General features: G+C 57.9%; 125 protein-coding genes, 1 pseudogene and 1 CRISPR repeat array (2 of these 127 only partly in view). Of the genes and pseudogenes, 72 read left to right on the top strand and 54 right to left on the bottom strand.

Annotated elements, in window-relative coordinates; all coding sequences use genetic code 11:
* The 3 genes and pseudogenes from BUC04_RS08810 to BUC04_RS08795 form a co-directional block, all read left to right on the top strand.
* A pseudogene (locus tag BUC04_RS08810) lies at positions 1-206 on the top strand (YgjV family protein); it begins 300 nt to the left of the window's first position.
* Positions 207-267: 61 nt separating this feature from the next.
* Positions 268-531 carry a VOC family protein gene (locus BUC04_RS08800; protein ID WP_067655673.1) on the top strand — a complete coding sequence of 88 codons (264 nt, stop codon included), beginning with the start codon at positions 268-270 and terminating at the stop codon, positions 529-531.
* Positions 531-1,376, top strand: coding sequence for a hypothetical protein (locus BUC04_RS08795; RefSeq protein ID WP_067655675.1), 846 nt, complete (start codon positions 531-533; stop codon positions 1,374-1,376). Before BUC04_RS08800 ends, BUC04_RS08795 begins: the two co-directional genes overlap by 1 nt.
* Positions 1,377-1,544: 168 nt before the next feature.
* Here BUC04_RS08795 and BUC04_RS08790 read toward each other — a convergent pair whose 3' ends face one another.
* The 4 genes from BUC04_RS08790 to BUC04_RS08775 form a co-directional block, all read right to left on the bottom strand.
* Complete coding sequence (locus BUC04_RS08790) at positions 1,545-2,435, bottom strand: hypothetical protein (protein ID WP_067655678.1); 891 nt, start codon at positions 2,433-2,435, stop codon at positions 1,545-1,547.
* Between the two features lie 125 nt (positions 2,436-2,560).
* Complete coding sequence (locus tag BUC04_RS08785; RefSeq protein WP_067655681.1) at positions 2,561-3,484, bottom strand: hypothetical protein; 924 nt, start codon at positions 3,482-3,484, stop codon at positions 2,561-2,563.
* A gap of 12 nt (positions 3,485-3,496) precedes the next feature.
* On the bottom strand, positions 3,497-3,781 hold the full coding sequence (locus tag BUC04_RS24080; RefSeq protein WP_169799575.1) for a hypothetical protein: 285 nt from the start codon (positions 3,779-3,781) through the stop codon (positions 3,497-3,499).
* Positions 3,782-4,164: 383 nt separating this feature from the next.
* Positions 4,165-5,031 carry a hypothetical protein gene (locus tag BUC04_RS08775; protein ID WP_143165620.1) on the bottom strand — a complete coding sequence of 289 codons (867 nt, stop codon included), beginning with the start codon at positions 5,029-5,031 and terminating at the stop codon, positions 4,165-4,167.
* A gap of 365 nt (positions 5,032-5,396) precedes the next feature.
* On the opposite strand from BUC04_RS08775, the gene BUC04_RS08770 reads away from it, so the two are divergent.
* From BUC04_RS08770 to BUC04_RS08760, 3 genes are all read left to right on the top strand, one after another.
* Positions 5,397-5,918, top strand: a complete 522-nt coding sequence (locus tag BUC04_RS08770) for a hypothetical protein (RefSeq protein WP_067655690.1) — start codon at positions 5,397-5,399, stop codon at positions 5,916-5,918.
* 183 nt (positions 5,919-6,101) lie between these two features.
* A complete protein-coding gene (locus BUC04_RS08765; RefSeq protein WP_067655693.1) occupies positions 6,102-6,530 on the top strand; it encodes a hypothetical protein in 429 nt (142 codons plus the stop codon).
* 36 nt (positions 6,531-6,566) lie between these two features.
* The gene (locus BUC04_RS08760; protein ID WP_067655696.1) at positions 6,567-6,923 is read left to right on the top strand and encodes a hypothetical protein; all 357 of its coding nucleotides are present in this window, start codon (positions 6,567-6,569) and stop codon (positions 6,921-6,923) included.
* A 95-nt stretch (positions 6,924-7,018) separates the two neighbouring features.
* On the opposite strand, the gene BUC04_RS08755 is transcribed toward BUC04_RS08760, so the two are convergent.
* The 6 genes from BUC04_RS08755 to BUC04_RS08725 form a co-directional block, all read right to left on the bottom strand.
* Positions 7,019-8,623: a class I SAM-dependent methyltransferase gene (locus tag BUC04_RS08755; protein ID WP_067655699.1), complete on the bottom strand. Its 1,605-nt coding sequence runs from the start codon at positions 8,621-8,623 to the stop codon at positions 7,019-7,021.
* 173 nt (positions 8,624-8,796) lie between these two features.
* Positions 8,797-9,735 (bottom strand): M48 family metallopeptidase, encoded by a 939-nt coding sequence (locus BUC04_RS08750; protein ID WP_067655702.1) that lies wholly within the window; start codon positions 9,733-9,735, stop codon positions 8,797-8,799.
* On the bottom strand, positions 9,735-10,322 hold the full coding sequence (locus BUC04_RS08745; RefSeq protein WP_073325823.1) for a LemA family protein: 588 nt from the start codon (positions 10,320-10,322) through the stop codon (positions 9,735-9,737). The genes BUC04_RS08750 and BUC04_RS08745 overlap by 1 nt, the downstream gene beginning before the upstream one ends.
* A 688-nt stretch (positions 10,323-11,010) precedes the next feature.
* Positions 11,011-11,286 (bottom strand): hypothetical protein, encoded by a 276-nt coding sequence (locus tag BUC04_RS08735; protein WP_067655709.1) that lies wholly within the window; start codon positions 11,284-11,286, stop codon positions 11,011-11,013.
* A 117-nt stretch (positions 11,287-11,403) separates the two neighbouring features.
* Positions 11,404-12,606 (bottom strand): hypothetical protein, encoded by a 1,203-nt coding sequence (locus tag BUC04_RS08730; RefSeq protein WP_067655712.1) that lies wholly within the window; start codon positions 12,604-12,606, stop codon positions 11,404-11,406.
* A 95-nt stretch (positions 12,607-12,701) separates the two neighbouring features.
* A complete protein-coding gene (locus BUC04_RS08725; protein WP_143165619.1) occupies positions 12,702-13,601 on the bottom strand; it encodes a hypothetical protein in 900 nt (299 codons plus the stop codon).
* A 140-nt stretch (positions 13,602-13,741) separates the two neighbouring features.
* Here BUC04_RS08725 and BUC04_RS08720 point away from each other — a divergent pair, with 140 nt between their 5' ends.
* The 3 genes from BUC04_RS08720 (at position 13,742) to BUC04_RS08710 (ending at position 16,556) form a co-directional block, all read left to right on the top strand.
* On the top strand, positions 13,742-14,608 hold the full coding sequence (locus BUC04_RS08720; protein WP_067655718.1) for a hypothetical protein: 867 nt from the start codon (positions 13,742-13,744) through the stop codon (positions 14,606-14,608).
* A gap of 239 nt (positions 14,609-14,847) precedes the next feature.
* Entirely contained in the window at positions 14,848-16,074 is a 1,227-nt protein-coding gene (locus BUC04_RS08715) for a zincin-like metallopeptidase domain-containing protein (RefSeq protein WP_067655721.1), read from the top strand.
* A gap of 161 nt (positions 16,075-16,235) precedes the next feature.
* Positions 16,236-16,556, top strand: a complete 321-nt coding sequence (locus tag BUC04_RS08710) for a hypothetical protein (RefSeq protein WP_067655724.1) — start codon at positions 16,236-16,238, stop codon at positions 16,554-16,556.
* Between the two features lie 58 nt (positions 16,557-16,614).
* Here the strand turns inward: BUC04_RS08710 and BUC04_RS08705 are convergent, their stop codons facing one another.
* From BUC04_RS08705 to BUC04_RS08690, 4 genes are all read right to left on the bottom strand, one after another.
* The gene (locus BUC04_RS08705; protein ID WP_067655727.1) at positions 16,615-17,169 is read right to left on the bottom strand and encodes a hypothetical protein; all 555 of its coding nucleotides are present in this window, start codon (positions 17,167-17,169) and stop codon (positions 16,615-16,617) included.
* The gene (locus tag BUC04_RS08700) at positions 17,156-17,389 is read right to left on the bottom strand and encodes a hypothetical protein (protein ID WP_067655730.1); all 234 of its coding nucleotides are present in this window, start codon (positions 17,387-17,389) and stop codon (positions 17,156-17,158) included. The genes BUC04_RS08705 and BUC04_RS08700 overlap by 14 nt, the downstream gene beginning before the upstream one ends.
* A gap of 81 nt (positions 17,390-17,470) precedes the next feature.
* Complete coding sequence (locus tag BUC04_RS08695; protein ID WP_067655733.1) at positions 17,471-17,818, bottom strand: hypothetical protein; 348 nt, start codon at positions 17,816-17,818, stop codon at positions 17,471-17,473.
* 9 nt (positions 17,819-17,827) lie between these two features.
* Positions 17,828-19,099, bottom strand: a complete 1,272-nt coding sequence (locus BUC04_RS08690; RefSeq protein ID WP_067655736.1) for a DGQHR domain-containing protein — start codon at positions 19,097-19,099, stop codon at positions 17,828-17,830.
* A 191-nt stretch (positions 19,100-19,290) separates the two neighbouring features.
* Between BUC04_RS08690 and BUC04_RS08685 the strand changes: the two genes are divergently transcribed.
* The 6 genes from BUC04_RS08685 (at position 19,291) to BUC04_RS08650 (ending at position 27,038) form a co-directional block, all read left to right on the top strand.
* Positions 19,291-22,710 (top strand): tRNA lysidine(34) synthetase, encoded by a 3,420-nt coding sequence (locus tag BUC04_RS08685; protein ID WP_067655739.1) that lies wholly within the window; start codon positions 19,291-19,293, stop codon positions 22,708-22,710.
* Positions 22,710-23,177 (top strand): hypothetical protein, encoded by a 468-nt coding sequence (locus BUC04_RS08680; protein ID WP_067655742.1) that lies wholly within the window; start codon positions 22,710-22,712, stop codon positions 23,175-23,177. Before BUC04_RS08685 ends, BUC04_RS08680 begins: the two co-directional genes overlap by 1 nt.
* Before the next feature lie 87 nt (positions 23,178-23,264).
* Positions 23,265-23,645: a hypothetical protein gene (locus tag BUC04_RS08675; protein ID WP_067655745.1), complete on the top strand. Its 381-nt coding sequence runs from the start codon at positions 23,265-23,267 to the stop codon at positions 23,643-23,645.
* 78 nt (positions 23,646-23,723) lie between these two features.
* On the top strand, positions 23,724-24,197 hold the full coding sequence (locus tag BUC04_RS08670; protein WP_067655748.1) for a hypothetical protein: 474 nt from the start codon (positions 23,724-23,726) through the stop codon (positions 24,195-24,197).
* Positions 24,198-24,864: 667 nt separating this feature from the next.
* Positions 24,865-25,083: a hypothetical protein gene (locus tag BUC04_RS08660; RefSeq protein WP_143165618.1), complete on the top strand. Its 219-nt coding sequence runs from the start codon at positions 24,865-24,867 to the stop codon at positions 25,081-25,083.
* A gap of 632 nt (positions 25,084-25,715) precedes the next feature.
* A complete protein-coding gene (locus BUC04_RS08650) occupies positions 25,716-27,038 on the top strand; it encodes a GIY-YIG nuclease family protein (protein WP_067655760.1) in 1,323 nt (440 codons plus the stop codon).
* Between the two features lie 143 nt (positions 27,039-27,181).
* Here BUC04_RS08650 and BUC04_RS08645 read toward each other — a convergent pair whose 3' ends face one another.
* Positions 27,182-28,015: a GIY-YIG nuclease family protein gene (locus tag BUC04_RS08645; RefSeq protein WP_067655763.1), complete on the bottom strand. Its 834-nt coding sequence runs from the start codon at positions 28,013-28,015 to the stop codon at positions 27,182-27,184.
* Positions 28,012-29,001 carry a hypothetical protein gene (locus tag BUC04_RS08640; protein ID WP_067655766.1) on the bottom strand — a complete coding sequence of 330 codons (990 nt, stop codon included), beginning with the start codon at positions 28,999-29,001 and terminating at the stop codon, positions 28,012-28,014. Before BUC04_RS08640 ends, BUC04_RS08645 begins: the two co-directional genes overlap by 4 nt.
* 400 nt (positions 29,002-29,401) lie before the next feature.
* On the opposite strand from BUC04_RS08640, the gene BUC04_RS08635 reads away from it, so the two are divergent.
* Entirely contained in the window at positions 29,402-29,617 is a 216-nt protein-coding gene (locus BUC04_RS08635) for a hypothetical protein (RefSeq protein WP_067655769.1), read from the top strand.
* A gap of 670 nt (positions 29,618-30,287) precedes the next feature.
* Here BUC04_RS08635 and BUC04_RS08630 read toward each other — a convergent pair.
* Positions 30,288-31,475 (bottom strand): hypothetical protein, encoded by a 1,188-nt coding sequence (locus tag BUC04_RS08630; protein ID WP_067655772.1) that lies wholly within the window; start codon positions 31,473-31,475, stop codon positions 30,288-30,290.
* A 399-nt stretch (positions 31,476-31,874) separates the two neighbouring features.
* Positions 31,875-32,351 carry a hypothetical protein gene (locus BUC04_RS08625; RefSeq protein WP_143165617.1) on the bottom strand — a complete coding sequence of 159 codons (477 nt, stop codon included), beginning with the start codon at positions 32,349-32,351 and terminating at the stop codon, positions 31,875-31,877.
* Between the two features lie 215 nt (positions 32,352-32,566).
* On the opposite strand from BUC04_RS08625, the gene BUC04_RS08620 reads away from it, so the two are divergent.
* The 7 genes from BUC04_RS08620 to BUC04_RS08590 all read left to right on the top strand — a co-directional run bounded on the left by BUC04_RS08620 (position 32,567) and on the right by BUC04_RS08590 (position 35,737).
* The gene (locus tag BUC04_RS08620) at positions 32,567-32,932 is read left to right on the top strand and encodes a hypothetical protein (RefSeq protein ID WP_067655776.1); all 366 of its coding nucleotides are present in this window, start codon (positions 32,567-32,569) and stop codon (positions 32,930-32,932) included.
* A gap of 58 nt (positions 32,933-32,990) precedes the next feature.
* On the top strand, positions 32,991-33,353 hold the full coding sequence (locus BUC04_RS08615; RefSeq protein ID WP_067655779.1) for a hypothetical protein: 363 nt from the start codon (positions 32,991-32,993) through the stop codon (positions 33,351-33,353).
* Positions 33,350-33,829: a hypothetical protein gene (locus BUC04_RS08610; RefSeq protein ID WP_067655782.1), complete on the top strand. Its 480-nt coding sequence runs from the start codon at positions 33,350-33,352 to the stop codon at positions 33,827-33,829. Before BUC04_RS08615 ends, BUC04_RS08610 begins: the two co-directional genes overlap by 4 nt.
* Positions 33,830-33,992: 163 nt before the next feature.
* Positions 33,993-34,304, top strand: a complete 312-nt coding sequence (locus tag BUC04_RS08605) for a hypothetical protein (RefSeq protein WP_143165616.1) — start codon at positions 33,993-33,995, stop codon at positions 34,302-34,304.
* Between the two features lie 88 nt (positions 34,305-34,392).
* Positions 34,393-34,875: a hypothetical protein gene (locus tag BUC04_RS08600; protein ID WP_067655788.1), complete on the top strand. Its 483-nt coding sequence runs from the start codon at positions 34,393-34,395 to the stop codon at positions 34,873-34,875.
* Between the two features lie 11 nt (positions 34,876-34,886).
* Positions 34,887-35,342 carry a hypothetical protein gene (locus tag BUC04_RS08595; protein ID WP_067655791.1) on the top strand — a complete coding sequence of 152 codons (456 nt, stop codon included), beginning with the start codon at positions 34,887-34,889 and terminating at the stop codon, positions 35,340-35,342.
* Complete coding sequence (locus BUC04_RS08590) at positions 35,339-35,737, top strand: hypothetical protein (RefSeq protein WP_067655794.1); 399 nt, start codon at positions 35,339-35,341, stop codon at positions 35,735-35,737. Before BUC04_RS08595 ends, BUC04_RS08590 begins: the two co-directional genes overlap by 4 nt.
* Before the next feature lies 1 nt (position 35,738).
* Here the strand turns inward: BUC04_RS08590 and BUC04_RS08585 are convergent, their stop codons facing one another.
* Entirely contained in the window at positions 35,739-36,509 is a 771-nt protein-coding gene (locus BUC04_RS08585; protein WP_067655797.1) for a hypothetical protein, read from the bottom strand.
* A 111-nt stretch (positions 36,510-36,620) separates the two neighbouring features.
* On the opposite strand from BUC04_RS08585, the gene BUC04_RS08580 reads away from it, so the two are divergent.
* The 8 genes from BUC04_RS08580 (at position 36,621) to BUC04_RS08545 (ending at position 42,833) form a co-directional block, all read left to right on the top strand.
* Complete coding sequence (locus BUC04_RS08580) at positions 36,621-36,863, top strand: hypothetical protein (RefSeq protein ID WP_067655800.1); 243 nt, start codon at positions 36,621-36,623, stop codon at positions 36,861-36,863.
* A gap of 150 nt (positions 36,864-37,013) precedes the next feature.
* Positions 37,014-37,193 carry a hypothetical protein gene (locus BUC04_RS08575; protein WP_067655803.1) on the top strand — a complete coding sequence of 60 codons (180 nt, stop codon included), beginning with the start codon at positions 37,014-37,016 and terminating at the stop codon, positions 37,191-37,193.
* Positions 37,190-37,444 (top strand): SH3 domain-containing protein, encoded by a 255-nt coding sequence (locus tag BUC04_RS08570; protein WP_067655806.1) that lies wholly within the window; start codon positions 37,190-37,192, stop codon positions 37,442-37,444. The genes BUC04_RS08575 and BUC04_RS08570 overlap by 4 nt, the downstream gene beginning before the upstream one ends.
* 137 nt (positions 37,445-37,581) lie before the next feature.
* Positions 37,582-38,049, top strand: coding sequence for a hypothetical protein (locus BUC04_RS08565; RefSeq protein WP_067655809.1), 468 nt, complete (start codon positions 37,582-37,584; stop codon positions 38,047-38,049).
* A gap of 181 nt (positions 38,050-38,230) precedes the next feature.
* Entirely contained in the window at positions 38,231-38,536 is a 306-nt protein-coding gene (locus BUC04_RS08560; protein ID WP_067655812.1) for a hypothetical protein, read from the top strand.
* Between the two features lie 107 nt (positions 38,537-38,643).
* Positions 38,644-38,967, top strand: coding sequence for a hypothetical protein (locus BUC04_RS08555; protein WP_067655815.1), 324 nt, complete (start codon positions 38,644-38,646; stop codon positions 38,965-38,967).
* 97 nt (positions 38,968-39,064) lie between these two features.
* Positions 39,065-41,896 (top strand): Helicase associated domain protein, encoded by a 2,832-nt coding sequence (locus BUC04_RS08550; protein WP_067655818.1) that lies wholly within the window; start codon positions 39,065-39,067, stop codon positions 41,894-41,896.
* Between the two features lie 145 nt (positions 41,897-42,041).
* Positions 42,042-42,833, top strand: a complete 792-nt coding sequence (locus BUC04_RS08545; RefSeq protein ID WP_067655822.1) for an HNH endonuclease — start codon at positions 42,042-42,044, stop codon at positions 42,831-42,833.
* Positions 42,834-43,349: 516 nt separating this feature from the next.
* Positions 43,350-43,860: direct repeats of the CRISPR family, unit length 28 nt; unit sequence GAAACACCCCCGCCTGGGCGGGCCTGAC.
* 56 nt (positions 43,861-43,916) lie between these two features.
* On the opposite strand, the gene BUC04_RS08540 is transcribed toward BUC04_RS08545, so the two are convergent.
* The 6 genes from BUC04_RS08540 to BUC04_RS08515 form a co-directional block, all read right to left on the bottom strand.
* A complete protein-coding gene (locus BUC04_RS08540) occupies positions 43,917-45,008 on the bottom strand; it encodes a hypothetical protein (protein WP_067655825.1) in 1,092 nt (363 codons plus the stop codon).
* Positions 45,009-45,028: 20 nt separating this feature from the next.
* Positions 45,029-45,601 carry a hypothetical protein gene (locus BUC04_RS08535; protein WP_143165615.1) on the bottom strand — a complete coding sequence of 191 codons (573 nt, stop codon included), beginning with the start codon at positions 45,599-45,601 and terminating at the stop codon, positions 45,029-45,031.
* A gap of 143 nt (positions 45,602-45,744) precedes the next feature.
* The gene (locus BUC04_RS08530; RefSeq protein WP_082766554.1) at positions 45,745-47,850 is read right to left on the bottom strand and encodes a helicase C-terminal domain-containing protein; all 2,106 of its coding nucleotides are present in this window, start codon (positions 47,848-47,850) and stop codon (positions 45,745-45,747) included.
* The gene (locus BUC04_RS08525) at positions 47,835-48,401 is read right to left on the bottom strand and encodes a type I-E CRISPR-associated protein Cas6/Cse3/CasE (RefSeq protein ID WP_067655834.1); all 567 of its coding nucleotides are present in this window, start codon (positions 48,399-48,401) and stop codon (positions 47,835-47,837) included. Before BUC04_RS08525 ends, BUC04_RS08530 begins: the two co-directional genes overlap by 16 nt.
* On the bottom strand, positions 48,402-49,268 hold the full coding sequence (locus BUC04_RS08520) for a hypothetical protein (RefSeq protein WP_143165614.1): 867 nt from the start codon (positions 49,266-49,268) through the stop codon (positions 48,402-48,404).
* Between the two features lie 212 nt (positions 49,269-49,480).
* Complete coding sequence (locus BUC04_RS08515; protein WP_067655840.1) at positions 49,481-49,975, bottom strand: hypothetical protein; 495 nt, start codon at positions 49,973-49,975, stop codon at positions 49,481-49,483.
* Between the two features lie 254 nt (positions 49,976-50,229).
* Between BUC04_RS08515 and BUC04_RS08510 the strand changes: the two genes are divergently transcribed.
* From BUC04_RS08510 to BUC04_RS08500, 3 genes are all read left to right on the top strand, one after another.
* A complete protein-coding gene (locus BUC04_RS08510) occupies positions 50,230-50,526 on the top strand; it encodes a hypothetical protein (protein ID WP_067655843.1) in 297 nt (98 codons plus the stop codon).
* 6 nt (positions 50,527-50,532) lie between these two features.
* Positions 50,533-51,126: a hypothetical protein gene (locus tag BUC04_RS08505; protein WP_073325771.1), complete on the top strand. Its 594-nt coding sequence runs from the start codon at positions 50,533-50,535 to the stop codon at positions 51,124-51,126.
* 83 nt (positions 51,127-51,209) lie between these two features.
* Complete coding sequence (locus BUC04_RS08500) at positions 51,210-51,689, top strand: hypothetical protein (protein WP_073325769.1); 480 nt, start codon at positions 51,210-51,212, stop codon at positions 51,687-51,689.
* A 594-nt stretch (positions 51,690-52,283) separates the two neighbouring features.
* Here BUC04_RS08500 and BUC04_RS08490 read toward each other — a convergent pair.
* A complete protein-coding gene (locus BUC04_RS08490) occupies positions 52,284-52,736 on the bottom strand; it encodes a hypothetical protein (protein ID WP_067655855.1) in 453 nt (150 codons plus the stop codon).
* 200 nt (positions 52,737-52,936) lie between these two features.
* On the opposite strand from BUC04_RS08490, the gene BUC04_RS08485 reads away from it, so the two are divergent.
* From BUC04_RS08485 to BUC04_RS08470, 3 genes are all read left to right on the top strand, one after another.
* Positions 52,937-54,973, top strand: coding sequence for a hypothetical protein (locus BUC04_RS08485; protein ID WP_067655857.1), 2,037 nt, complete (start codon positions 52,937-52,939; stop codon positions 54,971-54,973).
* 165 nt (positions 54,974-55,138) lie between these two features.
* On the top strand, positions 55,139-56,119 hold the full coding sequence (locus tag BUC04_RS23620; RefSeq protein WP_143165613.1) for a hypothetical protein: 981 nt from the start codon (positions 55,139-55,141) through the stop codon (positions 56,117-56,119).
* Between the two features lie 440 nt (positions 56,120-56,559).
* Complete coding sequence (locus BUC04_RS08470) at positions 56,560-58,635, top strand: hypothetical protein (RefSeq protein WP_143165612.1); 2,076 nt, start codon at positions 56,560-56,562, stop codon at positions 58,633-58,635.
* Here BUC04_RS08470 and BUC04_RS08465 read toward each other — a convergent pair.
* Positions 58,632-58,964: a hypothetical protein gene (locus BUC04_RS08465; RefSeq protein ID WP_067655869.1), complete on the bottom strand. Its 333-nt coding sequence runs from the start codon at positions 58,962-58,964 to the stop codon at positions 58,632-58,634. The genes BUC04_RS08470 and BUC04_RS08465 overlap by 4 nt on opposite strands.
* A gap of 183 nt (positions 58,965-59,147) precedes the next feature.
* On the opposite strand from BUC04_RS08465, the gene BUC04_RS08460 reads away from it, so the two are divergent.
* Complete coding sequence (locus BUC04_RS08460; RefSeq protein WP_067655872.1) at positions 59,148-60,083, top strand: hypothetical protein; 936 nt, start codon at positions 59,148-59,150, stop codon at positions 60,081-60,083.
* Between the two features lie 51 nt (positions 60,084-60,134).
* Here the strand turns inward: BUC04_RS08460 and BUC04_RS08455 are convergent, their stop codons facing one another.
* The 3 genes from BUC04_RS08455 to BUC04_RS08445 are packed head-to-tail and all read right to left on the bottom strand — an operon-like array spanning position 60,135 to position 61,995.
* Positions 60,135-60,431, bottom strand: coding sequence for a hypothetical protein (locus BUC04_RS08455; RefSeq protein WP_067655875.1), 297 nt, complete (start codon positions 60,429-60,431; stop codon positions 60,135-60,137).
* 32 nt (positions 60,432-60,463) lie between these two features.
* Positions 60,464-60,799 (bottom strand): hypothetical protein, encoded by a 336-nt coding sequence (locus BUC04_RS08450; protein WP_067655878.1) that lies wholly within the window; start codon positions 60,797-60,799, stop codon positions 60,464-60,466.
* Complete coding sequence (locus BUC04_RS08445) at positions 60,799-61,995, bottom strand: DGQHR domain-containing protein (protein WP_067655882.1); 1,197 nt, start codon at positions 61,993-61,995, stop codon at positions 60,799-60,801. The genes BUC04_RS08450 and BUC04_RS08445 overlap by 1 nt, the downstream gene beginning before the upstream one ends.
* 253 nt (positions 61,996-62,248) lie before the next feature.
* On the opposite strand from BUC04_RS08445, the gene BUC04_RS08440 reads away from it, so the two are divergent.
* The 5 genes from BUC04_RS08440 to BUC04_RS08420 all read left to right on the top strand — a co-directional run bounded on the left by BUC04_RS08440 (position 62,249) and on the right by BUC04_RS08420 (position 68,040).
* Entirely contained in the window at positions 62,249-65,644 is a 3,396-nt protein-coding gene (locus BUC04_RS08440) for an adenine nucleotide alpha hydrolase family protein (RefSeq protein ID WP_073325767.1), read from the top strand.
* 13 nt (positions 65,645-65,657) lie between these two features.
* Positions 65,658-66,140, top strand: a complete 483-nt coding sequence (locus tag BUC04_RS08435; RefSeq protein ID WP_067655888.1) for a hypothetical protein — start codon at positions 65,658-65,660, stop codon at positions 66,138-66,140.
* Positions 66,141-66,439: 299 nt separating this feature from the next.
* Positions 66,440-67,228: a hypothetical protein gene (locus tag BUC04_RS08430; RefSeq protein WP_067655891.1), complete on the top strand. Its 789-nt coding sequence runs from the start codon at positions 66,440-66,442 to the stop codon at positions 67,226-67,228.
* A gap of 112 nt (positions 67,229-67,340) precedes the next feature.
* The gene (locus BUC04_RS08425; RefSeq protein WP_067655894.1) at positions 67,341-67,682 is read left to right on the top strand and encodes an antitoxin Xre/MbcA/ParS toxin-binding domain-containing protein; all 342 of its coding nucleotides are present in this window, start codon (positions 67,341-67,343) and stop codon (positions 67,680-67,682) included.
* A 109-nt stretch (positions 67,683-67,791) separates the two neighbouring features.
* Positions 67,792-68,040: a hypothetical protein gene (locus BUC04_RS08420; RefSeq protein ID WP_067655897.1), complete on the top strand. Its 249-nt coding sequence runs from the start codon at positions 67,792-67,794 to the stop codon at positions 68,038-68,040.
* A gap of 284 nt (positions 68,041-68,324) precedes the next feature.
* Here BUC04_RS08420 and BUC04_RS08415 read toward each other — a convergent pair whose 3' ends face one another.
* Both BUC04_RS08415 and BUC04_RS08410 read right to left on the bottom strand, forming a co-directional pair.
* Entirely contained in the window at positions 68,325-69,347 is a 1,023-nt protein-coding gene (locus tag BUC04_RS08415) for a hypothetical protein (RefSeq protein WP_067655899.1), read from the bottom strand.
* 372 nt (positions 69,348-69,719) lie between these two features.
* Positions 69,720-70,238 carry a hypothetical protein gene (locus BUC04_RS08410; RefSeq protein WP_067655902.1) on the bottom strand — a complete coding sequence of 173 codons (519 nt, stop codon included), beginning with the start codon at positions 70,236-70,238 and terminating at the stop codon, positions 69,720-69,722.
* Positions 70,239-70,817: 579 nt separating this feature from the next.
* Here BUC04_RS08410 and BUC04_RS08405 point away from each other — a divergent pair.
* From BUC04_RS08405 to BUC04_RS08385, 5 genes are all read left to right on the top strand, one after another.
* Positions 70,818-72,245 (top strand): DNA cytosine methyltransferase, encoded by a 1,428-nt coding sequence (locus BUC04_RS08405; RefSeq protein WP_067655905.1) that lies wholly within the window; start codon positions 70,818-70,820, stop codon positions 72,243-72,245.
* 60 nt (positions 72,246-72,305) lie between these two features.
* Positions 72,306-72,728: a hypothetical protein gene (locus BUC04_RS08400; protein WP_067655908.1), complete on the top strand. Its 423-nt coding sequence runs from the start codon at positions 72,306-72,308 to the stop codon at positions 72,726-72,728.
* Between the two features lie 83 nt (positions 72,729-72,811).
* Positions 72,812-73,420, top strand: a complete 609-nt coding sequence (locus BUC04_RS08395; RefSeq protein ID WP_067655911.1) for a hypothetical protein — start codon at positions 72,812-72,814, stop codon at positions 73,418-73,420.
* A gap of 342 nt (positions 73,421-73,762) precedes the next feature.
* Positions 73,763-74,221: a hypothetical protein gene (locus tag BUC04_RS08390; protein WP_067655915.1), complete on the top strand. Its 459-nt coding sequence runs from the start codon at positions 73,763-73,765 to the stop codon at positions 74,219-74,221.
* 209 nt (positions 74,222-74,430) lie between these two features.
* Positions 74,431-74,907, top strand: a complete 477-nt coding sequence (locus tag BUC04_RS08385; RefSeq protein ID WP_067655919.1) for a hypothetical protein — start codon at positions 74,431-74,433, stop codon at positions 74,905-74,907.
* 98 nt (positions 74,908-75,005) lie between these two features.
* Here BUC04_RS08385 and BUC04_RS08380 read toward each other — a convergent pair whose 3' ends face one another.
* Entirely contained in the window at positions 75,006-75,524 is a 519-nt protein-coding gene (locus BUC04_RS08380; RefSeq protein ID WP_159437677.1) for a hypothetical protein, read from the bottom strand.
* 88 nt (positions 75,525-75,612) lie between these two features.
* Between BUC04_RS08380 and BUC04_RS08375 the strand changes: the two genes are divergently transcribed.
* Together BUC04_RS08375 and BUC04_RS08370 are read left to right on the top strand one after the other, a co-directional pair.
* Positions 75,613-76,545 (top strand): GIY-YIG nuclease family protein, encoded by a 933-nt coding sequence (locus tag BUC04_RS08375; RefSeq protein WP_067655925.1) that lies wholly within the window; start codon positions 75,613-75,615, stop codon positions 76,543-76,545.
* Positions 76,546-76,599: 54 nt separating this feature from the next.
* Entirely contained in the window at positions 76,600-76,947 is a 348-nt protein-coding gene (locus BUC04_RS08370) for a hypothetical protein (RefSeq protein ID WP_067655928.1), read from the top strand.
* A gap of 55 nt (positions 76,948-77,002) precedes the next feature.
* On the opposite strand, the gene BUC04_RS08365 is transcribed toward BUC04_RS08370, so the two are convergent.
* Both BUC04_RS08365 and BUC04_RS08360 read right to left on the bottom strand, forming a co-directional pair.
* Positions 77,003-77,353, bottom strand: coding sequence for a hypothetical protein (locus BUC04_RS08365; protein WP_067655931.1), 351 nt, complete (start codon positions 77,351-77,353; stop codon positions 77,003-77,005).
* Positions 77,353-77,709, bottom strand: coding sequence for a hypothetical protein (locus BUC04_RS08360; protein ID WP_067655934.1), 357 nt, complete (start codon positions 77,707-77,709; stop codon positions 77,353-77,355). The genes BUC04_RS08365 and BUC04_RS08360 overlap by 1 nt, the downstream gene beginning before the upstream one ends.
* Positions 77,710-77,923: 214 nt before the next feature.
* Between BUC04_RS08360 and BUC04_RS08355 the strand changes: the two genes are divergently transcribed.
* The 7 genes from BUC04_RS08355 to BUC04_RS08325 all read left to right on the top strand — a co-directional run bounded on the left by BUC04_RS08355 (position 77,924) and on the right by BUC04_RS08325 (position 83,871).
* Positions 77,924-78,565: a hypothetical protein gene (locus BUC04_RS08355; RefSeq protein ID WP_067655937.1), complete on the top strand. Its 642-nt coding sequence runs from the start codon at positions 77,924-77,926 to the stop codon at positions 78,563-78,565.
* A gap of 90 nt (positions 78,566-78,655) precedes the next feature.
* A complete protein-coding gene (locus tag BUC04_RS08350; RefSeq protein ID WP_067655940.1) occupies positions 78,656-79,123 on the top strand; it encodes a hypothetical protein in 468 nt (155 codons plus the stop codon).
* A gap of 93 nt (positions 79,124-79,216) precedes the next feature.
* On the top strand, positions 79,217-79,507 hold the full coding sequence (locus BUC04_RS08345) for a hypothetical protein (protein WP_067655942.1): 291 nt from the start codon (positions 79,217-79,219) through the stop codon (positions 79,505-79,507).
* A gap of 1 nt (position 79,508) precedes the next feature.
* A complete protein-coding gene (locus BUC04_RS08340; RefSeq protein ID WP_067655945.1) occupies positions 79,509-81,158 on the top strand; it encodes a DNA cytosine methyltransferase in 1,650 nt (549 codons plus the stop codon).
* Positions 81,159-81,303: 145 nt separating this feature from the next.
* A complete protein-coding gene (locus tag BUC04_RS08335; RefSeq protein ID WP_073325764.1) occupies positions 81,304-81,690 on the top strand; it encodes a hypothetical protein in 387 nt (128 codons plus the stop codon).
* 69 nt (positions 81,691-81,759) lie between these two features.
* Positions 81,760-82,767 carry a hypothetical protein gene (locus BUC04_RS08330; RefSeq protein WP_067655951.1) on the top strand — a complete coding sequence of 336 codons (1,008 nt, stop codon included), beginning with the start codon at positions 81,760-81,762 and terminating at the stop codon, positions 82,765-82,767.
* Positions 82,768-82,854: 87 nt separating this feature from the next.
* A complete protein-coding gene (locus BUC04_RS08325; RefSeq protein WP_067655954.1) occupies positions 82,855-83,871 on the top strand; it encodes a hypothetical protein in 1,017 nt (338 codons plus the stop codon).
* A gap of 150 nt (positions 83,872-84,021) precedes the next feature.
* On the opposite strand, the gene BUC04_RS08320 is transcribed toward BUC04_RS08325, so the two are convergent.
* On the bottom strand, positions 84,022-84,402 hold the full coding sequence (locus BUC04_RS08320; RefSeq protein ID WP_067655957.1) for a hypothetical protein: 381 nt from the start codon (positions 84,400-84,402) through the stop codon (positions 84,022-84,024).
* Positions 84,403-85,262: 860 nt separating this feature from the next.
* Here BUC04_RS08320 and BUC04_RS08310 point away from each other — a divergent pair.
* Entirely contained in the window at positions 85,263-85,781 is a 519-nt protein-coding gene (locus BUC04_RS08310; RefSeq protein ID WP_067655962.1) for a hypothetical protein, read from the top strand.
* Between the two features lie 118 nt (positions 85,782-85,899).
* On the opposite strand, the gene BUC04_RS08305 is transcribed toward BUC04_RS08310, so the two are convergent.
* From BUC04_RS08305 to BUC04_RS08280, 6 genes are all read right to left on the bottom strand, one after another.
* Positions 85,900-86,598 carry a hypothetical protein gene (locus BUC04_RS08305; RefSeq protein WP_067655966.1) on the bottom strand — a complete coding sequence of 233 codons (699 nt, stop codon included), beginning with the start codon at positions 86,596-86,598 and terminating at the stop codon, positions 85,900-85,902.
* Between the two features lie 9 nt (positions 86,599-86,607).
* Positions 86,608-87,099: a hypothetical protein gene (locus BUC04_RS08300; RefSeq protein ID WP_143165611.1), complete on the bottom strand. Its 492-nt coding sequence runs from the start codon at positions 87,097-87,099 to the stop codon at positions 86,608-86,610.
* Positions 87,100-87,370: 271 nt separating this feature from the next.
* On the bottom strand, positions 87,371-87,763 hold the full coding sequence (locus BUC04_RS08295) for an HVO_A0114 family putative DNA-binding protein (protein ID WP_067655971.1): 393 nt from the start codon (positions 87,761-87,763) through the stop codon (positions 87,371-87,373).
* A complete protein-coding gene (locus tag BUC04_RS08290) occupies positions 87,760-88,110 on the bottom strand; it encodes a toxin-antitoxin system TumE family protein (RefSeq protein WP_200804676.1) in 351 nt (116 codons plus the stop codon). Before BUC04_RS08290 ends, BUC04_RS08295 begins: the two co-directional genes overlap by 4 nt.
* A gap of 271 nt (positions 88,111-88,381) precedes the next feature.
* Complete coding sequence (locus BUC04_RS08285) at positions 88,382-89,266, bottom strand: hypothetical protein (RefSeq protein WP_067655974.1); 885 nt, start codon at positions 89,264-89,266, stop codon at positions 88,382-88,384.
* Positions 89,266-89,739 carry a hypothetical protein gene (locus BUC04_RS08280; RefSeq protein WP_143165610.1) on the bottom strand — a complete coding sequence of 158 codons (474 nt, stop codon included), beginning with the start codon at positions 89,737-89,739 and terminating at the stop codon, positions 89,266-89,268. Before BUC04_RS08280 ends, BUC04_RS08285 begins: the two co-directional genes overlap by 1 nt.
* 256 nt (positions 89,740-89,995) lie before the next feature.
* On the opposite strand from BUC04_RS08280, the gene BUC04_RS08275 reads away from it, so the two are divergent.
* Together BUC04_RS08275 and BUC04_RS08270 are read left to right on the top strand one after the other, a co-directional pair.
* A complete protein-coding gene (locus tag BUC04_RS08275) occupies positions 89,996-90,484 on the top strand; it encodes a hypothetical protein (protein ID WP_143165609.1) in 489 nt (162 codons plus the stop codon).
* 77 nt (positions 90,485-90,561) lie between these two features.
* Positions 90,562-91,047: a thermonuclease family protein gene (locus BUC04_RS08270; protein ID WP_067655983.1), complete on the top strand. Its 486-nt coding sequence runs from the start codon at positions 90,562-90,564 to the stop codon at positions 91,045-91,047.
* Between the two features lie 46 nt (positions 91,048-91,093).
* On the opposite strand, the gene BUC04_RS08265 is transcribed toward BUC04_RS08270, so the two are convergent.
* The 3 genes from BUC04_RS08265 to BUC04_RS08255 form a co-directional block, all read right to left on the bottom strand.
* Entirely contained in the window at positions 91,094-92,152 is a 1,059-nt protein-coding gene (locus BUC04_RS08265) for a hypothetical protein (RefSeq protein ID WP_143165608.1), read from the bottom strand.
* Between the two features lie 159 nt (positions 92,153-92,311).
* Positions 92,312-93,361: a hypothetical protein gene (locus BUC04_RS08260; RefSeq protein ID WP_143165607.1), complete on the bottom strand. Its 1,050-nt coding sequence runs from the start codon at positions 93,359-93,361 to the stop codon at positions 92,312-92,314.
* Between the two features lie 74 nt (positions 93,362-93,435).
* Positions 93,436-94,476, bottom strand: coding sequence for a hypothetical protein (locus BUC04_RS08255; RefSeq protein ID WP_067655992.1), 1,041 nt, complete (start codon positions 94,474-94,476; stop codon positions 93,436-93,438).
* Positions 94,477-94,729: 253 nt separating this feature from the next.
* Between BUC04_RS08255 and BUC04_RS08250 the strand changes: the two genes are divergently transcribed.
* From BUC04_RS08250 to BUC04_RS23440, 3 genes are all read left to right on the top strand, one after another.
* Positions 94,730-95,305, top strand: coding sequence for a hypothetical protein (locus tag BUC04_RS08250; RefSeq protein WP_073325759.1), 576 nt, complete (start codon positions 94,730-94,732; stop codon positions 95,303-95,305).
* Between the two features lie 200 nt (positions 95,306-95,505).
* Positions 95,506-96,561, top strand: coding sequence for a hypothetical protein (locus tag BUC04_RS08245; protein WP_067655998.1), 1,056 nt, complete (start codon positions 95,506-95,508; stop codon positions 96,559-96,561).
* 336 nt (positions 96,562-96,897) lie between these two features.
* Positions 96,898-97,845, top strand: a complete 948-nt coding sequence (locus BUC04_RS23440; protein ID WP_067656001.1) for a hypothetical protein — start codon at positions 96,898-96,900, stop codon at positions 97,843-97,845.
* 56 nt (positions 97,846-97,901) lie between these two features.
* On the opposite strand, the gene BUC04_RS08235 is transcribed toward BUC04_RS23440, so the two are convergent.
* Positions 97,902-98,810 (bottom strand): hypothetical protein, encoded by a 909-nt coding sequence (locus BUC04_RS08235; protein WP_067656004.1) that lies wholly within the window; start codon positions 98,808-98,810, stop codon positions 97,902-97,904.
* 297 nt (positions 98,811-99,107) lie between these two features.
* On the opposite strand from BUC04_RS08235, the gene BUC04_RS08230 reads away from it, so the two are divergent.
* The gene (locus BUC04_RS08230; protein ID WP_067656007.1) at positions 99,108-99,740 is read left to right on the top strand and encodes a helix-turn-helix domain-containing protein; all 633 of its coding nucleotides are present in this window, start codon (positions 99,108-99,110) and stop codon (positions 99,738-99,740) included.
* A 34-nt stretch (positions 99,741-99,774) separates the two neighbouring features.
* Here the strand turns inward: BUC04_RS08230 and BUC04_RS08225 are convergent, their stop codons facing one another.
* Complete coding sequence (locus BUC04_RS08225) at positions 99,775-100,389, bottom strand: hypothetical protein (RefSeq protein WP_067656010.1); 615 nt, start codon at positions 100,387-100,389, stop codon at positions 99,775-99,777.
* Positions 100,390-100,595: 206 nt separating this feature from the next.
* Here BUC04_RS08225 and BUC04_RS08220 point away from each other — a divergent pair, with 206 nt between their 5' ends.
* Together BUC04_RS08220 and BUC04_RS08215 are read left to right on the top strand one after the other, a co-directional pair.
* Positions 100,596-102,032: a HipA domain-containing protein gene (locus BUC04_RS08220; RefSeq protein WP_159437676.1), complete on the top strand. Its 1,437-nt coding sequence runs from the start codon at positions 100,596-100,598 to the stop codon at positions 102,030-102,032.
* A gap of 66 nt (positions 102,033-102,098) precedes the next feature.
* Entirely contained in the window at positions 102,099-102,425 is a 327-nt protein-coding gene (locus BUC04_RS08215; RefSeq protein ID WP_067656016.1) for a hypothetical protein, read from the top strand.
* Positions 102,426-102,536: 111 nt separating this feature from the next.
* Here the strand turns inward: BUC04_RS08215 and BUC04_RS08210 are convergent, their stop codons facing one another.
* The 4 genes from BUC04_RS08210 to BUC04_RS08195 all read right to left on the bottom strand — a co-directional run bounded on the left by BUC04_RS08210 (position 102,537) and on the right by BUC04_RS08195 (position 106,293).
* A complete protein-coding gene (locus BUC04_RS08210; protein ID WP_067656018.1) occupies positions 102,537-103,094 on the bottom strand; it encodes a hypothetical protein in 558 nt (185 codons plus the stop codon).
* A gap of 97 nt (positions 103,095-103,191) precedes the next feature.
* Positions 103,192-104,004, bottom strand: coding sequence for a GIY-YIG nuclease family protein (locus BUC04_RS08205; protein WP_067656021.1), 813 nt, complete (start codon positions 104,002-104,004; stop codon positions 103,192-103,194).
* Positions 104,001-105,242 carry a hypothetical protein gene (locus BUC04_RS08200; protein WP_067656023.1) on the bottom strand — a complete coding sequence of 414 codons (1,242 nt, stop codon included), beginning with the start codon at positions 105,240-105,242 and terminating at the stop codon, positions 104,001-104,003. Before BUC04_RS08200 ends, BUC04_RS08205 begins: the two co-directional genes overlap by 4 nt.
* A gap of 316 nt (positions 105,243-105,558) precedes the next feature.
* Positions 105,559-106,293 (bottom strand): hypothetical protein, encoded by a 735-nt coding sequence (locus BUC04_RS08195; protein WP_067656025.1) that lies wholly within the window; start codon positions 106,291-106,293, stop codon positions 105,559-105,561.
* Between the two features lie 193 nt (positions 106,294-106,486).
* Here BUC04_RS08195 and BUC04_RS08190 point away from each other — a divergent pair, with 193 nt between their 5' ends.
* Entirely contained in the window at positions 106,487-106,684 is a 198-nt protein-coding gene (locus BUC04_RS08190) for a hypothetical protein (protein WP_067656028.1), read from the top strand.
* Positions 106,685-106,700: 16 nt separating this feature from the next.
* On the top strand, positions 106,701-107,237 hold the full coding sequence (locus BUC04_RS08185; RefSeq protein WP_067656031.1) for a helix-turn-helix transcriptional regulator: 537 nt from the start codon (positions 106,701-106,703) through the stop codon (positions 107,235-107,237).
* Positions 107,238-107,254: 17 nt separating this feature from the next.
* On the opposite strand, the gene BUC04_RS08180 is transcribed toward BUC04_RS08185, so the two are convergent.
* A complete protein-coding gene (locus BUC04_RS08180; protein ID WP_067656034.1) occupies positions 107,255-107,458 on the bottom strand; it encodes a hypothetical protein in 204 nt (67 codons plus the stop codon).
* 276 nt (positions 107,459-107,734) lie between these two features.
* Between BUC04_RS08180 and BUC04_RS08175 the strand changes: the two genes are divergently transcribed.
* Positions 107,735-108,145 carry a hypothetical protein gene (locus BUC04_RS08175; protein WP_067656037.1) on the top strand — a complete coding sequence of 137 codons (411 nt, stop codon included), beginning with the start codon at positions 107,735-107,737 and terminating at the stop codon, positions 108,143-108,145.
* On the opposite strand, the gene BUC04_RS08170 is transcribed toward BUC04_RS08175, so the two are convergent.
* Positions 108,142-109,644 (bottom strand): hypothetical protein, encoded by a 1,503-nt coding sequence (locus tag BUC04_RS08170; protein WP_159437675.1) that lies wholly within the window; start codon positions 109,642-109,644, stop codon positions 108,142-108,144. The genes BUC04_RS08175 and BUC04_RS08170 overlap by 4 nt on opposite strands.
* 469 nt (positions 109,645-110,113) lie before the next feature.
* Here BUC04_RS08170 and BUC04_RS08165 point away from each other — a divergent pair, with 469 nt between their 5' ends.
* Genes BUC04_RS08165 through BUC04_RS08155 form a run of 3 tightly spaced genes read left to right on the top strand, consistent with a single transcriptional unit; the run spans position 110,114 to position 111,793 of the window.
* Positions 110,114-110,464, top strand: coding sequence for a hypothetical protein (locus BUC04_RS08165; RefSeq protein WP_067656043.1), 351 nt, complete (start codon positions 110,114-110,116; stop codon positions 110,462-110,464).
* Positions 110,449-110,778, top strand: coding sequence for a HipA N-terminal domain-containing protein (locus tag BUC04_RS08160; RefSeq protein WP_067656046.1), 330 nt, complete (start codon positions 110,449-110,451; stop codon positions 110,776-110,778). The genes BUC04_RS08165 and BUC04_RS08160 overlap by 16 nt, the downstream gene beginning before the upstream one ends.
* A complete protein-coding gene (locus tag BUC04_RS08155) occupies positions 110,726-111,793 on the top strand; it encodes a type II toxin-antitoxin system HipA family toxin (protein ID WP_200804675.1) in 1,068 nt (355 codons plus the stop codon). The genes BUC04_RS08160 and BUC04_RS08155 overlap by 53 nt, the downstream gene beginning before the upstream one ends.
* 17 nt (positions 111,794-111,810) lie before the next feature.
* Here the strand turns inward: BUC04_RS08155 and BUC04_RS08150 are convergent, their stop codons facing one another.
* On the bottom strand, positions 111,811-112,091 hold the 3' portion of the coding sequence (locus BUC04_RS08150; protein ID WP_067656051.1) for a hypothetical protein. The gene runs 76 nt beyond the window's last position; 281 of the gene's 357 nt are visible here — the last part of the coding sequence; its start codon lies beyond the right edge, outside the window; its stop codon occupies positions 111,811-111,813.

Genomic DNA, 112,091 nt, shown 5'->3' with positions numbered 1-112,091 from the left:
GCCGCTACCTGCACCAGCCTTGCCGTGATGCTGTTCACCGGCTTAAACTCCGACTCATGCTTCTGCTTGCCTGCCTTGCTTGGTTGTTTGCCAACCTGGCGGTGGGCTCTATGAGTGGGGTTATCCTGCAACTCTATTTTCTGACTGCGCATGGGCTTCATGCAGTGCGTTTGGGCTCTCCTAAAACCCAAGGCGCAACCAACTAAGCCGGTTGCATTTAGCGCTGCACCTTGATATATTTTCGTATATTGAAGAAGGGATTCAAAGATGAAGAAACTAGCACCCTATGTCTCCGTTAACGTGCGTCGTCCGGAGCAGACCCACAACCATCGCAACCTGGATGCGGCCTTGAAAAAAGCCCACGATTTTGGCCTGGTGCTGGTGGTCGAAACCGGCCAGATCCTGCAGTCATTTGAGATGTCCAACAACACCCGCAAAGGCATCCCCCTCGATGACCCCAGAGCGGAACCTTCTGGCGGCAACATCGACATCGCCAAAGCCACCCTGGAAGCGCTGAAGGCCACGGCATAATGAACGATACCCGTTCGATTCAAGCCATTGGCCGTGACTGCGGCCTGTCGGTGTTTGAAACCCCACTGGCGCGGTGGCGTACCGACGCAATGCGTCACCTGGTTGAGGATCACTACCCCTGGCAAACCACTGCCAACGAACACCCCATCTCTGATGACGAGATCCGTTCGGCATTGGCTCTGCCAACCGATCAACTGATCCCACCGGGCCATTACGACGACAACCCGACAAACCCCTACGTCTCATGCAATCACGGCTGCAGCCGTGATCAGCACATCCGCCGCATTGCCTGGTTTGCAATAAACTACAAAGACAGCCCCGAGCACGCGCTCATTCTGTCCAACATCACCGATTTGGACGGGCATCCGGACGGCAACGACCTGTTGAACGGCCACCACCGGCTCATTGCCGCGCTGTATCGGGGTGACAAGTCCATTTATGCCCGGTTCATCGATGGCTGCGCCAGCCTGCAGAACCTGCCAGGGTATAGCGAATGGACCGAGCAACCCGCCGTTAACGGCCTGTTTGGCACCAACACCATCAGTGACGGTGAAGCTTCATTGGAATGGCTGGAACAGGGCCCTGACCGACTGGTAGTAAACGATGGCCAGACCGGTGGATGCGTGCTCAACCTCAGAACAAACCACTTACTGCAGATCATCGATCCCTACGGTCAACCGTTGCACTCAGAGTTGGGCGAGAAAGCCCAGCTATGCAGGGCAGTCCAGTTGCTGGCGGAGCGCTACCCCACACTGCTACCGGCCCCGATCGCCCATGCTCTTGCAGAGGACAGCCGAACATATCGACCCTGCGGGATAGCACCACTCGCTGGCGGCAATGCCTAGGTCACGCACTCAGCTCTAGCACAAGGCCCGACGAAACCAGCCCCAGGCAAAACAATGGCTCGCAAAAGCGAGCCATTCTCTATCCACTCACCCAGATCCACCGGGTAGGCCTATCCCTGTTAACACAGCCTGCACCGCAGGACCGCAAGCACATAGGTGCAAGAAGCGTTAACCGCCTCTTCGCTCTTGCTTGATCCAAGGGTAGCGCGGCGTGATTTGCAGGTTTTCGTTTGGCACGGCCTGCTCTGAGACACTGGCCGGCCCAAACGCGGCTGGTGCTTGATCAACAAACTGGATATCCGTGACAACAAAGTCATAGAAGTCCCCTTCGAAGCCATCAACCCAGCCAACTCCCTCACACCACACCTCGTAACGGGCATAGGTCCGACTGTCCACGCCGGTGGAGTCGAATCGCATCAAAAAGCATCGATCAAAGGTGTGATCACCCACCTGGTAGCTCTGGCCGTGTTTTGCCAACACGGTTTCGGTCTTCACGCTATGCACCGGATCCGGGTCTTCAAAATTACATGGACCCTGTTCTGCGTACTTACCCCAGCACTGATACTGGCTTGAGTGCGTTCTGACGTGGTAGCTCACGGATTCACCAACGGCCAGCACACCATCACCTATCTCACTCAGGATCTCTTCGCTGCGGACCATGCTGTACCCGCCGGTGACACCTGCCGAGTCGCTGTACTCAATTCGGAAAGTGGCTACGCCATTACCCTGAGCTACCACGGTGTGCACCTGCTCTACTACCAGGCCACTGTCCAAAGTGTCTACCGCGGTCATCACTCGGGTGCCCGGTACCGAACAATCCTCGACATACAGCACAGTCGCCCCAGGGTAATTAAACTGAGTGGTTATGATCTTGCCGTCGCAGGCAAACAGGTTTGTGTTCGCCTCCACTACCGGCAGCGCCTTAGGGATAGCAACAAACTCGCCCTTGTCGTTGATCACGGTCTGACCCTGCACCTTGATGTCACCGTGGACATCCACAGAGCCTGCAACTGCACTGCCAGACAACAACGCCATGGCCACGATACTCAGTTTCTTCATGATTCCTTCCATACTTCTTCTGCTCCAATCCCTGCCCTGGACGCCTGACACGCAGTTCGATTCGCATTTTGGGGCACCAGAGACAACAAAGCCCGCTGCAAAGCGGGCTTTCTAACGTTACGGCCTTAGCCGCCGAGGTCGTGCTTGATCCAGGGGTAGTTCAGGATCCAGGGGTAACGCGGCTCGGCGTCTGCCTGCTCCTTGCGATCACCATCGGCGATCATCCGGTTCAGCTGATTGTTGCTGCTGCTTGCGGACATCAAAGCGGGAGTCGGCGCCCCAGTTTGAATGTCTACAATGGTGCCCATGCCGGTCTCAAACGCATCAACCACGCCCACGCCTTCACACTGAACGGACATGCCGGAGCTTGGCATATCTTCGCTGACGTTCATGCTCTCAAAGCGGGTCAGGTAGCACTTATCGAAGGTCTGGCCGGCAATTTCGAAGCTGCCGTTGTGCTTGGCCAGCAGGGTGTCGATGTTGATGTAGTGCACGACGGTCGGACGATTTTCACAGTAACCCCAATCGGCGTAATTGCCAGTGCACTGGAAGTTACTGCGCTCGACCTTGTAGTGGTAGCTGGACGGTACGCCCTGGGTCAGCAGGCCATCGCCACGATCACTGAAGCCGATGTGCTTCGAGGTGTAGGAGTACATACCGGCGCCACCGTCTGAGTCGGTGTAGCTGTTGGTCACCTGGCTAATACCGCCGTCCTCTTCGATGATTTCGAAGATGCTGGTAATCACATAGCCAGATTGCTGGGTATCGGTAACTGTGCGCTTGTAGGTACCGGCCACAGAACAATCTTCCACCTCATGAACAGTGGTGCTGCCACTGAGGTACTCACGGGTGATCACCTTGCCGTCGCAATCAAAGGCGCTAGGGTCAACCTGCAGGCCGGGCTCTACCGGGGTGTAACCCACCAGGCTGCCGTCGGCGTTGATGACGGTCTGGCCGTTGACACGGATTTCACCGTGTACATCCAGAGATGCGGCGGCGGCACCACTGCTCAGCAGCGCCATTGCAATGAAGGTACAGCTCTTTTTCATTGGATCCTTCCTTTACTTGATAATCAACTCGCCCTGAACGGTCAGGGTGTGTCCTTCGATATCCAAAACGAGATCTTCGGTGACGATCACCTTGGTCCCCTCAACGATGGTGTCGATGGCTTTCACCACCTCTGCCGGCAATTCCTGCTCCGGCTTGCTCGGATCGTATCCCGGCACTTCTGGCACTTCCGGCACCTCGGGTACCTCCGGCACCTCCGGATCATCAGAAGAACCACCACAAGCACTGAGCGCCGCGCCGAGCAACAGGACCAACGCGGGTCTTGTCCATTGTTTCATTCCAACTCCTTACATCCTTGGCTGAGCTTCTGTGCACACGCTAGAGATCCCCTCCCTAGCGGTCAATAGAGCACATTAACAACAGTGGCTTTCTCCACTGTTCACGCCCGAGCAAAGATAAACAACGCTCGGGAGGTTAAGAACTGGGTTTCTGGTTGTAACAAATTACCCAAAAACCCCTGTAGTTTTTCAGCATTACCCAGCAAGGTCAACACTAAACCTGCCAAGTTTTATCATTCAGTTACAACAGCTTACATTTGGTGTGGGCGATCTCTGCATCCATACGCCAGCGCCTTTAATTACACAGGTTAAGCCGACGACTTATTGAGAGATCACCCACGGTTCGCACCGTCAACCCGGCGCTAAAACATGGCGGCTAAGCCCTATCTGATCCAGGGGTAGTGCTCCGGGGCCGGGACTTCACCGAGCTCTATCATGTCCGCATCTGACAACGTGCCCGGCTGGTGGTCATCCAAATCCTCAACAAACTCGATACTGACGATCTCATCGACGCTGCGGTTGTTGTCTGCCAACACGCCGATACGAGGGCACATGGTGCTGTAGTAGGTCCAGTCCGAACCGGAGTACACCAGCCCACGGCTGGCTTCGCGCACCTGGTAACAGCCCTCGATATGCTGGCCGCCCACCTCATACACCCGGGTGTCCTCGGACAGAAGAGTAAGGATGCTGGCATTGGGGTTCACAAAGGACTCGGTCGATTCATCACAATACCCACGGTCTTGATAGTAACCAGAGCATTGCTTGTCACTGGCGATGGCAACCCGGTGGTAGGTGCTTTCCACGCCCTGCACCAGCTGGGAATGAGGCTCGCTGTATCTAACCCACTCAACCTGGCGACTGTAGCTGCCCTCTACCCCATCGCTGTCCGAGCGAAAGGTCTCTGAAAAAGTACGCTCATCATCAATGACTGTGGTGCGGTAGGTGTTCTCGACCACACGACCGTCGTTATAAACAGTCCTGTTCTGAATGAGACTGATGTCAGGATTTGTACAATCCTCCACCACGGTAAATACACCGTAATCCCGCTGCATTTCCCGGGTCACAATGACGCCCCGACAACGCAGATCACTGTGATTGACCACCAGGGGCTGGTCCAGCGTCACCAATGAGCCCTCAGCGTCGATCACGGTTTTGCCATGGATCCGAATTTCACCGTGCACATCGATAGAGGAGGCAGCGGAACTGGCACTGAACAGCACCGCCAGTGTCAAAGAGATTGGTTTTAACATAGTCATCTTCCATAACGCAGGCAGAGCAGCCTGCAAAGTTCCCTCGCCGCCCGGTCGGCGACGTGACAAGACATCAACACCGGCACCATAGGCATCACCCTCAACCAGGTCAACGCTTTTCAGGGTGGTTTAGCGGGTTTCTCTGATCAATGTTCGCCGGCCAGTGACCCGCACTGCCAAGCAGTACCGAACCCGATTACCGACACCAACACACTCACCTGCGCTCACGTTACCAACAGGCAACAAACACCGACAAACGCAGCCACACCGAGGCACAAACATACTAAAAATTTTCCCCTATGCAACAGGCGGATTCGTCGATATGATGAAGCCGTTACGGAAGACTGATGTAGGAACAAAAGGCCATGGATCACCTCGATTCACGGGCACAGCAGGTCTATCAGCGATTCGACCAAATCCAATGCCTGGACGCACTGGAGGTCGCAGCTGAAACGGAAGAAGCCGCCGCCGATCTGATGCCCACACTGGAAGCGATACGTCACCGCCAGGCTGTCGCCGATGCCTGGTACTGCCGGGAACAGCTGATCAAGGGATCAGCGACCTCGCACGCCGGGCCAAGCCCCAGCACTCGGCGCGCCACACTGGATTACACCACTACCCCCGTTCGCAACACCCGCCCCTCAACCGTCCCGAAAGATAAGGTCGTGCGCACCGTCAAAGGCCCCTTCAATGCCTTCCGGATGTACCATGCTTGCAAGGGTGGGCACTATGCCATCCGCTACGGGATACAGGGCGGACGCATGGCACGGGCGGAAACCATCCCCCTGCCCCATTGCCGCATTCAGGCATCAAAGCAGTTCGTGACCCTGCTGCAGGAAGCAGAGCGCCGTGGCGCCACCTTCCGCCAGGACAGCTGGCCCAGATAAAACACCAGCACAGCGAAAGTAAACCAAGAGGGTGGCGGCGCCTCCACCGCCCCCCTCCTAGTAATGGGTTCCGCGCGATCTCACTGGTTAATAGGCAATTTTATTGACCGAGACCAATGCGCAAGTGGCTGCAACCTCTTACACTGGTAACCATCAACCAGTGCTGCGTCATTAGGAGGCTTCATGCGTATCCCAGTTACCGCTCTTGTTCTGCTCGCTTGTTTTCAGGCCGAGGCACGCTGGCCGGCCCTGCCCCTTGGCGCAACCCCAGAACGGCTGATCACCTCTATCGGGGTCGTGCACACCCATTGTGTGGGCCGCCTTCTCCCGGCGCCGTTCGGTGAAGGCGCGGACGTCGTCTTTTTGCAAGACACCGATAAAGCCCAGTGCATGACCGGTGGCCAGCCAGAACAGCTGGCGCAGCACCAGTTTGATTACTCCGTGCTGTCGGTGATCAGCGCCGACCAATACCGTATCCGCGCCTGTGCCATCACCCCGGACGACAAACAGCGCTGTGACAGCTTCCTGATTACCCTGTCACAGCACGCCTACCCCTCCCCGTCTGGCTCCAAATCCGCCCTGGCACTCGCCAAGGTGTCTTCCCAGCTGTAACCTGAAAAGACCACCCACACCGTGACCGGAGCCCCAATGGCCCTGCACTCATACCTGGATGACTGGGCTCTGGTCCAACTACCCAATCAACAAGGCTATCTTGCGGTGGGGCGGATCCATGCTGACTGCCAGGAACGCTTTGCCGATGGCACGCTGATCCATACCTCTCCCTTGGTACGTTGGGACAAACCCAGCCAGGTGCTGGCCACGGGAAACTCGGTCTATCACCTGCGGGGTGCCGGCCGCCTGGTCAAACTGGACGACGCCCCGCTCATACTCCTAAACCTGATCCCCGCCGATCACTACCTGCCGCTGCCTGCAAGCTTCGATCACAGCGCCCGGGACGCGCAGCAGCTGGCACTTGGATGCAGTATCAGCGCGCCCGTGCACTAACCATGTCCACCCCCCTATCACAACCAAGCCCCAGGCTTTCGCCTAGGGCTTGGTGAGAGGCCGGCATTGTTCGGCAGCCAACGACCGCAGCTCCGTTATTGCTCCCGGGTGATATGGGCTACAACCACTGACGCCATGGTGTCTTCAAACGCGCCTTTGATGACCTCGCTCCAACGGGTCTTACATCCAGAGAAGTGGAGTTTCTCGCGACGTGAGGAGGGAAGGATGACGACCATGCTTCCACCCACCTTGAGCAAGCTCACGGCTAGCTCGGTATGGTGGCGGTCCTGGCCTCCGGTGAACGGCGGGTTGCTCAAAATCTTGTCAAAGCGCTGGGAAGTACGACGGCCCCACTCCAGGAAATCGGCACACACCACTTGGCCAAAGCCCTTCTGCTTGAGCACGGTACAACGCAGATCACTGAGCTCCACACAGGTGGTCGACTCATCGGGCAGGAAACGGGCCAGATCACCCCGCCCTGCTTGCGGCTCCAGGCACCCATCCCCCGGCTTGGCATTGAGCCACTCCGCCGCCATCTTGCCCAGCTCATCCCCTGTGGGGTAGAACTGGTAAGACTGCTGCTCCGGCACACAACGCTGCAACAACACCTGGCGGATCACCGGCCGGGCATCGTACTCAAACCGGTACAGGCTCGGCCCAATCAGCTCAGCACCCAAACTACCGAGGATGTTGGCGATCCACTTACCAACGAAGCGATCACTGTTGTGCGGCCAACCAATACGCAACTCAGTTCCTTCAGCCTTCCACTCCGCCTCTTTGAGGGCAGACAACACCGCGGCCGGCAGCCAGTCTTTTACCATGGTCTTGGTCTTAAAGCTGCGCAGTGCCAGGGCGTTCTTATACGGCTGGCGGATTTTGTTAGGGATAGCTTCAGGGTTCTTCAGGTTCAGCAACTCATTGAGCTTCCAAGCCATCTCCGGATGCACCTCGACGTGCATGGTCCCCTTCTTGTACATGGTGATCACCAGGCTGCCACCATCAATCTCCACCTTCTTACCGGAGTTGGCCTTGGCATCGCGCAGGATCTGGTTGCTCTCCAGATCCTTGCCGCACTCCTGACCCAGCATAGTGGCAATGACGTAGCGCAGCTCCTGGATGCAGTTTTGCTGTACAGAGGACGCATCCGATTTGCCACTGCGGTCATAGCTGGTGCCGAAGATCAGCTTTTTCGAGAATCCTTGGGGCAGGTTGGTCTTGTGTTCACCAGAGAGCTTGCGGAACACCCAGTCGACCCGCTCGGCAAACAGGGTACCGCGTGACAGTAGCAACTCCTTTAGTGTCGTGATCACTGCCTCCGGTTCAAAGGGCGGGCATTCCTTAAGGTAAATTGCATTACTCCACTTTTCGCGCCTCTCCGCGGTCATGAAATCGTACAAGCCGGTGGCGTTCATCGCCTTAGACCAGTAGTCTGCATCGAGGGCACTAATGCTGGCCGCCCGATCCATGTCGGAAGGGTCCATAGTGATACCGATATTTTGGTTGCCGCTGAGGATCATCTGCAGTGAGTAAGCAAAATCAGCGTCTTCAAACTGGTCATGGAAGGCCATGATTTTCGCCTTGTGCACCTGGTACTGGCGCAGCATCAGGTCGATGCGAGGAGCCTCTTCGAACTCAAAATGACCTTTTGGAAACAACTTGTGGCATTCAGGTACAACGGCAAGAGCAGTGGCAGTGTTCATGGGGATCCCTCTACTGTTGGCGCCGATGCGCCATCCATTCAACCCTTTTAGAATACCCCCACCCGGCCCCTCTGTAAATATATTTTTGTATACCGCAGAAATTCGCCTCTGCCCTACGACAGAGACAACAAAGCCCCGCCGGCACATTGCACCGGCGGGGCCTGTAAGCCGCTCTAATCGCCCCGGATCCGCTCGATTCGCGCCTGCAAAGGTGGATGGGTGCTGAACCAACCCTCGATGCCCTTTAGCACACCTGGCAAACTCACCGCGCTACTGAAAAACAGGTGTGAGGCCGCTACGGCTTTTCGGGACTCAATGGCCGAGCCGTGCTGCTGGATCAGCTCCAGCGCCCCAGCCATGCCATCGGGATTTCGGGTGAACTGCACCGCGGTGGCATCCGCCAGATACTCACGCTGGCGGCTGATGGAGCGCTGCAGCAAGGTGGCAAAGAACACACCGACCGCCCCGATCACCACCAGCGCGATGCCAAACCTGGCACTGTTTCGGCTTGACGAGCCCCCGAGCAGGTACAAGCCGGCAGTGGCCACGAAGGACAGGCCCGCCACCAGCGCCAGCAGGCGCACGCCCAGGCGCGCATCGCCATTGACCACGTGCCCGTATTCGTGGGCGATCACCGCCTGGAGCTGGTCACGACTGAAATGCTCCAGCGCCCCCCGGGTTATACCTATCACCGCATCCTCAGGCTGATAGCCGGCGGCAAAGGCATTCACCGTCTCAGACTCAATCAGATACGCTGGCGGCACCGGGGTACCGGCGGCCAGGGCGATCTCCTCCAGCACATTGCGCAGCTGCTGGACCTTGGGATCATCGCTGCTAGCCGGCAGCAGCTTAGCCCCAAGGGACTCCGCTACGCTGGCACCCCCCTTGCGCATGGCAAACACGTTTTTCAGCGTAGCAATGCCGATAGCCAGGGTGACAATGCCGGCAATCACCAACAGGTGTGGTCCCACTACCGGTACCTCTGGCCCCAGGAAGATGAGATACACCGCCAGATACACCGCCGCCACCACCCCCATCACCGCCAGGGTAAACAGCAGCAAAAGCTGCTTGGATTGGCGCCGGGCCAGATCCTGGTTGGCAAAGAAGTTCATCAGAACTGCACCTTGGGCGCCGCCTGGATCTGGGCGCTGTCCTCAAACTCCAGCATCGCCTTCTCCTGGAAGCCGAACATGCCGGCCATCAGGTTGGCCGGAAAGCTCTGAATGGCGGTGTTGTACGTCATCACCGCATCATTGAAGCCCTGGCGACTGAACGCCACCTTGTTCTCGGTGCTGGTCATTTCCTCATTCAGCTGGGTCATGGTGGTGTTGGCCTTCAGATCGGGGTACGCCTCGACAGCAACCCGCATCCCGGCCAGGGCACCCGCCAATTGTTGCTCGGCACCGGCCAGGGCCACCACTCCTTTCGCATCACCGCCAGATGCACTCTCCAGGCACTTAGCGGCCTCATTGCGGGCATTCACCACCGCCTCAAAGGTCTCCCGCTCATGCTTCATCATGCCTTTACAGGTTTCCACAAGGTTCGGGATCAAGTCGTAACGGCGCTTCAACTGCACCTCAATCTGGGCAAAGCCATTCCCCACGCGGTTACGAAGGGCCACCAGCCGGTTGTAGGTTGAAATCACAAACATCACCACAACGGCGGCTACAATCGCCACGATCACCAAAGTACTGTCCACGGTATCCTTCTCCTCACGACAGGCCAACCACCACCGGGCGGCAGGCAATAACCAACACAGCGCCAGAACCGCTCTAGCGCTGTTATTAATTATCTCACCTTGAACCCAAACACACGATACCTCCGCTAGAGTTACCTTCCACCGCTCTGAGGCCGCAAACAGAACGGGGCCGCCGGCTACTGCCTGACGACCCCGTATTATCATCCTTGCCCCAGGTCAGTACCCGACCTACCCGCAGATGAGCCGATCGCTAGCGAGCGCCCTCACTTAAGCCCGGGTCTTGCTTCTCATGCCATGGGCCATGAAGGGGCTGAAGCTCGGGCTCCCGCTCCCGCAATCTCCAGGCGAGATAGACACAAAGGAGCATCATCAAGTTAGCCGCTAGACACACCAGTGAGGCTACCGCAGGCAACAGATGGAGTTCCATGGTGAAATAGATAACCGACCCCAGGCATACCATGGCCCCCAACGTCAGCAACACCCCGCATCCGTACACCAAAAAACGCATGTCCCTACCCCACCGTGCTAATCCGTTCACAACGGCGCCATCATACGAACCCAACGGAGCATTCACAACCCACCAACATGAACAACTGTCGAGTGAGTACACCCCCAGCCACTGCACCGCTCCGTCACTCCACAACAGACGTAAAAAAGCCCCAGGATTGCTCCCGGGGCCTGTTACTCATCACAACTCGCTCAGCTGCTCTCGGTAGCTACGGTCGGCACGACGTTCCGAGGGCTTAGCATCCCAGCCAAAGCGGCGGGGGTTGCCGCACATCCAGCAGCTGCAGTCCTTGGCGGTAGTGGCGCGCCTTGCAGCGGCTTGGGTTACGCAGGCTGCTCGGGCCCCTTCGGGCTCTTTCTCTCGCCACCAGGACAATACCAGGCTGTGCTTGGCAAAAAAGGCTTTACGACGTTGATAGTGGTGGCGCCGCAGCGCCCGTTTGCTGTTTCGATACATGGGTTGATTCCTCCGAATAACCGGAGGCGGCCAGTGCTTCCACCAACCGCCGAGCCGGGCTCGGCTTATCAACCCAATGCAGAAAACGATTAAACATGTGTTCGTACCCTCTTACGGTCAGCGAGTCAGCTCTGCGCTTGGCTCACTGACGTGAATTTCTCGGCCATCCAGTCCGGTGAGCTTGGCGACACGGGACTGGCCCAACAGGCGATCATCGATGATCAGCAGCTCGCGGCCTTTGAGCTCTTCCTGCACCGGCGCTTCAGCGTAGGCAGGCTGGGATGCACTGGCATAGTAGCCTACCACACCCATTTTGCGCGCCATAAAGTTGGATGCCGCCCGGGCCGGGTTCGGCTCATCGGTCTGCGACAGGGCATGAACCACAGCATCGTGAACGTTGCCACGGGTGTAATCCGGCTCAAACACCAACCGAACCGGCAAACTTGCCTTGGCCGCCTGCAGACTCCCGAGCCCCTCAGCCAGGCGACACAGGCTATGGAACTCATCACTGCGGTTGTCCATCTCCGGCAACTCGTAATGCGAGGCGTTGGCCAGGGCAAAGCTGAACATACACTCCCAATCCAGCTCACACTCTTCGACCACTGTCTCGGCCAAGGTCAGCAGCTCAATGGGCTCACCGCTGTCATGGCGCAAGATCCGGTCGACATCCAACCAATCCAGCGCCGGAGTGACCGCCTCAAACTGTTCCCGGTAATCCTCCAACCAGCCCTCAACGAACTCCTGGTCATGCGACTCAGCGGCCAGCTCCGACAACACGCCGGCCATCTCCCAAAACTCTTCCTCACAAACCCTGAGACGACTTACCTTCTCCTCAGTAGCCAGATACTCGACCAACTCGGTGATTGCCCTCTCCACCACCTCGACTCCGGCGACAGCCTCCCACTCCTGCAGATCGGCCAGCTCAACGCCGGGCAGCTCCAGGTGGTGACGGGCCCCATAGTGGATCTCAGCACCGGCCAGCAACGCTGCCCCCTGCTTTTCGTACAAGGTCTGGATAGCCTCATCAGCATTTGCCAGGGCAGATCCGAAGGCCTCCCCCTCTCCAAAGCGGACATGCAGCGCGACCAACTCATGACCCGGGCTGCCCTTGGGCAGCTGGCGACCTTTGTAGATCACGTTCAGTGCCGGGTGGTAGCCGTCGTACTCCTCCAGGTAGTGCCCAGACAGCGCCTCACAACCATCCGGCGCCAGGTACAGGGCCGCGATCTCCCCCTGTTTAGCGATGCCGGTACCGGTACCGACGTGCTCTAGGCTGGGGCGGGTGTAAATAGTGGGCGATGCGTTGGTACCACGAAGCATTGGCTAGTCCTGATTCTTAATCTGTTTTTATTATGCCAGCCAGACTGACAAAGGGAATGCACCGGTATCACGCCAATGATATCGGCCTCAGGTCCCTACATCGGGCCCAGGCTCTCACCTTCACCGGCTAGTTGCTGCTGGCGGCCCTTCTCTACAAACTCCACCAACCCGGGGAACTCACGGCGAACAAAGGCCAGCACGTAATCGATGTTGTCACGCAGGATGTTCAGCCGCTGCAGACCCTCCTCGCCTAGCTGGCAATCCCCCTGCCATTTCTCCAGAGACAGTTTCAGGTGCTCAGGCTTGAGCTTGCCCGCATCTGGGCTATTACGCTCAGCCAACCACTGTTGACGAGTCAGTCGAGGCTTGTTGTAGCTCACCCGGATCCCATCCGGATACTTGAAGAACACCCCAGACACACAGCCCGTCTCTGAGAGATCCTCACTGGCATCCACGTGGTCAAGCCAACCTGGCTCCCTCACTGCTGACCGATAGACACCAATGGCTGCCTTGGCCCAGTCCGGATGATACTTAATCGCGTACCTCAGCACTTCATCGCAACCTTCGCGGATCTCCAGCATCGCGCTGACGCCATTGTGTCCGGATTCCAGGCACTGGTCGGTTTCCGGGTCCCGTCCCTGCCAACGGATAACGGAGAAAATCGCCGTGTCCGGGTCTCGCTCCGAAGGGTGCTTAGACCCGCGCTGCTTCACGTACTCAATCTTGGCGCCATTGCCCTTTGCGCCGACAAACCGACGGACAGGCAAGGGATCTTCCAGTAGCTCAAACTCGATCTTGTGGTTTTGGCTGTCACCGTTGCCGGAAGCTTGGACCGCGTACAGGCGGCGCTCTTCATCGCGCACCTCAGCGTAGGTGCCATCCCGATCAACTATCTCCCAACCCTCCGGCATGTGGCTATACAGCCAGTCAGATAGGGTCGCAGAGTTGTCAAAGTGCGGCTCCTCGGTTTGATAGGTGTAAGGCTCTCGCTCCACGATAAAACTCCCGGCTTTTTCTTTCATTTTACAGCGTTACGATCTAGGCCCGGGAAACCCCCTAACCACTCATCATGGATGCAATTGGCCACCTGCCACCTAACCTGAATCCAGACTCATCGCTAGCTGTCGGAGCCCCCATGTATCTGCACCGTTCATTATTGACCTTCCTGCTGCTCACCCCCCTTGCCATGGCCGAGCGAATTGACATTGATGAAGACACAACGTTTCCAGATGGCACCGTCGTCCCTGCCGGCGACACCTGGCGCATTAAGGACGGTGCAGTAGTCACCATACTGGGCAGTTTCCGTGTTGAAGGCAGCCTCAGGGTCATACAAAGCAGCGCGATCAACGGCAACGTCACTTGCGCCCCAGGGGGATATATCAATATTCAGAACTCAGACATGATTGGCCAGTTCTTAGCTGAGCCCGGGTGCGACGAAATTCGACTGTTTGCCGATGCCGTTCTACAAGGTGACATCACAGGTGGGCCCGTCAGATGGGTGAGTATCCGCATGAGGACTACTGTTCAAGGCAGGCTCCATCTTAAAATCGGGGCCAAGCTGGATATCGACCACTCCACCGTCGATGGTAATGTCCGGGCGCACTTTGTCCCCCACGAACACACGAACGGTTTCGATCTGGATACGGCTACCGTTACACGAGGCGTCAAAATCACATCTGAGCCTGACGTTATGCCCAACTACTCCATACGCGACTCGACTGTTGGCACTCGGGGCATATTCAACGGCGCTGACAATGCCCGCATTAGAAGAACCCAGTTTGGCAACCGCCTCAGAGTAGCCGCGTCTGATTACGCACAAGTGAAGGAATGCACCCAGCTCAACCCTCTTGGTGCGATTGCTGTGGTCAACAACACACACAGTAGAGTCAGTGACAATGTCATCCAAGGAGATCTGCGCTTTCGCAAAGGCCGCCAGGAAAACGCCTCCTGCGAGGCTGAAAACAACACCGTCTTTGGCTCCATAATCGGCAGCTGCCAATAGGCGGTGCAACCCATACCCGCTCTTTACCACGCACCCAAACTGCGGGTGCTAACCCAGGTCTCTTCAGCCCGCACAGCTCATTCTTCACTCATGCGATTAAGGAGGTCTAGGTTAATCGTGATCGCTGTGGCACTTTTACCAACCTAGCATCTTAATGATTCCCATTCGTAGCTAGTATCCAGACCGAATTCACCTGGATACAACCAAAGACCATCAATTCCGCCACCCTGATTGAACTGTTGGTTAACCTGCACCTTACCGAAGGCACTGAAGAGCAGCGCCTGAGAAAGGCAAAAGAGGACCTGCAGCGGCGCCTGAAGCAAGCAAGCCGCAAGAACCAGGAACCGCGATTTATCGAAGCGTTATCGACCCTGCTGGCCTGCGATGAGCACAACCTCAACAGCTTTGCCGACATAGCGGTCAACGTACTTTATCCAGTGCATGCTGGCTTAGCCCTGGCCTATGCCGACGTGTTTTCTCTCTGGTCGACCATCATCAACGGGTGCCCCGAACAACGACGGCAGTGGCAACAGCCCTGGCTCATCCAGCCCGTTTTGGCTGAGAAGTTCAAAGGCGGCAGGCCGGTGTTTTACCAGGGAGAGCGAAACCAGCTGCTGGCAGGCGCGGCCATCAACTTCATCGAAGCTCAGCGCACCCGGGCCGGCGAAGACGCTTGCGCCTGTGCCGCTATCGCCCGCCAAGCCCAGGTCGACGAGTGGACTCGACTCCGCCCAAAGCTGGCGGACATCCAGCCGATCACTTCGCTGGCCTCACCGGCCCAGGCCGATGCGAGCAGCAGCGATACCCAGTTCTTCCGCTTCCCAGTCTGGCTTGCTGAGGATTTCGTTGCCGCGATGTCCCCCAGCCAGAAAGCCACCCTTGAACAGATCAAACATCGCAACCACCCCAAACCCCGGTGGTGCCTCGGTACTTCCCTGGCCCAGGTGGTGACCGACAAGATTGAGTGCGAACGTCAGGCCCACAACATCACCATCGCAGATCACCGTTCCCGGGCGCTTTACACCCAGGGCAGCAGGGTTGTCCATCTACCCCGGCCAGAGCAGTTCGAGTGCGCAATCAGCTACTACGCGGTCTGGTCCCATGAACTGGCCCACTCGACCCAAGACGTGACCCAGAGGTCGGGCAAGCACGAGAAGAAAGGCAAGAAACTGCGCTACGCGATTGAAGAATTAGTTGCAGAGAGTTGCGCCTTTCTCGCCGTGAAACGCCTGGAGCGCGACATGAGACAGCGTGGTCCACTGAGCGTGGAAGATGAAAGCGCCTTTCAAGATGCCTATGAGAGGTCGGCTAACTACCACACGGAGTGGGGACTGCGTACCAGCAAAGCACTTCGCGAAATCCTGTTAGCAAAGCGGCGAAACGGCGTATTCTACTCAATCATCAACGATACTCTAGCGGCCAATCGGCTGATGGCCAGTGGTGAACCGGTCACACGGCTCAAGTAGAGCATAACAACGTATTGGGGAGCTTGATGCTCCCCCCTCTCAACTGGGGCAGGCCCATCCCTTAGACGTGCTCACATCTAGCTGATATGTTGTCACTAGTGACAAGGATGAGTCATCGGTATACAGCCATTGGCTGGACCAATTTAAGTGAGGGGATCACAATGTACAGGCTTTACGCTCTTCTGCTCGCCACTGCGCTGCTCTCTGGCTGCACCTCAACCGCCGAATCACTGGAGAAGATCTACGGCTCCCCCTCGGATTACGCGTCTGCGGAGGAGTGGATGGCCGCTTCGTATCTGACCGCAACCTACGTGGACAACTACGCCGTCACCTATCGGATTGCAGGCCAACCCAACCAGGTTTTCACCTCCAGAAAAACCGCCTACGAACGGATGAGACAGCTTGAAGACTTTCGCCTGTTCTTCCAGCCCTGCTTCGATGCTGCCCAGCGTGGCGAGACCTGCGACGCCCTGACACGCTAGTTCTTCAGTCCCTTGATTGAGCAAGGCCGCCCTGCTGGCGCCCAGATGTATCCCTACATCAACCCGCTGGCAGCACCTTTGAGGCCGGGATCTCCGAGTAGGACACGTCCCTGCTGAAGGAGAGCTTCAGCGGATATCGCACCCGCAGTGGCTCTTCCACTCTACTCAGTCGACGCGCCCGCCCATGCTCGATAGCCGTAGCAGTTTCCCCAGCCACTTCGAATTCTGACGCTTTCGGGTACACGTTAGCTTGCACGACAAAACCCAAGGAAGCGCACGCCATCGAATAATCATCACTGCAGTAGCGGGTTCCATCCTTCGCAATCAGTACCGGCACCCCACTCGCCATCAAAATGCCTGCTTTACGCATCATTTCCTCATCAAGCTTATCGGCAATCTCAGGGGCAAGATTTTGCTTGGCCAGCACCACATGCAGATTAGTCCCAGCGAAGCGCCCATAGCCTTTGTAGGCATGCTCAACTAATGGCTCCCCACCATCCGGACGGATTAAGTAAACCGTCTCCGCTGGAGCATAGCATTCAATCGGCATGGCCCGACGGCGACTCGAACCGTCAGGCAGTACCTCATGGACATCGAAACTAAACATCCCCATTGCCGGCACCCTCCTGCTGTTTCCACTGATTACGCAACTCAACCAGCACCCCTTCCAGAGTCAGCCCCTCGCCGGCGACAGTACCGATCAACTGATTGAGCAGACCGATGTCGTTGCTGGCCACCACAGAGGCCAGTGTCTTGGCGGCCTGATCCCCAATCGCACCGTCCAACTGGGTTTTGCTGTTGATCAGCGTCGCCAACTTCTCAACATTGTCCATAGTGCTCTCCTTTACTCACCCACGGCCCACCAGCCAATCACTCGACCAACCTGGACCTTATTCCTTTCAACTCAAGCTGGCTCAGGCCGCAACGGCAGCTTCGCCCCCAGCCTCGATGGCGCCGATCTCAATCTCAAACTCCAGCACCTGGTCGTAATCGTTACACTCATCAGCATCGTAGTGTTCGGCCCAGCGGGCGCGATCGTCTACGGTAGCCTCTCGGGCCCGCTGGGTGGCCTCCACCACTACTCCAAGCTCAGCCTGACCCAGGAACGCCGCCGTCTTCTTCGCCAGATCCATCTGGATGGTGCGCACCGACAGCACCGGCACCCCCGCCTTCTGCTGCTGTAATACGGCGGTTCGGACCTGAGCCAGAGCCCCCGGGCAGGGCTCCAGTTCCAGATCTAACAGATAAGCCTGATCAGCCATCACGCCCCCTTAACCCATACCCAACGCTTCGCAGGGCATCACCCCAACCTTCCGGCAGAACTGGAACGCCAGGCGCTTTTCAGAGCCCTTCACGATCGTGATCTTGCCGTCGTCGTTCTGGTAAATCTTGGCGGTGGTCCAGGTCTTATCGCCACGCTCCGTCAGCGGCATTTCCTTGAGCTTGGCCAGGCGACCCAACAGATCATCCAAATGTGCCTTCATCTGCTCCGGCTCCTCGGCATCGCTGTACATGAACTCCTCTGACATGGAGCAGCCCAGGTAGGCCAGTGCCTTGAAGCCAATCACGCAGGTCAGCACGTTGTTGTTGGCGGCTGCGCGCATCTCCTTGGGTTTGCCCGGGTGATCCTGCAGGTCCTTCAGCGGCAGATGCTTGTACAACGAAGCAAAGAAATTGATCATGAACTGCTTGAGGTGCTGTCCAATGACCGGGTTATCCAACATCTCGTTGGCTTTGGTCTCGTTCACGCCACCGAGCAGGATACGGACCATGTCATGCACGGTTGCCAGGTTGAACAGCTGCCCCTTGGCCAGGCGGCCAGTGCGAGACAGACCCTGAACCATGGCACCATCGAGCGCGTCGACGGCCTGGGGCAGTTCGTTATTCACGAAGCGGGAGACGGCGGTTTCGGAGTCAAAGAACAGGCTCTGGCTCTTGTTGGGCTTGCGCAGCCCCAGGTGGAAGTCAGCAAAGATCTGGCGTACAAAGGCCTCAGACTCCCGGATGGTCTTGGTGGGCACCAGCACGATCTTCACATCCAAGGCATGAGAAGCCAACTCAGGACGGATCTGCAATACCTCTTTGATGCTCACCAGGCGGCCTTGACCGTCAATGAACAAACGGTCGGCCCACGCCGGCAGAGTACCCCGCCAGACATGGTCCACCACCTCGCCATCGACAACGACGTCGACGCGCTTTAGCTCAAAGTCCTGGGCCGACAGCACCAGACAGGCAGAGGGGAACACGGTGTTATCTCGGTCACGCAGATAGGCCAAGATCTTCTTAACCCGAGGACGGTCAGCGTCGCGCTGCAGACGCTCAAATTCCGGCAGGGCTTCGTCTTCGATCTCGAAGTTGTCCGCTAGGACCTGATAGGTCGGCTTACAGCTGTAGGTGGTGCCGATCCCTTCGGTACCGGCCACCAGGGTGAAGGTCAGAGTCTCCTGACCGACAATAGTGCGCTGGGGGATGTGCAGCTCATCGGTGACCGAGCCCTGGTCAACAGCACCTTGCTCAATTACGGCTTCGTTCAACATGTCCATTTCGGACTCCTTGTCGTCACTTGTTATACATAAGTATATTAAATCTCGGCCAGATTGCAACCTTTATTTGACCCAGAGGCCTCACAGTTGCCCGCCCACTACATATATAGTTTTGTATATTGACAACGTTTAGCTGACCCGATAACCTGGTTGTCAGTTAAGGAAAACGCCGGAACGGCACAGGAGCAGGCATGCTTGCCATCGATATCAGCGGTAACGTCAACCAACAGGCCGAAGCGGCCTTTACCAGCCACGAGGCGCTGGTCGCCGAGTACCTGGCGCTGCTGGCGGAAGGTTACTGCCTGCAGATCGGCCTGTCCTACGGCAAGGACAGCAAGACCGTCACCAACGCCGCCCTGGATGCCATGCGTCGGGCCATTGATACCGACCTCATCGAAGCGGACCACCCGCTGGTGGTGGTTACCGTGGACACCCTGCTGGAGCCGGAGAACCTGCAGTGCTACGTGCCCTTTGCCGCCCGGCACCTGCAAGACTACTGCGAAAACCACGACATCAATCTCCAGATGCGCATCGTCACCCCGCCGCTGCACCAGCAGCTGATGATCCTGTTCGCCGGGGCCCAGAAACTGCCGGCCACCGCCATGTCCGGACGCCACGCTGACTGCTCACTGATTTGGAAGGTGAACCAATCCATTGCCGCACTGAAGCAGATCAAGCAGTCCCTGCCGAAGAAGTACCAGGACCGCACCTGGGTCTCTATTTCCGGCAGCCGCAGCGAGGAGTCCAGCCGCCGCAGCCACAACATGAACAAGCAGGGCGTTCGTGGCGTTAAGGCCGCCGCCCTGATTGACCGAGTCCGCAAGGCCAGCAACAAGCCGGGTCAGGTGTTCAAGTTCGCCCCCATCGGCGACTGGACCGTGCAAGAGGTGCTCAACTACCTGGCCCACTGTGGCGACAAGTCCATGTCCCGCACCCTGCCCAACCAGCGCATCGAGGCGTTCATGCCCCACTACGGCGTGCTGCTGCAGATCTACGGCGAAGGCTCCAACGACGTCTGCGAGATGGTCAGCAACGAAGATGGCAAGCAGGAGCAGTCCAAGGGCTGTGGTGGCGTGGCCCGTTACGGTTGCGTTACTTGCGGCATGGTCAGCAACGACCACTCCGCCAAAGAGCTGCTTGCCTACCCCCGCTGGGCCGTATTTGGCGACAGCACCCTGCGCTTCCGTGACTACATGGTCCGTGTCGGCACCGACATCAACCAGCGCGCCTACCATGCCCGGGCGTATGACCCCGTGGCTAACTGCAACGTGCTGTTGCAGCCCAACGTGCTCAAGGCCCGCGTGCTCGAGCATATGGTCCAGTATGCCGCCCAGATCACCGTGGACTCCCAACAACTGCATCGCGACTTCGTCGAGTTGTACGAGCAAGGCCGCGTTGATGAGCACCCTGGCGTGCAAGACATCATGGCCGATACCACCATGATCCCGAAGGTCCGTCGCGAGTACCGCAAGATGTATATCGAGCGCTTGCGTGCAGCCCCGATGTTCAACCTGTTCACCGAACAACATGCCGTGCTGCTGAGCCTGATGTGGGCACTGCATGGGGTCGCCGCCCTCCCCTACCGCCCGGTCAAGATCCTCGATGACGTGCGCAAGGGTAAGCGCCTGCCCTTCCCGCTGACCAACAGCGAGCTTAACGCCAAGCTGGCGGCACAGGGCCGTGGCAAGTGGGACAGTGACACTGAGCTCAACCGAGAGGTACCGGAAGCCATTGCCGTCCAGCTGTTCAAGCCGGTTAAGAAGAGCTTCGCTCAACTTAAGGCAGAACATGGCGACGCCCTGTCCGCTGAGCACCTGCAGGACTACCTGCCCATCCCGCTGGAGAACCTCCCCACCGGTCGTGATCTGGTAATGGACCCGTTTGGCCGGCCTGTACAGCGCCCCAACACCTTGCCGACCCACACCCGCCGCTTCCAGTTGACCTACGCTTTCGACCCCAAGACGGGTGAAGAGGCGATCTCCGCGAAGGACGGCCACAGCGACCGGCAGATCAACCTGAGCCGGGACCCGGCACTGCGCTCTCAGTTGCTGAGCCTGGGCCGTCGCGACCTGGCCACTGCCTTTGAGAGCCAGCACGGCTTCAAAGCTTCGGTAGAAGAGATCCACGCCGACATCATCGCCAACCAAGCCGGCCCGGTTGAGGTCAGCGCCACCCACGAGTTTGCCCAGCAGCGCCTGTTCGAGTCCGAAGTTGTCGACTACTCTGGCGATCGCAAGGCGGAACCTGCCAAGGGCTTCTCCCGTCGCAAGCGCCAGGTCAACAAACAGACTGGCGCCATGGACCCGGGCCGAGCTTCTCTCAAAACTTACAAGGCCAGCACTGACTGCGTCAGCCACCGTCGCCAGGTTGCTACCGTCGGCTACTGGATGCCCGACTTCACCCTGTCTGTACGTACCCAGATCGACCTGCACGATCAGGGCACTGTGGACCTGGACAACATGCAGGCCGGCTTCAACATCGACTCTGAGCGCTTCCACGCCTGGCTCAAAGAGGGCGCATGGGGGCTGATGCTGGCCCAGCACGATGCCGCCATGCAGCAGCGCATTGCCAAGCGCCTGCCGCTGCGGGCCTACCATGGTACTGCTCCGGCCTACTTCATCACCAGCAACTCCGGCGTGAGCACCAGCGTCCAGTTCGCTGACTACATGACCAAGGCCCTGTCGCGCACTGAGTGCTTCCACAAGGCCGGCCTGTTTAACCTGGGCCAGATGCCGTCTAAGCTGATTGCGCACCACCCCAGCGTCGTCACCATGGCCCAGCATCGCAGCCAGAAAGCCAACCACCTGCTGGCCATCCGCCACCTGCGCAACCTTCAGCGTCGACGGGTGCACGCCCTTGGCCTGACCAACACCCAGGACGCAGCCGCCCGGGTCATCCAACGCCTGGATGAGTTCGCCGGCCAGTACCAGCGCGTTGCCAAGCAACACCTGGCAGCCAGCTTGCTGCAGCACCGCGGCGAGCAGTCCCGCACCAAGCTCGACATCACCCGCTACTGGCTGCTTGAGCATGGACCGGCCCTGACCTCCGAGAAGGCGGCCCTGGCTCTACTGGCCACCCAAGCTGAGCAGAAGGCCATCGTGACCGATCGCAAGGCCTTGGCTGCAGTGCGCCGGGCCTACTGCCAAGCCTCCCTGGAGATCGCCAAGCATCTTGATCAGACCGGTACACAGCTCAGCGCCCTGGTGAGCGATCACCAGTCACAGGATGGCTTTGAGTTCGGGGAGTACTGTTACGAGATTACAGGCGACACCGGTGCAACCGATGCCCTGGCGGACTGGATTTGCGAGCAACTGCCGGGCACCAACCACTACTCGACCACCAGCTACCTGATCACCATGTTGGCCTTTGCCCACGGCATGCCGCAGCAGTGCGCCGTGTTCGGCAAACAGGACAGCGAGAACACCCCGCAGAAGCTGGCGGACCGGGCCCACCTGGCCAAGGAGCAGATGAAGCAGGTGCACCTGAGCGCCAAGCCCCGACAACTGGAGGTGTTCAGCGCGCTGTACCGCGCCCGCAGCCAAAGCGCCGAGCTTAAGGCCTCACGCCTGGCCATGGCCATGGGCGCCATCACCAAGCAGGAGGCCGCGTAATGCACTGTCACGCACCCCAGGAACTGCGCCTGAGCGCACAACAGTTCAAAGCCCTGCTGGCCAACAGTAACCACCAACGCAAGGAGGCCATCCGCCGTCGCCTGTGCTCGGTGCTGGTGAACGGCACCCCCTTCCCTGCACCAGGGGATGACGCCACCTTTAAGCGTGACGTTCAGCAGGGCATTGACCGGCTGACCCGGATGCACCAGGCCCATCAGCGCGCCCTGGTGGCCCCTAAGGGCACCTCTGCGTACACCGATGCCGTATTGGCGTTCTTCAAGGTGACACCCAAGCTCGGTCTTCGGCCCATGTACGAGATGATTGAAGCCGGCCACACCCCCGCGCAGATCGGCAGAGCCCTAGGTCTGGACCCGTCCAATGTCAGCCGGGACCGCAAAAAGTACCGCCTGGCACGCGCTGCCATGCAGGCCTATGGGTCACTAGCAGGGAACCTGTGCCGGCACTGAACCGCCATCGGACAAATACCTTGCATCCAGCAATATACTTAAGTATATTGTTACCTGTTGAGTGATTGATGGCAGGAGGCCACTGAGATGTATAAGCGAATGATTAAGAAAATCCTGCCCTCAGCTTGGATCGACCCCTACTTTGACGTCGAACTGAAACAGCGTGAGACACCGCTGACCGACATCGAGGCCGCCGAGTTGTGGTTTGCTCAGGCTGACGTTAACGTTAAACGCGCTACCCCACTGTTAGGGCCGGAGCCGACAACATGGATGCTGAAGCGACCGTATATTCCGATCTCCGAAACACTGTTTAAGTCGCTCCTCGAAGCGAAGCCTGACTACTACCAATTGCCCAGCGGCGTGATTGTCACCTTCGGTGAGGCCAATGTGGCTGGCGACTGGCGTAAGGCCACCTGCCTGATGCCGTTGACGGCGGATGCGACCGAGGTCGTCTTAGCTTGGCAGTAGCGCCGCCCCGGGGCGGACGACCCTAAACCCGTCGCGGTGCTGTCATCAGTACCCGACCCAACCCAAAGGATTGGGACCATGAAATCGATTGTTGAGAAGCTCCGCCCGACCTACCACTACTGGCGGCCTGTAGCGGCCCAGGCCGCTGCACTGGAGGTACCCGGACCTGAGGTACCGGCCAATGGAGCACGCTCCGAGGACCTGCTTGATAACTTCGCTCAGGCTCGCCCTGATGTGCCGACGGTTGTGATCTACCTGCAGGGCTCCGAGGCCGAAGCTGTATTCCAGCTGCACGAGGGTCACGTCGTGGCCATTGCCGCTGTCTGCGACTGCGCCTCCGAGGCCGAACGGGACCGGTTTGACATCGGGTACCAGGTACTGCCGCAATCGGTTGCAGCCCATGCGATGTCCTGGCCTGAGATGGTCCAGATCGACCCCAAGATGGTCATCGATGAGTTTAACGTCACCGACTGGGTGCGCTGCGCCGAGCAGTTCGCTCAAGCGTTGCTGGATAGTAAAGACGGCTGGGCCGAGCCGGACCTGCTGCAATGATCATTGGCGGGTACCGGTTGCTGCTCTACTGCGACTGCGTGGCCTGCGCTGAGCGGGCTCAGCCGGAAGATGGGGAGTTTGTGGGGGAGACCTATCCAGAGTGTGCCAGACAGGCACGAGCCGCTGGCTGGAAGATCGACAAGGCCAATTCCCAGTGCTTTGCACCTGGCCATGCTCACACGCCGCAGGCAGAGACTTAGCACCGGTGGTTGCAGCCTTTGCCTGGCTGCGCCATCATCACCTATACCAGACAGGGGAGAACCGGCTTATGCAATTATCACCCGAATGCCGTGAGTTTCTCATCGACAATGCCGGCTACCTGGCCAGCGCCATTGCGGTCGTGTCCGGCGTGGTCATTGGCCTGCTAATCTAAGCAATGCATGATCGAGTGTATCGAATCGATACACTCGTTTTTCTTTTTGCCGCAATTCTTTAAGTGTGCCAGCGCCCGGCCCCTCCCCCAAGCTCAGCCAAAGCACTATAGAACCTGGAGGCGGGCGCTGACGATGCAGAAGCTAGCACAGCGTGTCATACCCGGCAACGCATGAGCCCGCCTCACCTGGGTGGCACCCACACGCCGTGATCCCCGTCTCAATACACCAGCGCCATAGCCCTTTTCGAGTAATGCCGTTCGCACCACCACCCCACCAAATGATAGGATAATGCGTTGTTTCTAAACGCGATGAACCCAATGCACACCTTCAACTTCAAGATCTTCATGGGCATCTTCGGCCCTGTCGCCGTCACTCTGAGTCTGCTGGTTCACCTGCAGTCCGGCTTGAGCCTGTGGGTGGCCGGGATCATGGTCATTATGGCGATCAGCTGCGGCTGGGACGGATGGGAAGAGCTGCAGCGCCAGCGCGCCGAGCCCAGGCCTCAAGGCTGAGCCGATACCGGCGCCCGCTACCTCACGTACGGGCGCCTACGCCATTCCACACGCCCTGAGCCTACTCAACCCATCGCCGGGTCCCGTCATCCAGAACCTCGAGTTCTCGACCGTCGCTTGCAGTCCAGATCGTGGGTTGCCCCGCCCTGCTGGCGGACCGACACCCGCACTCATAGAGAAAGCTGCAGCGCCCTGGCCCATGCGACACCAAATCCTTGCCCTGGGCCGACTGACACACCTGACAAAACCCCTCGACCACAAACCGACGGTCGCCTGGGATCATCACCAACCGCTCCATCAAACCTGACAGAGCCTTCCTATCTTTCCCATTACCACATGACATAAATCGCACCTCACTGACCGATACCGCACCCACCGCAGCCAGGCCCAAAAATTATTTTTGTTTGAATTGCCAATTCCCCAGGATCGCAATCGGCCTTATTACGAAGGCCTGCCTAGCTTTCATTATTAATGGGTCGCCACTTACTCCAGTAACCCCAGTTTAACCGGCTAAATCCGGATTGCGCATGTGCATTTTGCACCTACAGTTACCTCGTAAGCCGGCTTGCACTTCACCTACGCAGTTCAGTCACATCGACTGGGCAGTAACGCTGTTGCGATAGGAGCAAGCCATGCAAAACTCTCAGCACAAACTCAAGACACAGCGCCATTCAGAGACCTCGAAACCAAAGCGCCGCTACAAACCCAATGGCTACTGGAACGACAAGGCCCGATGCCAGCAGGAGGCGTATAAATACTTAAACCGGCATGCCTTTTTTAAATCCTCACCAGGGGCATACGTCTCTGCAAAACGAAACGGTTGGCTTGATGAGATCACCGCGCACTACCAAGGCTATAAGCCTAAAGGTTACTGGAACGACAAAGCTCGCTGCCAGCGCGAGGCTGACAGATTTCAAACCCGTACCGAATTCCAAAAAGGCAGTCCCAGCGCCCACCAAGCTGCCAAGCGCAACGGTTGGCTTGAAGAGATGACCCAGAACTACCCTAACACTATTCACCCTGCCAACTACTGGACCAAGGAGCGCTGCTGGGCTGAGGCCCTGCAGTTCCAGGCGCGCAAACCCTTTCAGGTAGGGTCTTCCAGTGCCTACAAGGCGGCACGACTGCATGGCTGGCTGGACGACATCTGCTCGCATATGCGCCGCCGCGGCAGCCTCACCAAGCGCATGGTCTACATCGCCGCCTTCCCCAACAAGGTCGCCTACATCGGCCTCACCTACAACCTGCAGGAACGCAGTGAGGCCCACTTAGGCACCGGAGATCGGAGTAACAAGGACTCCGCGGTACTGTCCCACATTAAGAGCTCGGGCGAACAGCCGACCATAACCCCACTTAGCTTGTACCTGGACCACGAGTTGGCAGCGACAATTGAACAAGCCACCATCAACCATTTCAGACGGGCCGGATGGCGCTTATTGAACCGCCAGGCTGGCGGGGGTCTGGGGGCTTCCATTCGTCGCTGGGACGAGGAGACCATCCGCAGAACTGCCAAGGCCTACGACTCCATCCAGGCTTTTAAAGAGGGTGCCCTGAACGCATACAACGCAGCTTCTCGTATGGGGATACTCAAAGAGCTCACCCAGCACATGTATTCCAAGATCAAGCGAGCTGGCTACTGGACCAAGGAAAGATGCCACCAGGAGGCCCTCAAGTACGCCACCCGCAGTTTGTTCATGAAGGGATGCCCCAGCGCCTACAGCAAGGCGAAGCAGCAGGGCTGGAACCACGAAATCTGCTCTCATATGACTTCCAGGCATAAACCTCTCGGCTACTGGAACGACAAAGCCCTCTGCCAAGCAGAGGCGTTGAAATTCACTCGCCACGGAGATTTCCAAGAAGGCGCCCGCGGGGCTTCAGCGGCGGCCATCCGGCTCGGTTTCTATGACGAGATCACCACCCACATGGGGCCGCGGCGTCCACGACGTGCTCGGTAGAACCCAAAATAAGTGCCCTGCTGGGGACCCAGCAGGGCAACAATCTGGGCTTACGGCTTGCTAACTACACACGAGACCCAGCGCTCAAAGCTCGCTCGACCGGGCAGCGGGTACTTGCCGAGTCTAAAGCTAATCTCAATCTCTTAGGCCGCCTCAACAACAGGGCCACCGCATCTAGAGGCCTTCGATTCTGCCTCCTCGATAAACTCGGCCTTCATGGCGGTCTGATTCAAACCCTCTACAAACCCCTTTAGTTCACCCGTTGCCCGAAACCATTCCTTGCCACGTTCAGGACAAGTACGCAGATGATTGAACAACTTATGCAGACGAGCTTCCAATTTTTGACCTGCATAAGGGACCCAGCCGACCACCTTCATATTTTCAATACCAAGCTGATTTTCTATCTGGATGCGTCGGCGTTGAACATCGGAAGAAATGCCTATCTTTATTGCATTTACTGAAGAATCGTAAAGAAAGTACACATGCTGCTCTGAAACATTCAATTTTAAATCAACAATCATAGCATCGGAAAAAGAAGTCCCTCCTTTGACCGATTCGACCAGTAGGTGAGGGTAAATTTGCTTCCAAGAGGAATCCATTTCCTTTCGCGCCTTTTTAAGAACATGCTTCTTGTAGCTCGACTTCATCTCCTTCCGTACCCCTAGGGGCTGATAACATCCACTCTCGGCAAGCGCGAACGCCCCAGTTGGAACAAAAACCGTCTCCCTCCCCGTTGGGAGATCATTTAAACGCACGCCAACCTTGCGTTTGCCATTAATCGTCCTGCACTCCATGCTCAACCTTAAGCGAAACAGGAGATAGTTATATGCATGATGCCGGGCCGGGCAATTTTTCCCGTATTTATCTTTCCAAATTCTATAGTCTTCAGAACAGGCAGCCCTAAACCCCAAAGTTACTTTCTCCGCCTCAGGCATCGCCAAATAGTCCTCGAGTGCCTTTCGCAGTGACCTGTTCATACTCGGCCCTCCTCAGGGAACCAGTTAAACGAACTCACATCGTCAATGTGCAATGCCAGATCACTTTCTACTCCTGACGAATTGACATGCGGCTTGATGACAGCACCTCGCCACATTAGGAAGTGTAAAATCTGCTGTATAGCAGTTTCAGCTGGATTGAGGTCTTTTACGTAAGCACCTGCGACTTTATGGACATCTACCATGCAAATCCGAGACACCACCAACCTGGGCCGGTACCCAGCTAATACCAGTTGCTGCACGTAGTAATTCAAAAAACCAATAATCAACGGCTGAAACCACTTACGACGAGTGACAGACGGCGTTGGCTGCCCAGGCCCTACCGCTTCACCGTCCCCCCCAACGGCACTGACTATATCTAACTCCCGCACGAAGACCTCAACGTGCGATCCTTTGAATCGGTGGTAGGCATAAAAACTGATATTGAATTGTGGGAAATAGAGAGTGGGGTTTACAAAGTAACGATCTCCATCACGATCCTGCTTAGCTAAACTACCCCTCCGACGCATTGCTTGCTCCATCACATCCGACAAATGCAATGGCATCAACTGTATCTCTTCGACTAGCTCCGCATAACTCTGCTTAGCCATGGGCTTCGATCTTTCACCTTCAAGCAGGGCAGCCAACCATACATCCGGAATCCCACGTAAATCACCCGTGAGAACCTTATGTAACGGCGAACCGATTAGAACGTCCCGTCCGCCTAAGTGTGACTTAAGCTCGGGGAATTGGGTCTTTAATATCTGATCTACTTCAGCACGAGGACTTTGAAGCGAATACATCCCGGTGGAGTCATTTGCATAAGCCCCGGCACATGGCTTCCCGAACTGGTCCTTTAATGCACTCCAATCTTCAAGATAATAGGCAACCGCGATGGCATCTTGTGCGTGCGTATGTTTTATTCCTAACTGCTGAGAAAGTTGCTTAGCAAGAATGCGGGCTTCGTTAGAGGTGGGGTATCGGCTCATGATTCAGCATCTCCAGTTCTCGATCACGCGGCCCACAAACACGAGATCACCTGTGATACTCATTCACTTATAGCGAGTGCATTGCTATAAAACGCCGCCTTTGGCTTTGTCTGTGGGCTGACTGGAACGCGTAAGTCCAAAAATTACCTTACCAGCGCTTTTCCTGCGGCTCAAGACCCTTTTGTTACTTATTTACCGTGCATCCTGGTATACGTTGACATACGAGCTAACCGTGATAATTTTAAAACTGCCGGTCCCCAAGGGTGGGCCTGTCCCATCGACGCAGGCACCATCGGCATTTAGCCGAAATAACTGAGTCTCACTTTTCCTCACGCTAGTGGGGGTGTGCCCCGGGACTTCGGGGCGATTATCGGAGACTAGCGTTATGGATACAAAGCACATGCAACAGCTGATTGATCAAGTCGCAGCCACTGGTGATGACCATGAGCTTGCCGAGGGGGTCGTGCTGGTTCGCGGAGATCGCCTCATCGAAGCCCAGAGTGGTTGGGATCAGGGCGACGACTCTAAGGAGTTGGCACTGAACCCAGCCGAGGTTTATTGGTGGGGGGATCATGTCGTCGTTGCCGACGCCGAACAGTTGGCGGAGTGCTACTGAGTGAGACGGCGAGCTTCGGCCCGCCTCTTTTTAGAACCCAATAGCCGACACAACCTGGAGCTCGACGCCATCAGCAAACGCTGGCTGCCTGTGACCTTACAGCCCTTCGCGGGTTGTTCGTCGACATGCGCTCTCTAGTGATGCAACCACAGCTTTGGCTATTGCCAGCGAGTAGATTAGCCCCGATAACGACCCTCTCCTCACCACAATCACACCGGCAGACATACTCCGGCTTCCCCGCTGGGTAGTCCTCGCAAATACCCACGACTTGGTATCTCCCAAACCGGGTACCTGGCAAGATCTCGACCAACCTGTGTGTTCTTGAGGTGTTGGCCGCCGTCTCCCTATGGAGACAACCACATGAACGGGTGGCCCCCTTCGCCACACTGGAATTACGGCCTTCGTATAAGGCACCGCAATCGTAACGAAAGAGGGTACGCGATGGGCCGTCCATTACAAGCACGGCCCGGATCACCACCAGGCGGCCGTAACGTGCTCCCTCAGGTAACTGCGTTCTTTGTCTTGGCATGACGCCCAACTACTCCCGGTGAACTCACCACCACTTCAACACCTGAAAACCCACCAGCAAAGCAGACCAAACGCTGGCACTATAGCGCAGACCCATTGACCTTGCTACATCACCCACCACAGGAATGGGCCCCTGCAGATATCACCAAGTAGCCGAAGCGCTGACCCCCTCGGGATCCACATCTGAGATCCTCACACTGCCCTCCTGAAGGTGTAGCAAACGGATCTCCAGACCCTTCACCATCCCTGGCCCGAACTCCAGATTCAGTAACCGGCGATAGGCCAAGGTATGCAAACTGGTCGCCACCCGGGCTACCACGCGCTCCCCTTCTTCGAACTCAAGCACCTGCCCGCTTATCACGGCGTTCAGCTCCTTGCGGTCCATGCCCTCCGGGAGGCCCGGCCAAGACAACTCGATCACCCTCACCGGCTCAGAGGTGGTGCGATACGCACTACGGATCGAGCAGGTAGCGCAAATCATCTTCACCGGGCCAGTGCCACCTTTCGCCCCGACCATGAAGTCATGACACACACCACAGCGCCGGATCCCCGCCATCGCATCGGGATCGCCTGAAACGCTGGGCGTCATCTTTGCCAGGCGCCGCACCCGGATCTTTGCCAAGAACTCGACCTCATCGACCTCAGCACCCTTGGCCAGGAACTCCCCGCAGTGCTCCTTTAGCCACCCCTCCGTTACCCAGGTATGGAATTCGAGGTCCTTTAGGCCCTCAGCGACCCGCCTCTGTGCGGATATGCCTTTGCTCAGCAGGTACTCAGCAGCCATCCCCGGGATCCCCTCCAGCTCTGACAGTTGGCCAAGTGAAGACGAGACTGCCAGGGTCGGCGATATCGCGGCAATGGCCATGCCGGTCAACAACTCCTCTGTCACGGGTGACGGCGCCAAGATCGCGATGCCCTGCTGCCACTGCCAGGCGATAGCGTCCTCTAGCCACTGCTCAAAGCTGCGTTCCCTAGGCAGGTACTGCGTTCCCTTGCGTATGGTATGGAACCACGTCGAGAGCCGGACCAGTGGAACATCGAGCGCTTCTGACAAGACATGCTGCAGCAACCACTGCTGGCGGTCCGGATCTTCAGGCAGAGGGCGGAGCAAATTACGGTGTTCAAGCTGCGCATGGATCCGGGATGCCATCACCACCAAGGGCGGTAACTGCAGCCCCTCCTGAAACACGCAGCCCTGCCACGTCGATTGGCCAAAGGCCCGGGCCAGGTATTGCTCTGCGCTGCTTCGGCGAAGGCGTACACCAACGGCCGCCAGGGCATAGCGAAAGCGGGTCAGAACCGGGTTGAGTTGGGATTTGCTGAGTTTCACTGAGCACCCCCACATTCCATGGCGGGCACCTGGAGAGACGCGGAGGTCTTGATCAGTTGTATAGCGGTTGTGCCCGGGGTAAACCCTAGGCAGATAGGGCAGTCGGTAGTTGGCATCATCAGCTTCCTGGCCTTTCGGCGTCGCTGCGTGCAGTCCTTGCTCACTGCTGCAGCATCGTAAAGCGGATGGCACAAACAGTATGTTTTTCTGAGACCTTAGCGCAAGACAGGTGGTCGTCCCCGGGCCCTTGGGCACCTGCAAGCATTACCCCACAGCAAGCCCTCCAGGTCAAGCACCCACCCCCCAAGCCGATGATTGACACGCGTCACAAGCAACAAAAAGGGGCCTTCATGCTGTCTCGCCAGGCCTCAGTTGCCTCAAGTGAAACCTGCTGACCGACTACTGCTCCTGCAAGCTACGGTACCGGATAATTTCCTGATCCAGGGCCGGGGAACCCATCCAGGGCTGATGCTTGAGCACGCTGGCGACCTGGTGCAGTGACTTGATCTGCTGGCACAGCGCGATTGCTTCCTCGACACCCTCTTCGCTGCCAGGTCTTGAACCCAGTTGCTGCAGGCGCTGCCGCAGCAGGTCCTGCTGGCTGATGAGGTCACTTTGCATGGGCCAAAACAGCTGCCGCTCAACGAACAGCAGTCCGATGACGGAAGAAATGGCCAGGCCAAACCCCAAGGCCGCGATCCAGCTGCCAGCTACTGCGCTCAGCGGCATCAGCAAAATGGGGGTGACGTAGGACACCGGTGATAATAGCCAACGCCTGAGCGAACCCACCCATTGCGCCTTTGCCATCAAGGCGGTGAGGTCGTGCTGTTCCATCTGCAGGCTGGTGTCGTTGTCGGTTTCCACGGCGTATCTCATTGGGTCCTGTCTGGCTTGATGATCCCACTCCAGGCGCACCAGTGCAAGTCGCCGGATCACACTGAACCGCACTTACTTTGCGCCTCAGCAAGGCCGTGGCTTCCCAGTCTCGGAGCCACAACAAAAGCAACGGCTTACGCCCACGCCCCCTTGCCTTAAAGTGTTAACTGGCATATACTTTTATATATCGAAATTGTTGATTTTGGAGTGTACCCATGGAGTGGGATTTCAAGGCGAGCATCAAGGTGGACGACCCGGATACCGTGGCTTTGGCGCAGTTCTTACTGGCCAGCCTGACCGAAAAAAACCTGGCCGTATTGCAAAAGCCCATCAGCATCATGCTCCCCATCGACGGGTGGCGCAGCAAGACCATCGCGACCTTGTTCAGCCCGGTTATCGTTGACCGGCTCACTATGCTTCAGAAAGCCATTGAAAGCGGTCAGTGCCAAAGCCAGACCATCCCTGCCCTTAACCGCCAGGCCCAGCGACACGTGGTGGGTGCCGCCATGTGTGAGTTGCTGAACAAAGGCTACCGCTGCCGGCTCCTGAGCCTAATCCAGCCCGACACAGTGGATGCATAGGACTGATTCTGCTGGTAGAATTCGCCAGGTTAAACGTTGTAGCAAGGATGAAGAGGCCATGGCCCCCAAGGTGAGCTGGAATGCCCCAGAAGAGACCCCGCCGGTACCGCTTGGTACCGAACAGTTGTTCTGGGTGGCTATCCACAACCTCCGTACCGACAAAGTCCGGGTGGAGCTGGCGTACTACCAAAACCGCCCTTTGCAGCACCACCCCGATGGGCAAGCCAAAGACTGGGTGTTGCTCGATCATATGGAAGAGCCGGTGCACTCTGTCGGATGGGTCGAGAACAAACGCTGCGACAGCTTCGACGACTTCTATGAGCACCTCGACCTCAACGGAGACTACCAGTTGGCCGGCTGGGCAGAGTACCAGCCGCCGGCATTCAAAAGACCCAGTACACAACCAGGAAAGCCGCAATGAATTCTGCCTCAGAACAGCTTGCCCGGGCCATGACGATCCGACGGCATCACATCCAGGTGAACACCCAGCTGCTGCTGGTGTTCTCTCTGTGCACCCTGCTCAATCTCTGCCTTGCCTTTGGCTGGTCTACCCCGGCAGTCGACAGCGGCACCGCCGCCCTTTACATGACACTGGCGGCACTGACCACCACCGCGGCCAACGACCTGGCGTTTTACCGCAACAAGGTTGCATCGCGCCGTGAGCGCGCAGCAGCTGCAGCCTGGAGCGCAACTGCAACCGTACTCATCCTGACTGGCTGGGTGTACTTCTCTGAGTACGCAGTCGCCTACCTACTGTTCATTGCCGCGCCACTGCCAGCACTGTATGAGGGGCGGAAAAACGCACGCGTTCACCAGAAAATGGAGCGTCAAATTGCCCACTTCGAAGCTGAGGTGCGTAAGGAAAACGCGCAGACGTGCGCAACACCCAGCGCTTAACCGATTGACCAGACCCAGTGAGACACCGATGACCGAGCGTTCCGCCAACGTGGCCTCCCACCAGCAAAACCGATTGTCAAAAGCCCGGCCAAACCACCTTGCCGTGGGACTCTGTACTGGCTCTGCTGCCCTGGCCCTAATGCACTGCTGGAACCAGGCCCCAGTGAATAACGACCCCTGGTCCACCCTGGCCCTTTTGCTGGGCCTGAGCCTTGCGGCGGCCCTGCTTAATGACGCTCTATTCTTCCGGGGCCTGCTTGACAACCTGGCTGAGCGAGTTGAGATGGGGCTGTACGCGCTGATGCTCAGCCTTCCCGCGACGGGCTTTGCGTTGTTGCACTGGCCGAGGCTTACCCTGCTGGGGCTTTTAACCGCACTTCTTTACGCTTTGGCCCAGTCTCAAATCTTGCAACAGCATGTCAAAGCCCAATCCAATCACCGGTTAGCAAATGGCGACACGACTCCCAAGGCTTAACCAGCTACCCACAACAAACACCGACGGCGGATCATCGGATGAACTGTCCGGCCGTCCTGACAAATACAACAACCCGAGGCTTTACCTAATGCAAGACGCGCAACACACCCGCGCCATCGATGATGAGAAGCTGGTAGGCAGCTACATTACCCCCTACGCCATCCCCCTGCTGTGCTTCTGCACCGTGCTTCCACTCGTGCAGACCTGGCTACAGCCCACAATCTTGGACAGCAGCGTTGCCAGCGTCACCCTACTCATCGGCATCGCCCTGGCCAGCTCCCTGTTCAGTGACTTTATTAACTTCCGCGGGGTGGTCAACTCTATCAAAGCCCGTGTCATTCAAGGCGCCTGGACCTTTTCCCTTACGTTAATCGTGATCAGCCCCCTGCTCGATGTGTCATTGCTCATGGGCTTCAGTGGCCCGGTGTTTGCCTACCTCACCGGGCAACTCATGGTGGGTCACCTGCACAACAAGCGGCGATTCCAGCAGGTCCTTCAACAGCTGCACTCGCAAAGCGAAGACAACGCCAACGCCACAGCCAAGGCCCACAGCGGCGACACTGCTAAGTGAATCGAGACCTGGTGCAAAGCACTGTAGACGACGTCCAGCACCTTAAAGCCGTTACCGGCCCGGTGGGCGTCGCCCTGCTCTTCCTCATCTCGACGTTATTGCTGGCGGAGCACTGGCTCTGCCCAGTGATTGTCGACAGCGGATGGCAGTCAGCAGCGCTCCTCGTGTTACTTTGCGGCCTCTCCACCCTGGCAAGCGACGCGCTGTGCCTTCGAACACACGGGATCAGTAAGGCGGCCCGCCGCTACGCCGGTCTTAGCACCTTCCTGCTCACCTTAACTTCACTCGCTGTCGCGCTGCATTTCTCCCACCTGCTAGCCATCATCGCGCCGATCATGGCTATGGCCATGGCAAACACACAGGCTTCTTTGATACTTGAGGGACGCATGCATCAACAGGCATTGCAGCAACTCGAGAGTATCAGCACAATGAACAACGAACCGGACAAGGACCAAGACCCGTCATGATCCACCCAAGAGCACAACTGCTACAGGACTCCTACGACGACGCCGTACTGGTGTTTGATGCGCTGTCCGCGATTTGCGGCCTGGGCGCTCTGGTCAATATCGTGATCGCCTTCAGCCTGACACCGGCGGTTGCTATCTCGCTGCTTGCCATCTCCGCCTGCACCAGCTGGATTGCCTGGCGCCTGTGGATGAAAGACACCGGGATGACGGACGCCATGTCTATCAGAGCCCGGCTGTTCTGCTTTACCGCCAGCTTCATCCTGACCTGGAGCCTACATCTGTTTGCCCCCATCACTGCCCTGCTGGGTCCTGTCGTCGCACTGGTGTTTGCGCTTCCCTTTGTCCACATAGACCGAAAGCATCGCCTGGCCATGCACCAGTTTGGTGGCTGCTAGGCTACTGCGCCACCAGCCCGCCTGCCCCGAGACTATTGACCCGCTCCTTCATCCTGGCGAGATCTCTCGCTAGATAACCCAGCGCACTTGCGAAGCGCTCTGACTGCTCTTCCCAGCCACGCTCAACAACACCCTGGTCAACGACAACCTGCACCTGGCGATCAACATCACCAAGCACCCGCAGTTCGTACAGCAAGGCACTTTCGCCGCTGCCTCCGTGCACCGCGCCATCGTAGCCAGCCTCGCGCAAACCTTTCACCACCTCGGGATGGTCCAATACGGCATAGGCGCTCACATACAGCTCCCCTAGAGCTTCCTCATCGCTGCGCGTGGCGAACAGGGTTTCGATGTCCGGGCACCCAGCCAGGTCGTTGTCGGTATTGTAGATGTGGTCCTCCCACTCGAAGGCCAGGCACTTGGTCTGCCCCACCCCCAGCACCTTCGCCAGATCTTTCAACTCATAGAAACCGTCGCTGATGCACTGCAGCCACTGTTGTTCGCTTTGGTCCGGGCGTCGCTCCGGGTAGACCTTGGCCATATTGACCATCGCTGTCATGACCCGGGGCCGCTCAACCACATCGTCACGATTGTTGGGGCTGGTGGCGTACCTGACTGCACATTCAACACTCTGGCGCACATCCCGGTCCCAATTATCACTGCGATAGCCCGCCAGCAGATCGGGCGCAACGAACGTCGGTGCCCCCAGTTTGGTGTTAACCCCCCCGTTCTTCCCATGCTCGCCCCGCAGCGCAATCGCAGTAATCCCCGGCATCCCGCAAACCTCTTTTTCTTTAATTTTACCACCTAGAGACCCCTAGGGATTGCCATTTAAAATATACTGAGGTATATTTAATGGCATCACTAGGACAGGAGTCCAGTACGCATGAACCAACGCGACATCCACCTGGAAGGGATTTCAGAAACCCTTGCCTCCATGAAGCACCAGCTAGCAGAGGCGATCAAACAGATCACCAAGGCCGAACAGGCAGTCCAAGCCAACCCGGACAATCTCGATGAGCTGGAACGGCAACTGGCGGACGTGGTGAAACTGCCTGGCCAACTGGCCAACGCCATGCGCACGGAACGGCTGATGACCGGCCTTTTGAAATTGCACAAGGGCGAGTAACAAGTCCAGTGCCGGTGTTTACGCCGCGACCGACCGCCAGACACCCATCGGGTGCCTGGCTGTTGCCGTATCGGCACCGGCAACGAACGCCATCCTGTGCCCAGTCACAGGCCCCGCCGGGGACCCGGCAACAACAGAGGAGAAGTAATCATGCTTCAATCCGTGTTTTTCTCAGTGCTGTTCCTGGGCACTGCCGCGGCCGGCGCCGTCGCGGTCCAGTCTGACACCCTGGCCACCCACGCTGTGCCGGACCAACTGCTGGCGATCACCCTCTCCGGCCTGGTCGTGCTCGGCATCAACCTGTACAAGCGCCAGACTTCGGACCAATGACGCAGCCCCAGCAAACCGATGAGCTGACCGAAACGGAGATCGTCAACAAGCTCTCTGAAGGCTGGGCGCTGCGCTGCGGCATCAACGGCTGGCACCTGGAGAGCCCGCGCAAGCCCTATCAACGTACCAAGTCGCACTCAGTACCTGAGTCCCTGGTGGAGGCCCTGCATGCCAAGGGGACAATCACTTATGCCGAAGGTCACTGGTCGACGAGTGCGATTTTGACCGACCATAACAAGGACGACGCCTAACCAGAGTGAAATTAACGCGTACGCCCAACACAACCCGAAATGGTGCCCATGCCAGGCTTCAGGTTACACTGGCCGCTATTACGACGTCAGCGGACAGCAATCGCGCCTGTGCACAGTTTGCCAGGAGATCTGTCGCTATGAAAACCAACACCAATAGCAACACCGTCGCCATGAAACGCAACTCCATCTTGGCCCAGGCCGGGCTCGACACCAATCAGGCTGTTCTGACTTTCTGCCAAACCAACAAGATTGCCTCGCTGAAGGAGCTGGCGGATCACCACGGCATCGCCATCCAATCCGCCTCCGAAGCCTTAAAGGACCTTGGCGTAGAGTGGAAGGCGGTGCGCGCTCAGTTGCTCAAGCAGGGTATCAACTTCTACGAACGCGGCATCACCTACCCGCCAGAACTGCGAGCGGCCATCGACCAGGGGACCGACGGCCTTGCCAGGTACTTCATCAAATACGGTTTTAGGACCTATGACCAGGCAGCACAAGCTTGCGGGATCTGCACCACCACCCTGGCCGGACAACTGCGCCGGCGCCAGATCACCGCGGCCGCATTACGCACCCGCATCGCCGAGTTGCAAACCGCTCAGGTCGCTTGATCACAACCTGCTACGACCAAGCAGCCCCCTTGACCAGCCACAACTACATGGCCATAGCCACTGCGGATGCCAAACACAGGGCGGTTTCGCCGACCTCAACACACACCCAGCCTAGCCGGTTGCCTCATCGCTATCTATCGTGGTATCAAGCCCACTCATAGCATGCAACTGAGCCACACCTATGAAGCCTGGCAACAACAGTCCACGATCCCTGCTTGATGACATACCCGCACTGGGACGCAGCCCGGATACCAAACCCAGTGGCCTGCCCAACGGCATCACCCGCACCCGGAAAGTCATCGAGTCTCCAGACGGCGCCAGGTACCTCACCGGCTTTCTGGCCGTGTTTGAAACCCGGTACATTAAGCGCGAGCGCGAATTTTGGAACAAGGACTACGGGACTGAAGCGGACTTGCTGGCGGACGCTCGTTCCTGGCTAGAAGAAGTGCGACGCCAAACTCATGACGAGCGCTACGCAGGCACCTGATCCGGCACGGCTCTGTTACACTGTGCCCAACAGCGCCAACGAGGCTACCCCCATGCAGCACTATCAGGAGCTCGATGTTTTCTAACGACCGTTAGAGGAGACATCGAGTGATACAACACCAACCCAACTACCAGGCCAAACGCCTGAAGGCACAGTTTGCCCGCCAGGCCATATCTGACACCTGGTTCGGCCCACGGCTTATCCACCCGGACCTGCGGACCAACTGCCACAAGCGGTTCTCGACGCTTCAGGAACGGCGCTGGAACCTGGCACACCAGCCAGAACTGCAAGCTTATCGCACTGCAATCCGCGGCCGGCGCTACCACAAGAGCCTGCCCAACAGTAACTGGGACTTCTACCCCAGCGTGCTCGACACGATGACGTCGTGGAAGCACAACAGCAAGCGCCGCAAGCAGTGGTACCGAGAGTAAACTGCGTTCTGCACCAAAGGGGCCAACGGCCCCTTTTCTCTACCCTTTTTCGCATCGTGTCTATGGTTAGAACTACTCACGCCCGACCAACGACACCATGGATGCACCCAACCTTCAGCTGATTGATGATCAGATCCGCCAGCACCTCCACGCCTGCACCCTTGACAGTAAGTGCATCGATCTTGCTTTCCACTGGCTCGAGGCTCAGCCCGCTCCGCACTTGAAGGGGCTGGTGGCTGAAAGGTTCATTGCCGAACTGTACCGCGGACTTGGCTACCTGGTACGTCTAACCAGCCCAGGTCCGGATGGCGGCGCCGATCTGCTGCTTTACGACAGGGAACACCCCGACCGCGTGGCTGTCATCGTCCAGTGCAAGGCGCACGCCAAACCACTCGGCCTGAGGCAGATAGCGTCCGAGTACGAAATCTTAGAACGAGAAGCCGCGCCCACCCACCACTGCAAGCACTTCCGCCTTGTCTCCCTCAGGGGCTTTGTCAAAGGCGCTGCAGAACGCTTTGAATCGTTCAAGCTTGCCCTGGTAGGCCCCAAGCAGCTTAGAGATATGATGTCCGGCTACAACCCCGCCAGCACACAGGTACCGGCTGCCCTTAACCTTCTGCCCCACAATCTCACCGCCCTTGGACGGACTAAATTAGGCCTTGTGCACCACCAGCGGGTTGGCCTGGAGGCCGCTACTGGCACCGGCAAGAACCACATTATCCAACCTCTTTGTGAACGGTTCACAGGGCCGGTGCTGTTTTTGTGCCCCTCTACGGAAGGCCGGGTGCAGCAGGAGGCCCGCTGCAGACACCCCAATACCACCCACTGGACCTATTGCCGCCTGCGTGAAGAGGCCAAGCTTAACCGGCTTCTCGCTGACACCTACGAACTCGTTATCCTTGATGAGCTGCCCCACACCGGCGCTCCCGTGACCGAGAGTGGCCTCAGCCAACTGCTGAACCTGAACCCCAGCGCCAAGGTGGTTTCCCTCTGTGCCGATCCAGTCCGGCACCTGGACGGCATGCGAAACATGATGGCCGAACTTAGGATCCACCCCGTACACCTACTGCCCCTGGACCAGGCCATCGCCCGAAAGATCCTGCCTGCACCCACCATCATTGCCGGGCTCTATGACTTTGACGACACCGCCAAGCAACTTGAGCAGTTGGAACAACAGCTGCCCAATCCCGACGAAGTCCCCGACCTACCCAGCGAGACGGCACGCGAACTGCGCACGCTAAAGGGCCGGCTGCACTCTGCCAAACTCGACTGGCAGCGCAGCGCCGGTGTTGAGCAGGTTTTTGCCGATCATATCCCCAATCTCACCGGCAAATTCATCGTGTTCTGCGAAACCATCGACCACCTGGTGCAGTTGCGGGGGCAATTGCACATGTGGTACCACAAAGCGTCGCAACTCAAGCCCAGCACGCGCACCCTTTGCCAAATCCAGGAAATCCACTCTGGACTCGATACAGCCACCCGCAGACAGCAGCGACGGGCTTTCCTCGACGCCAAGCCCGATACCGGCCTGCACCTGCTTCTCTCTGTCGACATGCTCTCTGAGAGCGTCCACCTGCCCGACCTTTCCGGGGTGATCATGCTCCGCTGCACATCCAGCCCCAGCAAGGCACTACAGCAGCTCGGGCGATGCCTCAGCTGCAGCTCTACCGACTCCACCCCCCTGGTACTTGATCTGGTTAACAACCTGGACAACCTCAGCGAGTCGGTACCGCTTGGCAAAATCCAGCAAGCCGTAGATGAGCACGAAAGCCTGCGTGCAGAACTGGGCATGCAGGCCGACCCAGAGCCAGTACAGATACGCTCCGTAAACCTTATCCAGCCAGTGAAAGACCTCATCGCCGCCACCAAAAAACAGGCGCAGAAAGCGGATTTCTGGCGAATGCTGGGCTTACTTCGCGACTTCCAGAAAGAGAGTGGATCTAAACGCCCGGATAACGACGAGGAGTATCGCGGTTACCCACTCGGCATGTGGTGCACTCAATTGCGTCTCCTGTACAGACAGAACCGTCTCGCCACCGAACTTGACCCAAAGCAGTTGAAAGCCCTACACAACATCGACTTCTGCTGGTCGGTAGAGGACGACATCTGGCAAAGGAACTATCAGGTCGCCCGTGACTTCCATCAAATCCATGGCCACCTGGTACTGCTTGGCGCCTTGCACAAGTACAACAAGGACTTATCGCATTGGCTCGACAAGCAACGCTCCCGGCGTAGTGAGGGAACTCTGTCATCTGAGCGTTGCCGGCTTCTTGATCTCATTGACATGCAGTGGAACAGGGAAGGGATTGATATCGAAAGGTATGGCGTTGAAATCAAGGACTACATCGCTAAATACGGCCCCCCGGACAACCCCACCGTCATCCACAAAGGCGCGCCTGTCGGTATGGCTTGCTGGCTGATCAATCAACTCCACCACAGGAATGAGCTATCCCACAACGGCCGCCAGGCAGCCTCTGATTACGGCTTCAACTTCGAGGCCTTTACTCAACGTGAACTCCAAAACGTAGAGCGAACTCACCGCTATCTACAACAGGCAAGCACCCCCTTCATCCGCTACGAAGCGGTAGATGACGAGGGATGGCCAGTGGGCGTATACCTCGCGTTCTGGCGTTATAGCGACCGGAAAAACCTCCTCTCCCCAGAGGTCAGGCGCGCCCTCGCCCATTACGGCATTTTAAAAAGCAGGCCCAGAACTATCAGTGAGCTAATTCAGCTTTACACCGAATACCGCGAGGTATTCCCTGACAGAACCGTGCCACCGGGGAACTTCTACACAGCTTGTGGATACCAGCTTTGTGCACGAATCAGACATTGGCGCATGTCTTATGAAAATGGCCGTCTTGGGAGGTCAATTGAACAAAGGATCGCACCCACCGGCATGCTGGATGGAGTTCGCCCACGGCGCTAAACAGCCCACAGAAAAACCGGCTAGACAGCACACCGCCTCGCTACCGGGTCAACCCAACTTTCCCGTGAATTGAGACACCAGCACTGGCAGCAACGCCCGCTGTATGGAACCATGACGCATGACGCTTTGACACGGACGTACTGCCATGGACCCGCTGCAGCAACTGAAACCCACAAAGTACCAGACCGCTTACAGCCTGGTTGCCGAAGCCGGCCACGATGTCAGCGACTGGAATGATTACGAGCGCCCAACCGTTCCTGCCGCCAACCCAAGGTACTGCTACCGATGGGCCTGGGAACAGGATGGCCTGATTATCATGACAGTCTGGCACAAGAACATTCGCCACAAGGACGGCACCATCTTTTACAGCAACAACTACCGCGCGGACTGGATCCACTCGACAGCCAACTGGCCCACCCGGGCAGCCCAGCGAGACACCCTCCTCAAGCGCGCCTTTGAAGAAAACCTTAGCTGCCGAGCGATCATCATCGATGGGCCCTCCGGCAACCACAAACGCCTTCTTGACCCGGAGTCCTGGTTCGTTAGCCACTACGATGACTCCACCGGCGATGTCACCATCAAGCGCGGCACGCAACGCTTTGTCGATCAGTTCGACGCCACAGAGGTATCCGATGCCCGGATCACCCGCGGGACACGTAACGATGGTTACCACCGGGACCCCAAGGTTAGGACAGCTGCGCTAGAGAGGGCCCAGGGCTTTTGTGAATGCTGTGGCACCAAAGGATTTCGGATGGAGAACAATTGCATCTACCTGGAATCCCACCACATCATCCCGCTCAGCGAAGGCGGACCCGACCACCTATCCAACGTCGTAGCCCTATGCCCTACCTGTCACATGAAAGCGCACTTCGCCGCTGACAAGGCCGTCATTGCTCACTCCCTACAAGCCCGAAGGCTGTGTAGCCCAATCACCTAGCACGTAAAGCCTGGCCCGGTTACCGGGCCGACTTACACCCCCGCTCATGCAGGCTTTGCCTAAGACCTAACTGCCCATTGTCCTAATCTGGACCAACCCCGCCCATGCAGGTACGACACTGAGTCTCAAAAACGAGACAAAAGAGCGCTAGGGACACCCCCGCCGAAGCGGGCCTGACCAATCAAGAAGCTGAATGGATTCGGTGCTGGTAGAAACACCCCCGCCGAGGTGGGCCTGACCCCTTGGCTTACTTCAGTTCGATTTAGGGCAAGGAAACACCCCCGCCTAAGCGAGCCTGACAAATTGCATGTCATGAGCGATCTCCATCTGGAGGAAACACCCCCGCCTGGGCGGGCCCGACTATCTTCATCACGACTCCTTGATGATTGAGTAGGGAACACCCCCGCCGAGGCGAGACAGACCAGCTCAAATGGGCGGACGTCGCGAAATACCTTGAACCACCCCCGCCTAGGCGGGCCTGATGACCTGGTGGAGCTCTTGTACGTCGACAGACCGGAAACACCCCCGCCTGGGCGGGCCTGACCAACCGACCGGCTTTTCTTCCGAGATCCGAATGGAAACACTCCCGCCTGGGCGGGCCTGACGAGCAATTCGAGCAACTGGTTTACCAAGAGCTGGAAACACCCCCGCCTGGGCGGGCCAGACATGGTGAAACAGAAGATACTCAGTACTAGATTGGAAACACACCCGCCTAGGCGGGCCTGAGGGCCGCTTCCGCACTCGCCTTGGCGCTGGAAACACCCCCGCCTGGGCGGGCCTGACTCTCCCTCATGCAGAGTCAAGGATGTTCTGTTAGAAACACCCCCGCCGGAGCGGGCCTGACGTCAAGCGCTTTCTGCTTTGTGCTTGGCAACCAGAAACACCCCCGCCTGGGCGGGCCTGACAGGCTTGAATCAGTGCTTTGCACAGCTATATGGGAAACACCCCCGCCTGGGCGGGCCTGACGCCGGACCAAAAACATCTTGTCGCTATCTGTCAGAAACACCCCCGCCTGGGCGGGCCTGACACCAATATCTTGTTAAAGAACAGTCTGGAAACCCAATATCTGGCCTCTTCCCAGCATTAGGGTTTAGCCAGGTATCGGGTCAGGTCAATGTCAGAGTCCTTGGCGCAATTAGCAAAGCTCTTATCGAAGAGGCTGAGGGCATCGTGCAGTGGCTTGGCACGCTCGCCGTCAATACCAAACTCCCACAACCCGACATGCACGTCACCCAGCGATTGAGTGACACCCTGGCTGCGAGACTCAACGGCCAACTGCATTTTCACCTCACCACAACCGCCACCGAACCGCGGCCCCAACTGGGCGGTTTCTGAGAACTCACGCAACGCCGCCAGGAAGATCCCCAGCTCCAAGTCCGTAACCTGGAACAGCCTTATCCGCGACTCCAGCAGCGCACCTGGCTTGAAGGCTTCATAGCCAGGCAAAGGCCGGGCAATCGACTCTGTCGGAAAGCGCTGCTTCTTTTTCATGTCCTTTAGTTTCTGCTCCAGTTCATTAATGCGGGAGAACATCGCCGGCTTCTCAGCCGCCGATGCGGTCTTCAGTTCAGACTGCACTTTCTTAATCTCAGCTTTGACCTCCTTGCTGTCCAGCGCCTGGAGACCGTCTTGCATCATCAACTCTTTTAGATCCGCAACACCCGTCTGAGTCAGTGTCTTGTGCTTTTGAGGTTCAAGCTTGAACCGGTCAGTGCGAAAACCACCCTGCTCAACAAAGTGCGCACCGTTCTCCAAAGGATGCAGGTTACCAAAGCTTATGAGCTTGCCCATCCGCCAGCGACCAAACAAACCCAGTACCGGATTGGCAGCGCGTAACTCCTCCAGAGCGTCAAATTCACCATCGAGATTCTCTTTGGCTACCTTGCCGGTAATGTCCACCCCCTCTCGCAGCATTTGCGCCTCTGCAGCCTCGATCTGTGCGAACTTGTCGAACTCCTCTTCTGCCATTTGGCGCTGCACGGCGTCCACTGCCTTATTACGAAGAAGCCCTCCCAATGTGGGCCCAGGGTAGTAACGGTCCCCCCCGCCAAAACTGGGAAGACGCTGGATCTCCCGCTCGGCCTCCGTTTTGCCCCAACCCTCGATTTTGCGGGTGAGTGCTAAGGGACCAACACACTCCAGCTTCACATGACAAAGATACGATTTTGTCTCCATCGTTACGCACTCCTAACGTATTAAAAGAAAATCTTGCGGTAGCGGTCCGGCGAGACAACCTCACACCGGCCTGTTTGTTCGTGGTACGGCGCAGCAAAGCGACCCTGGTGCACACTGACTCCAGCCATGATCTGGCCTACACCACCAAATTGCCGCTCATACACCGGTCGCGGCAGCGTTCTTGCCAACCTGCCCTGCTCATCAACCCAACCCGGTCGATCAATACCCTCGGGCAAGGCCAAAACTCGTACTTCGCCGACCTCGCCCAGGCCCAACTCACGGTCTGGCCCCAGGAACAAACAGAAGGCCTCGATCAGGTCGACAACCCGAGTCGCATCACCCAGGGCGTCAAACACCACAAAGGGCGCCTCCACCAGCCGAACCGGCTCGAAAATCCGCTTTGCCGCCCCACCAGCGACCTGCACCTTTGCGTATTTGCCCCGGCGGCCAGTCGGCTTGATCTTCTTACTGGTTAATTCACCCTGGCGCAGCGCCCGAACGCGATAGGTCTCAGCAGGGCCGAGGCCCTGCTCGCCCGTCACACCAAAGGCCAGCGCCGAACATTGATAGATCCCATCGCGATGACTCAACATTTGGCCCACAGATTGCCGAGCTGCGTCCCTGCAACCGGTGTCGCCATAGGCTAGGTATTCCAGCAGCCCATCCAGGTGCAATGGGTGCTTAAGCGCTGCCATACCGGTGCGCAGACCCACTCTCAGTCGAAAAGGCGTGTGTTCTATAGGGTTTGCCACAGCGGCGTTCCTCCTGGCTGCTCAGGTTCCTGACTACTTGCCGAACCAATTTGTGCGGTCTCCCACTGACCAAGAAACCGCGCGGGGATCACCCGGTACCACGCCTTGAATGGGCCAACAGAACGGCCGCTTTTGGCTTGCGGGAAGCGCGGATCGCAGATCACCAACCGGATGCAGTCCAGCGGGTGACGAATACCCCGGCCAAACCCCTGCCGCATCTTCTTGGCGCCCCGTTCCGCGTTTATGGCGTACTCTGTGGATGTCGATACCGCCCGCCCCTGCAACCGGGCTATACGGTTTTGCGCCAAAGCGGCGATGTCTGAGCTGGGCGAAAAAGGAAAGCGGGTGATCAGAATTGTGGCAATCAACTGAGTGCCGTCCTCGCGACGAAGGTTGTACCCTTCCCACAGCGCCGGGGAGATAAGCACACCACCGTCCCGACGAAACTTCGCCACCTGCAATGACAACGGCTCATCCCGACGCCCCAGGAGCGCGTCTGGCTCAAACTGGGCCATGATGGCTTCCTGCTCGGCGTAACTGGTGGTCAACGCCAACATCGGCCCATGCTCTTGGTGCTGCCGAATTGTTTCGGCACAATGCACTGGCCATTCGGGATTTAGTGCACCGCCCATCTCTTTCAAAAAGGGCCTGGGGGCATTCATGTCGGGCAGAAAAATTCCGTTTACCGATCCGAACTTCAGCGGTGAAAACCGGGCGGCCTGGCCCACTTCATCGGTGCGAAGCCAGAGCCTGGCGAGCAATGACTGAAAGTCCTTGGCAGTGGCCGACCCTTTTACAGGGCGCAGCACGTCGGACAAGGTCGCTGAGGTCAACACCACCCGGGGTGGGGTCGCCTGCCGCTTCGTGTAGGACCGAATCACGCGGCTTAATGATGCCGCACGGGACGGTTCATGGGTAAACAGGGAGGGTCGATGGCGCACTGGTGACCAGCAGATCCCAGTTGCCCGCATGGTGCTCTGCTCACCGAAATCTCGCAGCATCGACGCATATTGGTTCAGCGCCATCACCTCTTCACTGACCCTGTCTGCTTTACGGCTCTTGCCAATGCGCTTCAGCAGCGTAGAGACCTGCAGGGTATGCTCTGCCAATGGCTTGAATAACTGCTCATCAGGGCTCATCTCCAGCAACACCGCACGGGAACCCTCGCCCTGATATCGGCCGTTGAGAATGGTCTCAATCGTCTCGATTTGGCTTTGGATCAGATCCGACTGGACGCCCAGGTGTGGCATCTGTCTCGTAATGCGGCGCAGTTTAGCCCGCATGGTCGCGGGACGGATATGACTCTCTACCGTGCTCTCACACACGGTTGCCAACTGATCGGCCTCATCGAACAGCATCAGATCCGGACGGAGTCGGGCCAGTGGACTGGCTGGTTCCTCCTGGCTCCACGAGAAGGATGAGCTATGAAGCATTGCATGGGAGATCAGCAAGATGTCGTGGGATTCAGAGTCAGCCCGGTCCCGCCCATACATGTCGTTATCGGGCTCGCGGTGCTGAGGCACGCAGATGCTGTCGTTACTGATCCCGTCCGGCAGATTGCCGTACTTATCCACGTATTCGCTGATCAAGCCAGTGCCGGCACCCGCCGCGGAGGACGCCGCCCAGTCCAGCAGTTCATGGTATGGCGCGTCGGCAGCAGCAATACTGCCAAACAGGTCCTCCAGGGCATCCGCCACCCGAGCCGGTGAGACGTAGTTCAATCGGGAGATCAGTCGGCCAATGCTGACAGCGCGACCCGTTTGATTGAGGTAACGCTCAACCTTCGGCCATTCCTGATACAGGATCTGCTCCTGCAACGACAAGGTGTAGGTGGAGATCACCCCACGCTTACCAGAGGACGCCACCAGTGCCATAGCGAACAGGTAGGCCAGCGTTTTACCGGTTCCGGTTTCTGCCTCCAGCATGTTCAGGGGTTTTTCAGCATCGCCAGAATCCAGTGCCGACAGTACCGCCTTGGCATAGGCCATCTGGTGAGCGTTCGAGCTAAAGCCGTACTCGGTCTCCAACCAGCCACCGGGCCCGAAGATCTGGCCCAACTCCTCACGGAAGGTCATTACACTGGCTGACATAGCATTAGCCCCATGCCGAAGGCCTTACCCCGGCCTAACCCCGAGCAATAGGCGTGTGCCGCCTTCTCAGCGTCAACCACCCGAACTCGCGCTGACAGCTCGTAGTAATTAAACGCCTCTTTTCTCGATTCTCGATCTAAGACACCACAGAGATCTTTACTGGTCGCGCATAGCAGAACCGCAAAGCCGTTACGCTCCAGTAATTCTGTGCCATGGATTTCCATCTCTGATTCCGGCACCACAAGCACTTTGCGGCGCTCTCCGCTTCGCCGAATGGCGCGTACGGGCACCTTCACAAACAACTCCTGGCCCTCAGACATCTCTACCGAAACCTCATCGACGATCCCCATCTCAGGCATCGCGACTGCGCTGCGGACAAACACGTAGTCCTGGCCGGGCCATCGGTAGTACAGATACTGGCGCTGATCCCCTACATGGCCCTTACCCAGTTTTTTGCACATAAACCGGTGCAACTTCCCGAGGTAATGCTCTTTCTCGCCGCCGGCGGATAGATCGCCATCGAGCGTCATAATGCCTTCGTAACAGTTCATCTACTCACTCACCAATAGGATTGTGTCCAGGCGCAACCAGGGATCGGACGGCAACCCCTGCATCCACGCAGTTAATGATTCACAGCTCAGCTCTCTTAGCCACCGGCCAAACTCCAAATCGCCAGGCGCAATCCGGCCACGGTAAAAACGCTTTAACTGGGCTTCGATCTCGGTCCAAGGCAGGTCAGGCTGGTCCAACTTAAGCTCGAAGAAGCGCTTAACAGAGGGCAAATGGAAACGCTTCATATCCACCGCATCAGTCCAGTACAACTCATCCCCTTCCGACACTTTGAGGTTCAGCGCAATGTCCTTGCGTACCGAAAAGGTCATCACCAGGTACGGCTCATCGCCGCAGTTCTCAGAAATCCAACGGATGCGCTCTTTGAAGGTGGCCGCTTTGTAGTTCACCAGCACAGGTCGTTGCACCAGATCCAGCTTGCCCACGACATTGGCGCTGGCGAACAACTGATGCCCAGATGCGGACACCACCAGAGTGGCCTTGTCCATATTGGTGAGGTCCCAACTACGGGTGCCGGCCTTGTTAAACCAGCCGTTACGATCGCCACGACCGGTGATCAACGACGAGCAGGACATGCAATACACGGAGGATTTCGAATAGCCGTCCCCCAGATAGGCATACGGCCCGAACGGCCAGGCTGAGGCCGGACGGCAGCAACTGTCACAGCAGGCATCTGACGGCACTTCTCGCAGAGACTGCTGGGTGATCAGCGACTGTCCCAACCACAGGAAGAAGTAATCAATGGGCAGCATAGCCGCCCGGGCATCCGCCACATCGTAGCGTCCCGGCAGGTCATTAATGGGCCCGAATTCAGAAACCGGTGAACAAGCTTTCATATTGCGCTTCAAATATACTGTTTAATACATTTTACACACAGGCGTGTGCCGCTAGTCAACGGATTTTACAGTCATTAATTTAACTGGTTGAGAAAGTGAGCTATCTCATTTCGCTCAATGAAGGAATTTGAAAGAAATACGTGTGCCAGTAAGGTGCCAGCCCCTCCCATCGAGTGGCAAAGAAGCAGACAGAAAAACCAGCCAACTGACCAAAGGATAGACTTTCAGTAAGCCGGCAAGATCCCATACCGCAAACCAGGGACGGCGCGGCAGATGTCATAGACCAGGGCGATCTTGTAATAGCACTCCACCGGCCCTTCGGTACGTACTATGGTGGCGGAGCTCACATTGACAGTGCGGGCGTACTCATTCACACCCATATTGAGCGCTGCACGGTGCATCCCGATGAACCGCTCGATAGAATGCTCCGCCTCTTTGGTTAGCCTAACCAGCAAGGGATCCGCATCCGCTTTGGTGAATACGCCAAACCGGGCCCAGGGCAGAACCGCCTCAAAACCGGCCAGGGTCCGAGTGGTGACACTTAACTCATTGCGCAACAGCTTATCCAGAGTGGGACGAGTGATCCCGAGCTTCTCCGCCGCCGCCAGCTTGGAACCGCAAGCAGCTACCGCCTCTTTCGCTACAAAGGCGATCACTGGGCCTTCGTTGATGCCGCGGCCGTTAGGCAGGTAAAGACTGGTGGTTTGAGTGGTGCGCATTGGACTCAGTCAGGAAAATGGTGTCACCGGCATGATCCGATCTTTGCCGGCGGGCATCAAGGATCTTTTGCCACCCAAACGATCGCCCCTACTCACAACCACATCAGCAACGTAGGCTCAAATTTCACGCCTATCCCGCTGGCACCACCCCCAAGCCAATGATAACGTTGGCCACGTTGACGTATGAACATTGCTGGCGCCGGTGACAGCCCCTTGGCTAAGCCAATGCCCGGCCCACCCGGAGAGCTACGAATATGGGGATCCTGTCCCGCACCGGCACGGCTGATGCCGCACCGCACTATTCCGACAACCACATCGGTGAACCCGCCTGGTCAGGCGCCTCAAGTGACGCCTTCGACAAAACCATGGCCGATCAGCTTGAACGCTTTATCCACTCGGAAGCCCATCGCCAGGGCCACAACGACCAACGCAATGACCGCCAGCCAGCGCCCAACTTGTTCCACCCCGATTTTCTCGGCGGATGGCCTCACCGGCTTTGGCACGACCGTTATTCCCTCGGCTTCAGTACCAGCCGCAGCAATGGCAGATAATCCGCTTTGACCACTCGACGTAACCGCTCCACTGCCTTGCTGCCTTACAGCGACGCCGCCAAGCTTGTCCAAGCCAAAGGGGTGACCTCGGCACGGCAGTACAAGGCCTTGCTGCATTGGCAGGACCCAATCGCAACACAACTGCCGACCCACCCGGCGGACTACTACAGCCGTCGAGGGGACTGGACCGGCTGGGACGACTTCACCCACGCGCCTGAGCCCGCTACCCCCCGCCGCAGCATCGAACAAGGCCAAGCCCTGGCCAGGGAGAACACCGCAACGAACCGGGACCAGTGGTACCAGCTGGCACTGCAACATGGCTTTCCGGTCGATCCTGAGTTGCTCGATGGATTCACCAGCTGGGATGCACTGTTGGGCACTGCACAGGCCCTGCTCCCACTGGAGGAAGCCGCACGCCTGGCTCGGCCCCTAGGGATCACCACTGCCAGGGAGTACCGTACCCGGTTCAAGACCCGGACGCTCCCCGCGGGGTTGCCTAGCGATCCCCAGAAGCAGTACAAGACCCAATGGCTTGCACTCAGGGAATCGCATCACCTGAAGTGCCCGTTCTGGCGCTATTTTCTCGATGGGGCAAGCTGACAACCTCGCTCCTCATCTGGAATCCGCTTTGCTCCTAGGCCATGATGACCCTCTGCCCAACCATTGCTCAGGATGGACCCACAATGCGCCAGCACCTAAACCTGCCCAGAACCCGAGACCGGTTTGCCGAGCAATCGCAACCCATAGCCGGCTACGCACTGGAAGAGATCCTGAACCGCGCTAAGCTCGTTCACCTGCGCGATCGATTCGACCTCAAACAGACGCCCGCCACTACGGTTGCACTGCGCCAAAGTGACCAGCACCTTCGTGCTCAGTCACCCGGTAAAAAGGTGAAAGGGGGGATGGAGCCGATGGAATTCTTTATGGATCTGCGCCTGGCCGCCCCAGTTGTCTTCAGCCACGGCGGCTTTCGTTACTTCAGCTGTATCGAACTTCACGTACTCGGCAGGCACCCAGGCAGACGCCTCTTTAGCATGCTCCTGGCGAACCAATACCGGACCCTAGCTCACCAGCTTAAGCTAGGCTCGATCCATGTCTCGCTTTCCAAGCCCGCCTCTCGAACGACGCAGCGGATTGTTGCCAACTTCAGCGGCAACACGTGACGAAGTTCCTCCGCACACCCCGAAGACTAGCAATGGGTTCTCAAATTCCACTATTGCCCGCAGCAAGCCGCCAATTTGATCCCCCTGCTCTGGCTGTATTTCTTGGATAAGGGTAGCCTTAGACGCATGCCGGCGTTAAAGCCAGAGCTTTCTGGGGATTGGACCCAGCACTCGGATCTCACATTGCGCCGGCACCTGTGAACTTCGACCTTCCAGGTATTCCGCCGTTAGACCCTCGTAGCGCCAAGGCACGCCCAGGCAGTCAAGCACCTCAATCAACAGGCCATCCCTTCCACCAGGGTGCTCATACATTACCTGGCCGTTGATCCTGTTACGACGGACCCGCGCGAAGACTCCGCTCCCGACCGCCTGCAGCACCCCACATAACTCTGCTTGGCCAAGTTGCTGCCGAAGCCCCCTTCTCCCAGACTTTTGCAGCAGATCCCTTACCAGAAAGACCTGCTGTTCTGGGTGACTGGCCAGCCATGCCATCAGACAAAACTTGGCAGAAGATGCTGACAGGACTCTCTCGTTAGACACGTTCGCCTCTATTCAATCCAAGCAACCTACCTCACCCGATCGCTTTGGCCGTTATCATCTGCCGTACCGAACCTGAGCCAATGGCTGTGACACCCGATCCAGCATTGGCCAGAAACCACAAAGGTAATGACGCAAGCCGGCTTCTTCATCGTCTCGATATGGGATCAGCTTCTGTTTGGCACCCACATCGCAACAGACCATGCCGTCATCTACGACCGTTACGTTAACCTCGCCACTCTCCGACACCACGTTTGGGCAAAAGCCGCCCAGAGTCGCCGAGCGTCCCACGTCGGAAGCCAGATCCATCACAGTTACCGAATTCCCCCAATTGGGATGGCCGTTCCGGGACAACGGATCAGCTATAAGGTCAAATCCTAGGTCCTGATGAAAGCGGACCAAGCTGATGTTGTAGGCCACCAACGCCACCAGGTAAAACAGCACAAACCCCACAAGCAGTAACTTTACGGCCGTCCTGTCACCCTTGCTCAAACCCTTGCCACTTCCCATTGCAGATTAACTCCCTTGTCTTGGTTATCGCTATGCCGAACCTGGCCACCTGAGTGATTGCCGGGGACACCTTCCCAACAGCGCCATTGTTCGATATCAACTCGACAATCACAAGCCCGCCATGCTGCTTTTCCACACTGACTGAGTAGCACCTAGGTACAATATTTATATGACCTTTAAGCTCACTCAAAGGCCCCATCATGCCGTCTAAGCGCCGCACACCCACCGTTCGCCAGGAAGTCTCCGCCCTTTTCCGAGGCCTTGCCGGCCGCCGAGTTTCCCGAGATTACATCAACAGCCAGGTGGATGAGATCCTTGAGCTAACCGCGTCCCGGCGTTTTGACCACAATGGGCAGGTCTGTCGGCAGGACAGTTCTCGCCACCGCGCGCTCTGGGCCGCCCAGTACCTGCGCCATGAGATCATCACTAAGAACCTGCGCTACGTCCAGACGGTACTGGGCAAGCGCATTGCTGATGACTCGCACAAGCACCAACTCCTGGCTTCGGTCTTTGAGGAGTACAACCTTAACGCACCACTCCCCACCCACCCGATCCAAGCCTTGCCCAAGCGGCATCAGCGCTTCTATCATCGCATGACCCTGCGCCATGGTGACCTGGAGTCGGTACCGGATTGGGACGAGGTTAAGGCCTTCCTGAAGCATCTCTCAGAACTAGATATCGCCTGGCGTGGCGAAATCCCCAAGCTGGACTTCGGCCGTATGCCCTACGACACCGCCCAGGCCAAGCAGTACGCCATGGAGGACCGGTTTTCCGATCGCTATGCCGACTATGTCGAAGCGTACGGGACACCCCTTCTCGATCTCGGAGACGGCTGGGTGATCGCCTCACTGGAGGGCGAGAACGGATTACCAAACCCCCAATGGCACCACAACGAAGCCAAGTACATGAACCACTGCGCCGGCCCAACCGACGAGCCCGGCGTCTATCCGCTGAGCCTGCAACACCGCAAAGGCGACAAATGCCGGCCCCACGTTACCTTCAAGTACTCCAACGGCACCGTACTTGAGGCCAAGGGACCCAGCAACCAAAACGCACTGGATTGGATCAGTCCCCAAAAAAACCACCCAGACCGCCAGGCTATGGCCTACCGGATCTTCACCGTGTACCGCAGCGCCCTGGTGAATGGCTGTGACTTCGAGGACAGCCACCAAGCGGAGCACGATGTTACTCCCTACAAGCTGCCTCCGGAGTTGGCCAATCAGCTGTTTGCTGAGAAGCCAGAACTGTTCACTTACAGTGGGCTTATCGAGCACGGCCTCAAGCAAGACTACCTGCAGCAACACACCCTGGCCGCACTGAGCAAGCGAAAGCTAGACCCCGCCCTTCAGGCCAACCCCGACGTGCCTGAGTTAGTCATGGCCAGCGGCGACAACCTCATGGCACTGGGGGAACAGTTTGAGATGCCTATCCTCGAAGGGTGGGCGGAAGACCTGATAGCCGGCAAGGTAGAGCGCGAACGCGTCGCGCCAAGCCACCAGGAACAGGTGCGCCTGCTGCAGCACCTGTGCAGCGACCCCAATGTGAAAAGCGCCATGCTGCTGTGCTTGGCAGATCACATCGAGGCCCTTCCCGAGGCCGATCAACACAGCCCCTCAGGCAAAACCGCCCGACTCCTGCTTGAACAGCCCAAGGTGCTGCTCGCCGCTTTGGCCGGCAACAGCTACGGCACCGCTCCAGACCTGACCGGGTTTACCCAGGGACAAGATTGGCTACAGATCTTGGATGAGGCTCACCACCGCGGACGAGAACAAGGCGCATTGGTCTGCCTAGAAAAGGGCATCGAGGAGACATTGGCCCAGTTTCAGAAGGACACCGGGTGCCGACTACTGCGTCACGGGCCCGATCAAGCCTTCCAGCTGACATTGCCCCTCGATAAGTTCTTCAAGATGGCCACCAAGCTTATCAACAACCAAGACCTCAGCTACTTCAACATCGGCTGGCCTCACGAAATGATGTACGAAGGCCCCCAGGGCGCCTTTTACATGGTCGAGAACGCGCTGCGTAAAGGTACCCATGCCAAGGACCTTAAGTTTGCCGATACCAGCTTAGATGGCCCCTTTGTTGGCTACTGCAGCGAGACCGCTTCCCGGACCGGAAGCGAACTGATGACACAGCATTTGGCGGAACAGTCCATTGACCCAGAACGCGCTAAACGATTTGCACAAACACTGCAAAAGCGCCACAGCGCCCCGTGCCCTGACAACCACTACAACTAGCTACCCAACAGCCAGGTTGATGTCATTAGGGTACGCCAACCTGGCTCATTCGGGCGGTACAATAATTGTGTAAGTTAGCCGTTCTGACTGGGCCCTAATATCGCTTACAAAGCCCGCAAGATCCCCCCGCACTAAAGCGGCCAGCTTCCTTGCCGGAGGAACTCGATGAAAGACGATCAAATCAAGCTGGACTCTCTTATTGAACAGTGCACAGACACCATTTGCTCCGATCCACATTTAACCGGACTGATGGGCCATGGCGAACTGTTCGAACCAGATCCAGCAAATAGTTTTGTCTGCGATCACCCGCCCGGCCTGTGCCATCAAGGCACTATTTTTGAGTTCGAAAACGACAAATCCATTGGCGACAGACTGTACACAGGATTTGCCCGCCTCCATGACGGCGAATGGTTTCGTCACAGCTGGATTATTGATAAGCAGGGGCGGGTTGTTGAGCCCTGCAAGGACGTTCATTCGGCCTATTTTGGTGTGCCGCTAGAAGGAGTGAGATCGTGCGATTTTTTCAACTATTGGCGTGGTCGGGCACCCAATTGGAGTAAACCCTCTGCCCAAGAAAAAGCCATGGTTCGAAAGTGGCTGAGTGACCATGGGTATGGGGAGAGGACCATGGGGGTGGACAACAAGACTGTCGCCGACGATCCGGTCGCCGATCTTATTATCAGCACCTATAGCAAACACCCTGTCCTACCAGTGCCCGCAAACTATCTGACCAAGATGAAATCGGATGACGCATTGGATTTCTTGTTTTGCCAATTCGCGTGCCAGGACTTTGCATACGCCGCCCACAAACTCTTGGGCTGGGAGATGGTGGAGTTGGAGTGGTACAACCCAGAACTAGAACCCAACGTACATTACGCGGTCAAAGAACCAAAATCTGGCCTATTGTTCGACATCACAGGCTTGCACACGCCAGAGCAGATTTTCGCCCGCTGTGACACTTACGACCAGGAAATGACGCCCGATGAAATGGAAACCTGTGCATACTGGACTTGCGAACCAAGCACCATGAGTGAAGCTTATAACGAGTTTCAGGTTCCCTTTAAGGCCCTGAATGCATTGATAACAAGGGTAAGCAAAGACCTGCACATCGAGATGACCCCCGATCTTTCCAGCCCAACTCGGTGAGCCGCCCAAGAACTTAACCCAGAACCGCTGGCAGGGCCCCTGGCGAAAGACCCAGATAAGCCGATCAATGGCGACAACAATGGCGACCTGTCATCCCAGCCAAGCAAACACTACGGGGTTGTCTTGAATCACACCAGTAACATTCATTCTCCAATCATGTCTAGATTTCTGCCTACACGCCGCAAGTCAGCAATCGCTCTATCCTTAGATGCTCTAAAAAACATTGACCTCGTATCGTAGTAGAGGTCATTTACAACAGACCTTAGGAATTGGCCCGATGTGTTAACAGTGAGAATTCCGGCTTAAACAACATTTACGCAGCCCCCCCATCCAACCCCCGGCCACAAACTCGGGTGATGCGACCCGGAGGCACCAACCTGACCTTTTGCAGAGGTACAATATTTATATGCATTAACCTTTCCGTATTGGGTGCCCACAGCATGCGCAAAACCCGAAAAACACCGACAGTACGCCGTCAGATCCGCAGCATGGTGTCCGATCTCTGCCGAACGCCACACCAAGAACACCAGTTTGATGAGATGCTCGATGCACTGCTGCTCTACACCAAGCAGTACAACCACTTCGACTCGCACAGCCATCAGCACATTCATACCCACACCCATAACGCCCTCTGGGCTGCAAAGCACCTGCGTTACCACTTGGCCAGGCAACAACTGCAGCAGCTGGATCAGGTCCTGCTCTCCTCCGGCAATAATGAGCGCCAGGCTCGGCAGATGCTCTCCCAGTTGGGCTATCCCATTGCCGACGATGCACCGCTACCGGCTGAAGGCAAAGACCTGTTACCCAAGCGCCATATCCGCCACCTGCAGCGAATGGACAAACTCTACGCAGGACAGCCTGGCCAAGGGACAAAAACGCCCCCCGGCCCAGTCCCGACCTGGAGCACGTTTCTCAGCAACCTTGCGCACGCTTTCAACACCTATGTTAGCCGCCGTGGCGCCATCCCGCTGCTCGACTTTTCAGGTATGACGGCATATCAGGCAGACGAGCTACAATCCAACCTGGAAGCTGCCCACAAAGCACAGCAGATGGGCTACGTCCCAAACTACGGCAACCCAATCTTGGACCTTGGCGATGGCTGGGTGCTGTGCTCCCTGCGTGGCGCTAATGGCTCAACGGATCCTCACCTGCGTGAACGCGAAGCGGCCCACATGGATCACTGCGGGGGCCCCGCTAATACCCAAGGGGAACACTTGCTCAGCCTGCAACACCGCCGCGACGATGGCCACTGCCAGGCACACGTGACCTTCCTCTACGACGAGAGCAGTCAGACAGTACTTGAGTGCAAAGGCCGCTCGAACCAGCACCCTCTGAGCCTGATTAGCGACGACCCCGACAACCCGGAGCGCCTCGCCATGGCCCAGCGGATCTGCGACGTGTACCGCTCCGACCTGATCAGCGCCTATGATTTCTCCCAAAGCCACAAACGCGAGGCCGATTGCCAACCCATCGACCTGCCCAAGCATATCCTCGACAGCCTGTTCCGGGACAAACCCCAGCTGATCCCCTACTCCGATCAACTCAAAAGCCAACTCAACCTGCCCATCACCCGGCAACGCACCCTCAGCGAAATCAGTGAATACCTGCTGGACCCCAGCCTTCAAGCAGAGACCAGCACCCCAGAGGTGGTATTGGATAGCAGCCGGCACCTGGCGGAGTTCGCCAAGACCTACGAACTGAAGGAGATGGCCAGCCAAGCCAAATCACTGGTTCCGGATCCTGGCAACCCAATGCACGGTTGCATTGACCCCGATTGCCTCCCAGAGGACGATGACACCAAGGTCGAGATCCTGCGCGAAGCACTGAAGGCCAGCCCAGAACGCCAGGCCAGTCTGATGCTGTTGCTGAGCCAGGCCATTGAACAGTGCGAACCCGAGCGCAACCCCGGCCCGACGGCATGGGCTCTGGTGAATGACCCAGAGGAACTGATCAACGCGCTCAACGGCGCCAGCACCGGTGACACCCCAGATCTCACCCAGTGGGAACACCGCGACACCCTAGCCTGGGCCCTGCAGGACGCCCACATAGAAGGCATTACAGCCCAGCGGAACGCTGCCATTACGGAAGACGTCGACAAAGCCATCAAAGCCTTTGAGAAGGCCACCGGGTGTCGCGTGGTGCGTAACGGCCATGACGACGAGCATCTGGTCACGCTGCCGATTGACCGATACTTGGAGGTGGCTGGTCAGCAACTGCGAGAGGAGGACCCCTTCAGCGCCAACACAGATCATGATCTGTACGACGAGAGCGTCATCGGCGTTTTAGAGATGGTCAAATCAGCGCTGGTCGATGCCGGCGTTCTTGAAGTGGATTTGAAAGAGCGCGAGTACGATTTCAGCGAGTACGATGTCGGGGCCGCCAGCAGCCTGCTCATAGAGTCACTGGATGGGCTGATTGAAGAAGCTCAACTTGAACCTGACACACTGGCAGGCTACACCGCCGCAGTGCAGCGCCAGGCCGCCTCAGCAGGCACTGGCCTGCACCCTGGGCGCTAACCCCGGTGGTGCTGCTGGTCCGCCAGCATTTTACGAAGGTTCGCGATATTGGCCTGGCCGCGGTCTCGGTACACGGACCAAGCGGTCGGCGACACCCCAGGCAACCGCCGTTGAGGGCTGCGTCGCTTAGCCTTGGGTACCGCCGGCAACAACACACGCTCCACTGCCAGATGACAAACCCGGTACCGGCGAGACTGGGCCATCACCTGCTCCGCCACCGGCTTATCGTGCTCTACCACCCAGTACAGGGCACTACTGGCAGCGCGATTAACCAACCGGTCATCAGACCAAGCCAACCGCTCTTGGCATTGCTGAAAGCTGCTTTTCATAACACCCCCCGCACAACTGTATGGATGTACAGTATCGCTTTTTCTAGGTGATTGTGCAAATTTTCACCACGACCGCTTTCCTCACTCCTCACCAGGGATACCAACCCGCCGCCATCTCGGTTAACATCATTTCGCAAGTAACTGTAAAAAAGCCACTAATCATCACAACGCAGGGAGCGCATGATGGATTTTATGATGAAGGCCCTAGGTTGGGTCACCGCCCTATTTTTCCTGTTCCTGGCCCTGACTTTGGGGATCCAGACCCCTCTATCAGCGGTACCCATGGCCGCAGCAGCCCTGCTGTTCATTCCGCAAGTTAGAGCGTTTGTGTTCCAAAAAACCAACTGGACCCTCTCACCAACAAACCGCGCCTTTATCGCCTTCGGCCTATTCATCACATCAGCCGTCATCCTTACCCAGTCAGAGCAAGCCAAGCAGCGCGCCGCTGACGCCGAACTGGCCAGAGTTCAAGCCCAAGAGCAAGCACGGATGAAGCAAGCCAATCTGGACCACTTCCTGGCCAACAAAGACGCCGTACTTCAGGAAGTCGAATCCCTGCTCAACAGTGATGCCACCGGTGAGGCCATCGACCTTGCCAAGCTCTACCTGCACAGCGAGGACCCGGAACTCAGCGCATTGAACGATCAAGCAGTTGCACAGATACAACTCAAGAAGCACCGCGCCAGGGAGAGTGTGTTGCTGGCTGAACTCAAAACCATCCCGGCTGCGCAGCTGGAAGAGAACCGGGTGCGCTACCTGGAACTGGCTGAGATGTTCCCCGACAACGCCCGCTACCAGGAGAAGTACCGCCACTACCTCACTAAGGTCACCCAAGCCAAACGGGAAGCTCAACTTGCCGCACAGCGTAAAGAGCGCATCGAGAAACAGTTCAGCGCCTGGGACGGGTCGCACCACAACCTTGAGAGGGCCATCAAGCGGGCCATGAACGACCCAAGCAGCTACGAACACGATGAGACCGTGTACTGGGACATGGGCGATCACCTGGTGGTACAGATGCGCTACCGCGGCTCTAACGCCTTCGGCGCCATCATCCTCACCCAGACCAAAGCCAAAGTAACCCTGGACGGCCACATCATCCAGATTTTGGACCGTTCCTAAACGCATAACGGCAGGTGCCGGTCTTGACCGGGCACCTGCCCTTTGTGAAGCCTAGCTCTGGCCGATGCCTGCCATCTTCACCAAATAATCCACCTCCACATCAGTGAGCGTCACATCAATAGGCTCGTAGGCCTCCTTCAGTTCTGCTACGCCTAACACCTCTTCCCGGTACGGGTCATCAATGTCCCAACGGAGAGCGACACCAACCTCGAGTTCATCCGGGCCTGACCATTGAGTATTAACCGCCAATACCTCGGCATTAGCCTTCACATGGGCCAACAACTCTAACGGCTTGTCAGCCAAGGCCTTCGCTTTAGCCCATACCTCTTCAATCACGTTCTGTTCCATTTTTCTCACTTCCTTCTGCTACGTGTTGTCCCCTAACCCACCACCTGCACAGCCCGCTTGATCCACAGGCGGTACTCGGTTGTGGCCTTCTTCACCTCATCCTCATCTTGCATCGGATCAGCCAGCAAGGCTTGGCGCTGATCGTCAGTCAAAGGGCTCTGTTCACTATCGAACAGCACCAGAGGCATATCCTCTAACACCAAAACCTTCTTCACGTGTTTAGCGAGATTGGGCTCAATTGACTTCAGCACCAAATCCTCGCTTTCCTGGAGGGCCGGGTTCTCAATGAAATCCCTAATCACCTGTCGTGCCTTAAGAGTCGCCTCTGGGCACCGCGCTGCGCCCAGGTTGTGGAATGAAACATCCATTAGAACAACCCCTGTGACGGCTGGATCCGAAGATGGCGGCACAACAGGCGCGCGATGGCGTCATCCGTACCCTTGTTGATGGTGACACGGCGATCCCCACGCCCATCACGGACCAGGCTGATCCCAGCCTCAATCCACATTGGGTCATCCAGGGTGTGCAGCGGCAACTTCGCCAGCCCCTCTAATTTCGCCCACTCCAGCTTGCCGGAGAACAGCGCATCCTCGGTCAGCGAACGCGCCACCCAGGCCAGCGCCAAGGCGAACAGAGACTTGGTCCACAATGCCTCCTTGATGGCCGCCTTGTGCTCCTCTTGGGCCGACAACTGCCCCAGCGGCAGCACCTTGAACACCTGGCGGATGAACACCCGGCAGTTCTCCAGGAAGTCGGCGTACCGTTCATCGTCACGCAAAAAGGCATTGGCCTTGCCCTCAGTAGTCCCTTTGGACTTGAGCACCATGTCCTTAACCTGCTTGTACGTCCACAACTGCCCCGGCTTGATCAGCCCGTTCAAGGCTGTAATGTCCTGCAAACACTTACCATCGGCGATCTCAGTTTCCAGCAGCTCATCCATCAACCGGTCCATCGGCCGTGACGTATTGAAATGGCCATTGATGCTGGCGTTGGGCTTGGTGACTTCGCCGTTCAGATCAGCGAAGGCCTGGCAGATCACTCGCTTGGCGTCCCGGATCCGGGCGGTCTTGGTGATGATCAGCTTAAACGGGATGGTGAACGCACCGAAGGCGGCTCGCTCCGCCAGCACCCCGGCTACAGTCACACGGCGTCCCTGCCCATCGCAGATCACCCGCTCAGCATCAGCCGGCAACGTCACGCTATGGGCCAAGTTCGGACCAATTTTCACCGCACGGGACAATTGCCCCTGCGTCACAAAAATCACCAGCTGAGGCAACAGCCAGTCAGTTCGGTCATTCAGATAGCGGTCCAGACGCCGGGTCCGCACATCACCGCTGGACACATCCCGCTGCATCTTGTCGTACTCGGGAATGACGTCGGAGTTTTGCTCTACCGGGAAGCCTCCCACCAGATCCGCCATGCTCATACTGCCCTCCAGCATGATCATGTCGTGATGCTCAGACAAACCCTGACGGGCCATAAAGGCGCCTAGCGTTAAGTCCACGCCTGACGGCGGCAAGTAGGTGTCATACCCCTGCTCGATGGTGGTGGCGAGTGCATCCATTGCGAATCCCCCTTAGATATACTTTTGTATACCTAGAGATTACCAACGACTGGCCCTGGTGTAAACCCATACGGCAATAATTTCTACAATATGGCTTTCTGTTGCTTAAGCGCCCCATGCTCGCCGCGACTTCCACCAAGGCCTTGACCGGTCTGCATTTAAGGGCTCAGCTCACGTAACCAATACGGTCAATTTTCTTGCAGTATTGATATACATAAGTATATAATTGAGTCATCAAGGAAGGGGATTGTTCATGAGCATTGATGCACTGTTGAAAAACCACGCTGTCCAGACCATTGACGTCACAGCACTGGACCAGGCCACCGCCGAGCGCCACCGCTACCTCTTCGGCCAGTACCGGATTTTGGTGGATACCCTAAAGGCGCTGCTCGCTCACGATCCCAACCTCTACCTGTTCTTGCCGGTCTCCCAAGGCAAAGACTCCACCCTGGTGGAATTGGCAGGCCTTCAGGCCTACCGCGAAGCCATTACCGAGGCGCTGATTGAGGCGCAGCGCCCCCTGGTGATCGCCACCGTGAATACCACCGGCGAATCCCTCCCCATGGAGATGTACCCGGCCTATTGCCGTGACAAGCTGGAGCAGTACGCCCAGCACATCGGGATCAACCTGTATTACGACATGGTCGAGCCTGCCCTGCAGGACCAGTACATGGTGCGCTGGGCCGGCGGCCAGAAGCTGATCCCCAACGCTAGCCGCAGCGCGGACTGCAGCCAGATCCTCAAAATCGCCACCAACGAACGCTACCTGCGCAGCCTGAACAACCGCTTCTCCCACGACCCTGAAATGGCGCGCTATGCTGACGCCACCGCCATTTGCTGTGTTGGCTCCCGCACCGCGGAGGGCAACACCCGGACACGCAAGATGCGCAACCATGGACTGACTGACAAAGGCCTGGAACAACTGCTTGGCGAGATGGAACAGCTCGATACCGGCCGGAGCAACACCCGCATCCTCAAGCTCGCCCCCATCAAGGACTGGGCGACCGCCGATGTGTTCGACGCCCTGAGCCTCGCCGGCACCGATCCTGTTGTTCGCCCCCAATACCAACCGGAGCACGGCGGCACCCTCATCGAGAGCTTCCTGCCGCACATGGGGGTGCTGCTGGAGATCTACGGCAACGGCTCCGCTGACACCTGTGAGGTGGTGATCGGCTCCACCGCCAGTGCCGGCTGCAACGGCAAAGCGCGATACGGCTGCGCCTTTTGCACTATGCCGATCGAGGATTCCAGCGGCAAGGCTCTGACCCGCTACCCCCGCTGGAACGTGCTGGGTGCAGAGAACGCCCTGCGCCTGCGCGACTTCCTGCTGCGTTTGTCCGCCAGCCCAGAAGCCCGTGGTTTTCACGCCCGGGCCTTCGACCCCACCGCTTACAACCGCATTGCTCTGCAGCCCAACATGCTTAAAAGCCGCTGGCTCGACAAGATCATCGCCTACGCAGCTCAGTTGACCGTCGACTCGCAGAATGCCGCTGCGGATTTCCGCCAGCACCTTGAGAACGGCACCCTGGATCAACACCCAGGCTACGCCGACATCCTCAACGACCCTTTGCTCAGCGAGAAGACCCGCGCTGGTATGCTGGATATGTACCGGTCCCAGGCCGTCCGACCCATGTTTCGCCTGTTCTCAATGGAGCATGCCGTACTGCTGTCATTCCGCTGGTCCCTCGATGGCGTTGCAGCCGCCCCTTACCGGCCCCTGAAACTCTGGGTCGATGCCGTCAACGGCAAGCGTCTGCCCTGGCCTGAGACCAATGATGAGTTTACCGCTCGCCACGGCCCCATTTCCCTGCAGACCCCGCTACCTGACGCGGTAATGATGCCGGCTCTTCAGCACGAGGACCCTGCAGAGTTTGCCCGCAACCCGATTTCACTGCTGAACCTTTGGCGCCGCCCGCTTGGCACCTCGGACATGTTTGACCCTGAGCGCAATTGCGCCGTCGAAGAGTTCGCCTCCTCAACCTGCCCCCTACAGTGGACTGCAGAGTTTGCGTACCAATACAGCCACTGTGAGCAGCCCACTGAACCCGCGGAAGACGGCTACTACCTGGCGCTGTACCACGACGAAGGCACCCAGTGGGTGTGCATCACCCCCGATAACCCCGCCATTGCCCAGGTCCGCCTGAACGGCAAAAGCCTCCGTGACGGCACCTGGGAGATTCTGGGGGCAGAGATCAACGAACACACCACCCAACGCTTCGGCGAACTTGTCGATGTATTTCGCGAGCGCCTCTATCACGCCCAGCAGCCGGCCAACCAGCAAGATGCCCTGGCACTGTTTCAGCAGGTAGCCCAACGCACTTTCAGCGGCCAACACGCGATGAAAAAAGCCGTGCCGCACCTGGCAGAGGCGCAAATCTCCGTCACACACACCCAACAGGGCCGCAAGCGCACACACTCTGCCCAGTTCACCAAGCGGGTGACCCGCATGCAGCGCGGCAAAGCCTTACGGGGCAACACCCGGATGCTTTTCTACAAGGCCTCTACCCAACCCGCACTCGCCCAAGATCACCAGCACACCGCCAGCCTGCAGGATCTGAGCTTCTCCACCCACGCAGCCCAGAGCTTGCAACTTCAGACCAATCCAATGCGCTACGCGGGTCAGATCTCCGATGTTGAGAACATCGATGTCTCCCCCGCCATGCTGGCAGACTGGATCCAACGAGGCGGACTCGACAACGCCCTTGAATGCCACGATCAGTGGGTGAGCCGACGCCAGGGCAGTTCGCTGCGCCGCGACCATCGCAGCGTACGCCACTACCCCGGTACCGGCGCTTGCGAGCACCTGCTTGCCAATGCGGTTGTCAGCGTCGCTCAGAACTACCATGGCCAGCTGACCGCAATTCTGTCCCGCACCCAACTGTTCGATGAGATCGGCGCCTTTGACTACCAGGCCCTGAATCAGCAACAGTTGCTGGACCTGCCCTTTACCGTCTCGATGGCGCAACACCGCCAGGACAAGTCCCAGGTGCTGTTGGAGATCCGCCGCATTCGCAATGCGCAGCGCCAGCAAACCCGCCTTGCCATCCAGGCCGTAACAAACAACCCCAAACAGGCCTGCGAGGCCTCCCTGAACACCATCAAGGCGGAGCTATTCCCCCGCGCCCAACAGGCGTTGCTCAGCCATATCCACGACACGTTTGCAGCTGCACTGGGACAGCCCGGACAACACCCTGACGCCACCGCTGGCACTCAAGCGAAGGTGGCAGGGCTATGGCTTGCGCTGCATACCGACCACCTGGCGAGCGCTCAGGACATCGCCAAGCGCTACCTCCCCAAAAACCAGGCGGACTACCTGCGAAGCGATTTCCGCCTCCACGTAACGGCCCAACGCGAGATCAGCACCGCGGTTAGCGACATCGTCACCGCAGCCCGCGCTGCATTGCAGACCTGGGCCCTGGTGGTGGATCAGGCCAAGACCCTTTTGAATCAACCCGCCCAGGACCCCCTGGATGCTGCGAAACCTGGCCTACGCCAGCGACAGGCCCTGTCCCAGTGTGAGCAGGCCACTGCCCGCATCAATGACCTTTTGGACCAACTGGAGCACGACGCGCAAGCCGCCCAGCGCAACATCGCCGCAAACCTGACCCTGTCGCAGCGAAACGATTTGCTTCGTTCTATCGCCGCCTAACTGGGAGCCCGACATGACGACCGTGACCAACGACGAGCTACATCACATCGCCCAATCCGCCAGCATCTCGGTGCATACCCTGTTGAAGTGGCGACAGCATCGCCCTGAGTATCTGGGTCTACTCCGTCTCGGCATCCATCAGAGCCTGCAGATGCCAGTAGATTGGGAACAGCAATGGACGACCGGAACCACACTGGATGTGCGAAGCCTGGCGACCACGCTAGGCCTCCCAGATCCCCTGGCCATCAACGTCCTGCCTGTCCCATCCTCCACGGTCCGCAGCTGGATGAAGGACCCAACGCGTCACCGGCGCTTGGCAATGATGCTGTTAGGGCTGCAGCAGAAGACCCTGGAACAGTGCCAAAGCGCGCTCGGTCGCAAAACCCACCTGCCCACAATCCTGCATCAGGCCGCGATGGGCACCGCCGACCTGGTGCAGCTCTACCTGAGCAAGCCTGACGCACTGATCCGCCTGCTGCGATTGGCCGCGACCTAGGCCCGGCTGCCCCCTAAGAGCAAGCAGACGATTGGACGTTCCGGGTCGCCCCACTTTAAGTTTGGGCCGTATTTCTATACCAAAGGGGTACTTTTAAGTGCATTTCTTAAAGTGAATTTTGCCCCCCTCCATCACCGGCTTGGGGAACCCCAGGCCCTGACCGCAAAAAAATCCAACTTTTTTCCCCTGAATCATCATGCGCTTAAGTGTGATTTTGCCCGGTTTTCAATTTGTTAAGTGGCACACTAACTTGATTACGTGCCACATTAGGTCACAACAGCATCAGCGCAGGCGCAGCCATGAATTCACTCACCCGACCCTCGCTCCAGTCCGCCTTTGGCGCCCTTGACCTGCTCAGCTCAGAGACCGTCAAGGAAGCGGATGCCCTGACACTGTTTGAAACCGACGCACCAGGGATGAGGCTGTTACTGGGCTTACCCAACACGCAAGCGTGGACAGAGCAGACCCAGCAGCGCTGCCGCTGGCTGCTGGCCATTGTCACGGGCCTGGACCTGGCACTGGGGCTCGCCCAGCGCCAAGCATTATCCTGGATTCAGCACCCGTTCCCAGACCCCCAGGACCTCTCGCCGGCGGACCGGATCCATGCTGACGGCCTCCAGGGCCTGATCAGCCTGTACGAGCACCTCAAGGATTCTGCGGTACCGCGGTACCAGCAACAACGAGCACACATCCGCGCACCGTTCGCCCAGGATCACCCCTCACCGGTGGACCGTCCCTTCGGCGCCCTGGACTTGCTGATCCTGCCCCGCATCACCGCCGATGACCTGCAGGACCTGTTGGAGATCAGCCCCACCAAGTTGGCACCGCTTTTAGCCGTGCCGGCCATAACCGAGGCGATCACTGCCGATGCCACATTCCAGGCCAAGGCCCGTCGGCTACTGGGGTTGTTGATTGCTTTTCAGAACTGCACCAACCTGCCACAGTCCAGAGCCCTAACCTGGCTTGCCAACGAGGCACCACCGGCGCTGGGTAAAACGCCACTGCAGCTGTTCCAAGACCGGGAAGTGGATGGCTACGAGATGGTCTACAACTACCTCCAATCCAAGGCCATGGGTGGCTACGAATAGCCCTCCGCTACTTAACTGTTTGGGCAAGGTCTTTTGCCAGTGCTGGTGTAGAGCTTAAGATGATGGTCACTGGTACGCCGCGCGCCAGGGTAACCCCTAAGGAGCCACAGTCATGACCGAAGAAAAGGACCCCAACGCCGTTTTGGACCAAGCTGCTAACCGCGCCTCAGCGCAACTGGGCCTCGCAACCTTCAGTGGCGACCCCTTGCTGCTGGTACGCGCCCACACCGCCCTGGTCAAACTGATGGGTGGCGATCTGGGTAACATGCACCACTTCATGACCACGGAGCACCGCAGCCTCAACGGCAGGCCCGCAGAACTGGTGCATTCCCCCGCTGGGTTAGCAGCGGTGGTGGACTACCTGGAGTCTCGACAGGCCCCGCTGGGCCAGGTCACGGAGGACTTCATGGCTGACCGTGACCAGCCCGAAGGTCAGGAAAGGGACCCGCTTTAACCCCCCACTAAGGTCCGCCAGCAACTCACCGCCCCTACCTACCGGCGATCGAGGGCCCGCTTGCCTCTGTATGCTTATGGCTGTCTTAGCGCAGTGACAGAGGTGCCCAATGATTGCGAATGCAGATGTCGATAGGATTGGGGATCGGGCGGTGGCGCTTGAGCGCGCCCTGCAGGGTTGCATTGACCAGGGCGACAGCGAAGCCGCATTAAGAGTGATCCGTGATTACTGGGATTTCCGAGTGACCGTGTCGCGGCGCTACAAAGACCTGGGTATGGTGCTGCAGCTGGAACAGCATCGAAGTGCGTTACTCTGGATGTACGAGCAGGCCTTCGGCCCGGCCTCTTCCTTGCACTGACGAACACCTGGCGCCTCAAGCGATTGGGGAAGGCCTCAGCCCAACACCATCCAGAACACCAACCCGACGCACAGCACCGTGGCAACCACGGTGCCGATCACCAGCTTGTTATCCAGGGTCATCTTAACCATGACGCGATCCTCTGTTTACTGGGCAATACCGCAAGCATAGGCGCACCATGCTTTCATTTGCACCCCGACAACCAGGCCAACCGCAAAACTCATGAGATGAGCCACCCTGGCACTCATCAGCACAAAAACGGGGGGCAAGCCCCCCTGACTGCATTAGCTCAATTGCTCCTGGGCCCACGCCTTAAGGCGCTGCTGATACAGATCCCCCGGCAGGCTCTCCAATCCCGCCAGGTCAAAGGAACGCAGCTCCCCTGGTTTCATCCCCACGGAGGTGAGGTTCTCAACGCCCAGCTTGGTAGGCACCACCTGGCCCTCGCGCCATTCAAACTCCTCGGTGCTCCAAAACACCAGCAGGCTTTCGGCAGTCAGCGCCGGCAGTTCCGGGTTCCGCCAGGCGGCCTGCACTGATTCGACCCGGAAGGTGCCCTCAGCCTCACAGCACACTTCAACGGCGATGTCGCACCAACCACGCACAGCCGGTCCCTGGTCTAGCGGGTCTTCACCGTGTTCCAGCACCCACTGGTAGTATTCGGTCAAATCAGTCGGCTGCTCCAGTGCCCGGATCTTGTTTTGCACATAGGCCCACTCTTCTGGCAGCGGATAGCGATCATTATCCCAATCAGAGCCATCGAAATCGCTGAACACGATGCTTAGACAGTCCTCATCGCCGTCGTAGGCAAAGCCAATGCCGACCCAGTTCTGGAGCCACTCGCCGTCGTCATAGTAGGGGTGGTAATGACAGCCGTCGATGTCTTCGACCAACACCTCAAAGTCCTTACGCGCCAGGGCTTTTTCCAGCAGTTTGTCGTCGTTGAAGAAGGAGCAGCAAAAATCCAACGCTGCCTGATCATGAATGGAGTAGGCTTCACGCAGCCAGTCTGCGATCTGCTGCCACAGCAAGCGGGTGACCAGCTTCATAAAATCCCCCCGCTCGAACGGGAAGTTCAGGGTTTCGCCGAAGGTGACATCGGGGTCATTGCGACAGACCGATTGGGCGGCGATCCCCGGGGCGTTGGCGCACAGCGCAGCCCGCTCGGCTTCACCGAGGTCGTTCAGGTGAACGCCATAGTTGCCGGAGGCATGCAGCGGGACAAACTCCACATACGCCAGCGCGTTGCCTCGGTTGTCCAGATCCAGCGCTTCGCTGAGCTGTTGCCAGTTGTTGATGCTTTCCATAATCCAGGTCTCCAGTTGGTGTGTTCCACCCTGTCGACCCGTCTAGGCTTGTGGCCGCGACGAGTGCTCGCCGGTCGGCAACTATCTTGGTTGTCCCCTATTGCTGCCACTAAACCCGTCTGGCGAGCGTCCTTCCGGACTGTCCTCCGCGTCACCGTGGCACCCACGTGGGTGGGTTGGGCATCAAGCCTTGTAAGCGTTTTGATGCGGTTTCATTCTCAGTGGCTCCTTTGTTTTACCACCCTTTAAGTATACTAAAGTATACGGATGGATGCCAGCATAATTGCCAAATAAGTGCCGATTTCTCAGGCCCCACCGACCCTAACCAAATCGGCCCGGTGTCGCCACCGAGCCGCCAACCAGACTCATCTGCTAACGGGCCAAACCCGCCTCTTGCTCCCGCTTCAGCTTGCGCTGACGGTCGTACTCATCCGGATGCAGATTTGTACCACGGTACTGGGTCAGACCATGCTTGAGCTTATAGGCGAACACCTCATCAAAGGCGTTGCTGATCATCCCCCGAGAACAGGCATCATCGGGCTGCGGCACCAGATCCAAGCCTAGCTTATCAGTCATAACCGAGTCCCGAACGGACCGACTTACCGCCAAAGGCGTCCCCCGGCCCCAGTTGCGATCACGCTTACCAAGCCCGAGTTCTTGTGGGCCGGCCACAATCTCCACCCAATCGACACCACTCAAGGCATAACCTGCTGCCAACTGCCACTCCGCATTCTTCCGTGCCGTTTCTTCCAACACCTTCAGTTCCTGCTCGAGCATCTGCCATAGCTCTGCTGTCTGCCGGACACCCATAGTCGCTGTTACGGGCCCACCAGTGAACTTATTGTTGATACCGTCCTGACCTTCTACCTTTGTTGGCATTTCTGCGCTCATGCACCTTCTCCTGTCCACTCATTCCCACCGCCTGCAACGTGCAACAAGGCGGCCGTCTTCAGCACCCAATGGCGCCAAGTCATTTCAGTGCGCACACCGCACTGCCTTTCCCGACCCCAGTGCCTTTAGCTGACCCGGAACCACCAGCAGAATTAGCAAGCGACATTGCCGCTACCTTATTCACGCTTTGTGCCCGGGGGCAAACCATCTTGGCCTGCCCGGGGAATCTGTCCTACCCCTTAATTATAACGCAACCACCTCACAAATTGAATATACGAAAGTATATCAACGGCAGATTTTTAGAGTAATTCCCCTGGTTCATCATGAAGTTATCGTCAAACCTCGTTCCTGCGCGCCTTTAACCTAAGGAACAACAGAAAAATACTGATCAAGCGAAGTGAGTTGCCGCTGAGAATATCCAAGGGCGCAGGTCTTGGCCCAAACCCAACGTAGATGACTGACCCGACTAACAACCATCCGCAAACCATTAAATATGCGTGTTTATTTACTGCCTATTGTTGACCCGATCCTGCCGCCCTGCTAATATACTTACATATACTGACAAACGGAGTTACGGTGATGAAACTACTTCAATTGAAGCCCATCAACACTGTTGAGCGCAGGAACAAAGCCAATCCCGACCTGCCGCCCAAGGTTGAGAACCGGGTCTGGTTGGAGGGCCATCGACTGGGTCTGGTCACCAGCCCGGGCGCGCCCTACACCATCACCGAGAACGCCGCCAAGGGTGAGATCCTGCTCGACTTTACCTGCGATGCCGGTGAGTTCACCGTCTCCAAACGCAAGACCGCGCGAGGCCTAGTGCCGCTGATCGAAATCTCTGAAATGCGCTGCCCTACCCTCAAGGATGTGCCCGAGGGCAGTAACATCCGCATCTTCCACTCCGAGAAAGGGATCCTCATCCGCCTCAATGTGGACGGCATTGCCCAGAAGCAAAAGGAGCGCGAGGAACGCCTGCTGCACAAGCTACAAAACGGCCTGCCCTTGGAGAAGGGCTCCGTGTTCGCCGGTGGTGGCACTAAGGACTTCTGCGGCGACAAAGGCTTCAAGCGCGCCGGTCTGGCCTCCGTCATCCGGGTGGCCATCGACTTCGATGCCAATGCCGTGGAAAACCTAGCCCAGAACTGCCCGCACCTGTTCGATGAGCGCTCCATGCTGATTGAAGGCGACTTGGCGGCGCTGAACTTCGACAGCGAGCTGAAACTCGACTACGCCTCCATCACCCCGTCTTGCACCGACGCCAGCATTGCCGGCAAATCCAAGAAGGGCCTGAAAGGCGAAAGCGAGCAGACTGCGCATCTTGTGTATTTCTACACGCGCTTCGTGGAGCAGACCAACCCCGCCATCATCATGATGGAGAACGTCCGGGGATTTGCCAACGAAGCCTCGTTCCATGTGTTCTGCGCGGTGATGCGCCATATGGGCTACAACATGCAGCGCCGGGACATCAACGCTAATGCCGAAGGGTTCTCGCTGGAAGGTCGCGAACGCATGTACGTGATGTTCACCTCCGCCGGTCTGGGGCAGGTGCTGGATCTCAATGACATCGTCCCGCTGTGGACCCCAGCCCAGAACGTTGCCGACATCCTTGATGATGTGCCGCTTGACCACCGCAGCTGGGGTAACAAATCCTACCTGTTCGAAAAAGAGAAGCGCGATGCGGCCAAGGGCAACAGCTTTGCCATGCAGATTTACCGTGGCCCGGAATCCAAGCTCAGCACCCTGCGCGCCCAGTACCACAAAGGTGGCAGCTCCGATCCGCTTTACGCCCATCCGACTGAGCCGGACACTTACCGCCTATTCAACCAGTTTGAACAGTGCCGCGCCAAAGAGATCGATCCGGCTCTGGTGGACAACGTGCCCTTCACCGGCGCCACCCAGATCCTCGGTAACGGCCTCATCGGCCATATCTCCGAGTCGTGGTACTACCATCTGGCACTGCAACTGAAGAAGATTGCGGTCAGCCCCAACGCCCGCATTGCTGCCTAACCCCACCCGGTGGCGGGTCCGCCCCGCCACCACCCCTCACCCGTTACAAGGACCGTTGAAATGATGTTTACCGACCGAAAGACCACCACCATTCTTGCCGCCCTGCGGATGATGCAGGACACCATCGAGCAAACCCCGGAGCAAGAGCGGGACAACCTGTTCACTGACATGGCGCACTTCCGCGATGGCACTGCCCCGCTCAATGCCGATGAGATTGAAGCACTGTGCGAGCAAATCAACCTCGCTCCGGAGAACCAGTCCGGCCAAGCCGATCACGTCATCGACGTCACCGTCATTGACCCGGACACCCAAGGCGAGGTGGCGGTGTCCATCTACAAAGACCGCACCTCACACGCCATGATTGGCCTTGATGGCAGCTACCTGCAGTCACTGGAGGACAGCGACCCGGTGTTCCACCCGGCCAACGGTATGGAGCTGTATTTGGTCGAGGGCGGTGTGCCCTCCCCCGGCGCTGCCAGCTAACCCGGGATTGCCCACACACGAATTACCAGGGGAGCGATGACTGATGCCCAGCCCGCTCCCAGACCCAGACAAGGGAAACAACTATGATCAACGAATTCGGAACCAGCGAGAAGCTTCGTCGCCTGCTCGCCGCCTACGCCCAGCAGTTCCCGGCCAATGACGCTGTGCTTGACCAGCTCTCCAGTGCCACTGGCTTGTGTGCCAAGACGATTGACCAGCTGATCAGCGCCGCCGGTGAACCCAACGCGCCGGACTACAGTCTGCAAGACCCAGCCAAGTGCAACCACGAGATTGACTGGTCCCAGACATATCGAAGCCCCGACGTCGACATCTATATCGACGTGCAGTGCGTCAAATGTGGCCTGACCGGCACTTTGGGGACGGAAGAACATGTTCTCGAAGGCATTGACTGGGACGAGCCGGAGCCAGCCAAGCCCACCGCCAGCGACATCCCCGCCCAACCTCAGGTGACCCTGCTCAAGCAGCGGCTTGTCGACGCTACCGTCAATGAGGAGGTGGAGTACCAAGCGGACCAAGCGGATTTTGACGACGCCTTAGCCGAGACCGGCAACGTGCTTGAAGCGATGAACCAGTTGATTGAACTGGGCAAAGCCGAGCGTGTTCGCTACGACACCCAGATTGATTCGGTCCACGAAGAACACGACGAAACCGCGAAGATTAAATTACCCTGATTGATATATTTTTGTATACTTGCGAGCAGGATTTTAGTAAGATATTTATATGGTCAAGGCAGGGCAATCGGGCCCTGCCAGCCCCCGCTAAGCGTGGTAGGCTATCGCTCAATGGCGACGGATTTTCCCAAGGGAGTGACCTGCAATGACTAAGCTATACCGGGCTGTGGGCCTTGTTCTCACCAGCAATCTGCCCAAGGCAGAGCCGCTGATAGAGGACAGGCAGTTTCAACCCATTGAGAAGGAGCAAGCCAGTCCTTTACCAAAGGCAGGCGGGCCCTTGAAAAAACTGCTTCACCATCGACGCAAACGCTGGTGAAGCCAGTGCCCAAGGAGGGGATTATGAACAAAGCGGAAATGCAGGACTATTGCCACCAGTTGACTTCTGACTACCACCAATCAGAAATCATCATCTTCCTGCTTCAAGTCGGCTTGGTCATCGCTGGGAAAAGCCTCTCCCCTGCGCAACTGGACGTCAGCAACCCGAATCAACGGGATCTCTATGAAACCATTAAGCGCGACGGTAAAGCTGAGCACCTGGCTGAATTCATGGAGTTGGTCGGAACCGAAAGACTCAAACTGGAACTGACTGCATACCTGGCCAACCTCGGCATGCACGAGGACAACATCGAGGCCAAGACCTTTCTGTTTGCCCTCATCAGCGCCATCACCAAAGACGAGGGCACAGTCGCCGAGATCGACCTCGACAATGAATTTGAGCAGTTTATCTATGAACAGCTCAAAGTCGACGGCAAGCTAGACCTGCTGTCCGAGTACATCGAAGTGGTCGGCGGAAACTAAACGGCCCTCGCTTGGGCCCCACTATGTGGCACACGCCGACACCCGAGGCCCTTCGCTTCGATCATTCCTACACCGCCAGCAAAGCTGTGCAGTCTTGTCGCAAGAGTAAGACCACTCAGCGCTGGTTTGATTTCATCAACTTTGTCTGGCAATAGCAGAGCGAGCAGCAACGCATTGACCCGCCCTACCTGCTAGAGAAGAGAGCCATCATGAACCACTTAACTCAACGCGACATCACCCTGAAAGCCCTCGGTAACGCAATCCTTCGCGCCGCCAAAGAACATGGTACAGACTCGGATCCTGAGCACGAGGCCGGCGATCTGCAAGACGCCGTTCGGGAGGCCCTTTATCTCGCGCCCCCAACCTCGGTATCCGAGCTACTGGACCTAATGGCCCAAGAAGAACACCTCGGTGAAGACTGGTTTACCCAGCATGCCCAAGCCAAACGTGACTCCCTGGATCTCACAAAGCACCACGATAACGCAGAGTGGGCTTGGGGCATTGTTTGCACCGGAGCTGAAACGAAAGGGGGCGAAGATGGACTGGAAGCAGAATTGGATGTGCTAGAGGCTGCATTCCGCGCTGTGACGCCCCTACTTAAGGATGAGCAAGCTGGCGCCCTGCTTGAGGCAATGGAGGATGCCTACGGCCTAGAGGATGCACTCGAAATCGAACTGGACGACTAAACGGTCAAGATAACGTGTCCTTGCCCCTCCGCCAGGTCCAACAAAAACTGCCACCAGTTCGGCGGCAGTCGCAAGGCATGTGGTCGCCCAGGAATGCTTTAACGGTCCATGCCGTAGCTGCCAACCTCCGCCACTTCCTTGCGCAGGCATGCGCCTTCGCCATCGCCACAGAGCGTCAGGCGGGTGTGCTTGCCGGCCGCGTCCAGGCTCGACAACGCAAACCCGTTGCCCTCGTACTCTGCCTGTTTGGCCAAGGCCAGCAGGGCATTGGGATCATCGACGAGGGTGGCCATCTCATCGCCGGTGTAATAGATACGGTAGGCGGTGCTTCCGTCACACTGCCGCTCGGTCGGACGAAACTGGTTGGCGAAAAACTCAGCCGGAACCTGCGCAAACTCCTGATTACGCTGTTCGCTGAACAACCCCGGATTGCCAAACGCGCGCTCTACCTCACACTTGAAGTTGGCCAGCACCTCACGTTCGGCCACCCGGTCTTTGCCACTGTTAAATTCTACGGCAAAAACCCGCTGCCCACCGGCCAGCAGCACTTCGGCATAGCTGTACACCAACCCCTTGTTCTGGCAGAGCCCAAACTCCCGCACCTTCATCGTGATCACCTTAATCGTTCAACTACCTTAATTTTACCAAGGCCGGCTTACCAAATGGTGCCATCCACCGGTGAAACCGGCCCCGGAGACCCAAGCTATGACCGTTACTCCAGAGCAACTCACTGACCGCACCATCTGGGAGGCGGGCACCAAGGTGCGCCAGCGCTTATCCCGAGGCGGGCGCATTGACCATTTTGGCAACGTCCACACCGTGCGGCTTTGCCTAGCCTGGCTTGGACCACAGCGATTTCTCAAGCACCCCCGCTCCCGAGCCCCGCACCAACCTTATCTTCACCACCTTGTGGAAGATTGGGCCGGCTGCCGCATCCCTGAGGGCGATATCCGAGTTGCCCTGGAACTGATGGGCTATGTTGGCAGCACCCATCACCACAATGTGGCCACTGCCCTGGTATGCCCTGACCGGCGCCGGCGCCAGGGCCTGACTATTCCGTTTCCCGAACCGCAGTTTTTTCCAGATCCCGCCAGCTACGCGCACTTTGAATCCCCCTGGCAGATGGAAGGCAGACTGCCGCACCATCGACAAAGAAGGCGTGGCAGCGGCACCCGTGGCCCTGGCGAAATCTTCTGCGACGAACTCATCACCCCGGTGCAGGGCTACCGGCCTGGCCGCCCTTACACCAAGCACCACAAGATCCTCATGCCGCGCTACCAACGGCCTACCCCCTGGCTGTTAGACCCCGCCGGTTACCCCCTACTGCACCCCAGCCGCACCAACAGCTGTGACAGCCACAAGCTCGCGCCTAACTCCCCGGGAGACTACGCCTTCATCAAAGGTCGCGACGTTGCCTATGTTGGCAAAACTTCTGTCAGTCTGCGAAAGCGGCTTTCCCAGCACGGCTACTTTAAACACGGCTACCGAGCCTACTTCTGGCCGCAGAAGCGCCCGGTCCTAGAACAGATCCTCATTCACTTTCTCGCACCCTCGGACAACGAGATCTACAAGGCTGATAACCCCATCTACTGCCGGTGGGACGGCACGTTCTACGAGGACCGCTTCGGATCCATTTGATCACAAGGGCAAACACCGATAGCGTATTGCCCGACACAACAAGGAATCGCCCGCATGGAACAGCACGCACTTCAGACTCAGATTGCCCAGCACCTGGCACAGCAGTGCCGTGAATTATCTGATGTCGCCTGGAACACCCAGTGCCAACAAATGCACGCTGAGGCCCAGGGAAAGGCACAGCTGAGCGATCAGCTCGGCGCTGAGCTACGCAGCCAACTGCGTGAACGCAACGCCGCCAAGGCGACACAGGCGTTCTTCTCCCGCACCGGAGTCCAACGCTGGGCCCAACTGTACAGCGAGCACCAAGGCAAGCTACCGATGCTGCGCGGCGCCCTGGCGTCCTCACTGGAGCAAACCTGGGGTAAGCAGCTACGCCAGCTAGCCAACACGCCCACCCATTAATCCCCACCTGGGGACATTAAAAAGGGGGCCGCTGGGCCCCCTTTCTGCTGCTTGCTCACTGCGCCTGTCGTTCCACGCCCTGTTCACGGGCACGGATCGCCTCATAGCGATACTCGCCGTACTGCTCAACCGCCTGGGTGGCAGGGAATGCCCCTCGCGTGTTCTTGGTTGCCAAGCGGTACTCGGTGCCATCCCGACCGGGCACAGCCTTAAGGTAGATGTGCTCCGGCATCCCCAGCGGCCAATCGAAGTCCTTGCGCACCTGCGCCATGAACTCATCCAGATCATGATGGCCTTTAGACCCCACGATGTAGGTGTCGGCCCCCCAGTTTTCCACCTGCAGCGGATAGTGTCGCTTCCCCACCAGCACCTCCAGGGCAAAGTCTTTGAGTCCGGCCAACGTCATCACACAGCCTGCCTGATAGCGCGGGTGTCTAAGCAGGTGCCCAAGGGGTAGGTCCCCTCCTCTGGCATCTCCTCCAGACGCATGAATAAGCCTTCGTAAAGAGATTCACTGCCGTCCTGATTGTCCATCCAGATGGGGCTGTGCCGATTCAGGTGAAACTCGGTTTCCGCTTCGTCTTCGTCCAGGGCAAAGCGCATTAGCACCCCGGAACTGACCAGCTCATCGTACAACTGTTGGCTATTGAACAGCACCGGCAACCGGTAGGCACGGCCAGGCTTTGGCTGACCGTCGTAGACGATCCCGGCGAAACTTGCCGCCTCTGCCAACTCATCCGCTGTTAACTGCTCCAGCGCCATCCTGCACACTCTCCTACTTTTGCTGCATATTTGAGCATTCAAACTCAAATCAAAACACCAACAAATTAACGTTTTTTACCATCTTGTCAACCGTGATTACTGAGTCAAATTCCGATGCGATTCCAACCACTTTGTGACGAACAAAGATTGCACACGTCGATATACTTTGGTATATTAGCCATATTGTTGATACGGAGTTCACGGAGTAGAGAAAATGGCCATTCTTCAGCTAGGCAGCACCACGTTATTTTTGGACAACAACGGCTTCACCGCCGAGACTGTGTCCCAGAGCGATCACCGCCTGTCCAAGACCGGCACCGTGACCAAGCACCTGACCCTGGGCTTTAAGATTGCCAAGGCGATCCCGGCCCTGGCCAAGCTGGTGGAGGACGCCGAAACCCAGCAGGAGTTGCTGGAGCTGGCGGAGGCCGCTGACAACGCCCTGGAGGACGCCGCACAGGCCCTGGCCCCCATCCTACTGCCCCGTGTTGAAGCCCGCTATCAGTCCGACCGCTTCGCCTGTGAGGTGACTGGCAAAACCCACGGCGACTTCACCATTGCCCTGCCCTTCCCCACCAGCCACCACAAGGCCGGTGACACCGCAGTGAAGACCGTTAACCCGGACAAGCCCAAGCTGGTGGCGCAGCGCCTGTTGCTGGCGGAAACCTGCTGGGCGGTACAAACCGCCGACGACAGCGCACCGCGCTTTGACACCGTCGCTGCACTGCAGCAGTTCTGGCAGGACACCGCGGATCAGCTGGCGGACAGCTTCACCATCATCAAGCCCGGCAAGCTGGCCGAGCCCAAGGCCGAAGACGTCGACGAAGACGACGCTGCGGACGAGCTGGCCGCCTAAGTTACCCCAGGGCCAAGGAAGGCCCACCCATTCAACACGGACCCGCCAGGGCAGCACCTGACCGCCCTGGCCCGATACAAGGATTTTCACATGACTGTTACGACCCAAACCAACCCCCTGGCCGACGTAAAGACCGGCGACACCCTGATGCTCCCTGACCGCATTGGCCGCCGCCGTAGCGCCTGGCACAAAAGCACTGCACATCACCCCTCGCACAGCCTTCTTATTTGGCGTGCCCACACCGTGGAGAGCCACACTCCGAAGTTTGTGACGGTGGGTGGTAAAAAGTATCGCCGTGACAGCTACGGCAACAGCCGCACCCCCAATTTTCAACTGCCCGGCACCGAGCTGGAAAACGGCGTGGTTGTGCCCTCCGAGCCCACCTCGCAGGAGGAAATCGCGGGTTTCGAGGCACTGTACAACCAAGCCGACTCTGCCCCAGGGATGATCAACATCAAGTCTTTTACCGACCAGCTACCCCTGGCGCTGGCGGCGGAGTTCGCCAATCGCGCCAAGGCGCTGGAAGCCGAACTGCGCGCCCGTGTTGACAATCAGTAACGGCAATAACGCCTAACCTCTAAGCCGGCGCCATTGTGCGCCGGCCCGGTTTCCAGGGCCATGGACGGCCCACCCCCTCAAGGAGCGATCCCCATGGAGTTAACTCTTAGCGGCCAGGAATTGCTGCGCTTCTGGCAAGACCCCAGCCAATGGCAAACCTTCACCGGTGATCAGGTCTGGATTGATGACCTGGCTGTCAGCGTCGACGGTGAACCCCAAGCCAGCACGTGGGAGCCGACCGAGGCGCATGCTGATGCCGAAATCACCATCCACGGTGGCTGGATTGCCAACAACACGTTGGGGATTGAGACCGAGCGGCCCAGCCTGATTGAGGCCATCACCCGCTGGCGTAAAAACCAGCCCTCTAATAGCCTCGAGGCCTGATATGAAGACCGCCAGCAAGTTGATGCAGCGCCTAACCGGGATTGCCAAAGTGAACCTGGGCCTTAAGCGTAAACAGCGACGGCTCTACTACGAAGGGGCCGCCATCAACCGGGCCATCCCGGTGGGCACCCCAGTCCGTCTCACCCCCGGCGTTACCCGGACCACCCTGGTGCCCGATGCCGACGGCAAACACTCCATTATCCGCCGCACCATTGCCGGCAAAGAGCACGGTGTCATCGATATCGTCAACAAGACCATCCATTCCCTGTATCGCCACACGGAGTCGGTGTACTTCGTCCTGCGGGAAGGCCTGATTGAGATCCTCACCAGCCTCACTGCCTTGCAGGACCGCCAACAATGGCAGGCCCTTGCCGAGAAACTCAAGCGTGGCGGAAAACTTACCATTGCCAGCATCTGCAGTGGCGGTGACATCCTGACCCGCGCGATCATCGACGGGCTAAGTAAGCATGTACCGGCCCAGCTGGCCTACAGCTGCGAGGCCGACCCCGCCGTCGGCAGCATGGCGGTGGCCCACTCCCCGGTTTGGCAGGACAATCCGGATGCCATCTGCTATCACCTGCCGCTGCAGCAGATGCTGTCGCAGCCGCTACCCAGGACAGACGGCATTGTCGCCAGCTTGCCCTGCACCAGTCTCAGCAGCCTAGCAGAGGCAGACCGGCGCCGGCGCATGAGCAAAGCCCGCCAGGACAAAGCCCTGGATGACAGCGCCAGCCAGGCCCTGGGGGAAGAACTCCCCGCCTTGAAGCTTGCATTGGCACGCCTGGCGCAGCGCAACGACACCACCGTGCTGGCGGAGGTGACAGAACGGCTAGAACGCCTCGAGCGGATGGCCACTCCCAACACCGCCACCAAGCCGATGGACGAAGTGGAAAAGAACAGCCTGTTTATGGGTCTGTACGCCCTTGCTTCACAGTCCCGCCCCCTGTTTGTGGTACTAGAGAACGTGCACGCCGCGCTTAACGACCTCTCGATGAAACTGCTGATCACCTGGATGCAGGGTTTGGGCTACCAGTTCAGCTACGAGGTGCGCTGTGCGTCCGACCACGGCGCAATGGAGCAGCGCCCGCGCCTGGCCGCGCTGTTTACGCTTCCACCCATTTCGGTGGAACTGCAAGTCATTCCGACCCGACCCGCCAATCAGGTGCCACTCAACGCGCTCTTGCAGCCAGTACCGGACTCCGCATGGTCGGATATGAGCAAGGGGATTGCCCGTGGTGAAGCTCAGCTGGCCAAGGGCAATGGCTTTGAGGTCAAACAGCTCACCGGTGACGAAACCCGGATTGGCTGCATCGGCGCCCAATACTGGCGAGGGTACAAAACCTGCGTCATCGTTGGTGAACAAGGCCATCGGCAGATCACCCCGCTTGAGCGGGCCCGCGCTATGGGGTGGGACGAGGCCGATCAAGCCCAGGTGATTGCCACCATCGAACGGGAAGCGCTCGGCAACCGTGACAGCAATGGCAAAACCCGCCGCCCCCGCAAGCACAGCCGTGCCGGCAGTGAACTGGTCGGCAACGCCATCAGCCCACCCATGTGGCGGGACATCGGCAGTGCCATCGGTGCCGCCATCGCCCGGACGCTGGCAACGTTTAACGGGCAACCCCAGCTGTCACTGGCCTTCGATGGCTAACACCCCCTGGCGGCGCCAATCCATTTAAAGCCCCTGAATCCAGCTCGCACGCTAGGCTACGGCTTGCGCGAGGTTCAGGGTATCCTGTAACGGTTATCGCCGGGCAGTTGTGTCCCGGCCACCGTTCACAAGGATGTAGCCTACCATGCGTATTTATTGCCGATGCGGCGCCCGTCTGTCTGACGACCTCTACCCTATCAGCCGCAAACGATTACCCAACTACGACCCGATGGAACCCCACATCTCTACCGGAGCGTTCGCGGTCTTGCCCAGCACCAAGGGCACCATCAGGATGCGCGATTTCTACTTCAGCCCGTTCGACAAGAGCCACATCAATTACCGTCACCCCCAACGTTACCTAGTGGCACTGGCCAGTCTGCCCGGAGTGCATGCCACCGATGTAAAAGGGGTCCTTCCCTCAAAGCATCTGGCCTGCAGACAGTGTGACTCCGTGGTCGGGGAAGTCTCCTACCTGGCAGCACCCCACAGCGCAGAGATCACCGCCTCCCAGGTTAACCGGGTTTACACCTAACTCGGCCTAGTTGTGCTGACCGTCCGGTGCAGCCCCCGTGGTAAAATTGAAAGAAAAACGGTACCCCCAATGGCACTGATTGACAGCCTGCACAAGTTCATCCGAACCAGTTACACCACCATTCTTACCGCTAAGCAGCGACGCGACGGCTCCCCTGCGGAACACACTATCAAATCCGCTATCCGCGCTCTCGATGCAGGGGAAGAAAAGCTACAAATCCACCCAGGCACAAGCCCGGCATTGGTCGAGAAATTAGAAAGGCACCGAGCAGAGCACCGCGCAGTGCTCGAAGCCGATCTTGAGATTGCAACGCGCGACAAGCTCACCTCTGATGAATACATCCACGTGCTAGAAGAGCAAGTGCACGCGTACCAGACCCAGGTCAAAAAGTTCTCTGACGCAGGCGGTACCGGCTTCTATGACCTGTGCCTAGCCCACTACCCAGGTTGCGAGGCGGCTCGGGAGCTGTTTGCCAAAGCAGTCAACAGCCTTAACGAACAAGGTCACGACATCCATTTCGTGCACCAAGACGCTCGCAAGATGATTACCGTGATGGCCTCTTCGCTCTTTGAAAAACTAGAGCAGGAGATCGACCGTCTCGATAGCGAGATGATCACCCGCAGCTTTAATCACCGCTCGCCGCTGGGTGAGTTCTCCGGCTACTTCGTCACCCCGTTCTTCGACCGCATCCGGGCACTGCCGCTGGAAACACTCAGAGCGCAGATGGCGTTTAAGAGCCAAGAGGATGGCGTTGATACCCGCGATGTCGCAGGTCTGATGGGCTACAGCTACGCAGAGCTTTCCTGGAACGTTTTCGGCATTGAAAATGAGCAGGAACCGGGCACCAAGCTGCACGATCCCCATGACGAGGCGACCAAGGAGGCCTTTAGGTGCCTACACATCTTCACCGACGAACATGCTCACGCAAATGGGATCAGGCCTTGTCACTGGGGGTTTGATAAAGAAGAGCTTGATCTGCTCGGCCTCCCTCAAGACAAGATACGACAACTCAATGTGCCTGACGACCTGGAGTACTTCCGTCGACTCGAAGAAAGCGAACACGCACTTAGCCAATAAGGGCCGGAGGCGCCTGGCGCCTCCATTACCGCCAGCTCTCTTCGGTCACCACCAGGGCGCAGGCAGAACGATACGGCAGGAATCCCCATGGACCTGAATAACAACACCCTGAACCAATCCCTAGGTACCAAGATCCGGGAACTCTACGGGCGTACACTCAAGGCAGAGCAGAGCTACGCAAGCTATGCCGCAGCGCAGCAGCTGCTCACCATTGAAACCGAGCTCGACAGCTTGAAGCTGAAGGCCCAAAAATTGGCTCATGCCGCGCCATCAGTCTCAGAAGCCATCCACAAAGGAATTGAATCGATCGAGACCGCTGCAGAGCAGCATCGGGCAAGTTGCAGCCAAAACTCACTCTCCGCTGCGGAATACAGAGAGATCCGAGACAAATCGGTCCGCGATTACCTGGAGTCCGTGGAAAAGTTCACTTCTGCTGGCGGTAAAGGGTTCTACGATGTTTCCCTGACCATGGAAGCCGATCAACAAGATGCCCGTGACGTGTTCACAGCCAGTATCGAAGCACTGCAGCGGGACGGACAAGACATCCAATTGGTTCACCAGGACAACCACAACATCACCGTTGTCATGCCCAGCGCCTTGCTCGAACCCCTTGAATACGAGATTGAGGAGCGGGCGCCGACGATGATCGGCCGCAATGAAAGCGACTGCGCAGATAACCCAAAGTTCACCGCCCACTTCGTCCAACCCTATCTGGCCATTGAGGGACGACCTGAGCCCATCGCAAGCATCAAGCATTGGCGTGCTTTGCTGTCGGACCGGGGGTTTAGGCCGGATTACGTACCCCGCCTGATGGGGTACACCCACACCCAGCTTGCCCACAATGCCTTCGGCCACAAGGTTCAAAGCCAATACGGCGAGGTCATCACCGACCCGCTTTACGACGCGGCCGAGACAGCGTTCAGTTGCCTGGCGCCGACGCCACAAAAAGAGCTCGCCTTGGAGGCGTTTTCTCGCAGCGCACACGCTTATTCAGAGGACGAGAAGGCCTTGCTGGACCAATTCACGGAGCACACCAGCCTCAACATCAAAGACGACCTGGTCCTTTACGCACTCTCCAACAAACGAGAGATAGAGTTGTTATGAATAACACCGCATAGCATCGCCTCAGCCTAACTCTGCAAAAAGGGAAGCAAGAGCTTCCCTTTTTGACTCCGCTAACCGATTCAACAACAATTCCAGACATCACTAAAGATGTTGAAACATTAACTGACCAGAAACGATAATTAACAACGATTAAGCAGAGGTCGCCTTAGAGAGATACTCGACAAACAGCCCCCTATATTTTTCAGCGTTCTCTGCACCAACGCCAAAGCCCATTAGTTCACCCTTTACGATAATAGGTGAACACTTCTCAATGGGGTTATTATCACCAAAATGCTCCTTGAGCACCTTGAAGTTACAACTCATAGAGTCCCCAATGTCCCAACCTCGGGTAGGCCAACCGTCCCAATCCGGGTGGTCAATTCCTACATCCTCATTGCACAATGGACGCTGCCAGACCAAGAACTCAACAAAGGACATCGCAACGGCCTTTTGCACATACGCCACCACGCCGCCATCAACCTCATTAATAACGCACTGGAAGATATCGGCATCAATGTTTTCAATCTTCATAATCATCTCCAAATGGTAGAAATCAAATGTGTCGGGCCCGTTCACAAAATCAATGCTACCCACCGTAATTATTGACTGCAATGCTTATTTTTACCCTGAAGTGAAATAATTAACCCTGAAGATAAAATGATTATTCTGAAGTGTTAATTTGGGCTTACTGAAGGAATGTGCTTATTTTATCCGGCGCTTCCATAGCTATATGTCAGCAACAAAGCCACCCGCTATGATTATTTTCCCACCAATCCAAATCGGTAGTGGCCCACTAAGCACACCCCGGCGCATAAGTCACAAGAACGCTTTATACTAGTCACCGGAAATCGATTCAAAAATAGCGCTCGAACTATGCAAATAACGAGTGGCGGGACTTACCTCCCCCATCTACCTACCACGCCTAGCCCGGAGATCGCTCAGCGCCTCCCAGAATTCGGCGTCTGCCTGCCTATGGGCGGCGTTGGACACCTCGACATCACGGGCAAGACGCTCGAGGGTGCCATGGAACGTGCGCGCCCAGTTGAGCCCCCTCCAGAGCGCCAGTGACAGCACTGAAGGCCAACCACCAGCCTGATCCAACTGCCCCAATGCGCGATCATATCCATACTCAACATCTGCCAGAAAAGCAAAAACCTCGCCGCAGCGAGGTCTCTCTTTTTCAACTTCGCACTTAATGGTAGCGACTCTCCTGATTTGCAGCATCCATGGGGTTGGTTTTTTTACCGTGGGGATGCCCCTACCGCCACTCGGACCATTGGGGTTGGTTTTTTTACCGTGGGGATACCCCGACCGCCACATCGCTGGTATAACCAACAATACACCCTTTGCTGGCCACTTGCCAGCCCGCTCAAGCCACCAGGAGGTAGCCCATGACTGGCGAGGATCTTCGACTCACCCATGCTAACCAGCAGCGCACCCAATGGTTGATGGGCGTCGGCCTGCCAGCACAGGTGGCGGATTTTACCGTCCCCGAGGGCTACGAGCTGCTCGAATGCCAGGAGGATGGAGCGAGGGTTTTGGCACTTACCCACCCGGCAACCACGTCACTGGTTTATCAGGTGCGAATAGCGGGCGCCGACGGGGCGCGCACCTTGACCCCGTGGCGCACCCATCAACCCATGCACACAGCAGCCACGGGGCTCTCTACTGCCGTGCTGCGAGATGTCCTCCGCAACCACGATGTGGTGATCAGCCCCGAAGCACAGGGCTTTGACAATCTGCGGTTCTGGCAGAGCCGTGTTGCTGAGGCCGTACATTGGGGGCTTGGGGTATCCGTTACCACCATCGATGAGGGCGAGGTGATGGAAGCGACCCCGCTCCAGATATTCAGCACCGACATTTGGGGAACCGGTCGCTACAGCATCCGGATAAACGGTTGGAGTAAATAGACAAACCCAGTCGTACCGCGGCCTATAGCCCGTCTACGCTGTAGTCACTTAGCTGTAGTCACCCCCCCTGTAGACACCCCAGGGCAGCCAAACAAAAGCGACTTCATAGGCCGTTAGCCTAGCGCCAGTCCAAGGCCTCTTCTTTGATCCGCCGGGCCTGTTCTGCACCCACTGCTTTGTGCAGTGCCTTATCGTACACCTGCATTGCCCGCTGCATCTGCCCCCTGTCGCCACGCAACCGTTCCGCCTCCACCATCAGCTCTTTGAGCCGCACCGCCATTGACTGGTGATCGCGAGCCAGGGCCAGACCCACGTCAGGGTCTAGCTTAGTGAAGGCTTGGACATCGCCGGTACGCGCCTCCACCCGGCGGATCACACTGGCCAGGGCGTACAGTTCGGACCAAACGTCTCGCTGCTCAAACAGGAACTCAGGGGCATGCACCCGCAAGGAACTTGGGTACAGCGGACACAGCTTGGGGTGAACCCCAGCAACGATGCGCAACTGCTTGGCCGTGGCCTCCACCAACCCCCAGCCCTTGGGCAGCTCCTCGGGCTTGATCAGGCCCTTTGGGGTCAGGAAGTAGCGCAGCATCCCCATGCCACTGCCTACCTCGCGCCAGGGCTTGGTGGCGTCCTTGAAAAAGTCTCTTCTGCTGGTTTTGACCTCAACCAGGATGGACAGGCCTTGATTTAGTCCCCAGGCGTCGGGGCGTTCCCCGGCACCGGAGTCCAGCTCTGCAAAGCTCACCTGACAGCGCATAGTGCTTTTGAGCCAGCGCGCAGCACGCAGGCACAGCTCAGTGTGTGACAGGCTCATCAGCGCCTCCTACTGTCCTGGCCGAACCTCGTAAGGCTGGCGGGACACAAAGTGCGTCACCTTCTTGTTCGGATCCACCCTGGGACCGTTGGCCGCCCAACGCTCCATGTGATGGCGCTGCTCTTTGCTGTCCTCGCGCACCAGGCTTTGTGCAATCTCCCCCACATGCTCCAGCATGCGGGCCAGCTTGGCCGTGTCCGGCCCAACCACCAAGGGATTTAAGTGCAGCTCAGAAACGGTACCGCGGTCCACCTGGGCGGTGAACAACACATCCACTGGCATTGGCTCAGAGGGATTTGCGCCCCACCCTGCTGCGCCGGCCGCTTGATAGGAGGCACTCAGCGCAACGGCACTGAACCCGGTCATGTCCGACCCACCGGCACGGATGTAGAGCCGGTGCTTGCCCTGGGGGCAGGCGTACACCAACTGCGCCTCTTTGAGCGGCTCACCGCCCAGCATTAGGGCATGAAAATCTTGTAAATCCTTTGCTTCTACCATCATCAACTCGGCCCTCCAACTGGCCACTACAACATCATTGGCCGGCAGATTACCGACTCAACTCCACCATCGATTTACCAACGATGGCCATCCCCACATCAACTTGAACAGAATCTTCGCGCGGACCTGCTGTTACAACGAACACCACGGTGCCCAACAGTGGACACAGCGCTATCGTACACCGAATGGTTCTCCAATCAAAACAACCACCTTGGAACCCCTTAAACGCACAAGCCCGGCCAAAAGGCCGGGCTTGTTTAAGCAAGCTAGAGCGTTAAGCCACTTGCAGAGCCTCAAAGCGGCGCTCGAACGCCAAAGAGATAACAATCTCTACGTCCGTGAACATGGCAACTGGCTTTTTGGCCTTGCCTTTTCCTGCCACCATGCGGATAAGAGACTTCTGCTCAAGATTCTTCAAAGTGACCGAGAGATTGCTTTTAGCGCGACCGGTTAACTCGGCCAATTCACTCACCGTTTCTGGCTTCTTTTCATCAATGATCCGCAGAAGATTCATGTTCTCTTCCGAGAAAACAGCAGACGCAGCCTTCATGGACGCATACCAGACCTTTGGCTCACCGGGCTCTGGAATGTAGGCACCCTTAGCAATCGCAAGCATTCTGCGCCGAATCATGTGTTCAGGCATTACGCCAATTCTTGCAGTAGTCATCTGGTTTTCTCCAATGTGTCGATCACGACATCAATCATTTCAAAGAAGTAGCTGATCAAGTCAACGCAGTCGGTGAATTCATAAGGTGTACCCTTATCAAGACTGGTTAGATGCTGATGGTCGTAGACCACCCTACTTCTGTACTTCTTGCCCACCTTAATCGAATGAGCATTGTCGATGCCAAAGACCCTTTTCCCATAGCGATTATGAAGCGTTAGGTTGTACCGGAGCCCATGTGGCCGGGCTTTTGTTGGAGCCACCTGGTGCACGTTGACCTTGTACCAGTACCCATCCTCCCGGTGAACCTCATTGCCGTCCATGTACAGCAGCACATCTAGTCCATTCACCGCTTTAGCTCCATGTTATGGGTTAATCATAACACACCAAGCGACTCCTGCAACCACTTGATGCTCTATAGGCAACCAGGCCCAGCCGTAAAGTACCTTAGCGAAGCCCTACCCCGACCTCTAGTGCTAGACATCAAAACAATGTCCACGATCCACACCAAGGGCAACAACACCCCATCCCATACCCCGCCGACGCCGGCGGAACCCGAAAAGTAACGTATACGTTCCTTTTCCACCGATTTCCGCCCTAAATGGAACGTATACGTTACCCCTACTGCAACTTCGCCTGGCCCTGGGGTCCCGCCCTGAGCCACACCGCCAACTCCTGACAGCGCCGTTTGCCCAGCAATCGAGCCAGACCAGATACCCAACGGCTCTGGCCAAAGACGCGCACCGCCTGCGCCTCAACATCACGCCACGATACCGTCTGCAACGCACCGGCTGCTTCAGGAAACCTTGGCGCCAGCACCGCCAGCGTCAGCGCCATTTCCCGACCGGCAGATACCGCCACCGGCAGCAACACCTCTCGGTCAAAATCCAGCTGCTGGCGGCCAGCGAACTGCGCCGCGCCGTGGGCACAAAAACCCATCGAGCGACAAAACACTTGTAACCCGGTGGCCGCGCTCTTGCGCACATCTTGGTGGATCTGCTCACGCGGATGCCGCCGCCAGTACATCGGGAAGGTCACGTTGCCCTGGCGGTAGGCCATCTCCTCGGTGACCGCACTGGAGGAGGTCCCCATGTCGCGCAGTCGATTGGCGAAGGGCCGGTAGGTGATCTGCAACTTGCGACAGGCATCGGTCACATCACTGCAACCCAGGTTAAGCAGATACTCAGCCAACGCCTGCTCACCGGCTTTCAGCGCATCCTCAAGCTCAGTATCGTAGCGACTGGTACCGAAGCTTGGCTGCAGGCCCTGTTGGCACAGCTCTTCTTGCACCTCGCGCCAACAAATCCCGCGAGTGCGCACCGACGAGCCCACCGCGGCACCGGAAATGGCCATATGGCGACCCAGCGCCTCAAGGCTTGCCAGGCCATGGGTCAAGCAAAACTCGATCAGTTCGTCCTGAGTATTGATGCCGGCGCGGGTCAGAACATCCCCTGGTGGCCGACCGATGCGGGCGCCGTCTTCCTTAACGGCATGCGATTGCGTCATTACTGTTCCTCGATGACTTTTCGTTCTTGTGACAGGTGCACTGCCAATTGGTCCGCCAGGTCGAACGGCACCGGGACGCTGAACTTCTCAGCCAGGGCCGGGTTTCCGCTCACATCAATGTGCAGCTCGCCCTCCTCGCCCCGATAGACCGCACAAGACTCACCAACAGCCCCTTGTACCAATGGGTGCTTATTGTTGAATACCCCACCCAGGCGCCGCCCACAGCCCATCATCAGGATGTCTGCCGGATCCGGCGTGTTCATCTTGCACCAGAGGTAACTGACCTGGGTATCACGACCATTGTCTACTGCCACCCCTATCCGGGCCCGCAGGTAGCTGACATGGCGCTTCGGATCGCAGGCGAACAGGCTTCTACCGGATTCAGTAAAGGGCGTCAGAACCATGCCACCCCACCCGGACTCCACCCCGCGGTAATCGTCCGGCAACTGCGCCACTGCCAGCATTTCTGACATGCTCTGCCAGTCATTACAGCAGCCACTCCGATAAACCACCCGTTTTGCCATGTTTTTACCCCCGTTAACACTGCAGCGATGGTAGCAATGCCATGGCCACAGTTCAACCAAGCACACCAGCCCCACTGCCACACGGTGACCGGCACCCGAGCAGGCTAACCAACACCACCCCATGACCCAGAGAGTGACCAAACCGATTGACTTTAAATATACATTTGTATATTATGATTAACAGTTGAGACAAGGAGTTATGAAGATGGAACTGACCACCATTCCCGCCCGCTACCAGTTGGATTACAGCGACGCCAACGCACTTGATGTTTCCGAACGCTGGGGCTGGCTCACCACCACGCTGCTCAACGTGCTGGTACCGCAGCACCATCAGATGCACCCCATCTGCAGCGGCGAGAACCGTGCGCATGTGCTCACCGCCCACGTGCTGTTCCAGATGCTGGTCAGCGCCAGGGTCGTCATTGATGAATCTTGGCTGCCAGAGGGCCTTGAGCTGACCGACTTCACCCGTGGCGACTTTGAGCTGGAGGTTGAAAATGCGCTGGAATACGACCCCGATGGACCCCTCGAAGGTCAGGCGTTTGAGCGTTTGCTCGCGATGCGACCGCACATCGCCGCGGAGCCCCTGTTGTGGCAGGCAGTCGAGATGGCCCAGGCAGCGCGGTTCAGTGAAGAAGAACAGCTGGCGGAGCAACTGCACCAACTGCTCAAGCACCGGTTGCCTGACGCTTAAGCCACGCCCTAAGCCGGCGGTGCCCCTTGGCGCCACCCCGGCGCGGTACAATGGACCCAAACACCAGGAGAAGCCCAGTGCCCAGTCTCGCCAAAACCCGATTGTTCGCAACCCTGCTCTGCCTGGCGCTGCCGGCTAGCCTGTCCGCCGCCCCCTCTGAGCCGCTGCGGGTCATCTGGATCCCCGACGCGGATACCATCCACGTCATCAGCCCGGCCCAGAACAAGGTGAAGGTTCGCTTTGCCGGCATTGACTGCCCTGAGTCCGATCAGCCCTGGGGAAAGGAGTCCACCGCCTTCCTGCAACAGCGGATCCGCGGTCAATCCGTGACGCTGGAGATCACCGAGACCGACCGCTATGGCCGCGCAATTGCCCGCGTCTACCACCAGGGCGAGAACCTTAACCGCTGGCTGGTGCAGCATGGCCACTGCTGGACCTACAGCCGCTACGCCAAGGGCACCGAGCTGTTTGAACTGGAAGCAGAGGCGAAACGGCAGGGATTGGGACTGTGGGCCCTGCCGGAGCCAGACCGGATCCCGCCATGGGAGTGGCGGCGCAGGTAAGTCGCAAAGGCCCGCTATCGACACACAGCCCCAGCGCTATCCCAGGCTAAGACTGTTTGAAATCGGCGCGCAGCCGTGCCAGCCGCTCAGACCCTACCTCGATCCCCATGCGCTGGTTACGGTTGCTGCCCGGGAACAGCGGCCTAGCGTGCTCCTCTACAGCGGCCCAGCCCACCTGCTTTAGCGCCTGCATCACCTCAGGGTCGTCACTGAGCTTGGCAAGGGCCAACCCCATCCGCTCCGGTGCCTGCAACGCCGCAGGGCGCAGAATATCCTGATCAAAGCCCAGCCCCTCCCGGTCCAGGTAATCCCAGGCGTGCCGCTGATTAAACCCCATCTGATCGCAGAAGCTCTTCAGTGACGTTGAACGCAGCGCGATCACCTCGTTTACCACAGCGGATAGCTCACAGTTGCGCCAATAGGTGGCAAAGCTCATCTCGCCGCCCTGCAGGGCCACCTCATCCTGGACTTCTTGGGCATCAATCCCGGCCTGATGGAAACGCCTTAACATCCGCTCGTATCCAACCCCCAAAGCCCGAGCCAGTGCAGTAAGCTTGGTGATCTTCTTAGAGCGGCACAGGGCCGCGATGGCAGCGACTCCGCCGCCTTCACTCAAGATCTGCTCCAGCGGCTCCGGCAACTGACTGAGCTTGGGCTTGCGCGCCCGCAAGCCGTACGGTTCCAACCCGGCACGCACCTCCGTCCAGCTGATGCCGTAACGCTTCAGATCCTGCTGGATGGTTTGCGATGTGACGCCAATGCTCTCGCCGATCTGCTTTTGAGTGGAGAGCTGGTACTTGATGCAGTGGTTAACCACCGCGTCGAGCGTACACAGATCGGCCCGACCCATTGCGGTGGTCTGCTTATGGGTCCGTTCAGACTGCCGGCCCAGACCTGCCTTGACCAACCCTGCCCGGATCCCGCGCCAATCAAGGCCCAACTCTTCCATGTCCAACTGCAGATTCGACCCGCCCACTTTTAGCGACGCCGCCAGCTGCACCTTGGTGCGCAGTTTGCCGGCCACCATATGGCCAAGCACCGCATCGGTGGTCGTAAGACCATGGCGAACAAGGACATTAGCGAGGTTTGGTAACGGGACTGACATGAGGCAAACAACAACAGCGTGAACAAGGTGAAACAGCATAAGCAGTGGCCCCACCGTCGCCAACCCTGACCCTCAATCGATCAAGAAGTTTGCAGGCAAGGCCACACTTTCGCCGAACGTCATCCCACTGTCATACCGTGCAGACATCGTCGAATCGGCTTATTCATCCAGCCAGGCTTTTAACTCGGCCACTTTTGCCTTACCCACGTTGCTGGCCAACATGCGCCGCCAATTGTCCCTTGAGAAAGCCGCCCGGGCGTGGTCCTCTACCGCGCTCCACCCCACCTGCTTAAGCGCATCCTTTGCGCCCGGTCTGTCAGAGTAAATGGCCAAGGTCATGGCCAGCCGACCAGGTGCCTCCAGCGCAGCGGGGACCAAGACATCATCGACAAAGTCGACACCCCAACGCTTAAGCGTCAGAGTGCCTGCACTTTGCAGATAGCCTCTCTTAGTGCAAAAGCCGTTGAGACTGAAGCAGCGCATCTCGATGACGTCGGCGATCACGTCATTCATCTCCGTCACCCGCCAATACTGACCAAAGCTCTCATCGCCGAATAACACGGCCAAGTGGTCACCCACCTCAAGCTGGCCGATGCCCATTAGCTGCAACCTTTCCTGCACGGTACCCACCGGCACCCCCTCAGAAGCCTCCAGCATGCGAAGCTCTCTCAGCCCCCGCTCGGAGCACAGCTTCGCCACGCCCTCGGCGCCGTCTTTGAGGGCCTGCTCAATCTCCCAGGGCAACTCGGCCAAATTCCTTCGCGCGCACAACCCCTCACGGCGCAACACCTTGGTGATGCTACCCCAGGAAATACCTATGGAATTGATGTCTGCGCTGATGGCGGCGGTACCAACGCCAAAGACTTCAGCAAGCTCTGCTTGGCTGCTCAATCCGTTGGTTCGACAATACGCCAACAGCAACTCGGTACTGGTCAAGCCCTGGCTCGACAGCACTGATCGCCTTGCCGATGAGCCTCTCAGCTTGCAAAGTCCCTCTTTGGCCAACCTTTCGTTTACCTGGGTCCACTCGATCCGGTGCCGGGCCAGCGCCTTGGTCAGCACCACAGTTCCCACCGCCAACTCCTTAATCAGCGCCGACTTTGTCCCAATGCCGGCCTCACGCATGTACTCAAACAGAGACTCAGGACAGGTCAGCCCACGCTTAGCCAAAGGGCAGGGTTTGGATGGTGATACTTTCTGCATCTTCAAAGACTCTGACTTAACTAACGCTGGCAGACTACCGCATCCCCCCGGTCGACGCCAACCGCCAGAATGCGAGGCTGTTATCCGAGACAGGCTTTCAGTTCGGCCACCCGCGCTTTACCGACCACACAGGCCATCATGCGCCGCCAGCAGTCCCCAGGGAACACCGCCCTGGCGTGACTCTCTACCGCGGCCCACCCCACCTGTTTCAGGGCAGACAGCGATCCTGGATGGTCTGCATATATGGCCAAGGTCATGGCCAGCCGATGAGGCGCCTTAAGCGCAGCGGGGACCAACACGTCAGCCACAAAGTCGACTTTCTCGCGCGCCAGCGTCATCGTTGCCGTCCCCTGCAGATACCCCCTCTGGGTGCAAAAGCCGTTGAGGCTGTGACAGCGCAACTCGATCACCTCGGCGATCACCTCTTCAATGTCCGTCACGCGCCAATACTGGCCAAAACTCTCATCCCCAAACAACACTGCCAAGTGGTCCTCCACCTGGCGCTTCCCTATGCCCTTCATGTCCAACCGGGCCAGCACCGTGCCCACCGGCACCCCTTCAGAAACCTCCAGCATACGAAGCTCTCTCAGCCCCTGCTCGGAACACAGCTCTGCGACGCCCCGGGCGCCGTCTTCAAGGGCCCGCTCAATCTCCTCGGGCAACGTGGCCAACCGCCTTCGAGCGCACAACCCCTCATCGCGCAGCGCCTTGGCAACACTCCACCAGGAAATCCCCAGGCGCTGCAGATCAGCATTGATGGCGGCCCGAGTGATGCCAAAGCGTTCGGCCAATTCCACCTGACTGCACAACCTGTGCTCTTGGCAATACGCCAACAACAACTTGGTACTGGTCAAACCCTGGCTTGCCAACACTGACCGAGACACCGACGCTGGGCGAATTTTAGCAAGCCCCTCCTCCGCCAGCCTGGCATTGACCTGGGTCCACTCAATCTGGTGCCTGCGCAGCGCCTTGGTCAGCCTAACCTCACCAACGCCCAGATGCTTATATAGCGCTGTCTTAGTCCCCATTCCCTGCGCACGCATGTACTGCAACAGCGATTCGGGACAGGTCAGATTACGCTTGGCCAGAGGGCAGGATTTCGACAGTGCAAATTGCGGCATTTCGACAGACTCTAGGACTCAACTAACGCAGGCAGACTACCGCATCCCCCTGACGGAACCAACTTCCAGAGCCCCAATGTGAAACTCTAGTTTCATTTTCTGGCCAAAAGTGAAACTACAATTGCACTTTCCACCCAACAAACTCAGTCGGCGCCCCCCCCAACCAACACCCCACTCAGGCGATTCACTCAACGGGTACACACCGGTGAAGCTATTCCGCTATCCCTCCAACAAACCCCGAACAAACATGATCATGAAAAAACACGTCATAGATCTCTTAGCAGTTGCAATTGCTGCCTGCGCATTGTTGGTGTCCGTACTCAGCTACACCCTAACCCAAGCCGGCCTCGATGCGTCACTAGAGGCAAACCGACTATCCCAACAGTCACTGAAATCGGTACTTGAGCACAACGAGAAATCCGTGACGCCCAAACTGGAGTTCCGGCTCAAGTTGAGCATTGGTGCCAACTCTGGCGGCTTCGTTAAGATCAAGAATGCCGGCTACGGCCCTGCTGAGTTGGTCGAAGTTCAAGCCACGTACAAAGGTGAACGTATTTCTACCGACGCCAACACGCTCTCACAAATCGCCAGCGGGCTGCATATGACTGGCCACAGCATCTCTCCCGGCGCCCTGATCGGACCCCAGGAATCCATTACGCTTTACGATATACCTGCCAGGTCCTACAAAAGTGAAGACATTTGCCCGAAGGATCAAGCAAGAAAGGCCCTCGTTGAAGACTTGCGGATAAGAGTCATCTACAAATCCTTGTACGACCGTCAGGATGAGACCACGCTCGAATACACCTCTACAAACCAGCTCAACTGTTAAGCGACAGGAGCACTAGGTGCCTCAACCACTTCCCCTAACCCGTCCGAACGGCTAACATGCAGCTCTAAGGGCTGGCCCCCCAGGTTGGTGACAATACCGAACCCCGGCTGCTTCACACCCTTGGTAACCCGTGCTTCATTTTGTTGAACGGCACCGCTTGATACATGTCACCCAGGCCAGAGCCGACTGAAACAACAAAGATGATTGTACTGACCCCAGACGCCTTCATGCGTCTTGTCCACAGCGCCGATCGCGCTGCCCAGGCTCACCCCGAGCTTAAGTCCCTCAAGATGCGCCAGCGCAGAGAGTTCCTGTGCCAGGCCCTGTTCGGCCTCTCGTTTGAGCAAGCCCGCCAGCGGGCCAAACGCGCCCCCTTGCCGGTGAAGTGGCACACTCAAGAGTCGCCGGCACACCGAATTTCCCAACACTACCGGCACAGCCTCATGAAGGGGATCAGCAAAGCTTGCGAAGCCGCCGGCCTGTCCGCTGTTCCACGAAGCAACTGGCACATCGAGTTCATCGGGGAGACCTTGGGAGCGTTGGTACTTGAGCTTGAGCCCTGGTTGTTCGCCCACCACGCCCTGGCCAAGCACCTGGACGAGCCCGAGCATTTCACCACCTATCCAGTCCAGACCAGTGACGAAGGGGAGCTGTTCCAGATCCAATTTGCGCACGCCTTCGACCGACGGGCCTTCTTCCCCTGCTCCTCCACTCTAGGCTTCGCTGTTGGCGCTACCTTGCGACAGACCCACGGGTTTGATCGCGACACTGCCCAAATCCTGCGCCTGGCGCTGTCAAAGCCATTCCGATACACCGAACTGAATGCATTCCAGCGACAACCCCAAACCTACGATTCGGGATACATCAAACACTACCTCCTTTGGCTGGGGTACTGTGCCGTTGCCATGTTCCAGCCAGGCACCTATGAGTTCTACCTGAACGCCGTGGCCGAGGAGTTGGCCATCGACTCTGCCCCCGTGGACGACACCGAGGATTGGCCAGAGATGGGACTTTACGGGATCGCCACACGCTTAGGCTGGGATCTTGAGAAACGCATCGACTGGGCGGTGACCACCGCCAATGAGCAGATTGGCCTGGACTGCGACTGGGACACGCTATCTGGTGTATATCTGGAAGCGGTTCATTCCGTTATGGCCGAGCATAACCTGACCCCACTGCAAGCCGTGGAGAAGATGCTCGGCGCAGAGGCGTACCAGAAGGACCTGCTTGACAAGGCACAGCAAGCGCTGCGCTAGGCCGAGCGCTAACCCGATAGCGCGGCCGGTACCCACCAGCCGCGCTCTCGCATTACCCCTCTACTGGACCCGCTACCCATTGACGCGCCGGAACTGGCGTCGTACCCTCCAGAGCGTAGATGGCCCCCGCTTACGCTCACTCCACGATAGCCAGGGGTTACCCGTCTTCAGATCTGGCCCCCTGACCAGAGCAGTGCACCAGCGCTATGCGCCACGGCAGTTATCCAGGCAGCTATACACCACGACGAACCACGCACATTTGAACATACCAATTGCTGGCAACTCGCTTGGGAACGGTGCACACCATAGGCAACCCGCCGGCATATGGAGCTTCGAATGGGCAAATACGATTCCCACCTGATCCCCCAGCTTGATCTGACCCACAAGCAGATTTCGGCCAACGCCAGACAGGCGATCAAGTCCGTCCTCGACCAGGACCTCAAAAACCCGGACAAACTGCAACGCTTTCTCAGCGTTCTTCTCGGGTATGACAACAAACACCTGTACCTGCAGGCACTGCGCGCGCCCAACCCGGCCCAAGAAGCCGAGTCCGTGTCCGATGCGCCCCACACCAGCCTCATCTGTGACACCTGTGGCGAGCCGATTTTGTCCCCCAGCGACGGCATGCTCGAATGGAAATGTGTCGATAGCCGCTGCACCGGTCTGCGCGTCGTGCACAGCCGACCAGCGAGCCCCTTCGTTAATGACTGGCAAGACCAGGATGAATGGGGGAATTACGGCTGCCAGTATTCCCAGTCAACCATCTGGGAGAAAGAAAAAGGCACCCTCTGTGACATGCACCTTTACCGTTTCTTTGGGGCTGATGGCATCCAGACTCTTAAAGAACTCAAACACAGTGGCTTGGGTGAGGACGAACTCAATACCATGTTGTTCCGCCTGCACGGCTTTGGTGACAGTCGCGCGCACCAAACAAAGGTGAACCCCATCCGCCACGTTCGCATGAACATGAACAACAACCCAACCACAGAACAGTTGGCGTCTTTGATTGCAGACTGCGACGACACCGCAGGAAACCACTGCCTTTGGGTCGAACGTAACGGAACGGTACACATCACGAGGCTCGATTCTGACACCTTTTCTGGCAGGGGCCTGGAGGAAATTACGCCCGAAATGCTGATCCGGGCACCCGTGTTCCATGTCGGCCATGGAGACACCGGTACCGATGCTGCAAAGGAAACCGGGTACGTCAACGCCTGGCTGCGACGACTCGAGGAGGCCTGGGAAGCCCAGCTCCCATCCTCTCGGTGCCTCTACATCGACTAGGACCACCTGGCACTACCCTTAATCCAAAGCGCATCTGGCGACCCAGGTGCGCTACCTCAACAATCCAAACCCAACCCTTCGCCTAAGCACAATGCCGGCGCTCCCACCGTGGGTCCCCACGACTGCGCACTCACTGTGCCACCCATCGCCACCAATGCCTCAGTCACGCGACGGGATGAGCAGTCGCTGCCAGAGACAGGGTCTGACACCTCTGCTACCACCTTAGCGCCATCCACACAGCTAACCGCAAGGCTCGGTTCATAGCCGCTCTCCCGTATCTGCCTGGCGTAAAACCGCAGGAAACCGCACACCAGATCGGGCTTCCAGCTGGCGGCCACCTTGCCGTGCTGGCCCGAACCAGACCGCGGCACGGCATCAGAGCGCACCTCCAGCTGCGCCACCAGCACCTCGACCCGATCCCCGGTGAACCGGTGATAGGCCAGCAGGTTGATGTTTAAGGCGGGGTAATACAGGTGTGCCCGCACCGGTGCGGGTCCGGTATCCTGCAGGTGGCGTTGCCGGACATGCTCAAAGCTCAGCGGAAGGACATTCAGCCATTGGGCCAGACGGGTCAACTCCCGGGCACTGTAGCGCTTGCAACGGCGCTCGCGATTGGCCACCACGGCAAGTGCCCTGTCCGACAAGAGGTAGGCCTTGCTCGCCAGCGCCAACCCCAAAGGGGATTGCGCACCCCATGGGCTTCCCGGTAACCGGCGCAGATCCTCACCATAGCGCGCTAGCAAGTCACTCAGCCATTGCTGGCCGCCGTTGTCTTCAAATAGCCCGTAGGTGGTGTCGCCCCTCGGGTGGTCCAACTTCTGGCCCAAACAGCGCTTTAACTCAGGCCATTCACCAAAGCAGTACATCTGGGCCAGCATCTGCAGGGCCACACCGTGGGCGAGTCCGATTTCGCGAGAGAGGTATTGAGCCAGTTTTTTTGACTCAAAGGCGGTGGGGTAACGCATGGGCTAGCATCTCCTGATCTTGCGGCCCACCCTCACAAGACCCCTGGCGAAAACTAACCGAGTCAGTGCGGAAACAAACAGTAAGACGCTGCGGAATGCTTTGCCGGCGGGCTGGCGGGGCTGCGTGGCCCACACACCATCCTACCAGCACCGGCGATAAATCCTACCCCTGGCCGGACTTAGGTGAACCCTGTCACAACCCCACCTATCCGAGTTGGACAACTTGCGTTATCAAATCCATGATAACGAGCGTTAAAACACTGACCTGCAGAATCTATTTACAAGGCCGCACCGCCCATGAAACACGCTATCCCCGGCCTGGACATCGCCGCCTTTCGCCAAGACCTGAAGAACCACCAGGCCCTCAATGGCAAAAGCCAAACTCAGGTTGCGAGAGAGGTCGGGATCTCGCAGGTTCACCTATCCTATGTGCTTAACGACACCCGCAAAGTCACTCCGCAGGTATTCCTCAAGCTCTGCAGCTACATGGGAAAAGAACCAGGGACCTACCGCACGCCAGACCCCGATGCCGATCCCGTGCGGCTAGCCGGCTACCTGCAAGGCCTCCAGCAGCCCAACACCACCACGTTTCCGGTACTGTGCAACCTGTCGGGTGCGCCACTCAGCCAAACAGACCAAGAGGCGCAATTCGCGAACATCACCCACAAGGGCAACACCAAGGTAGTCCGGGTCGATACGGACACCTCTGGGCTTGTTAAGGGCAGTTATCTAGCCTGCGTTAAGGGACGGGGCAAGAAAGGGCAGCTGGCGGTGGCGATCACCCGCCGTGGCAACCCCGATCAACAGACCCTGTTCGGCCGCCTCTCCGGCGAGCAGATGGTGATCACCTCGATGTGGGGCACCCAGACCGTGCCAGTATCACCGGCGGCCGACGTCTACCAGGTGGTTGGGGTCCTCTTCGACGCATGAGCTCCACCTTGCCCTGCTTATGGCACCCGTTTGCTCATGTTAGGGCACAGGCCGCAGGTTCAGCCTGCTGGTTTCGGCAGACACCGTCGCCCTTGAACTGAACCTCGAGGTGATCGGCAACCTCGTTTGCCGAAGCCGCCACATCGCCCAGGAATTTATCGCTGGGAACACCCCCCATAACGGCAACCATCCGCAAAAACTCCTCACAACGTGCATCTCGCGCTAGACAGCTTTGCGCAAACTCCCTCAGACCCAGATCAGCGCGTGCATACTCACTAGGATCACCCGGCCCAGTTGCATCCAAAATGAAGCACACTGACCTTCGCCTCGGGCCCTGGAGCGACGTCATCTCTGCCACCTCGACATCACAGTACACCTGCTCCTCTGCCACATCTTCAGGAACTGCAGCCCAATCCCTGAGGTCCTGGATCCCGGTCCATCGCCCGTTTTCCACATTGACCCGGAACCGACCCCATGCACCCACTCGCACCCTCTTGCCCGAGAAAAAACGCCTGGCCTCCTTGCGCACGCTAAGACCCATTTTCACTGGCAGGCCGCAATACCAACGCTTGTGAACATAAAAAGCAATGGCGCTCACACTCAACAGCACCACTGCGAACGCCAACACCGACAGCACCACAACACCCATAACCACTCCTTAAGGCCCCACGCCTTACTGCCGCTGCTCCCCAACGGAAGCACGAACGCACCGGCCCAATGGACGAAGCCGTGCAGCGAACATCAATAACCACATCTCAACAACTACTTACTCTATCCCCGCCTACGACAATTCCCAACAGACCTCAGCCGCCCTCCCCCAGTCACGACCACCAGCAGACACCGGCCAAGCACGGTATGCTGTCTGGACCCTCCCTACAAAGAGTCGATAAGGACACCATGGCCCAGGAGCGCGACAGCAACCAACGACAGCTTGACGTCCACCTGGCCGGGCATGGCCAGGTGGCCACCGTATCGGCACCGTACGGGCGGTCCGACGAGTTCCGCTGGCGGTACTTGGACACGTGGGCCCAAACCGGCTTCGCCGTATCGCCGCACCTTCAGCTCACCGGCGAGATCCCGTCGCTGGCGGCGAAGCACTACCTAGAGAACCTGCTGCCCGAGGGGCCTGCGCTGGATGAGATCCTAAGCCGCGGCACCCTGCAGCGCGGTGACGCACTTGGCCTGCTGGAGCTGATTGGCGAAGACACCGCTGGCGCCCTGATCTTCGTACCCGCAGGCACGCAGCCGGCAAAGAGGTCGTTTACCCCCCTGCCAGAGCAAGAACTCGCTGGCCGCATACGCCAGCACATTGACCTGGCCGCGGGCCTCACCACCTGGGGCGGGCAGATCCGGCTATCCGTGGCCGGCGTGCAGGACAAGATCAACCTGCTGCAGCTGCCCGACGGCACTCTTGGGTTTGGGGACGGCCAGCTGTGCTCCAACCGGATCTTTAAGCCGGAAACCGGCCGGGTCCCCAACATCGTCATTAACGAGCTGCTGACCATGGAGCTGGCCAGGGCAGTGGGTTTTGAAGTGGCACCGGTGCAGCGCCTCTACCTCGACGGCATACCAACGCTTTGCGTTGACCGCTTTGACCGCTACTGGGACCCAGACCAACGGCAGGTGCTACGCCGACATGTCATCGACGGATGCCAGGCCACAGGGCTTCCCAGCAGCCATAAGTACGAGCGGCAATTTGGTGACGGGCCAGACGTTCGCCACTGCCGCGACGGAGTCTCCTTCTCTTTGCTGCACCAGGTCCCGGTGGCCAACCCCGAACAGCACACCCACCAGCTGGCCCTACGCATGCTATTCAACGCGGCCGTCACCAACACGGACCTGCATGGCAAGAACCTGAGCTACTTTGTCGATCACGCAGGGCTGCGCCTGGCACCGGCGTATGACCTGGTCTGCATTGGCGCCCTCAACCTGGATGGTACGGGCCACACCGCGGATCACCGAAGCAACAGCACACCGATGACCCTCCCCATGTCCATTGGAGATCACCACCCGAACACTACTGGTAACTTTCAGCCACCGGTCACCGCACTAATGCTGGCGGACTACGCCGACGAATTCGGCATACCGGCCGAAACCATGCAGCAGTGGGCCCTGAGCATCACCAGTCGCATCGAGCAGGCCCTTGGACCTACGGTGGCCCAATGCCAGCAACTGCCGTTGACTCAAGCAGAACGTGATCACCTGGCCGTTTGCCAGCAGGTGATCAGTGCATCCTGCCACCTACTGGCCACCGAGGCCGCCAACATCATGGAGATGTCGGCCCTGCTCTGAGCAAGGCAAACAGGATCTGCCGCCCCACCACTGCTATGGTGAAACAAACCATGCATGGTGATTGCAATGGACAAAGAGCATCTGGTACGGAATTTTGTGGAGAGAACTGGCGCCCCAGAGCGGGAAGCCAGGGCAATGGTGGAGGCGATCTTACAAGTCATGGCTGCCCGCCAACTGACCCTGCCCAAACCGCGACCATCAAGCCTGGTCGCCTCACCTCAGCCAATGTTCAACGACATAGCACTGATCATCAGAGATACGCGCACTCAAGTCAGGGACATCCACAACCTGATACAGAAGATGCGCAGTGACCTCGACTCCATCAACCGCAAACTCAACGCTATTTTGATACTGACCCTAGTCAATACGTTGCTGCTTCTGTTCCAGCAATAAGACGACTCCACCCCTCAATACCAAATGGAAGGGGTAATGCCAAAACCCCACCGCGCAGAGGCCATAGGCTGAGACCAGCACTAATAAAGACCGAGCATTCTCGACCGGCGCTCACCCCTCCCACTCTAGCAATTCAGTAGTCACCGAAGCCTGGTCCGGCGCCAGCCACCGCTCAACAACCGCAGGAAAATGTCTGCGAAAGGACGAGCGAAGTAACTCAACTGGCATCATTTCCACCTCTTCACGCTTCGCCTCAGCTTTGGCCATCAGCCTCATTCGCTCTGCATTTGGCTTGCCCACTAAAGCCCGACTGGGGTAACGGAACTGCTTGATTGTGATGCGTTGCCTAGTTGTCAGCCAAAAACAGACATCACCTGATGACAAGGAACACTTGGCCGCAAGCTTTAGCAGTTCCACAAGCTCAGGGAACACTTCACCCTGCTCATCAAACTGAAAAGCCGGATAGACCTCACCTCCATCCACTTCTACTGACAAAAGCAGGCCCCATTCCAACAAGTGACACACCCCCTGGTGGTGATTGCTGCCTCGCACCCCAAAGGCCTCAACGACGTCATCTGCCCCAAGCAGCCGCCCCAACTGACCTAGATCACCAACGCAAGAACCTGCCCGGCTAACAATTCCCCTGCCACCTCGTGTCTTGTCGTGCATAGATGCCCCACACAGCCCCTCATAGAGTCAGTATGAGCGGTATTAGGACCCTTTGATAGACCAAGGTACCACTCCAGCCCACCCACGAACCGACAGGTTAGCCCGGTAGCGTAGCACCCCCAAATACCAGATCCCGCTTCTCGACAACCCGATTGAGCTTCAACACATACCCCATCAGGTCACGGGTCACCCGGAACCACTCGCGCCCTTCGCCCCCACCCTGGCACCTGAGCCTGCGGAAGGTCTGATGCAGGGCAGACTCCGACGCTCTCCCACCGTAGGGGATCACCGCCAGCAGCTGCAGATCTTGCCGGCCATATCGCCGCTCAACCCGCTTAAGCCGTCTTGCAACATCCGCTGACACCCCGATCTTCACCTGTCCACGCTGGCGGTCCAGGGCAAAATAGACGTGCTGCCCATCGGTGCCCAACGCCGGATCGGCACACCAGACACCGGTTAGGCCCACCCCCTGGTAGGATTGCCCCCCGGACAGTCGGTCATACACGTCGGCCCAACTCTTTTCCATCCGGACCTTTGCCGCCCTCAACACCACATCGCGGTACCGACGCCTGACCTCGCGCTGAATGTACTCTGGGTGGTAAAACCCATCGACCCCCAGCTGAAACCGACCGGTGGGGACCATCAATGCCTCCCGCTCGAAGCAGCGATCATCCCCGCTCTTCATGAACGGAACCCGCGGCCCCGTGGCCGATTGCATAGAGATATACTCAGGCAGGCGCCAGGCCAGATAGGCATCGACAGTACGGACCGGGCAGCCGAACTGATGCTCATAGGCACTGGCAAAACGACAGAGCTTATCTCCTGCCGACACCATCGCGGTCCAAACCCGCTGCTCAGACACCGGCAATAGGCCCAGCTTCTTCACCGCCTCACGCTTTACCCGGTTCATTGCCCACCCGCCAAGGCTGCATCCACATCGGCCGGAGTGATCCGAAGCCCACCGCCAATTGGCATGGCCTCTTCCGCCTCTAAATCCCGCCCAATGCCGGCAACACCACCAGCGAAATCAGCCACCCGCACTGCTCCGGCGTCGACCAAAACCTCAACCAGCTTATGTAACCCGCTGATCCCTACACAGTCCACCGAACCCCTATCAGTCGCACGATACCCCCAGCAAATCTGCCTATATTCAAGCTGCCTCAGCGCCTCCCCTGCCTCGTACTTAGCCTCACCCACCGAAGCCAAGCCACCACGACGGATCGCTTCATCGGTGCTCGCTTTCAACCGGCGACTAAATTTGGCAACGGACTCTGGATACTCACTATCCATGTATGAATTTGCATGGGGCGTAAGGATCGGTGTCTGCACCCACCTTGGCCCCGACATCTCTATTTGCGACACCCGCAGATCACGGATCTTGCCGATGTAGAGGACAGGTTCATAGCCTATCAATTGAGATTGCCGGATCAGGTGCCTAAGGAAGCCCAACATGGCGATAACACCCCAACCCTCAGCCAGGTCACGATAGGGCTGAAGACGGCCGTCGTCTGGATGCACTGAACGAGAATATGTGTCCCACTCTTTGATTTGAACCCCCACACGCCGGCCCTCGAACACACAGCCAACGTAGACCCGCTGATCCAGCGCCGGAAACCGCAACCAACCTCCGGTACCGTCACGGCGCCTTGAACTCGGCACCAACCCCCTCCGCATGGGAAACCGATGTGGTTGCGCGAGCATATGGTCCAAATGAAGGGGCATGCGCAGCAGACATTGAACCACCTCGGTACCACTCACCTGCTCAATGTCGCCATAACCGCCATCGAACAGCTCCAGGATCTCTTCATCGGATATCAGCAGGGTGTTTCCTGCCAATATTTGAGCAACCATTGAGTCAGGCCCGATGGGTGACGGGTGCCACCGCTTCAGCGCTAACTGCAGCTCTGACCGCTGCGGCTCGATGCAGCGCTCTAGACGCTGGCGTGGACTGTCAAGGTGGTAAAGTCCAGGGAAGGCAGCATGGTCATCCGGTGCAGGCTTACCGAAACACTGCTTGAGCAGTGTCCAGCTCGGGCATCCATACATCCAGGCCAGTTTGCGCTGTGCCTGACACAGCGTGAGAGAGAGGTGATCACGGAGGTGACGGGTAAGGTGTTTAGCCTCAACCCGGGTGGGGTAGCGGTTCATGCGATGACTCCAGATCTTGCGGTCCACAGTTACGCAAGACCGTGCAAAAGCCACGATGCCTGGGCAAACCTTAGTCAAAAACGAGGGCGCTACAATGATGCTTTGCCTGTGGACTGGCCGGGCCGCGCTGCCCCAGGTCAGAGACTACCCGCACCCCACCACCCAATTCAAGCCCAAATGGCGGAATAGCTGGGCTTATCACGACCAGGCCAAGTGTCTATGGCCGCCATTAATCACACCAGGTAGCGCCCCATCACCTCAGCCGCCGGTCCCAGGACATCCAGATGACAACGAATACCCTCTCCCGGGGCGCGGATCACGCCTCCAGCACTGGCGCGCCCACCTTGGCAGTAACCTTCTCCTTCGGGGGCTTCATCCCGTACAGCTCGATCACCGCAAAGACAGTGTAGGACCAGGTGAAAATCCCAAACGCCGGCCCTAGCAGGTAGAGGGCGTTGACTGGGGTTATGAGGGTCAACGCACACAGCGGCCACACCCACATGTCGATCTTGCTAAGCCGTTTCAGCATTGGCCTGTGTAGCTTGGAAACGAGATAGCTAAAGGTCTGTGGCTGTACGTCCGAGACCCCGCAAATTGCGTTAGCCACGGCACAAGCAGCAAACCAGGTGCACAGGAAGCGCATGACGAACGTGGCAAAGAGCACAACGGCAACGCCAAAGGCGGCCATACCCAAATCCATCCCCGCCTCACCGGATCCACCGCCTGACTCGCCGCCACTACCCCCTATCAGATAAGACAGGTAGATCCCCGCATAATAGGCCAGGGTAAACCGCAGTAACCGAACGAGGTTACCCTTTGGCCAATGTGCCGGAGACAACCCCTGCCTCACCACGTTTGCTACCCCGCGCTCTTGCAGCAACAGGGTCTTCAGCAAACCGATGGTAAGGGCCACATGGATAACGATGGCCAGGCCCAGGGTGGGTGCTTGGAAAAACAGGATGTGGTTTAGGGTCCCCACCGAGGCGCTAAGCAGCACCAATTGAGGGTGGGACTTGGTGTAAGCCCACAGGTCTTTTGGAAAGGAATTCATCGCAACAACAGAGAGTTAAAACACGGCGAATCCTACCACGGCCGTCGGCGCAACGGGAAGGCGCGGTACCCGCCTCCTTCTCAAGGCCCAGCGAGTAAGCAGCTCGGCTCACCAGGGCCGGGTTGACACCACCAGCCTACGCGGTTACAGTTGTAACCACTAGGCAGTAAACTTAAATAATAAAGAGGCAGTCGTGCGCGAATGGATCCACAACTGGGCTGAGCGAATTTTCCTGGTCACGCTAATTGGGTATGGACTGTTGATTTACTTCCTGGATTACGTCGGCGTGAAGATCACCTACACCGCGGTGCCCATCATCGCCGTGTCGCTGTTCGTTGCCTACGTGACAAGACCGCGTACGTCCGACCGCGATCAGAACGACCGCCGCTAAAAGCAGAGGGACCTCCATGCAAAAGTACAACTTTGAATTGGCCACCAACCTGGCCATCACTGACGAAGAAGAGCAGGTGGCGATGTCCGAGCGCCTGTATGAGGCCGGCTTCGGTGACAGCCTGGTAGGATTCCATTACTCCTACCTGAATGTGGATTGCACCAAAACCGCTGAAAAGCCCGGAACCGCAATTGAGAACGCAATCACCCAACTGCAGGAGACCACTGGCGCCCTGGTGGTCGGCGTCACCCCCTCCCCGCTGGCCTCACTGTCTGAGGTTGCCGATTTCTTCAAGGTTTCGCGCATGACGATCCAGCGCTACCAAAGCGGAGAGCGTGGCCCCGGCAACTTCCCGGCCGCGGCATTTTCCTCTGGCCGGCGAAGCTCACAGTGGTACCTGGTCGACGTCGCGGCCTGGATGGTCAAGCACAAGCTAGGCCCGGAGCATAAGCTGGATGAGGCAATGGCACTGGAGCAGATCAACAAGACCCTGCGCAACCAACAGATGGCGACCAACCAATACAGCGAACCAACCGCCAGCAGTGACGAGTGAGGCGGTCCGCACACAAGCTATTGGCTCTCGGCCTTATTGCCTTTGTGGCACCACCCAGGCGATTCAGAACCTCCCAGGATCGCTGACGGCAACTCCTGCGCCACCAGGCGCTGCTGTACCTCATCACTAATGCCAAGCACCCTCAGTGGCCCACCTTTGCGGTACACGCCTTGGGCCAGCTCCGCCATCTGCTCCCGACTCATCCCCTTCGCCTTCTCCATCTGCTCCACCGTGTTTCGCCCAATGTCCTCGCATCATGCCAAAGCGCAGCCTCAGTACCAAGGAGATAATCCCCAAATGCCACTTACCCCAGTTGTGACGGAAAAGCATCACATCTGGCCGGTGTGACGCATTTACGTCACCTGGCTGAGCGCAGCAACAAACCCGCCACCCACCCAGCCTGACGACCCTGTGTGGTAAACCGCACCTAGAGCCCATTTTGCCAGGTCTGTACCCGCTAAGATGCTGGCAGACTGAAGGAAATAAGTGAGTAATTTATGCGAAAAGCCGAACAGATCCTGGAAGCCTTGGACTCGGCCCCAGTGGAGTGCGACGGCCTTCTCCAATTGTCTGTGGGTGCCCTGACTGAGGCGGGCTACGTTGCAGGCAAGGACTTTGACAGTTACTGCGGTCAATACCACTGCGATCAGCACGGCAGCATTCCCCATCACTACTGGCTGGTACTGTACGAGGCAGGTGACGCCATCGTTTGGGATTATAGGATTCGTTACTGGCTCGGCAATGAGGCATCGCACGGCAGGATTGGTAAGTTGGGAGAAACCGGCCATGTCGGCCAGAAGATCCACGTTCCGACAATACCTGGGTGGCTGGTGGACATACTTAAGACCCCGATACCCACCGCCGCAGTTCCCGGTGAAACCAGGGGGGACCGGCTACCAGCCCATTAACCGACTGCTGCCGCCTGCTCACCATCCTGCTCCGTCCAACTCTGCAGGTCCCCATCGACCACCAAATCGCCGCTTAGGTCCGCCATACGCTCAGAAACCACTGCCTTGAGTTCTTCCAGCACAGCCCCTGAAACTTCGCTACGCACCAAACAAGCCAGTAACTGTGCGCGCCTGTCTTTAACAACCAAACCACTAGCACCATCCTGCTCAGCAATTCCCGTCACCACAAACACCACGACCAGCTCAGCAGTGCCGAAATCACAGGACGAACGATGGATACAATTAACCCTTTTGCCGACAAACCGCGTGCTCGCTTGACCATCCACAGAGAATGAACACTTGATCTCTCGACCGTCACCGGACAGCAGTTCCGCCACTGCTGCAGGCAACACCGATTGGCCAAACGCATCATCTAGCGAGAACCTCGGCTCCATGTCGACGTCCGCCTGATCCAAGATGATCTGGTATGCATCCAATCGCGCAGTACAGTGTGAGAAATCAACCGGATCGGATGCCAGATCAAGGTCAAAGCTAATCGCCTCCCCGCCCTTACCACCCCGAAAACTCAATTTTCGCTGCCCGGCACACAACCGGGAAGTAAACCGCACAGCAGTTTTCAGCTGCTGCAAAGTCAGTACCGAGTTGTCCCCCTTGACGGTAAACGAACCTTGGCCAGTGCTCCCTCTCGCCGGATTGGACTCCAGCTCGAAGAAATGACCATCAATTCGATACGCTAGCCTATCAGCGCCCGCAATCGTTGACACATACAGGTCGGCCGGAACAGACATCGGGGAGTATCCACACTTTAGTTTTACAGTCCCATGCCCCGATGGCGCAACGCGCCCCATTGATAGCACACCCGGGCCCTTGCCCTGAGATTCATATTTGTGTCCGAAACGCACCTTGGACATCTCTGAACCACTAAACCGGATCTCCCGATGATGGCCCAGCGTCATTTCCACCAACTGTGCGCAAAACTCTTCCCCCTCCACCTTCAGTTCTACAGATGCACTACCCTCCTCAAAACCCGCCTGACTGCACCACTGCTGCTTCGCCTTCACGTAGTCAGAAAAGGAAGGGCCCACTGCCCGCTCCACCACACCCTTAAAACAGTCGCCACCCACTTCCGATAGCCTGTCTGACTCCACCAAAGGCAAGCTCAGGGTGCTTTTGTTCAGCGGCTTACCCGCCACCTCCAAACCCATGGAACGCTCAAGAATCTTTGAGACCAACTCGCTGTCTATGTGTAACAGGTACGCAAGATCAACCTGCCGGCTATCGCCGATCCGCATTACAGCGATGAAAGCAGGCAAAGGATCTGACGCCAGGGCATGGAGGTTACTGACTTTGATCGGGATGGACCCTTTCAGTTCGCTGCTCGCTTTAACCTGAACCTTGAACTGCCGACAACGATCATGGATCTCCGCGGATGCATCGCCATAGTATTCAACGAGGTAGTCCCACCCCATCTCATCCATTACAGACCCGTTAAAGGTCATCCCCTCTTCAGCACACCAGGAAGCGAACTCCGCCTCCCCAATCTTGCCAATGTGCTCCGGCCTCAATCCCATAAATAGCTCACCCCACAAGCCTCATTACCAAACAGTAAGCCGGCAACCCAGCAAGATTCTGTAAATACACACCTACTAGACCTTACCACCATGCAACCTCCCCCCAAAGCGACCCCCAATAGACCGCAGTCACAAGACCCACCCTGAGCCCCCAAGGCAGAAAAAAACTCTAACCACGCAAAGCTAAATGCCAGAAGTGGCGCACTTAGAGCTCAATTGCACACCACCCGGCCACTTATGGCTTATCGCAGTGTCATGCTGGCCATTTATGGCTTCCTGTATCATGAAAACATGCCAAGACCGCCACAAATGGCGTTATGATGTTGATATCAGCCATTTCTGGCGCTAAATTACTTTCTGCACCCTTAACCCGCCATTAATGGCTCATGGAGGTCACATGTCCAGAAGCAGATTCCCAAGCCCCGAGACTGACGACATCAAAAAGGCTCAGGCTCTGCTCCAGGAACTCGAGAGCCAGGCGCATACGCTACGGACAGCACTGTCCAACCTCGACTTCATGGCCTCTGCCAGCAAGAACCTCGTTGAGATCGAATCAGGTGACCACCTTCGGCAACTGCTCAAAGAGCGAATGGAAGAGGACAGTATTGAATCAAGCCTGCTGTCGCTGCAGACCGAAATCCCCGGCAGGACCCTGAGTCGGATCATCAAAGATCCGGACAGTGCCAAATTCGGCAACCTGCACTCCATAGCCACAGAGCTGGGCCTTAAAATATGCATCGTGAAATAGAAGTTCTTTTGCACGGCCACGTTGTCGGCAAACTCTCTCAAACCGACGAGCGCTTCACCTTCGAATACTCGCCAGGTTACCGCGGCCGGCCTATCGCCATCAGCCTACCCGTCGAAACGGGCCGGTTTGAATCGTCAGAGCTGTTCCCTTACTTCAGCTCCCTGGCGCCCGAAGGATGGCTGAAGAAGCGCTACAGCGCCCATCAGCGCATCGACGAACGAGACCTGCTTGGCCTGCTTTTGGCCAATGGCGAAAACTTGATTGGCGCCGTACAGCTGCGGCCACTGGGGAGCGAACAACGTGAGCCACTGTAAAATCACCCTTGACCCACTGACCAAACCCGCAGAACAACAGGCTGGGTACTCCAATAAGGCGCTGAAGACACTGGCGGGCAAGGCCGGTGTTTCGCCACGCCTTCCGTTTGACCAACGGGCCTTCGAGCACCAACTGCCAAAAGAAACCACCGGAATGAGTATCTCCGGATTCCAGCCCAAGCTGCAGCTGGTGGTTGATGACGACCGCTTTAACGTGATCAAGAGTCAGGGGTCCCACATCCTCAAGCCCTCACCGAAAGACTTTCCCCACCTAGCCGAGAACGAACACGCCACCATGGTGGTGATGCACCGGCTGGGCTTTGAGGTACCCCCCAACGGCCTCCTTGAATTCCCACCGGTCGATGAGCAAGCCGTCGAACTGACCTACGTGATTAAGCGCTACGACAGGGACGATCAGGGTAAGCCGCTGCACCAGGTCCAAATGGACGGCAGCATGGGCATCAAGGAGAAGTTTGGGAAAACCCGGGACGACGGAGAGCAGTACGTCAGCTATGAGCAAGTTGGCCAGTTCATCATGGAGCATGTCGACCGTGGAATAAAAAGCCGCCTGGATTACTTCGGGCGAGTAGCGCTGTCCTATTTGCTAGGCAACAATGACGCTCACCTGCGTAACTTTGGGATCCTCGAAGGCCCCAGAGACCGCCTCGCGCCTGTCTACGACTTCGTCAGTGTTGCACCCTACCCAGAGTACTTCCAATCCTGCTACCTGGCGCTCCCCCTCCTTATCAAAGAGGAAGGCGGAAAAGAGCTGGCCTCAGGGTTCAACACCGAGTTTGGGCAGTACATAGGCGCCGACTTTATTGAGTTCGGCGAGGGCCTTGGCCTGAAACCAGCACTAATAAAGGCGCAGATTCAGGCCCTGATCAGCAAGCGGGACCTCATTGAGCAAACCTACCGCGACTCTTTTATGCCACTCGAACATGTCGAGGCCGTTCTCAGTTGCTTCAACAGCCGAGCCAAAGCCATGCTTACTTTCGAGGCGGTCCCGATCTAACCCAGGAACTGAGCAGCCTAGTCGTATGAGATAGCCTGTTCTGCGTAGCGCTGCGCTATTAGCATCCGCTCCGTCTGCAGCAGCCCGATCTCTTGCATCAACCGGTCGCGGCCCTGCACCAATTCGGCCTCTTCTTCGTCACGATGCTGCTCCAACTCACTACCCGCCACGGCAGTCGCCGCCAAAGCCTCAGAAACCCCTAGCGACTCTTTGGCGGCTGGCACACAGGCCATCAAGGCGTCCACATCACCACCCACGACCGGCAACTGGAGCAGATCTAAGTCCTCATTGACCCGGC

It is taken from the genome of Ferrimonas marina, assembly GCF_900129905.1.
Lineage (GTDB): Bacteria > Pseudomonadota > Gammaproteobacteria > Enterobacterales > Shewanellaceae > Ferrimonas > Ferrimonas marina.
Note: the sequence above shows the minus strand (reverse complement) of the source record. Positions and strands in the feature narration are given on the sequence as shown.

Coding starts and splice junctions, on each gene's coding strand:
- BUC04_RS08800 (WP_067655673.1), top strand. CDS start 268: ATGAAGAAACTAGCACCCTATGTCTCCGTTAACGTGCGTCGTCCGGAG.
- BUC04_RS08795 (WP_067655675.1), top strand. CDS start 531: ATGAACGATACCCGTTCGATTCAAGCCATTGGCCGTGACTGCGGCCTG.
- BUC04_RS08790 (WP_067655678.1), bottom strand. CDS start 2,435: ATGAAGAAACTGAGTATCGTGGCCATGGCGTTGTTGTCTGGCAGTGCA.
- BUC04_RS08785 (WP_067655681.1), bottom strand. CDS start 3,484: ATGAAAAAGAGCTGTACCTTCATTGCAATGGCGCTGCTGAGCAGTGGT.
- BUC04_RS24080 (WP_169799575.1), bottom strand. CDS start 3,781: ATGAAACAATGGACAAGACCCGCGTTGGTCCTGTTGCTCGGCGCGGCG.
- BUC04_RS08775 (WP_143165620.1), bottom strand. CDS start 5,031: ATGTTAAAACCAATCTCTTTGACACTGGCGGTGCTGTTCAGTGCCAGT.
- BUC04_RS08770 (WP_067655690.1), top strand. CDS start 5,397: ATGGATCACCTCGATTCACGGGCACAGCAGGTCTATCAGCGATTCGAC.
- BUC04_RS08765 (WP_067655693.1), top strand. CDS start 6,102: ATGCGTATCCCAGTTACCGCTCTTGTTCTGCTCGCTTGTTTTCAGGCC.
- BUC04_RS08760 (WP_067655696.1), top strand. CDS start 6,567: ATGGCCCTGCACTCATACCTGGATGACTGGGCTCTGGTCCAACTACCC.
- BUC04_RS08755 (WP_067655699.1), bottom strand. CDS start 8,623: ATGAACACTGCCACTGCTCTTGCCGTTGTACCTGAATGCCACAAGTTG.
- BUC04_RS08750 (WP_067655702.1), bottom strand. CDS start 9,735: ATGAACTTCTTTGCCAACCAGGATCTGGCCCGGCGCCAATCCAAGCAG.
- BUC04_RS08735 (WP_067655709.1), bottom strand. CDS start 11,286: ATGTATCGAAACAGCAAACGGGCGCTGCGGCGCCACCACTATCAACGT.
- BUC04_RS08730 (WP_067655712.1), bottom strand. CDS start 12,606: ATGCTTCGTGGTACCAACGCATCGCCCACTATTTACACCCGCCCCAGC.
- BUC04_RS08720 (WP_067655718.1), top strand. CDS start 13,742: ATGTATCTGCACCGTTCATTATTGACCTTCCTGCTGCTCACCCCCCTT.
- BUC04_RS08710 (WP_067655724.1), top strand. CDS start 16,236: ATGTACAGGCTTTACGCTCTTCTGCTCGCCACTGCGCTGCTCTCTGGC.
- BUC04_RS08705 (WP_067655727.1), bottom strand. CDS start 17,169: ATGGGGATGTTTAGTTTCGATGTCCATGAGGTACTGCCTGACGGTTCG.
- BUC04_RS08700 (WP_067655730.1), bottom strand. CDS start 17,389: ATGGACAATGTTGAGAAGTTGGCGACGCTGATCAACAGCAAAACCCAG.
- BUC04_RS08695 (WP_067655733.1), bottom strand. CDS start 17,818: ATGGCTGATCAGGCTTATCTGTTAGATCTGGAACTGGAGCCCTGCCCG.
- BUC04_RS08690 (WP_067655736.1), bottom strand. CDS start 19,099: ATGGACATGTTGAACGAAGCCGTAATTGAGCAAGGTGCTGTTGACCAG.
- BUC04_RS08685 (WP_067655739.1), top strand. CDS start 19,291: ATGCTTGCCATCGATATCAGCGGTAACGTCAACCAACAGGCCGAAGCG.
- BUC04_RS08680 (WP_067655742.1), top strand. CDS start 22,710: ATGCACTGTCACGCACCCCAGGAACTGCGCCTGAGCGCACAACAGTTC.
- BUC04_RS08675 (WP_067655745.1), top strand. CDS start 23,265: ATGTATAAGCGAATGATTAAGAAAATCCTGCCCTCAGCTTGGATCGAC.
- BUC04_RS08670 (WP_067655748.1), top strand. CDS start 23,724: ATGAAATCGATTGTTGAGAAGCTCCGCCCGACCTACCACTACTGGCGG.
- BUC04_RS08650 (WP_067655760.1), top strand. CDS start 25,716: ATGCAAAACTCTCAGCACAAACTCAAGACACAGCGCCATTCAGAGACC.
- BUC04_RS08645 (WP_067655763.1), bottom strand. CDS start 28,015: ATGAACAGGTCACTGCGAAAGGCACTCGAGGACTATTTGGCGATGCCT.
- BUC04_RS08640 (WP_067655766.1), bottom strand. CDS start 29,001: ATGAGCCGATACCCCACCTCTAACGAAGCCCGCATTCTTGCTAAGCAA.
- BUC04_RS08635 (WP_067655769.1), top strand. CDS start 29,402: ATGCAACAGCTGATTGATCAAGTCGCAGCCACTGGTGATGACCATGAG.
- BUC04_RS08625 (WP_143165617.1), bottom strand. CDS start 32,351: ATGAGATACGCCGTGGAAACCGACAACGACACCAGCCTGCAGATGGAA.
- BUC04_RS08620 (WP_067655776.1), top strand. CDS start 32,567: ATGGAGTGGGATTTCAAGGCGAGCATCAAGGTGGACGACCCGGATACC.
- BUC04_RS08615 (WP_067655779.1), top strand. CDS start 32,991: ATGGCCCCCAAGGTGAGCTGGAATGCCCCAGAAGAGACCCCGCCGGTA.
- BUC04_RS08610 (WP_067655782.1), top strand. CDS start 33,350: ATGAATTCTGCCTCAGAACAGCTTGCCCGGGCCATGACGATCCGACGG.
- BUC04_RS08600 (WP_067655788.1), top strand. CDS start 34,393: ATGCAAGACGCGCAACACACCCGCGCCATCGATGATGAGAAGCTGGTA.
- BUC04_RS08590 (WP_067655794.1), top strand. CDS start 35,339: ATGATCCACCCAAGAGCACAACTGCTACAGGACTCCTACGACGACGCC.
- BUC04_RS08585 (WP_067655797.1), bottom strand. CDS start 36,509: ATGCCGGGGATTACTGCGATTGCGCTGCGGGGCGAGCATGGGAAGAAC.
- BUC04_RS08580 (WP_067655800.1), top strand. CDS start 36,621: ATGAACCAACGCGACATCCACCTGGAAGGGATTTCAGAAACCCTTGCC.
- BUC04_RS08575 (WP_067655803.1), top strand. CDS start 37,014: ATGCTTCAATCCGTGTTTTTCTCAGTGCTGTTCCTGGGCACTGCCGCG.
- BUC04_RS08570 (WP_067655806.1), top strand. CDS start 37,190: ATGACGCAGCCCCAGCAAACCGATGAGCTGACCGAAACGGAGATCGTC.
- BUC04_RS08565 (WP_067655809.1), top strand. CDS start 37,582: ATGAAAACCAACACCAATAGCAACACCGTCGCCATGAAACGCAACTCC.
- BUC04_RS08560 (WP_067655812.1), top strand. CDS start 38,231: ATGAAGCCTGGCAACAACAGTCCACGATCCCTGCTTGATGACATACCC.
- BUC04_RS08550 (WP_067655818.1), top strand. CDS start 39,065: ATGGATGCACCCAACCTTCAGCTGATTGATGATCAGATCCGCCAGCAC.
- BUC04_RS08545 (WP_067655822.1), top strand. CDS start 42,042: ATGGACCCGCTGCAGCAACTGAAACCCACAAAGTACCAGACCGCTTAC.
- BUC04_RS08540 (WP_067655825.1), bottom strand. CDS start 45,008: ATGGAGACAAAATCGTATCTTTGTCATGTGAAGCTGGAGTGTGTTGGT.
- BUC04_RS08535 (WP_143165615.1), bottom strand. CDS start 45,601: ATGTTGAGTCATCGCGATGGGATCTATCAATGTTCGGCGCTGGCCTTT.
- BUC04_RS08530 (WP_082766554.1), bottom strand. CDS start 47,850: ATGTCAGCCAGTGTAATGACCTTCCGTGAGGAGTTGGGCCAGATCTTC.
- BUC04_RS08525 (WP_067655834.1), bottom strand. CDS start 48,401: ATGAACTGTTACGAAGGCATTATGACGCTCGATGGCGATCTATCCGCC.
- BUC04_RS08515 (WP_067655840.1), bottom strand. CDS start 49,975: ATGCGCACCACTCAAACCACCAGTCTTTACCTGCCTAACGGCCGCGGC.
- BUC04_RS08510 (WP_067655843.1), top strand. CDS start 50,230: ATGGGGATCCTGTCCCGCACCGGCACGGCTGATGCCGCACCGCACTAT.
- BUC04_RS08500 (WP_073325769.1), top strand. CDS start 51,210: ATGCGCCAGCACCTAAACCTGCCCAGAACCCGAGACCGGTTTGCCGAG.
- BUC04_RS08490 (WP_067655855.1), bottom strand. CDS start 52,736: ATGGGAAGTGGCAAGGGTTTGAGCAAGGGTGACAGGACGGCCGTAAAG.
- BUC04_RS08485 (WP_067655857.1), top strand. CDS start 52,937: ATGCCGTCTAAGCGCCGCACACCCACCGTTCGCCAGGAAGTCTCCGCC.
- BUC04_RS23620 (WP_143165613.1), top strand. CDS start 55,139: ATGAAAGACGATCAAATCAAGCTGGACTCTCTTATTGAACAGTGCACA.
- BUC04_RS08470 (WP_143165612.1), top strand. CDS start 56,560: ATGCGCAAAACCCGAAAAACACCGACAGTACGCCGTCAGATCCGCAGC.
- BUC04_RS08465 (WP_067655869.1), bottom strand. CDS start 58,964: ATGAAAAGCAGCTTTCAGCAATGCCAAGAGCGGTTGGCTTGGTCTGAT.
- BUC04_RS08460 (WP_067655872.1), top strand. CDS start 59,148: ATGGATTTTATGATGAAGGCCCTAGGTTGGGTCACCGCCCTATTTTTC.
- BUC04_RS08455 (WP_067655875.1), bottom strand. CDS start 60,431: ATGGAACAGAACGTGATTGAAGAGGTATGGGCTAAAGCGAAGGCCTTG.
- BUC04_RS08450 (WP_067655878.1), bottom strand. CDS start 60,799: ATGGATGTTTCATTCCACAACCTGGGCGCAGCGCGGTGCCCAGAGGCG.
- BUC04_RS08445 (WP_067655882.1), bottom strand. CDS start 61,995: ATGGATGCACTCGCCACCACCATCGAGCAGGGGTATGACACCTACTTG.
- BUC04_RS08440 (WP_073325767.1), top strand. CDS start 62,249: ATGAGCATTGATGCACTGTTGAAAAACCACGCTGTCCAGACCATTGAC.
- BUC04_RS08435 (WP_067655888.1), top strand. CDS start 65,658: ATGACGACCGTGACCAACGACGAGCTACATCACATCGCCCAATCCGCC.
- BUC04_RS08430 (WP_067655891.1), top strand. CDS start 66,440: ATGAATTCACTCACCCGACCCTCGCTCCAGTCCGCCTTTGGCGCCCTT.
- BUC04_RS08425 (WP_067655894.1), top strand. CDS start 67,341: ATGACCGAAGAAAAGGACCCCAACGCCGTTTTGGACCAAGCTGCTAAC.
- BUC04_RS08420 (WP_067655897.1), top strand. CDS start 67,792: ATGATTGCGAATGCAGATGTCGATAGGATTGGGGATCGGGCGGTGGCG.
- BUC04_RS08415 (WP_067655899.1), bottom strand. CDS start 69,347: ATGGAAAGCATCAACAACTGGCAACAGCTCAGCGAAGCGCTGGATCTG.
- BUC04_RS08410 (WP_067655902.1), bottom strand. CDS start 70,238: ATGAGCGCAGAAATGCCAACAAAGGTAGAAGGTCAGGACGGTATCAAC.
- BUC04_RS08405 (WP_067655905.1), top strand. CDS start 70,818: ATGAAACTACTTCAATTGAAGCCCATCAACACTGTTGAGCGCAGGAAC.
- BUC04_RS08400 (WP_067655908.1), top strand. CDS start 72,306: ATGATGTTTACCGACCGAAAGACCACCACCATTCTTGCCGCCCTGCGG.
- BUC04_RS08395 (WP_067655911.1), top strand. CDS start 72,812: ATGATCAACGAATTCGGAACCAGCGAGAAGCTTCGTCGCCTGCTCGCC.
- BUC04_RS08390 (WP_067655915.1), top strand. CDS start 73,763: ATGAACAAAGCGGAAATGCAGGACTATTGCCACCAGTTGACTTCTGAC.
- BUC04_RS08385 (WP_067655919.1), top strand. CDS start 74,431: ATGAACCACTTAACTCAACGCGACATCACCCTGAAAGCCCTCGGTAAC.
- BUC04_RS08375 (WP_067655925.1), top strand. CDS start 75,613: ATGACCGTTACTCCAGAGCAACTCACTGACCGCACCATCTGGGAGGCG.
- BUC04_RS08370 (WP_067655928.1), top strand. CDS start 76,600: ATGGAACAGCACGCACTTCAGACTCAGATTGCCCAGCACCTGGCACAG.
- BUC04_RS08365 (WP_067655931.1), bottom strand. CDS start 77,353: ATGACGTTGGCCGGACTCAAAGACTTTGCCCTGGAGGTGCTGGTGGGG.
- BUC04_RS08360 (WP_067655934.1), bottom strand. CDS start 77,709: ATGGCGCTGGAGCAGTTAACAGCGGATGAGTTGGCAGAGGCGGCAAGT.
- BUC04_RS08355 (WP_067655937.1), top strand. CDS start 77,924: ATGGCCATTCTTCAGCTAGGCAGCACCACGTTATTTTTGGACAACAAC.
- BUC04_RS08350 (WP_067655940.1), top strand. CDS start 78,656: ATGACTGTTACGACCCAAACCAACCCCCTGGCCGACGTAAAGACCGGC.
- BUC04_RS08345 (WP_067655942.1), top strand. CDS start 79,217: ATGGAGTTAACTCTTAGCGGCCAGGAATTGCTGCGCTTCTGGCAAGAC.
- BUC04_RS08340 (WP_067655945.1), top strand. CDS start 79,509: ATGAAGACCGCCAGCAAGTTGATGCAGCGCCTAACCGGGATTGCCAAA.
- BUC04_RS08335 (WP_073325764.1), top strand. CDS start 81,304: ATGCGTATTTATTGCCGATGCGGCGCCCGTCTGTCTGACGACCTCTAC.
- BUC04_RS08330 (WP_067655951.1), top strand. CDS start 81,760: ATGGCACTGATTGACAGCCTGCACAAGTTCATCCGAACCAGTTACACC.
- BUC04_RS08325 (WP_067655954.1), top strand. CDS start 82,855: ATGGACCTGAATAACAACACCCTGAACCAATCCCTAGGTACCAAGATC.
- BUC04_RS08320 (WP_067655957.1), bottom strand. CDS start 84,402: ATGAAGATTGAAAACATTGATGCCGATATCTTCCAGTGCGTTATTAAT.
- BUC04_RS08310 (WP_067655962.1), top strand. CDS start 85,263: ATGACTGGCGAGGATCTTCGACTCACCCATGCTAACCAGCAGCGCACC.
- BUC04_RS08305 (WP_067655966.1), bottom strand. CDS start 86,598: ATGAGCCTGTCACACACTGAGCTGTGCCTGCGTGCTGCGCGCTGGCTC.
- BUC04_RS08300 (WP_143165611.1), bottom strand. CDS start 87,099: ATGATGGTAGAAGCAAAGGATTTACAAGATTTTCATGCCCTAATGCTG.
- BUC04_RS08295 (WP_067655971.1), bottom strand. CDS start 87,763: ATGACTACTGCAAGAATTGGCGTAATGCCTGAACACATGATTCGGCGC.
- BUC04_RS08285 (WP_067655974.1), bottom strand. CDS start 89,266: ATGACGCAATCGCATGCCGTTAAGGAAGACGGCGCCCGCATCGGTCGG.
- BUC04_RS08280 (WP_143165610.1), bottom strand. CDS start 89,739: ATGTCAGAAATGCTGGCAGTGGCGCAGTTGCCGGACGATTACCGCGGG.
- BUC04_RS08275 (WP_143165609.1), top strand. CDS start 89,996: ATGGAACTGACCACCATTCCCGCCCGCTACCAGTTGGATTACAGCGAC.
- BUC04_RS08265 (WP_143165608.1), bottom strand. CDS start 92,152: ATGTCAGTCCCGTTACCAAACCTCGCTAATGTCCTTGTTCGCCATGGT.
- BUC04_RS08255 (WP_067655992.1), bottom strand. CDS start 94,476: ATGCCGCAATTTGCACTGTCGAAATCCTGCCCTCTGGCCAAGCGTAAT.
- BUC04_RS08250 (WP_073325759.1), top strand. CDS start 94,730: ATGAAAAAACACGTCATAGATCTCTTAGCAGTTGCAATTGCTGCCTGC.
- BUC04_RS08245 (WP_067655998.1), top strand. CDS start 95,506: ATGATTGTACTGACCCCAGACGCCTTCATGCGTCTTGTCCACAGCGCC.
- BUC04_RS23440 (WP_067656001.1), top strand. CDS start 96,898: ATGGGCAAATACGATTCCCACCTGATCCCCCAGCTTGATCTGACCCAC.
- BUC04_RS08235 (WP_067656004.1), bottom strand. CDS start 98,810: ATGCGTTACCCCACCGCCTTTGAGTCAAAAAAACTGGCTCAATACCTC.
- BUC04_RS08230 (WP_067656007.1), top strand. CDS start 99,108: ATGAAACACGCTATCCCCGGCCTGGACATCGCCGCCTTTCGCCAAGAC.
- BUC04_RS08225 (WP_067656010.1), bottom strand. CDS start 100,389: ATGGGTGTTGTGGTGCTGTCGGTGTTGGCGTTCGCAGTGGTGCTGTTG.
- BUC04_RS08220 (WP_159437676.1), top strand. CDS start 100,596: ATGCTGTCTGGACCCTCCCTACAAAGAGTCGATAAGGACACCATGGCC.
- BUC04_RS08215 (WP_067656016.1), top strand. CDS start 102,099: ATGGACAAAGAGCATCTGGTACGGAATTTTGTGGAGAGAACTGGCGCC.
- BUC04_RS08210 (WP_067656018.1), bottom strand. CDS start 103,094: ATGCACGACAAGACACGAGGTGGCAGGGGAATTGTTAGCCGGGCAGGT.
- BUC04_RS08205 (WP_067656021.1), bottom strand. CDS start 104,004: ATGAACCGGGTAAAGCGTGAGGCGGTGAAGAAGCTGGGCCTATTGCCG.
- BUC04_RS08200 (WP_067656023.1), bottom strand. CDS start 105,242: ATGAACCGCTACCCCACCCGGGTTGAGGCTAAACACCTTACCCGTCAC.
- BUC04_RS08195 (WP_067656025.1), bottom strand. CDS start 106,293: ATGAATTCCTTTCCAAAAGACCTGTGGGCTTACACCAAGTCCCACCCT.
- BUC04_RS08185 (WP_067656031.1), top strand. CDS start 106,701: ATGCAAAAGTACAACTTTGAATTGGCCACCAACCTGGCCATCACTGAC.
- BUC04_RS08180 (WP_067656034.1), bottom strand. CDS start 107,458: ATGGAGAAGGCGAAGGGGATGAGTCGGGAGCAGATGGCGGAGCTGGCC.
- BUC04_RS08175 (WP_067656037.1), top strand. CDS start 107,735: ATGCGAAAAGCCGAACAGATCCTGGAAGCCTTGGACTCGGCCCCAGTG.
- BUC04_RS08170 (WP_159437675.1), bottom strand. CDS start 109,644: ATGACCTTTAACGGGTCTGTAATGGATGAGATGGGGTGGGACTACCTC.
- BUC04_RS08165 (WP_067656043.1), top strand. CDS start 110,114: ATGTCCAGAAGCAGATTCCCAAGCCCCGAGACTGACGACATCAAAAAG.
- BUC04_RS08160 (WP_067656046.1), top strand. CDS start 110,449: ATGCATCGTGAAATAGAAGTTCTTTTGCACGGCCACGTTGTCGGCAAA.